The following is a 111,330-nucleotide window of genomic DNA, read 5'->3' as shown; positions in this document are numbered from 1 at the left end:
GCGCCCGGTGGACCTGGGGGAGCTGGGTGAGGAGGGAGAGGGTGACGGCGACGGAGCAGAAAGCAGCAGCAGGCAACAAGGGAGGGGACAGCACCAGGGGCAGGGCGCGACCGGTCGGCCGCGCGGGGCGGAGAGGAGAGCGGGGCACGTGCAGGGACGGCCTCGGCGTGCAGGAGGCCCGGGAGGGCGGGCTGCGGCAGACTCCACTCTCCTCCCGCAGGTACGCCGCGGCGAAGCCGGACCCGACGCGAGTCCCGTCACACCCCGCGTCGTCCGTTGGCTCAGTCGTCCTGCAGGGCCGCGTGCTGGTCGACGTTGCGCCCGGCGTGCGGGTCCGGCACCGGGTCGGCGTCGACGGAGCGGACGGTCTCCTCGAGCGTCACCTCGGGCGGCAGGGTCGTGTAGTCGGGCCGGTGGCCGTCGTGCCGCCGGTGGTTCGTGGGCGTCATCTGCCCAGTCTGGTCGGCGCGGGCGGGTAGCGGAAGGGTCGGTGGGTACTCCGCCCGACATGAGCTCCTCGACGTACGACGCAGCCCACCCGGCAGGCCGACCGCTCGCCCTGGTGACCGGCGCCTCGAGCGGCATCGGTCTGGAGATCGCGAAGCAGCTGGCCGGCCGGGGCCACGACCTCCTGGTCGTCGCGACCGGTCCGGGGCTCGACGACGCCGCGGCCGAGCTGCAGTCGCTCGGCGCCGCGGTCGAGCAGGTGCGGACCGACCTGGCCACCCGCGACGGCGTCGAGGATGTCCACCGCGCCATCGGGGACCGCGCCGTGGCGTTCGCGGCCCTCAACGCCGGCGTGGGGAGCGGAGGCCCGTTCCGCGACACGGACCTCGACGACGACCTGCGGCTGATCGACCTCGACGTGCGGTCGACGGTCCACCTCGCCAAGCACCTCGTCCGCGGCATGACGGCCCGGGGGAGCGGGCGGCTGCTGTTCACGTCGTCGATCTCGGCGACGCACCCCGACGCCTACGAGGCGGTCTACGGCGCCTCGAAGACCTTCGTGCAGTCCTTCGCCAAGGCGCTGCGCCGCGAGCTGGTCGGCACGGGCGTGAGCGTCACCGCGCTGATGCCCGGCCCGACGGCGACGAACTTCTTCCACCGAGCCGGGATGGACGACACGAGGATCGGCGCGAGCGACAGCAAGGACGACCCGGCCGAGGTCGCCCGGCTCGGGGTCGAGGCGGCGCTCGCGGGCCAGGAGCAGGTCGTCCCCGGCCTGCCGAACAAGCTCATCACCGCCGCCGCCCGGGTCCTGCCGGACCGGGTCAAGGCCGCCCTGCACGGCGCGCTCGCCGCGCCCGGCTCGGGCAGGTAGCGACGCCTCAGGAGGCGGTGAACCGCGGCGGCCGCTTCTCGGCGAAGGCGCGCGGGCCCTCCTTGGCGTCGTTGGAGGCGAAGACGGCGGCGCCGACGCGGGCGTCGTCCTTCCAGGCCTCGTCCTCGTGCTTGCCCTCGGACTCGCGCATGGTGCGGAGGATGGCCTGGACGGCGAGCGGGCCGTTGGCGGCGATCATGTCGGCGATCTCGTGGGCCTTGGCGAGCGCCTGGCCGTCGGGCACGACGTGCCCGATCAGGCCGATCTCCTTGGCCTCGGGCGCCTTGACGTGGCGGCCGGTCAGCAGCAGGTCGGCGGCGACGGTGTAGGGGATCTGCCGCACGAGCCGGACCGCCGAGCCGCCCATCGGGTAGAGGCTCCAGCGGGCCTCGGAGATCCCGAACTTCGCCGACTCGCCGGCGACGCGGATGTCGGTGCCCTGGAGGATCTCGGTGCCGCCGGCGATCGCCGGGCCCTCGACCGCGGCGATCAGCGGCTTGGTGAGGCGGAAGCCCTTGAGCAGGCCCTTGATCACCGTCGGGTCGTACTCACCGGACTCGAAGCTCTCCGACGGCGGCCGCTTCGACATCGACTTCAGGTCGGCGCCGGCGCAGAAGTAGCCGCCGGCCCCGGTGAGGATGCAGACCCGGATCTCCGGGTCGGAGTTCACCCGGTCCCAGGCCTGCTCCATGATCGCGAGCATCTCCCCGGAGAGCGCGTTGCGGGAGGCCGGGCGGTTCATCGTCACGACCAGCTTGTGGCCGTCCTGCTCGACGAGGCAGTGCGGCTCCTTCGGCGTCTCGGCGCCGCCGGGGGCGCTCGCGGGGGTGGTCTGGGAGGCGTCCGTGCTGGTCATGGCGGGATGCTAGCCAAGAACGAGAACGTGTTCTAGTCTCGCCGCCGTGGCTCACAACATCGCTGACCTGTTCGAGCACGCGGTCGACGCCGCACCCGACAACCCGGCCGTCAAGGTCGGGGACCGGGTCGCCACCTTCGCCGACCTCGAGGCCGAGTCCAACAAGCTCGCGCACTACCTCCAGTCACAGGGGGTGGGGCCCGGCGACCACGTGGCGATCTACGCCAAGAACAGCATCGAGCACGTCGTCGCGGTGCTGGCGGTGACGAAGATCCGAGCGGTCAACATCAACGTCAACTACCGGTACGTCGAGGGCGAGCTGAACTACCTCTTCGACAACGCCGACGTCGTGGCGCTCATCCACGAGCGGACGTACGCCGACCTGGTCGCGGCCTGCTTCCCCAAGCACGACAAGCTGCGGCTCGCGGTCGTCGTGCCCGACGTCCTGGAGCCGGACGACGCGAGCGACGTGTCGTCGTACGGCGGCGTCCTGTGGGAGGACGCCCTGGCCGGCCAGTCGACCGAGCGCGACTTCGGCGAGCGCAGCGGCGACGACCTGCACATCATCTACACCGGCGGCACGACCGGCTTCCCGAAGGGCGTCATGTGGCGCCACGAGGACTTCTGGCGGGTGCTCGGCGGCGGCATCGACTTCTACACCGGCACCCCGATGGACGAGTACGACCAGTCCAAGCAGGCGACCGACCCGCGGATGGTCACCTTCCCGCTCAGCCCGCTCATGCACGGGGGCGCCCAGGCCGGCCTGCTCATGCACCTGTTCGCCGGGCACCTCACGATCCTCGAGCCGAAGTTCGACCCCGTCCGCACCTGGGAGATCATCGACCGCGAGAAGGTCCAGCTGATCTTCATGACCGGCGACGCGATGGCCCGGCCGCTGATCGAGGCCTACGAGGCGGGCGGCTTCGACGGGTCCAGCCTGTTCGCGATCTCCAGCAGCGCGGCGATCTTCAGCCCACCGGTGAAGAAGCGGTGGATGGACGCGTTCCCCAACGCCGTCTTCACCGACTCCATCGGCGCCTCGGAGACCGGCTTCCAGGGCATGGGCATGCAGGAGAAGGGCAACATCAGCGCCGACGGCCCCGTCGTCGCGCTCGGCCCGGCCAGCGTCGTCATCGACGAGGACAACCGGGTCCTGGACGTCACGACGGACATCGGCAAGGTCGGCCGCCTCGGCCGCGGTGGCCACGTGCCCGTCGGCTACTACAAGGACGAGGTCAAGTCGGCCGCGACCTTCCTGACCATCGACGGCGAGCGCTACTCGGTCCCGGGCGACAACGCCCGCATCGAGGAGGGCGGCAAGGTCACGCTGCTCGGCCGCGGCTCCAACTGCGTCAACACCGGTGGGGAGAAGGTCTACCCCGAAGAGGTCGAGATGGCCGTCAAGGGCCACCCGGCGGTGTACGACGTGCTCGTGGTCGGCGTGCCCGACGAGCGCTACGGCCAGGCCGTGGCCGCCGTCGTCGAGCTGCGCGAGGGCCACACCCTCGAGCTCGAGGAGCTGCGCACCTACCTGCGCGCGCACCTGTCGGGCTACAAGCTGCCCCGGGCGCTCACGATCGTCGACCGGGTGCCGCGCAACGCCACCGGCAAGGCGCAGTACCCGCGGGCCAAGGAGCTGGCGCTGTCCGGCCCGGCCGCCCCGTCCAGCCAGTCCGTCACCGCCACCACGGGAGCCTGAGCACCAGATGCGTACCCCCCTCTGCGACGCCTTCGGCATCGAGTACCCGATCTTCGCCTTCACCCCCTCCGAGCACGTCGCGGCCGCCGTGTCGCGCGCCGGTGGGCTGGGCGTGCTCGGCTGCGTCCGCTTCAACGACACCGAGGAGCTCGAGCAGACCCTCAGCTGGCTCGACGACAACACCGACGGCAAGCCCTACGGCGTCGACATCGTCATGCCGATGAAGGTGCCCGAGGAGGTCAAGGGACTCGACGTCTCCTCGATGATCCCCGAGGAGCACAAGCAGTTCGTCGACCAGACGCTGCTCAAGCTCGGCATCCCGCCGCTGCCCGAGGGCGAGGGCCGCGACGGCGTGCTCGGCTGGCTGCACTCGGTGGCCCGCAGCCACCTCGACGTGGCGCTCCAGCACCGCCCGGTGCTCATCGCCAACGCGCTGGGCTCCCCGCCGAAGGACGTCATCGACAAGTGCCACGAGCACGGCGTCAAGGTCGCGGCGCTCGCCGGCGCCGCCAAGCACGCGCTCAGCCACGTCACCAACGGCGTCGACATCATCGTCGCCCAGGGCTACGAGGCCGGCGGGCACACGGGCGAGGTGGCCAGCATGGTGCTCACCCCCGACATCGTCGACGCGGTCGGCCCCGACGTGCCGGTGCTGGGCGCGGGCGGCATCGGCTCCGGCCGCCAGGTCGCGGCCTCGCTCGCGCTCGGCGCGCAGGGCGTGTGGACCGGCTCGATCTGGCTCGGCACCGAGGAGTACCGCAACCTCTCCGCCAACCACTCCGCCTGGGAGACCGCGTTCACCCGCGCCACCTCCTCCGACACCGTCCGCACCCGCGTCTACACCGGCAAGCCGGCGCGGCTGCTGAAGACGAGGTGGACCGAGGCCTGGGCCGAGGAGGGCGCCCCGCAGCCGCTCCCGATGCCGCTGCAGAACCTCCTGGTCGCCGAGGCGCACAACCGGATCGTCGCCTCCAACGACCCCGACGTGATCTCGATGCCGGTCGGCCAGATCGTCGGCCGGATGAACCAGGTGCGCCCGGTCGCCGACGTGATGGCCGACCTGGTCGCGGAGTTCACCGAGACCGTCCAGCGGCTCGACGGGTTCAGCGTCTAGCGGACCCGAGCGGACCCGAGCGGACCCGAGCGGGTTCAGCGGTACGGCGTGGTGCGGGTGATCGCGAGCGCCCGCTGGAGGTCGAACGGCTTGGCCTGGCGCCGCAGCCACGGGCGGCCCGCCCAGAGGTAGCCGTCGACGTGCGCGGCCGCCAGGCGGCGTACGTCGGCGGGCAGGCCCCAGCGCGGGTCGGCCACCCGCCAGGTCGGCGGGATGCCGAGGGTGACGCAGTGGGTCTGCTTCCGCGTCCGGCACGTGGGGGCGTGGTCGAAGCGGCCGCCGTGGTGCTTGCGGTTGTGCTCGAAGGTGAAGCCGCGGCCGTTCTGCGCGGTGTCGACGGTGAAGTGCTTGCCGGCGATCCCGCGGGCGGCCAGCGCCTCGACGACCCGGGCGCCGAAGCGCACCTGCCGTGCCGTCGACTCGTAGTGCGTGGTGTTGAGGTGGAAGCCACGGACCTTGCGGATCCCGGCCCGCACGAGCTGCGTGACGGCGAGCTCCGGGTCGAGGTGGTTCCACCCGGCGGACCCGACCTCGATGTAGACGGTGGTGCGGGGGAGCGCGGCGAGGGTGCGGGCGGCGTACCCCACCAGGCGGGACAGCTCGGTCGACCCACGCGGCGCGCAGAGGGCGAACGGGCCGTCGGGCTGGAGCACGACGGCGGCCCGGGTGTCGCCGAGGGCGTCGGCGAACCGGCGGACCCACCTCTTGTACGACGTCTTCTCGGCCTTCGACGGCAGCCGCGTGCACGCCTCGTGCTCCCACGGGACCATCCGGAACACCGTCAGCTGGACGAGCGCGTCGGGGTCGCCGGCCTGCGCGTTGGTGACGTACTCCCGGACCTTCGCGCCGATCGCCCCGTCGGGGATCCAGTCGCCGAACCACTTGGCCTTCGGCGCGTCCGCGATCTGCGCGAGCAGGTCGCGCTTGCGGCCGGTCGCCCGCTCGTACGGCGCCCACGCCATCTCCGCGCCGCCGCGGTAGACGCCCACGTGCCGCCGGCCAGCGGGTTGTCGCTCGCGGCAGCCGACGCCGGCGCCGGCGCGGTCCGGGTCGCGGGCGCGGTCGAGCCGGCCGGGGACCACGGCAGGAGGGCGAGCACGAGCGCCACCACGAGGGCAGGCAGCAGCGACAGCCGGGGGACCATGGGCTCGAGGCTAGGAGACGTCAAGCAGGCGCGCCGCCGATCGGCCCAGGTGTGACCGATCGGACGACGCGGGGGGGGTGCTACCGGGTCAGGCGGGCTCGGCGGCGAGCCGGCGACCGATGAGCAGGGCCTGCTCGGTGGCGCCGCCGTGGAGCATCTCGAAGCGCTTGGCGGTCGTGAAGTACCGGTGCGCCTCGCCGTCGAGGTCGATGCCGACACCGCCGTGCACGTGGATCGTCGTGTGCGCGAGGCGGTGGCCGGCGTCGGCCGCCCACAGCTTCGCGATCGCCACCTCGGTCTCGGCGGGCAGCCCCTCGGAGAGCCGCCACGCGGCCTGCCACAGGGTCAGCCGCTGGCCGAGCACGTCGATGTAGCCGTCCGCGAGCCGCTGCGAGACCGCCTGGAACGTCCCGATCGGCCGGCCGAACTGCTCGCGGGTCTTGGCGTACGCCGCCGTGAGGGCGAGCGCGCCCTGCGTGACCCCGAGCTGCTCAGCGGCCGCGGCGAGCACGAGCAGCTGCCGCAGCCTGCGGTCGACCGCGCCGTCGGCGGGGCCGAGGAGTCGGTCCGCCGGCAGGGCGGCGCCGTCGAGCTCGACCCGCGCGACCCGGTCGCCGTCGGTGAAGGCGAGCGGGGTCACGGTCACGCCGGGGTCGTCGGGCCGGACGAGGAGCACCGCGACCCCGTCGGCGGTCTCGGCCGGGACGAGCAGCAGGTCGGCGTACGCTCCGGCGGGCACCACGGCCTTGGCGCCGGTGACGGTCCACCCGTCGCCGTCGCCGTCGCCGTCGCGGGTGGCGGTCGTCGTGGGCCGCTCCGGGGCGAAGGCGAGGTCCTCGGCGACCGCGGCGGTCAGCACCGACGTGCCGGACGCGGCGCCGGGCAGCCAGGTGGCCTGCTGCTCGGGCGTGCCGTGCTCGGCGAGGACCCGGGCCGCGGGGCCGTGGAAGGCGAGCGGGACGGGGGCGACCGTGCGGCCGACCTCGACGAGCACGCGGCACAGCTCGACGATGCCGAGACCGGCGCCGCCGTGCTCCTCGGGCAGGGCCAGGCCGAGCAGGCCGGCCTCGCCGAGGTCGCGCCACAGGTCGCGGTCGAAGCGGTCGCCGGCCTGCTCGACCGCGCGCATCCGCTCGGGCGTGGCGCGGTCGGCGAGGATCCGGGCGGCCAGCTCGGCGGCCTCGTCCTGCTCGGGGGTGAAGGAGAAGTCCATGCCGGTGCCCTACCTCTTCGCCGCGGGCAGCCCGAGGCCCACGTAGCCGATGATGTCGCGCTGGATCTCGTTGGTGCCGCCGCCGAAGGTCATCACCAGCGACGAGCGGTACATCCGCTCGAGCCGGCCCGCGAGCACCGAGCCCTCCGTCGAGGCCGGCAGCGCGGCGTTCGGGCCGACGACCTCCATCAGCGAGCGGTAGACCTCGGTGGCCAGCTCGGAGCCGTAGATCTTGGTCGCCGACGCCTCGGCGGGAGACAGGTCCACGCCGTGGTCGGCGTCGGAGGCCAGCTTCCAGTTCAGCTGGGTCAGCATCTCCACGCGGGCGTGGGCCCGGCCGAGCGCGATCTGCACCCACTCGGTGTCGATCACCCGGCTGCCGGTGGCGGTCTTCGTCTCCTGCGCCCAGGCGCGCACCTGGCGCAGCGACTGGGTGAGCGGCGCGGAGGAGGTCAGCGCGACCCGCTCGTGGTTGAGCTGGTTGGTCATCAGGGACCAGCCGCCGTTGAGCTCGCCGACGAGGTTGGAGACCGGCACGCGGACGTCCTCGTAGTACGTCGCGCTCGTGCCGACGCCGGCGACCGTGTGCACCGGGGTGTAGGAGAAGCCCGGCGCGTCGGCCGGCACCAGGATCATCGACAGGCCCTTGTGCCGGGGCAGGTCGGGATCGGTGCGACAGGCCAGCCAGATCCAGTCGGCGTACTGGATCAGCGAGGTCCACATCTTCTGGCCGTTGATCACCCACTCGTCGCCCTCGCGGACCGCGCGGGTGCGCAGCGAGGCGAGGTCGGTGCCGGAGCCGGGCTCGGAGTAGCCGATGGAGAAGTGCAGGTCGCCGGCGAGGATCCGCGGCAGGAAGTGCTCCTTCTGCTCGTCGGTGCCGTAGCGCATGATCGTCGGCCCCACCGTGTTGAGCGTGAGGTAGGGGATCGGCACGCCGTGGTCGGCGGCGACGTCGGTGAAGATCAGCTGCTCGACCATCGAGCGGGCCTGGCCGCCGTACTCCTCCGGCCAGCCGATGCCGAGCCAGCCGTCGCTGCCGAGCTGCCGGATGACGTCCTTGTAGACGCCCGCCTCGCCGAACTCACCGGTGGAGGCGGCCAGCCCGGCGCGCACCTCCGGGGTGACCAGCTCGGAGAAGTAGTCGTGGAGCTCCCCGCGCAGCGCGAGCTCCGCGTCCGATAGGGCCAGGTGCATGGTGCGGACTCCTGCCGAGTGGTACCAGTGGTGGAAAGACCGGACAGAAAACTATAACCTGTTCTCGTTTTGGTCCACCGGCACGCGGTACGGCCATCGACGATCGGGAGGCACGCGATGAGCGACACCGGTTCCAGCACCCGCTACCTGGACCAGGGCAAGCCGCCGGAGCGCTTCGCGCGCGGCTGGCACTGCCTGGGCACCGAGGTCTCCTTCGCCGACGGCAAGCCGCACGGCATCGAGGCCTTCGGCACCAAGCTGGTCGTCTGGCAGGACAGCCAGGGCGGGATCAACGTCCTCGACGGCTACTGCCGGCACATGGGCGGCGACCTGACCCAGGGATCGGTCAAGGGCGACGAGATCGCCTGCCCGTTCCACGACTGGCGCTGGGGCGGCGACGGCAAGTGCAAGCAGATCCCCTACGCCCGCCGCGTGCCGCTGCGCGCCCGCACGCAGCGCTACCCCGTCGTCATCCGCAACGGCCAGGTGCTGATCTGGCACGACGTCGAGGGCTCCGCGCCGGACATGGACGTCCTCCCGCCCGAGCTGCCCGGCATCGGCACCGACGAGTGGACCGACTGGTTCTGGGAGGTCGTGCCGATCGAGGGCTCGAACTGCCGCGAGCTGATCGACAACGTCGTCGACATGGCGCACTTCTACTACGTGCACCTGTCGTTCCCCACCAGCTTCCGCAACGTCTTCGAGGGCACCCGCGCCACGCAGTACATGGCGTCCAAGGGCCGCCCCGACGTGAGCGGCGGGTACGGCGACGCGGAGATGTTCCTCAAATCCGAGGCCACCTACTACGGGCCGTCGTACATGATCAACTGGCTCGAGGTCGACTACAAGGGCTTCATCACCGAGGTCGTCCTCATCAACTGCCACCTGCCCACCGGGCCGGACTCGTTCACCCTGCAGTACGGCATCGCGGTCAAGAAGCCCGAGGGCCTCGACGAGAAGACCGCGCAGTACATCGCCAAGAAGTACGCCACGATGTTCGGCGAGGGCTTCCTGCAGGACGTGCACATCTGGAAGAACAAGGTGCCGGTGCAGAACCCGCTGCTCTGCGAGGAGGACGGGCCCGTCTACCAGCTGCGCCGCTGGTACGAGCAGTTCTACGTCGACGTCGCCGACGTCCAGCCCGAGATGGTCGACCGGTTCGAGTTCGAGGTCGACACGACCAAGGCCAACGAGTTCTGGCAGGCCGAGGTCGCCGAGAACCTCGCCCGCAAGGCCGCCGAGGACGACGCCGCAGCCCAGGGCGTGGCCAACCCCGGGGCCGAGGGCAAGCCCCAGGTCATGACGGGCACCTGAGATGGCGTCGTTCGTCCCGCTGAGCCCCGAGACGCTGGAGGACCAGCGGCTCTACACCTCCGCCCGGCTCACCGAGGTGGCCTGCCTGGACTGCCTGGCACAGGTCGGGGTGAAGAAGAACAGCGAGCACCACACCTCGATCCAGTGGAGCACCGAGGCGCGGGCGCACTGCCCGGAGCTGAACCGGCGCGCCGGCGGCCGCGAGAGCCACGTCGGCTGCCCGCGGATGCTGGCGAGCATCGAGACCGCTGTGCGGGAGGGTGCCGTCCCCGTCGGCGCCGAGGACGGATACTGAGCACCGCTCGCGCCACCCCCTGCACGCCCCTTGCGCTGGCCCTGCTCTGCGCCCCTGCACCGCTGCCCCGCACGACGGCCCCCGCCGGCCGCCCCCGACCAGGAAGACCCCGTGGACACCGACTCCTTCGAGCTGAAGATCCTCGACGTCGTCGAGGAGACGCCCGACGCCCGCTCCATCAGCTTCGAGGTGCCCGCGGGCGCCGAGGAGCACTTCGCCTACAAGCCGGGGCAGTTCCTGACCGTCGCGGTGCCCAGCGACCAGACCGGCGTGGCGGCGCGGTGCTACTCGCTGTGCAGCAGCCCGGTCGGCGGCGGCCCGCTCACCATCACCGTCAAGCGCACCGACGGCGGCTACGCGTCCAACTGGATCTGCGACCACCTCGCGCCCGGCGACTCGCTGCGCGTGCTGCCGCCGAGCGGCATCTTCACGCCGGCCTCGCTCAGCGCCGACCTCCTCCTCTTCGCCGGCGGCAGCGGCATCACGCCGGTCATGTCGATCACCCGCACCGCGCTGGAGCAGGGGACCGGCCGGATCGTGCTGTTCTACGCCAACCGCGACGAGCGGTCGGTCATCTTCGCCGGCGAGCTGGCCCGGCTGGCCGCCGCGCACCCCGACCGGCTCGTGGTCGTCCACTGGCTCGAGTCGGTCCAGGGCCTGCCCAGCCACGAGCAGGTCAAGGCGTTCGCCGCCGGCTACGCGACGTACGACGCGTTCGTGTGTGGTCCCGCACCCTTCATGAAGATGACGGTCGCGGCGCTCAAGGAGCTGGAGTTCCCGCGCGAGCGGCGCCACCAGGAGAAGTTCGTCTCGCTGGGCGGCAACCCGTTCGGCGACCTGCACGACGTCGAGGTCGCGGAGGCCGAGATCGACGCGGCCGAGCACGAGGACGCTCTGCTGGACGAGGGGGGCGCGCAGGAGCCGTCGAGCCTCGGCGGGGGACCGGCCGGCCCGGTGCGGCTCGAGGTCGAGCTCGACGGCCAGACGCACGCGTTCGAGGACTGGGCGCCGGGCACCACGATGCTCGAGCACCTCGAGGCGAAGGGCGTCAAGGCGCCGTACTCCTGCCGCGAGGGGGAGTGCTCGGCCTGCGCCGTGCGCCTGCTCGAGGGGGAGGTCGAGATGCGCCACAACGACGTGCTCGACGACGAGGACCTGGCCGACGGCATCCGGCTGGCCTGCCAGTCCGTCGCCACCACCGACACCGTGCGCGCGACCTACAGCTGACCCGACCGGCCGACCCGACCAGCTGACCCGACCGGCCGGGCCCTCGGCGCGGGCCGCCGAGGGGCCTGCGAGAATTACAGAACTGTAGTTGCCGCGGAAGCGTTGCGTGGGGCTGGTGTGACTGGTGTGATTCATCCGCGCCCGGTCTCCCGGTCGCCTCGTCCACCGGTCCGACGAGCCCTGTTCCACCATCTCGAGGAGTCTCGTGGGAGCCCCGTCCGCGGTCGTGCTGGTCGTGCGCCGTGCGTTGGCGACCGCGCTGGGCGCCACCCTCGTGGCGGGCCTCGCGCTCGTGCTGTCGCTCACCCTCCTCGCACCCCTGGCGCCGCCGGCCCCGCCCGCCGCTGACGCTGCTGGCACCGTCGAGACCGCCCTTGCGCCGGTCGCGGCCGCGGTCCCCAGCGCGACGTACCGCACCTTCACCCTCAACGTCTGCCACTGCCTCGGCCCGAAGAAGGCGATGGCCGACGTGCGCAAGGCGCTGACGCTCGGCGACGCCGGTGGCCTGCAGGAGTTCTCGCAGCTCGAGGACCGGCAGAACCTGATGAAGCTGCTGAACGAGAAGGACTGGGGCTGGTACATGCCGACCGGCCTCGGCGTCGCGATCCCGATCGTGTGGGACCGGAAGCGGTTCCGACTGATCGAGGGCCGCTCGGTGATGACCCACCCGGCGCAGAACGGCGTCACGCCGGCGCGCTTCATCAACACCGTGCGGCTGCGCGAGCTCGGCACCGGCAAGGTCTTCGGCTTCATCAACACCCACACGATCGCCCAGGCCTCCCGCGACGCCCAGCTCTCGAACATGAACCGCATCCCGCGGCTGCGCAAGCACCTGCGGATGCTGCGCCAGGAGATCAAGCGGCTGGCCACGACGACCGAGCACGTCTTCGCCGCGGGCGACCTGAACGTCAACTACCTCGCCGACCGCCGCCGGCGCCTGCCCGGCCTGCCTACCGACGCGCTCGGCGACCTGGTCAGCTTCGACATGGCCCTGACCGGCTCGCGCGGCCAGGGGTCGCTGCTCGACTACGCGATGACCCTGCGCAAGGGCAGCGGCTTCGCGCGCACCTCCGCGACCGTCGTCCGCGGGTTCAACTCCGACCACGACGCGGTCGTCATCACCTACCGCACCAACGACCTCTTCGCGACCGGTGCGCTGCACAACCGTCCCGTCGGCGGCAGCGGCGCCGACCGGAAGCGGATCGGCGACCGGCAGGCGCGCGCGGTGATGAACGCCGAGCCGGGCGACCTGGTCCGGCTCGCGACCGCCCGGCTCGACGAGCCCGCCGTCGGCGACGCGCTGGTCGCGGCCGCCGCGGAGGGCGTGCGGGTGCAGGTCGTGCTCGGCGCGGGTGCCGGCACCGACCTCGAGCGCCGCCTGGCCGCGGCCGTCGGCAGCGACCGCTCGGCACCCTCGTGGGTCGTGCGCTGCAGCGCCAGCTGCCTCGGTGGCGCCGGTCGCACCGACACCAGCGTGCTGCTCGTCAGTCGCGCGGGCGGCACGACCGAGCTGACCATGGTCGGCGCCGGCAAGGTGGCCAAGGCGGCCCGGAACCAGTGGTCGAGCAGCTACGTCTCCTCCGACCCGGAGCTGTACGCCGGCTACGGCCGGATCTTCGCCCGGCTCGCCGCTGACACCGCCGACACCACGCGCACGCGCGTCCTCACCTGGGGGCGCTACGTCGCGCAGCTCTACCCCGTGCCGGACGTCCCGCGGCGCGACCCCGTCCTCCGCGGCCTCGCCGCGGTCGGCTGCAAGAACGCCGACGGCCTGCGCACCTCCGACGGCCGCACCAACGTCCGCGTCCTCGTCCGCTCCTGGGCCGGTGCCCGCGGCAAGCGGATCGCCGAGCGGCTGGTCACGCTGCGGCGGCGCGGGTGCGACGTGGCCGCGGTCGTGGGGCCGCAGGTCCTCAGCGGCGTACGACGCACCCTGCAGCGCGGCGGCGTGGCCGTGCGTACGGCGAAGGTCGGCGGCAACCTGCTCGTCGTCGACGGCCGGTACGGGAAGCGCGCCGGCGTGCAGAAGGCCTGGGTCGGCGGCCCGGCCTGGTCCGACGGTGCGCTGGCCGGCGACGGCGTGAGCCTCGTGGTCAGCGAGCCGGACACCGTGCGCCAGTACCTCGACGGCTTCACCCGGGTCTGGTCCAACTCCTGACCGGTCCGGTCCAGACCTCGCCCGGGCGGCGCCCGGCGGCGTGACCCGTCGCGCCCGCGCGTCGTTGGGCGGGCATGGTCACCACCCTCCTCGTCCTCGCCGGTCTCGTGCTGGTGGCGTGGCCGGTCGCCACCGGCTCGCTGCCGACCTCCACCGGGAGCGGGCGCCGCGCCGACGCCCGACGGCTGCGCGCCCTCGACCTGCGACCGGGGGAGGCGACGAGCGCCGACGTGGCGCGGCTGCTGCGTGCGCACGAGCTGCCCGCCGAGGAGGTCCGCTTCGTGCTGGCCAAGGCCGACGAGCTGGGCGTGGCCCCCTTCACGCTGTGGATGTGGGTCAAGCGGTTCGACGTGCACGCGCTCGCGGTCGTCCTCGGCGCGGACCTCACCCACGACGCCCTGCTGCACCACCTCGCGGCGGGCTCGCTGCCCGACCTCGCCGAGCTCGAGGTCTTCGCGGCGCTCAACGGCCTGCCCCGGCGCGGCTCGGCCTCGGTCACCGTCGCGCCCGAGACCGTGCGCGCCGTCGACCCCGTCCGGCGCGTGCCCGGCACCGGCCTGCGGATCGTCGACCCCGGTACCTGGCCGCACGCCGCCTGAGGGTCGGGGCACCCCAGGGCCGGCATGGCCCGAAGTGACCAGCTGGAGCGAGCCGTTCCGCCGGGGTGCACCGCGTCGCCGCGGGGCAGCATTCCCGCAACCAGTGCTCCGTGGGCCGGACGACCTCCCCCCACTCGGTCGTTACCGTCGACCGAGGGTCGCCCGTCCGGGAAGGAGGGGCGTCATGGTCGTCATCCTCGTCTGCGCCGCCGGGCTCGTGCTCGCGTGGCCGCTCGCGACCGGGTCGCTGCCGACGTCCGCCGGCGGTGGCCGCCGTGCCGACGCCCAGCGGCTCCGGCACGTCGAGCGCCACCCGCGCGACGTCACCACCGCCGACGTGGCCCGGCTGCTGCGTGCGCACGAGCTGCCCCCCGAGGAGATCCGCTTCGTGCTCGGCAAGGCCGACCAGCTCGGGGTCGGCGCGTTCACGCTGTGGATGTGGATCAAGCGGTTCGACGTGCACGCGCTCGCGGTCGTCATCGGTGCCGACATCGGCCACGCCGAGCTGCTCCGCCACCTCGCGGACGGCTCGCTGCCCGACCTCGCCGAGCTGGAGGTCTTCGCCGTGCTCAACGGGCTGCCGCGCGGTCGCGCCGCGGTCACCACGCACGAGGAACGCGCCTCCGAGCCGACCGCGATGCGGGTCGTCCGCCGCGCACCCGGCAGCGGGCTGCGGATCGAGGACCCCGGCACCTGGCCGTACGCCGCCTGAGGCCCGCGGGCCCGGCGGCCGGTCGTCACCAGCCGCGCTCGCGCCACTCCGGGAGGTGCGGGCGCTCGGCGCCGAGGGTCGAGTCGTCCCCGTGGCCGGGGTAGAACCAGGTCTCGTCGGGGAGCCGGTCGAAGACCTTGGTGGACACCTCGTCGAGGAGCTGGCGGAAGGCGTCGGCGTCGCCGAAGGTGTTGCCGACGCCACCGGGGAAGAGGCTGTCGCCGGTCCACAGGTGCGGGTGGCCGGCCGGGTCGTCGTACAGCAGCGCGACCGAGCCGGGGGTGTGCCCGGCGAGGGCGATCACCTCGAGGGTGCAGCGGCCGACGGTGACGGTGTCGCCGTGGCGCAGCGGGCGGGTGACGTCGACGCCGGTCTGCTCGGTGATCGCGACCGCGTCCGGCTCGCCGGCCAGGACGCCGGCGCCCGTCGCGGACACGACGGCCGCGAGGGCGCGGTGGTGGTCCCAGTGCTGGTGCGTCGTCACGACGGAGGTCAGCCCGGCGTCGCCGACCAGGGGGAGCAGCGTCCCGGCGTCGTCGGCGGCGTCGACGAGCAGCTGCTCGCCCGAGGCGCGGCAGGTGAGCAGGTAGCAGTTGTTCGACATCGTCTCGTCGACGGCCACCTTCGCGATCCGCAGGTGCTCGAGCTCGCGGACGTCGGCGGGGCCGCCCGGCCGCACGGCTCCGGTGTAGTCGGTCCCAGCGTCGGTCACAGTCCCTCGATCCCCGGCAGGTCGCCGTCGTCGGTGGTCGGCCCGGCCGTCCCGGGCACGGCCGGTCGGCCGCTCAGCCACCATCCCAGGCCGGCGGTGGTGCCCCGCACGACCGTCGGCCGGCCCGCGCCCGCCGGGTCGTCCCCGCCGAGCTCCCAGGTGCCCCCCCGGTCGGTGGCCTCCAGGCGGAGCGGCGCGGCGGTCGGCCGGCGGCCGACCATCGCCTCGACGAGGTCGACCGTGAACGCCTCGGGCCAGGACGCCGGCGTCGCCCCCAGCCCGAGGTCGACGTGGTGCAGCTCGACCTCGCGCAGGCGCATGGTCGGGATGCCGACCATCGGGCGGGGGAGCAGCCCCGGGGTGCGGTCGAAGGTGCCGCGCCACCCGTCGTCGGGCAGCGACGCGACGGCGTCGGCGTACGTCGTGGTGGAGGCGAGGAAGCGCTCGCGCAGGTCGGTGACGGCCGCCCCCGCGAGCTCGTCGATGTCGGCGTCGCGCTGCTCGGGCGAGGCGTACATGGCGGCCGGCTCGTCGCGCGCCGCCAGCCCGACGACGTCGGCGAGCGCCTCGGCGTTGAGGGCCAGATGGGCGACGACGTGCGCCCGGCTCCAGCCGGGCAGCAGGCTGGGGGCGCGCCAGGCGTCGTCGTCCATCGCGTCGACGCTCCGGACCAGGCGAGCGGTCGCCTCCTCCAGGGGTGACGCGTCACTCGTCGGGTGGGGGAAGGCCTCGGGCTCCGGCATGGTTGTCATCCAAGCCGGTCACCGGCCCCGTCGCCACTGTCGGTGGCGTGTGGCAGCGTCGCGGTGGGTCGATCCCGCCGCCGCGCCGGGCGGCGCGTGACCGGCCGGTACGATCGACGAACGCGTGTTCGAACGCCTGCATCCGACCTTCGAGGGACAAACGTGGCTGACCAGCTGATCATCCGGGGCGCCCGGGAGCACAACCTGAAGGACGTCTCGCTGGACCTCCCGCGCGACTCCCTCATCGTGTTCACGGGCCTGTCCGGCTCCGGCAAGTCCTCGCTGGCGTTCGACACGATCTTCGCCGAGGGCCAGCGACGGTACGTCGAGTCGCTGTCGGCGTACGCCCGCCAGTTCCTCGGCCAGATGGACAAGCCCGACGTCGACTTCATCGAGGGGCTCTCCCCGGCGGTCTCGATCGACCAGAAGTCCACCTCGAAGAACCCGCGCTCGACGGTCGGGACGATCACCGAGGTCTACGACTACCTCCGCCTGCTCTACGCCCGGGCCGGCCGCCCGCACTGCCCCACCTGCGGTGCGCCGATCGAGCGGCAGACGCCGCAGCAGATCGTCGACCGCGTGCTCGCGCTCGAGGAGGGCCGCCGCTTCCAGGTGCTCGCACCGGTCGTGCGCGCCCGCAAGGGGGAGTACCTCGAGCTGTTCCGCCAGCTCCAGGCGCAGGGCTTCTCCCGCGCCCGGGTCGACGGCGAGACCCACGCGCTCGACGACGTGCCGAAGCTCGACAAGCAGAAGAAGCACACGATCGAGGTCGTCGTCGACCGGCTCGCGGTCAAGGAGTCCTCCAAGCGCCGGCTGACCGACTCGGTCGAGACCGCGCTGACGCTCTCCGGCGGCCTGGTGCTCCTGGACTTCGTCGACCTCGAGGCCGGCGACCCGGGGCGCGAGCTGCGGTTCAGCGAGAAGATGGCCTGCCCCAACGACCACCCGATCGACGTCGACGAGCTCGAGCCGCGGTCGTTCTCGTTCAACTCGCCCTTCGGTGCGTGCCCCAAGTGCCACGGCATCGGCACCCGGATGGAGGTCGACCCCGAGCTGGTCGTCCCCGACCCGACCGCCACCCTCGGCGAGGGCGCGATCCAGCCGTGGAGCCAGGCGCACGTCGCCGACTACTTCCTGCGGCTGATGGGCGCGCTGGGCAAGGAGCTCGGCTTCGACCTCAACACCCCCTGGCAGGACCTCGGCACCACGGCGCAGCGGTCGCTGCTCGACGGCCACTCGACCAAGGTCCACGTCGTCACCCGCAACCGCTACGGCCGCGAGCGTGCCTACTACGCCGAGTTCGAGGGCGTGCGCACCTACGTCGAGCGCCGCCACCGCGAGGCGGAGTCCGACACCAGCAGGGAGCGCTTCGAGGGCTTCATGCGCGAGGTGCCCTGCCCGGCCTGCCGCGGCAGCCGGCTCAAGCCGGTCTCGATGGCCGTCACCCTCGGCTCCAAGGAGGGCGGCGGGCTCAACATCGCCGAGGTCTGCGCCCTGCCGATCAACGAGACCGCCGAGTTCCTCCGCGGCCTGGAGCTCTCCACCCGCGAGCGGCAGATCGCCGAGCAGGTGCTCAAGGAGATCCAGGAGCGGCTGCGCTTCCTGCTCGACGTCGGCTTGGACTACCTCTCGCTCGACCGGCCCTCGGGCTCGCTCTCGGGCGGCGAGGCGCAGCGCATCCGGCTGGCCACCCAGATCGGCGCCGGCCTGGTCGGCGTCCTCTACGTCCTCGACGAGCCGTCCATCGGCCTGCACCAGCGCGACAACCAGCGGCTGATCGAGACCCTCGTCCGGCTCAAGGACCTCGGCAACACCCTCATCGTCGTGGAGCACGACGAGGACACCATCAAGGTCGCCGACTGGGTCGTCGACATCGGTCCGGGCGCCGGCGAGCACGGCGGCCAGGTCGTCCACACCGGCACCGTCGCCGACCTCTACGCCCACCCCGACTCGATGACCGGGCAGTACCTCTCCGGCCGGCGGGAGATCCCGGTCCCGGCCGTGCGCCGCCCGCGCACCGTCGGCCGCGAGCTCACGGTCGTCGGTGCCCGTGAGCACAACCTGCAGGACGTCGACGTGACGTTCCCGCTCGGGATGTTCGTCGCCGTGACCGGCGTGTCCGGCTCGGGCAAGTCCACGCTGGTCAACGACATCCTCTACACGTCGCTGGCCAAGCACCTCTACCGCGCCCGCACCGTCCCGGGGCGCCACCGCAAGATCACCGGCCTCGAGCACATCGACAAGGTCATCCACGTCGACCAGTCGCCGATCGGCCGCACGCCGCGGTCCAACCCGGCGACCTACACCGGCGTCTTCGACCACGTCCGCAAGCTGTTCGCCTCGACCCCCGAGGCCAAGATGCGCGGCTACCTGCAGGGTCGGTTCTCCTTCAACGTCAAGGGCGGGCGCTGCGAGGCGTGCGCCGGCGACGGCACGATCAAGATCGAGATGAACTTCCTGCCGGACGTCTACGTCCCGTGCGAGGTCTGCCACGGCGCCCGCTACAACCGCGAGACGCTCGAGGTCCACTACAAGGGCAAGACCATCGCCGAGGTCCTCGACATGCCGATCGAGGAGGCCGTCGACTTCTTCGCCGCGGTGCCCGCGATCAACCGGCACCTCAAGACGCTGGTCGAGGTCGGCCTCGGCTACGTCCGGCTGGGCCAGCCCGCGACGACGCTGTCCGGGGGCGAGGCGCAGCGCGTCAAGCTCGCCGCCGAGCTGCAGAAGCGGTCGGCCGGCCGCACGCTCTACGTGCTCGACGAGCCCACCACGGGCCTGCACTTCGAGGACATCCGCAAGCTGCTCCTCGTGCTCGGCCGGCTGGTCGACCAGGGCAACAGCGTGCTGGTGATCGAGCACAACCTCGACGTCATCAAGACCGCCGACTGGATCGTCGACATGGGCCCCGAGGGCGGCTCGCGCGGTGGCACGGTCGTGGCCGAGGGCACCCCCGAGCAGGTCGCGGCGGTCCCCGAGAGCCACACCGGTCGCTACCTCGCGCCGCTGCTGGAGGGCAAGGAGGCCGAGCAGCCGAAGGGCAAGGCCCCGGCCTCGTCCGCGCCGCTGAGCCGCGGTGAGGCGGCGGCCAAGGCGAAGGCCGACGCCGCGGCTGAGCGGACGGCCGCGAAGAAGGCCGCGACCGCCGCGAAGCGGGCCGCCGCCAAGAAGGCACCCGCGGCGAAGGCGAGCAAGGCGACCACCAAGCGGGCCTCGGCGTAGCCGGGGCGGTCCTGGGTAGTGTCGTCTTCAACCAGCTCCCGCTCGGAAGGACGCACGCCCGTGACCGAGAAGCAGCCGCTCGACTCCCTCACCCGTCGTCGCGCCCTCACCGGGGTGGCCGGGGTCGGGATCGCCCTGCCCGTCCTCGCCGCCTGCGCGGGTGACGACGGGCCGTCGACCGCCTCCGACCCCGCCGCGAGCGGCTCGGACAGCGGACAGGGCGGGCCGCTCGCCGCCACGGCCGACATCGAGGTCGGCGGGGGTGCGATCTACCCCAACGAGGAGGTCGTGGTCACGCAGCCGACCGAGGGCGAGTTCAAGGCGTTCTCGATCAGGTGCACCCACCAGGGCTGCGCGGTCGCGGAGGTCTCCGACGAGGGGATCGTCTGCCCGTGCCACAACAGCGTCTTCTCGATCTCCGACGGGTCCCCGCAGGGCGGGCCCGCGACCGCCCCGCTCGAGGAGCGGCCGATCACGGTGTCGGGTGACCAGCTGACGCTGGGCTGAGCCGCTCAGCGGCCGCCTCCGACGCCGCCCGCGCCGCTGCCCGCCAGTGGCGGTCCCGCTCGGCCGGGCGCCGGTCGAGCCGCCGGTCGAGGAGCACCCGCGCCTCGTCGTACCTCCCGGCGCGGAGGAGCGCGGCGATCCTGGTCTCCTCGACCACCTCGCGCTGGGCGTCCGAGCCACCGAGGCGCCACAGCGACGACTCGAGGGCGGCCAGGGCATCGGCCGCCGCCGAGCAGCGCCCGGCGTGCATCGCGCGGAGCGCCTCGGCCAGCGGCGCGACGACCTCGCGGTGGGTCGGGTGCTCGTGGTGCGCCGACCGGCTGGCCAGGCGGCGCAGGCCGTCCCCGTCGCCGGTCGCCAGCAGCACCACCGCGGCGTGCAGGGCGACGAACGGCGTCGCCGGCTGCTCCAGCGTGCGCCGGCCGACCACCGCGACGACGGCGTCGAGGCCGGGGACGTCGGTCGCGTCCGGGGTCAGCGCCCAGCGGTGGAGCAGGGAGCCGGTGTCGACGAGGGCGCGGCAGCCGAGCGCCGGTGCGGGCAGCAGCTGCGCCTCGTAGCGGGCGCGGACGGCGTCGAGGTCGCCCAGCGAGAGCTCGTGCAGCGCGGCGTGCCAGACGAAGTGGCTGCGCCCGTCGTTGCCGGCGCCGGGGCCCTCGAGCCAGGAGTCCATCCAGCCGAGCCCGCCGGCGTGGTCACCGGTCTCGTAGTGGGCGTGCGCGCGGGCGTGGGCGGCGTGGCCCGCCGACGGCTCGAGCGCGAGCGCCCGGCAGGAGAGGTCCATCGCCTCGTCGTAGCGGTGCTGCTCCTGGCGGACGAAGGCGAGGAGCCCGGTCGCCCACCAGTCGTCGCCGTACGCCGGCGCGGCCCGCTCGACGATCCGCCAGGCGTCCTCCGGGACCTCGCTGACGCCCGCGAAGGCGATCGTCGGCACGGCGGTGGCCAGCAGCAGCGCGTCGGTCGGGTGCTCCCCGAGGTGCCGGACCAGGGGAGCGCTGTCGCCGGCGACGTGGCTGGCGACCGCGCGGACGTGGCTGCGCTCCCGGTCGGTGCCCCGGGCGGCGTGCAGCCGTGCGTCGCGGAGCCGGGCGGCCACGTCGACCTCGGCGCACTGCTCGTGGCCGAGCAGGGCGAGGGCGGCGTGCGCCAGCGCGAAGGTCGGGTCGTGCGCGAGCGCCTCGGCGACCGGCACGGCCGCGTCCGGCTGCAGGCGCAGCAGCCGGCCCACGCCACGCACGTAGGCGTCCGCAGCGGTGGCGGAGGTGGTGAGCGGTGCACCGTAGGAGTCGCGGACGGCCATGTTTGCAGAGTAAGACAGTCGAGTAAGACTGCCTAGTCGGACGCGCCGACGGCCGCGGTGTCGGCGGCGGACCGTAGGGTTGTGGGGTGCCTGCAGCTCCATCCCGACGCTCCGCCCGCGGGCCGCTGTCCTACCGTCCCGAGCCCGGGTCGATCCCCACGCAGCCGGGCGTCTACCGGTTCCGGGACGCCCGGGGCCGGGTCATCTACGTCGGCAAGGCCAAGAACCTCCGCGCGCGGCTGTCGTCGTACTTCCAGGACATCGCGAACCTGCACCAGCGCACCGCCACGATGGTCACGACCGCGGCCAGCGTCGAGTGGACCGTGGTCAACACCGAGGTCGAGGCGCTGCAGCTGGAGTACTCCTGGATCAAGGAGTACGACCCGCGCTTCAACGTCAAGTACCGCGACGACAAGTCCTACCCGTGGCTGGCGGTGACGGTCGGCGACGAGTTCCCGCGCGTCATGGTGGGCCGCGGCGCCAAGCGCAAGGGCACCCGCTACTTCGGCCCCTACAGCCACGCCTGGGCGATCCGCGAGACCGTCGACGTGCTGCTGCGGGTCTTCCCGATGCGCTCCTGCAGCAACGGCGTCTTCAAGCGCTCGGCTCAGATCGGGCGGCCGTGCCTGCTCGGCTACATCGACAAGTGCGCGGCCCCGTGCGTGGGCAACGTCAGCCCCGAGGAGCACCGGGAGATCGTCGAGGACTTCTGCGACTTCATGGGCGGCCAGACCCGGCCGTTCATGCGCCGCATCGAGAAGGAGATGTACGCCGCCTCCGACGCGATGGACTTCGAGAAGGCCGCGCGCCTGCGCGACGACCTCGGCGCCATGCAGCGGGCGCTGGAGAAGCAGGCCGTGGTGCTCGGCGACGGCGCGGACGCCGACGTCATCGCGCTCGCCGAGGACCCGCTCGAGGTCGCGGTGCAGATCTTCTACGTCCGCGGCGGCCGGATCCGCGGCCAGCGCGGCTGGGTCGCCGACCGGGTCGACGAGGGGGACACCCCCGAGCTCGTCTCGGACTTCCTGCTCCAGCTCTACGCCGGCGACCCGGAGTCGGTGCCACGGGAGATCCTCGTGCCGGCGCTGCCGCCGGACGTGGTGACCTTCGAGGAGCTGCTCACCGAGCTGCGCGGCTCGAAGGTCGCGATCCGGGTGCCGCAGCGCGGCGACAAGAAGACGCTCCAGGAGACGGTCGCGCGCAACGCCTCGCAGGCGCTCGCGCTGCACAAGACCAAGCGCGCCAGCGACCTGACGACGCGCAACCGGGCGCTGGAGGAGATCCAGCAGGCGCTCGAGCTCGACGAGGTCCCGCTGCGGATCGAGTGCTACGACGTCTCCAACCTCCAGGGCACCGAGGTGGTCGCCTCGATGGTGGTCTTCGAGGACGGCCTGGCGCGCAAGGGGGAGTACCGCCGGTTCGTCATCCGCGGCGTCGACGGGCAGAACGACGTCGCGTCCATGCACGAGGTGATCACCCGGCGGTTCCGGCGGCTGCTGGACGAGCAGGCCCGCTCGGAGCTGAAGCCCGGCGACGAGACCAGCGGCCCGATGCTCGTCGACCCCGAGACCGGACGTCCCCGGAAGTTCGCCTACGCGCCCGGGCTCGTCGTCGTCGACGGCGGCCCGCCGCAGGTGGCAGCGGCCCAGCGGGCGCTCGACGAGCTCGGCATCGACGACGTACCGGTCTGCGGACTGGCCAAGCGGCTCGAGGAGGTCTGGCTGCCCGCCCAGGAGGACCCGGTCATCCTGGCGCGCTCCTCCGAGGGGCTCTACCTCCTCCAGCGCATCCGCGACGAGGCCCACCGGTTCGCGATCAACCACCACCGCTCGCGCCGGTCGAAGTCGATGGTCGAGAGCGTCCTCGACGACGTGCCCGGGCTGGGCGAGGTGCGCCGCAAGACGCTGATGAAGCACTTCGGCTCGCTCAAGAAGCTGCGCGAGGCCACCGTCGAGGAGATCGCGACCGTGCCGGGCATCGGGCAGCGGACCGCCACGTCGATCAAGGACGCCGTCGCCGCGTCCGCACCCGCGGGCCGCGGCAGTGGCGGCAGGATGAGCGTCAACACCGCGACCGGCGAGATCATCGAGGAGGACGGATGAGCGAGGAGACGCCCCCCGGCGAGCTGGTGGTGGTGACCGGCATGACCGGCGCCGGCCGCAGCACCGCGGCCAAGGAGCTCGAGGACCTCGGCTTCTACGTCGTCGACAACCTGCCCCCGAGCCTGCTGCGCGAGGTCGTCCGCCTGGTCGACGAGACCGCGGGGCCGGGCCAGCCGATCGCGGTGGTCGTCGACGTCCGCTCCGGGTCGTTCTTCCAGACCCTCACGGCCAACCTGGCCCGCGGGGCCACCGGCCGCAACGCGACCCTGCTCTTCCTCGACGCCACCGACGAGGTGCTCGTCCGCCGCCAGGAGGCGGTCCGCCGCCCGCACCCGCTGCAGGGTGCCGGCCGCCTGCTGGACGGGCTCCAGCGCGAGCGGAGGGTCCTGGCCGACCTGCGCAGCGGCGCCGACCTCGTCATCGACACCAGCGCGCTCAACGTGCACCAGCTCACCCGCGCGATCGCGGGCGCGTTCGGCAAGGCCGACCAGGTGCGGCTCAGCGTCAACGTCATCAGCTTCGGCTTCAAGTACGGCATCCCCATCGACGCCGACTTCGTCGCCGACATGCGCTTCCTGCCCAACCCGCACTGGATCCCCGAGCTGCGTCCCGGCACCGGTCGCGACACCGACGTGTCCGACTACGTGCTGAGCCGCCCGGGCGCCGCGGAGTTCCTCGACGGCTACGTCCCGGTCCTCGCCGGCGTGGCCGAGGGCTACCTGCGCGAGGGCAAGCGCTTCATGCGGGTCGCCATCGGCTGCACGGGCGGCAAGCACCGCAGCGTCGCGATGACCGAGGAGATCACCCGCCGCCTGCGCGACCAGGGGTACGACGCCCGGCCGGTCCACCGCGACCTGGGGCGCGAGTGAGCACCGGTGCGGACGTGCCGACCGACCGCTCCGCGACCGACCGCGCCCAGGCGGTGGTGGCACTCGGCGGCGGCCACGGCCTGCACGCCTCGCTCAGCGCGCTGCGCCGCCTCGTCGACGACCTGACCGTCGACGAGCTGACCGCGATCGTGACCGTCGCCGACAACGGCGGCTCGTCGGGCCGGCTGCGCGGCGAGTTCGGCGTGCTGCCGCCCGGCGACCTGCGGATGGCGCTCGCCGCGCTGTGCGGCGACGACCAGTGGGGTGGCACGTGGGCCAAGGTGCTCCAGCACCGGTTCGCCGGCAACGGCGAGATGCACGGCCATGCCGTCGGCAACCTGCTGATCGTGGGGCTGTGGGAGCTGCTCGGCGACCCCGTCGACGCCCTGGACTGGGTGGGCCGCCTGCTCGGCGCCAAGGGGCGGGTGCTGCCGATGGCGCTCAGCCCGATGGACATCACCGCCGAGGTCCGCGGCCTGGTCGCCGGCGACCCCGACGCGCTGAGCACCGTGCGCGGCCAGGTCGAGGTCGCCACCACCGAGGGCGTGATCCAGTCGATCAGCCTCGACCCCGCCGAGCCCGAGCCGTGCCCCGAGGCGGTCGCGGCGGTGGAGGCGGCCGACTGGGTGCTGCTCGGTCCCGGGTCGTGGTTCAGCTCGGTGATCCCGCACCTGATGGTCCCGGCGCTGCGCGACGCGCTGGTGCGCACGAGCGCCCGGGTGGTGGTCAACCTCAACCTCGCCGAGCAGGCGGGGGAGACCGGCGGCTTCGGCCCGGCCGACCACCTGGCGGTCCTGGCCGAGCACGCCCCCGAGCTGGTCGTGCACACCGTGCTGGCCGACCGCGAGAGCGTCGGCGACGCGCTCGACGAGCTCGAGCACGTCGTCGCGGCGTACGGCGCGAAGCTGGTCGTCGACGACGTCGCGGTCGGCGACGGGACGCCCCGGCACGACCCCGAGAAGCTCGCCGCGGCGTACGAACGGATCATCGCCGCGGGCTGACCGGTTGCTGCCGGACGTCGTTGACCCGCGTGCGAGGATGCGCCTCATGGCGATGACGGCACAGGTGAAGGCTGAGCTGGCCAGCACCCAGATCACGAAGACCTGCTGCCGCAAGGCGGAAGTGGCCACCATGCTGCGCTTCGCCGGTGGCCTGCACATCGTCAGCGGACGCATCGTCATCGAGGCCGAGCTGGACACGGGCGCTGCGGCGCGACGGCTGCGCAAGGACATCGCCGAGGTCTACGGCCACCAGTCCGACGTGGTGATGGTGCAGGGCAACGGCATCCGACGGGGCAGCCGCTACCTCGTCCGGATCGTCCGCGACGGCGAGGCGCTGGCCCGCCAGACGGGCCTGCTCGACCAGCGCGGCCGCCCGGTCCGCGGGCTGCCGCCGGCCGTCGTCTCCGGCGGCGGCTGCGACGCGGTGGCCGCGTGGCGCGGGGCGTTCCTGGCCCACGGCTCGCTGACCGAGCCCGGCCGGTCCTCCTCCCTCGAGGTCACCTGCCCCGGTCCCGAGGCCGCGCTGGCGCTCGTCGGCGTCGCCCGCCGGCTCGGCATCGCCGCGAAGGCCCGCGAGGTCCGCGGCGTCGACCGCGTGGTCATCCGCGACGGCGACGCCATCGGCCAGCTGCTGACCCGGCTCGGCGCCCACGAGTCGTTGATGGCCTGGGAGGAGCGCCGGATGCGGCGCGAGGTCCGCGCGACCGCCAACCGCCTGGCCAACTTCGACGACGCCAACCTCCGTCGCTCGGCCCGCGCCGCGGTCGCCGCCGGCGCCCGCGTCGAGCGGGCCATGGAGATCCTCGGCGACGAGGTCCCCGACCACCTCAAGATGGCCGGCGCGCTGCGCCTGGAGCACAAGCAGGCCTCCCTCGAGGAGCTCGGCCAGCTGCACGAGCCGGTGCTCACCAAGGACGCGATCGCCGGCCGCATCCGCCGCCTGCTGGCCATGGCCGACAAGCGCGCCGAGGAGCTCGGCATCCCCGACACCGAGTCGTCGCTGACCCCGGAGATGCTGGCCGAGGAGGCCTGAGGCCGTCCCGGGCCGCCCTGGGGCCGCCGGGGGCTGTCCGGCGGCCGCGCGCTGCGCCGTACGCCGGACGCGACCGTCCGGGTGCCGGCCTCCTTCGGTAGGGTCCGTCACACCGCACACCCGATGGAAGCAGGAGCAACCGCAGTGACTGTTCGCGTAGGCATCAACGGGTTCGGCCGGATCGGCCGCAACTTCTTCCGCGCCGTCCGGGCTTCCGGTCTCGACATCGAGATCGTGGCCGTCAACGACCTGACCGACAACACGTCGCTCGCGCCGCTGCTGAAGTTCGACTCGATCCTCGGCCGCCTCGACGCCGACGTGACGGCGACCGCGGACGAGATCCGCGTCGGCGACCAGGTCATCAAGACCTTCGCCGAGCGCGACCCCGCCAACCTCAGGTGGGGCGACCTGGGCGTCGACGTCGTCGTCGAGTCCACGGGCTTCTTCACCGACGCGACCAAGGCCCGCGCCCACGTCGACGCCGGTGGCGCCAAGAAGGTCATCATCTCCGCGCCGGCCTCCAACGAGGACGTCACCGTGGTCATGGGTGTCAACCACGAGACCTACGACCCGAGCGCGCACACGGTCATCTCGAACGCCTCGTGCACGACCAACTGCCTGGCGCCGATGGCCAAGGCGCTCAACGACGAGTTCGGCATCGTCAAGGGCCTGATGACCACGGTCCACGCCTACACGGCCGACCAGAACCTCCAGGACAACATCCACAAGGACCTGCGCCGCGCCCGCGCCGCCGCCATCAACGTGGTCCCCACCTCGACCGGCGCCGCGAAGGCGATCGGCCTGGTGCTGCCCGAGCTCAAGGGCAAGCTCGACGGGTACGCGTTGCGCGTCCCCGTCCCGACCGGCTCGGCGACCGACCTGACCTTCGAGGCGGGTCGCGAGACCACCGTCGAGGAGGTCAACGCCGCGGTCGAGAAGGCCGCCGACGGCCGCTTCCTGCGCTACTCCACCGACCCGCTGGTCTCCTCCGACATCGTCACCGACCCGGCGTCGTGCATCTTCGACGCCCCGCTGACCAAGGTCATCGGCAACCAGGTCAAGGTCGTCGGCTGGTACGACAACGAGTGGGGCTACTCCAACCGCCTCGCGGACCTGATCGACCACATCGGACAGACCCTCTGACCGTGGCGTCCTACAGCACCCTCGCCGACCTCGTCGAGCAGGGGGTCGCGGGCAAGCGCGTCCTCGTCCGCTCGGACCTCAACGTCCCGCTCGACGGCAGCACGATCACCGACGACGGCCGCATCCGCGCCAGCGTCCCGACCATCCGCACGCTGGCCGAGGCCGGCGCGCGGGTGGTCGTGACCGCCCACCTCGGACGGCCGAAGGGCGCGCCGGACCCGGCGTACTCCCTGCGCCCGGTGGCCGAGCGGCTCGGCGAGCTGCTCGGCCGCGAGGTCCGCTTCGCCCGCGACACCGTGGGGGAGTCGGCCCACGAGGTCGTGCACGGCCTCGAGGACGGCCAGGTCGCCGTGCTGGAGAACGTCCGCTTCGAGGCGGGCGAGACCAGCAAGGACGACGCCGAGCGCGGCGCGTTCGCCGACCGGCTCGCGTCGCTGGCCGAGGTCTTCGTCTCCGACGGGTTCGGCGTCGTCCACCGCAAGCAGGCCTCGGTGTACGACGTGGCGCAGCGGCTGCCGCACGCCGTCGGTGGGCTCGTCCAGGCCGAGATCGAGGTGCTGCGCCGGCTGACCGTGGAGCCCGAGCGGCCCTACGTCGTCGTGCTGGGCGGCTCGAAGGTCTCCGACAAGCTCGGCGTCATCGACAACCTGCTCGGCAAGGCCGACAAGCTCCTCGTCGGCGGCGGCATGGTCTTCACCTTCCTCAAGGCCCAGGGCCACGAGGTCGGCAAGAGCCTGCTGGAGAAGGACCAGGTCGAGGTCTGCCGGGAGTACCTCCAGCGCGCGGCCGAGAGCGGCGTCGAGCTGATCCTGCCGACCGACGTCGTGGTCGACACGACGTTCCCCTCGGGCGACACCACGCCGTCCCCGCAGGTGGTCGCGGCCTCCGAGATCCCGGCCGACAGCCTCGGCCTCGACATCGGTCCGGACTCCGCGCGGGCGTTCGCCGGCGCGCTGACCGGCGCCCGGACGGTCTTCTGGAACGGCCCCATGGGGGTCTTCGAGGTCGACGCGTTCGCCGAGGGCACCCGTGCCGTCGCCCAGGCGCTGACCGAGGTCACCGCCGACGGCGGGCTCTCGGTGGTCGGTGGCGGCGACTCCGCCGCCGCGGTGCGGACGCTCGGCTTCGCCGAGGACGCCTTCGGCCACATCTCCACGGGTGGCGGTGCCAGCCTCGAGTACCTCGAGGGCAAGGAGCTGCCCGGCGTTCGAGTCCTGGAGGACGACTGACATGGCAGTGACCCGGACCCCGCTGATGGCGGGCAACTGGAAGATGAACCTCAACCACCAGGAAGCGGTGGTGCTGGTCCAGAAGCTCGCCTGGACGCTGTCGGACAAGCGGCACGACCACGCCAAGGCGGAGGTCGTCGTGGTCCCGCCGTTCACCGACCTGCGGTCGGTCCAGACGCTGGTCGACGGCGACCGGCTCGCGGTGAAGTACGGCGCGCAGGACGTCTCGATGCACGAGTCCGGCGCCTACACCGGCGAGATCTCGGCGGGGATGCTGGCCAAGCTCGGCTGCTCCTACGTCGTGGTCGGCCACTCCGAGCGCCGTGAGCACCACGCCGAGACCGACGAGGTCGTCAACGCCAAGGCCGTCCGCGCCCTCGCGGCCGGCATGACCCCGATCGTGTGCGTCGGCGAGGGCCTCGAGGTGCGGCAGGCCGGCGGCCAGGTCGACCACTGCGTCAACCAGGTGACCGGCTCGCTCGCGGGCCTGAGCGCCGAGCAGGTGGCCGGGCTGGTCGTGGCCTACGAGCCGGTCTGGGCGATCGGCACCGGCGAGGTCGCCACCCCGGACGACGCGCAGGAGGTCTGCGCGGCCGTCCGTGAGTGCGTCCGTGCGTCGCACGGCGACGAGGCGGCCGACGCCGTGCGCGTGCTGTACGGCGGATCGGTCAAGGCCGCGAACGTCGCCGGCATCATGGCGCAGCCCGACGTCGACGGCTGCCTGGTCGGCGGCGCGAGCCTGCAGGCCGAGGAGTTCGCAGGGATCTGCCGCTACTACGACATGCCGGTCCTGTGACCGGCGACCGTTGACGTAGGATCCGAGCCGTGGAAACACTCTTCACCGTCATCCTCATGGCCACGAGCGCCTTCATGATCCTCCTCGTGCTCCTGCACAAGGGTCGTGGCGGCGGCCTCTCCGACATGTTCGGCGGTGGCGTCTCCAGCTCGCTGGGTGGCTCCTCGGTCGCCGAGCGGAACCTCGACCGGCTGACCGTCGGCATCGGTGTCATCTGGTTCGCGACCGTCATCGCCCTGGGCCTCCTGCTCGCCTACTAGGCAGCAGACGGCCCCCGACCCCCTGATACCCGAAAGCTCCGGAAAGGGAGTACGCACGTGGCTGGTGGAGGAAACGCGATTCGCGGTAGCCGGGTCGGTGCCGGCCCGATGGGCGAGGCGGAGCGCGGCGAGGCCGCGCCCCGCCAGGCGGTGACCTACTTCTGCTCCAACGACCACCGCTCGGTGGTCACCTTCTCGGTCGAGGCCACCGTGCCCGAGTCCTGGGACTGCCCCAAGTGCGGCCTGCCGGCCAGCATGGACTCCGAGAACCCCCCGCCGGCTCCAAAGATCGAGCCGTACAAGACCCACTTGGCCTACGTGAAGGAGCGGCGCTCCGACAAGGAGGCCGCCGACATCCTCGACGAGGCGCTCCAGCTGCTCCGCTCGCGCCGCAAGTCCGGCGACCTGATCTTCTGAGTGGCTCCGCAGCCGCCGGCTGATTGAGGAAGGCGCGCCAGCGCCTGTCTCGAGACCTGGGCGTCCGGCGGCGGGTCAGAGCTGCGAGGCGGAGGCGCGGTCGAGGAACCAGATGGTCTCCTCGCCGCCGGTGACGCCGACGGCCGGGACGTCGTGCACGTCGGCGACCTCGCCGCCGGCACCGGTGCGGCCGGCCAGGGCGCGGGCGACGGCCTCGGCCTTGCCCTCGCCGCTGACGAGGAACCAGAGCGCGCGGTTGGCGGCGAGCGCCTCGAAGGTCAGGCTCACCCGCTCCGGCGGGGGCTTGGGGGAGTCGCGCACTGCGACCGTCAGCGCGTCGATGGTGTCCAGGGCCGGGTGGCCCGGGAACAGCGAGGCGATGTGGGCGTCCGGGCCGAGCCCGAGCATGACCACCTCGAACCCGCCGCCGCCGTGCGCGCGCAACGCCTCGGCGTACGCCGTCGCGGCCTCCTCCACGGTGCCGCACTCGGCGGTCGTCGGGACCTCGTGGACGTGCTCGGCGGGGACGCCGACGACGTCGAGGAACGCTGCCCGCGCCTGACCGGCGTTGCGGTCGGGGGAGCCGGGCTCGACGAAGCGCTCGTCGCCCCACCAGAGCTCGACGCGGGTCCAGTCGACCTCCGAGGACGCCGCGAGGCGGGCGATCTCGCCGTGCACGACCTCGGCGATCGTGCCGCCCGTCAGCGCGACGTGGGGCACGCGGCCGGCGGCCTGGGCGTCGACGAGGCGGGTGAGCAGCTCGCCGGCGACCGCCGTCGCGAGCGCGCGGTCGTCGTCGTGGACCTCGATGCGGGGAGTGCTCATCGGCGGCGGTGCTCCTGGTAGTAGGCGATGAGGGCGCGGGTCGAGGCGTCCTGCTCGGCCAGCGTGTCGGCGTCGCCGGACAGCGCGGGCCCGACCTCCTGGGCGAGCTGCTTGCCGAGCTCGACGCCCCACTGGTCGAAGCTGTCGATGCCCCAGACGACGCCCTGGGTGAAGGTGATGTGCTCGTAGAGCGCGACCAGCTGTCCGAGCACCGACGGCGTGAGGTCGGGGGCGATGATCGACGTGGTCGGCCGGTTGCCGGAGAAGACCCGCGCCGGCACGACGGACTCGTCGGTGCCCTCCGCGCGGACCTCGTCGGCGGTCTTGCCGAACGCCAGCGCCCGGGTCTGGGCGAGGAAGTTGGCGAGGAACAGCTCGTGGACGTCCTCGTCGCCGTCGGCGAGCGGGTAGGCCGGGTTGGCGAAGGCGATGAAGTCCGCCGGCACGAGCCGGGTGCCCTGGTGAATGAGCTGGTAGAACGCGTGCTGGCCGTTGGTGCCGGGCTCGCCCCAGAAGACCTCGCCGGTCCCGGCCGTGACGGGGCTGCCGTCCCACCGGACGCCCTTGCCGTTGGACTCCATCGTCAGCTGCTGGAGGTACGCCGGGAAGCGGTGCAGCAGCTGGGAGTAGGGGAGGACCGCGTGCGTGCCGGCGCCGAGGAAGTCGGCGTACCAGACGTTGAGCAGGCCCATGAGCAGCGGCACGTTGTCGGCCGGCGCCGCGGTGCGGAAGTGCTCGTCCATCGCGTGGAAGCCGGCCAGCATCTCCGCGAACCGCTCGGGCCCGATCGCGATCGCCAGGGAGGTGCCGATGGCGGAGTCGAGCGAGTAGCGCCCGCCGACCCAGTCCCAGAACCCGAAGGCGTTGTCGGGGTCGATGCCGAAGTCCGCGACCTTGTCCAGCGCCGTGGAGACGGCCACGAAGTGCTGGGCGACGGCCGCACGCTCGTCGACCTCGGCGCCGGCGGACCTGAGCCCGTCGAGCAGCCACTGGCGGCACAGGCGTGCGTTGGTGAGGGTCTCCAGCGTGCCGAAGGTCTTGCTGGACACGACGAAGAGCGTCGACGCCGGGTCGAGCCCCGCCAGGGTCGTGGCGGCGTCGGTGGGGTCGATGTTGCTGATGAACCGGCACTCGAGGCCCTCCTGGCGGTACGCCGCCAGCGCCTCGTAGGCCATGACCGGTCCGAGGTCGGACCCGCCGATGCCGATGTTGACGACCGTGCGGACCCGCGCGCCGGTGGCACCGGTCCAGGCGCCGCTGCGGACCCGGTCGGCGAACGCGTAGACCCGGTCGAGCACCTCGTGCACGTCGGCCACGACGTCCTGCCCGTCGACCACCGGGCGGCGCTTGGCCGGGGTGTCGCGGGGGAGGCGCAGCGCGGTGTGCAGCACCGCACGGTCCTCGGTGACGTTGATCCGCTCACCGCGGAGCATGGCGTCCCGCCGCGCCGCCACCCCGACCTCCTCGGCCAGGTCCAGCAGCGCGGCGAGGACGTCGTCGTCGACCAGCGCCTTCGACAGGTCGACCCGCAGGTCGCCGGCGGTCCGCGTCAGCCGCTCGACCCGACCCGGGTCCTGGGCGAACCAGGACCGCAGGTCGGGGGAGAAGTCCGCCGCGAGCGACCGCAGCCGCGACCAGGCGGACGTCGAGGTCGGGTCCACCGGCGCAGCGGTCACGCGCCGGCCTTCTCCATCTGGCCCCGGACGGTCTCGACCAGCTCGGTCCAGGACTTCTTGAACTTCTCGACACCCTCCTGCTCGAGCACGAGGAGCACGTCGTCGAAGTCGACGCCGACCTCGGTGAGCCGCTCGAGGATCGCCCGGCCCTCGCCGCCCTTGCCGGTGACGACGTCGCCGAGCACCTCGCCGTGGTCGGCGAAGGCCTCGAGGGTCTTCTCCGGCATGGTGTTGACGGTGTCCGGGACGACGAGGCCGGTGACGTACATCGTGTCGTCGTAGTCCGGGTTCTTCACGCCGGTCGACGCCCACAGCGGGCGCTGCATCGTCGCGCCGGCGTCGGCGAGCGCACGCCAGCGATCGGACGCGACGACCTCGGCGAACGCGTCGTACGCCACGAGCGCGTTGGCGACCGCGGCCTTGCCGCGCAGCGCGAGCGCGATGTCGGTGCCGACCGCCTCGAGCCGCTTGTCGACCTCGGAGTCCACCCGGGAGACGAAGAACGACGCCACCGAGCGGATCGTCGAGAGGTCGTGGCCGGCCTCGCGGGCCTGCTCGAGGCCGGTGAGGTAGGCGTCCATGACGTCGCGGTAGCGCGCCTCGCTGAAGATCAGCGTCACGTTGACGCTGATGCCCTCTGCGATCGCGGTGGTGATCGCCGGCAGCCCCTCGAGGGTGGCCGGGATCTTGATCAGCGCGTTCGGCCGGTCGACGGCCTGCCACAGCAGACGGGCCGAGGCGATGGTGCCCTCGGTGTCGTTGGCGAGGTCGGGCTCGACCTCGATCGAGACCCGGCCGTCGTCGGCGGTGCGCTCGGCCACGGGGGCCAGCACGTCGCAGGCGTTGCGGACGTCCTCGGTGGTCAGCTCGAAGATGACCTCGTCGACCGGGCGGCCCTCGGCGACGAGCTTGCGCACCTGCTCGTCGTACCGCTCGCCGTCCGCGATGGCGGAGGCGAAGATGGTCGGGTTGGTGGTCACGCCCACGACGGAGCGCTGCTCGACGAGCTCGGCCAGGTTGCCGGTCTCGATGCGCTCGCGCGACAGGTCGTCGAGCCAGATCGACACCCCGGCGTCGGCCAGTGCCTTCAGACGATCACTCACTGCGTAGTCCCTCCTAGAAGTCTGTGCCCCGGGTACCCGGGGCGGCCCGGCGTCACTCCGTGGCGACGCGCAGGCTGTCCTTCGCGGCGTCGGCGACGGCGCGGGCGGTGATGCCGTACTCCTCGTAGATGCGGGCGTAGTCGGCCGAGGCGCCGTAGCGGTCGATGGAGACGATCTGGCCGTGGTCGCCGACGTACTCGCGCCAGCCCTGCTTGACGCCGGCCTCGACCGAGACCCGCGCCTTGACCGTCGGCGGCAGCACCGTCTCGCGGTACGCCGTCGACTGGGCCTCGAACCACTCCAGGCAGGGCATCGACACCACGCGGGCGGCGATGCCGTCGGCGGCGAGCAGCTCGCGCGCCTCGACGGCCAGCTGCACCTCCGAGCCGGTGCCCATGAGGATCACGTCGGGGTCGCCGCTCTCGGCGTCGACCAGGACGTAGGCGCCCTTGGCGACGTCGTCGGTGGTGGCCCAGTGCTCACCAGTCTCGGCGTCGGTGCCGCGCGGGAAGACCGGGACGTTCTGGCGGGTCAGCGCCAGCGCGGCCGGGCGGTCGACGTGGCCGAGGATCGCCAGCCACGCGGCGGCGGTCTCGTTGGCGTCGGCCGGGCGGACGACGTCGAGGCCCGGCATCGCGCGCAGCGCCGCCAGGTGCTCGATCGGCTGGTGCGTCGGCCCGTCCTCGCCGAGACCGATCGAGTCGTGGGTCCACACGTAGGTGACCGGCAGCTGGCTGAGCGCCGCCACCCGGACCGAGCCGCGCATGTAGTCGGAGAACGTCAGGAACGTGCCGCCGAAGACGCGGGTCAGCTTGTCGGCGGCGATGCCGTTCATGATCGCGCCCATGCCGTGCTCGCGGATGCCGAAGTGGAGCACGCGGCCCTGGAACGGGTCGCCCGTCCAGTCGCGGGTGCTGCGGCCCTCGGGGATGAACGACGGCGCCGACTCGATGGTGGTGTTGTTGGAGCCCGCGAGGTCGGCCGAGCCGCCCCACAGCTCCGGCAGCACCGGGGCGAGGGCGTTGATGACCTTGCCGGACGCCGACCGGGTGGCCACGCCCTTGGCGTCGGCCTCGAAGGTCGGCAGCACGTCGGCCAGGCCCTCGGGCAGCTCGCGCTGCTTCAGCCGGTGCAGCAGGGCCTCGCGCTCGGGGTTCGCGGCCGCCCACGCGGCGTACTGCTCGTCCCACTCCTTGCCCCAGCCCGACCCGCGGGTGCGGAGCTGGCGGGTGTGCTCGAGGACCTCCGGCGGCACCTGGAAGCGCTGCTCGGGGTCCCAGCCGAGGATCTCCTTGGTGGCCGCGACCTCGTCGTCGCCGAGCGCGCTGCCGTGCGCCTTCTCGGTGCCCTGGGCGTTGGGGGCGGGCCAGGCGATGATCGTGTCGAGGACGATCATCGAGGGCCGGTCGGTGACCTCGCGGGCCGCGGCGATCGCGGCGTGCAGCGCGGGGACGTCCTCGCGGTACTCCTTGCCGCCGTTGGTCCAGTCGACGGTCTGGACGTGCCAGCCGTAGGACTCGTAGCGCTGGGCCACGTCCTCGGTGAACGCGACGTCGGTGTCGCCCTCGATCGAGATCCGGTTGCGGTCGTAGACGACCGTCAGGTTGCCCAGCTGCTGGGTGCCGGCGATCGAGGACGCCTCGCCGCTCACGCCCTCCTGCAGGTCGCCGTCGGAGCACAGCGCGTAGACGTGGTGGTCGAAGAGGCTCTCGCCGTCGGCGGCGTCGGGGTCGAGCAGCCCGTGCGCGCGGCGGGCCGACATCGCCATGCCGACCGCGTTGGCGACGCCCTGGCCCAGCGGGCCGGTGGTCACCTCGACGCCGGCGGTGTGACCGAGCTCGGGGTGGCCGGGGGTCTTGGAGCCCCACGTGCGCAGCGCCTTGATGTCCTCCAGTTCCAGGCCGAAGCCACCGAGGAACAGCTGCGTGTAGAGGGTGATGCTGGAGTGGCCGCACGAGAGCACGAACCGGTCGCGCGAGATCCACGTCGGGTCGGCCGGGTCGTGGCGCATGACCTTCTGGAACAGCAGGTACGCCACGGGCGCGAGGCTCATCGCGGTGCCGGGGTGGCCGTTGCCCACCCGCTGGACCGCGTCCATCGCCAGCACCCGGGCCGTGTCCACCGCCTTGTCGTCGAGGTCGCTCCACTCGAGGTCGGGCACAGTCGTCACGAGGAACCTTTCGGGGTGGGGGTGATCCGGGTCCACGCCCGGCGAGAGACCGCTCACACCGGGCGGCGGTCGGGGCTCGGGCGTTTCCGAGCCTACTGACCCCGGGGGCTAGACTCACACCCGCTCCACGCTCCCGAACACACCCGAGGATCCCGTGACCCACGTCGGCCGGTCGGCCACCGCTCCCGAGCGGCACGAGCCCGGCGAGCCGACCCCCCGGGCGTCGGTGCGCGACGTCGTCGCGGCGTACGTCGGACTCACCAAGCCGCGCGTCATCGAGCTGCTCCTGCTCACCACCGTGCCGGTGATGTTCTTCGCCGACCGGGGCATCCCCGAGCTCGGCCTGGTGCTCGCGACCGTCGTCGGCGGGACGTTCTCGGCCGGCTCGGCCTCCGTGTTCAACTGCGTCTACGACCGCGACATCGACGAGCAGATGCGCCGCACCCGGCGCCGCGCGCTGCCCCGCCACATCGTCTCGCCGACCGCGGCGCTCGTCTTCGGCTTCGTGCTCGCGGCGCTCTCGACCGCGGTGCTGCTGCTGTGGGTGAACCCGCTCTCGGCCGGGCTGTCGCTCGGCGCCAACGCGTTCTACGTCTTCGTCTACACGATGCTGCTCAAGCGCCGCACGACCCAGAACATCGTCTGGGGCGGGCTGGCCGGCTGCTTCCCGGCCCTCATCGGCTGGACCGCGGTGACCGGCGAGCTGTCGTGGGTGCCGGTCGTGCTGTTCATGGTGGTCTTCTTCTGGACCCCGCCGCACACCTGGGCGCTCGCGCTGCGCTACCGCGAGGACTACGCGAACGTCGACGTCCCGATGCTGCCGGTGGTCAAGCCGGCCCGCGAGGTCGGCCGGCAGATCGTCATCTACAGCTGGGTCATGGTCGCGACCTCGCTGCTGCTGTGGCCCGTCGCCGGCACCGGCGCGGCCTACCCGGTCGCGGCCGCCGTCCTCGGCGCCGTCTTCCTGCTCGAGGCGCACCGCATGCACGCCCGGGCCCGCGACACCGAGGACCTCGCCACCATCCAGCCGATGCGGCTCTTCCACTCCTCGAACCTCTACCTCTCGCTCCTCTTCGTCGCGGTCGCCCTCGACCCGCTGCTCACCCGCTGACCTCGTTCCGCTGGTCGAGCAGGGGGGCGCGCCGGCGCCGACCGTCGTCGAGACCCGGTGACGGGCGCGGGGCGTCGGGCACGTCACCGGGTCTCGACGACGCTCGCCAGGGCTCGCTGCTCGACCAGCGGTGAGGGTCTCGGCGACGCTCACCAGGGCTCGCTGCTCGACCAGCGGGTGGGCGCGGTCAGCGGGGGAGCGTGGGCTCCGGGAGGCGCGGGTCGGTGTCCTCGAGGGCGTGGACGAGGCGCTGGCGGGCGGACTGCGGGTGGCGCACGGTCAGCAGGGCCCAGGTGAGGGCGGCGGAGGTGAGGGCGGCGCCGAGCAGGTGGAAGCCGACCAGCACGACGGGCAGGTCGGTGAAGTACTGCACGAAGCCGATCGTGCCCTGGCCCAGCTCGACCCCGAGCAGGACCAGCGCGGCGCGCTGGGCCTGGCGGGGGGCGCCGGTGGCCCGCAGCGCGATCAGGAGGCCGAGGGTCAGGCCGAGCAGCAGGAAGACCGCGTCGGCGTGCAGCTGGCTGACCTGGAGCGGGTCGAGCCCCGTGCGCACGGAGTCCTCGTCGCCCGCGTGCGGGCCGGAGCCGGTGACCACGGTGCCGATGTAGAGCACGGCCCAGCCGGCGGCGAACGTCGCCCACGCGAGCGGGACCAGCCCGCCGCGGGCGGCCGGGCCGACGGGCGCGCCGGCGACCTGCAGGAACCGCACCGAGAGCCCAATGATCGCCAGCGAGCAGAGCAGGTGGAACGAGACGACCCACGGGTTGAGGTCGGTGAGCACGGTGATGCCGCCGATGACGGCCTGCGCGGGGATGCCGAAGGCCAGCAGCGTCGAGAGCTTGAGCAGGTCGCTGCGGCGCGTGCGCCACGCGACGAGGAACGTCGCGACCGCGATCGCCACGAGCACGAAGGTCAGCATCCGGTTGCCGAACTCGATGGCCGCGTGCAGCGTCAGCTCGCCGTGCGGCGTGTAGGACTCCTCGGTGCAGCGCGGCCAGGTCGGGCAGCCGAGGCCCGAGCCGGTCAGGCGCACGGCACCGCCGGTGACGACCAGGACGCAGTTGGCGACGAGGGTCGCCCAGCCCATCGGCCGCACCCAACGGGTGGCGTCCTCCACGGTGAACCGGCCCACGGATCGCATCCTCACTCCCACTTGAACGTCCGAGCGGTCAGCACCGTGCCGACCACCGCCCACCCGAGCAGGGTGAGGAGCGCCACGGGCGCGACGACGCCGTCGACGAGCGCGTCGCGCATGGCGCCGCCGAGGGCGCCCGACGGCAGCCACCGCACGACCTCGCCGAACGAGCCGTACGCCGACGCCGGCAGCACGACGGCGCCGCCGGCCATGAGCAGCAGGTAGACCAGGTTGGCGGCGGCCAGGGTCGCCTCCGCGCGCAGCGACCCGGCGAGGAACAGGCCGAGCGCGGCGAACGCCGCGGTGCCCAGCACCACCGCGAGCAGCACGCCCGCGACGGCCCCAGGGCCACCGGCCGGCTCCCAGCCCATCGCCAGCGCGGCGACGGAGATGACCACGACCTGGAGCGCCTCGACGGCGACGAGCGCGCCGACCTTGCCGGCGAGCAGCCCGGACCGGGGCAGCGGGGAGCTGCCGAGCCGCTTGATGACGCCGTACCGCCGCTCGAAACCGGTGGCGATCGCCAGCGACGTGAACGCGGTCGACATGACCGCCAGGGCGAGGACGCCCGGGGTGAAGACGTCGATGGCGCGGCCGGTGAGGTCGAGGTCGACGCGGTCGGCGCCCTTGACCGCACCGACGAGCACGATGACGGGGATGACGACGGCCAGCAGCAGCTGCTCGCCATTGCGCAGCATCAGCCGCGCCTCCATCGACGCCTGCGCGCGGACCTGGCTCAGCCAGGGCGCGCCGCCGGGGCGCGGGGTCCAGTCGGTGGCGCTCACGGCTGCAGCTCCCGTCCGGTGAGCTCGAGGAAGACGTCCTCGAGCGTGCGCTGGCCGAGCGTCAGCGACTCGGGCAGCACGCCCTGCGCCTCGCACCAGCCGGAGACCTTCGCCAGCGTCGACGCGTCGGCGGGGCCGGTGACCAGCAGGCTGACCTCGTCGAGGAGCGTCACCTCGATGGCCTCGCCGAGCGCGGCGCGCAGCGAGTCGGGCGCGCCGGCCGGGAAGGGGCGGCTCACGACGAGGCGGATCGTCGCGACGGTCCCGCCGCGGGTCAGCTGCACCGGCGAGCCGGAGGCGATCAGGCGGCCGTGGTCGATGATGTGGATCCGATCCGCGAGCCGCTCGGCCTCGTCCATGTAGTGGGTGGTCAGCACCACGGTGACCCCGGCGTCGCGCAGCTCGCCGAGCAGCTCCCAGGTGGTGCGCCGCGACTGCGGGTCCATGCCGGCGGTCGGCTCGTCGACGAAGACGATCTCCGGCCGGCCGACCAGGGCCATCGCCAGGCCGAGCCGCTGCTGCTGGCCACCGGACAGGCGGCGGTAGGGCGTGCGCCCGCACTCGCCGAGCCCGAGGCGCTCGGCCAGCAGGTCGACATCCATCGGGTGCGCGTGGAGGCGGGCGACGTGGCGCAGCATCTCCATCGCGCGCACGCCGCTCCACGCGCCGCTGCCCTGGAGCATCACGCCGATCCGGGGGAGCAGGTCCGCGCGGTCGGCGACCGGGTCCAGCCCGAGGACGCGGACGGTGCCGCGCTGGGGGCGGCGGTAGCCCTCGCAGGTCTCCAGGGTCGTCGTCTTCCCGGCCCCGTTGGGGCCGAGGACGGCGGTGATGGTGCCGCGCTCGACGGTCAGGGAGAGCTCGTCCACGGCGACCTTCTCGCCGTACCGCATCACCAGGCCGTCGACGGCGACTGCTGGGGCGGCGTCGGACACCACCCCAGTCTAGGAAACGTCCGGCGACCGGGGCCGGGCGGGCAGGACCTAGGGTTCGGGTCGTGAACGCGGTGCTCCTCTGGCTCGTGCTGGCCACGTCGGTGGTCGCCATGGTGATGGTCGTCGTCCACCTGGTGCGCGACGAGACGGCCGGCGACCCGACGTTCGCCGCGCTCGCGGTGGCCGAGGTGCTGCTGCTGGTCCAGGCGGTCGTCGGGAGCGTGGCGCTGGCGGGCACCGACCGCGAGATCTCCGGGGTCACCTTCGCCAGCTACCTGTGGTCGATCGTGCTGGTGCTGCCGATCGGCGCGTTCTGGTCGCTGGCCGAGCGGACCCGCGCGGGCACGGCCGTCCTCCTGGTTGCGCTGCTGACCGTCGTCGCCCTCCAGGTGCGCCTGCAGACCCTGTGGACCGCCGGTGCGTGAGCTCTCCAGCGGCCCGGGCCGCGTGCTGGTGGCGGTGTACGCCGTCTTCGCGGTCGCCGCGACCGGTCGCTCGCTGGTGCAGCTGGGCACGCAGGCCGACCGTGCGCCGCTGGCGTACTCCCTCTCGCTCCTCGCGGCGCTGGTCTACCTCGCGGCGACCTCGTGCCTGCTGGTCGGTGGACGCCGGGGCTGGTGGGCGGCGCTCGTCGCGGTGCTGGTGGAGGCCGCCGGCGTGCTGGTCGTCGGCACGCTGTCCTACGTCGCGACCGACCTCTTCCCGGACCGGACGGTCTGGTCCCACTTCGGCCAGGGCTACGGCTTCCTGCCGCTGGTGCTGCCCGTGGCCGGCCTGGCCTGGCTGCGCCGCACCGCACCGGGACGTGCCTCCGCAGGTGCCGCGAGCAGGTAAGGCGAGCCTTCCTTGAAGGCGTCACCGCATTAACGTCACACTGGTGTAGTGGAATTCGAGGAAGCCCGTCCGGGCGGTGACCAGCCGACGCGCCAGCGCGTCGCCCGGTCGATCCTCGACAACGGTCCCTCGACCGCCGCGGCGCTCGCCGAGCGCCTCGCGCTGACGCCCGCCGCCGTTCGCCGGCACCTCGACCAGCTGGTCGAGGAGGGCGCCGTCGAGGCCCGCGAGCCGCGCAGCACCGCGGTGCGCGGGCGCGGTCGTCCGGCGAAGGTGTTCGCGCTGACCTCGGTCGGCCGCGACAGCTTCGACCAGCAGTACGACGACCTCGCCGTGCAGGCGCTGCGGTTCCTGCGCGAGACCGGCGGCGAGAAGGCCGTCCGGGAATTCGCGGGCCGCCGGGTGGCGTTCATCCAGGAGAGGTTCGGCGAGGTTGCCGAGCAGCACCCGGAGCTCAGCCCGGTGGAGGCACTGGCCCGCGTCCTGACCGACGAGGGCTACGCCGCCGCCGTGCGTGACCTGCCGGTGGGGGAGCAGTTGTGCCAGCAGCACTGCCCCGTCAGCCACGTCGCGCACGAGTTCCCCCAGCTGTGCGAGGCCGAGACCGAGGCGTTCGCGTCCGTGCTCGGCAGCCACGTGCAGCGGCTGGCGACCATCGCCCACGGCGACGGGGTGTGCACCACCTGCATCCCCACGGTCGCAGCACCCAGCACGGCGAGCAGCACAGCTGGCAGCACGGCAACCACGACGAGCACCACGACGAGCACGACCCCGAGCACGTCCGTCCAGGAAAGGGAGTAGGTCACCCATGACCTCCATCGAGGAGCTCAACCCCGAGCTCAAGGGCATCGGCCGCTACGAGTTCGGCTGGGCCGACCCGGACACCGCCGGCGCCACCGCCAAGCGCGGTCTGAACGAGGACGTCGTCCGCGACATCTCGTCGAAGAAGAGCGAGCCGCAGTGGATGCTCGACCTGCGCCTGAAGGGCCTGAAGCTCTTCGACCGCAAGCCGATGCCGACCTGGGGCTCCGACCTCGGCGCGATCGACTTCGACAACATCAAGTACTTCGTCCGGTCCAGCGAGAAGCAGGCCGCGACCTGGGACGACCTCCCCGAGGACATCAAGAACACCTACGACAAGCTCGGCATCCCCGAGGCGGAGAAGCAGCGCCTGGTCTCCGGTGTCGCCGCGCAGTACGAGTCCGAGGTCGTCTACCACTCGATCCGCGAGGACCTCGAGGCGCAGGGCGTGCTCTTCCTCGACACCGACACCGCGCTCAAGGAGCAGCCCGAGCTGTTCAAGGAGTACTTCGGCACCGTCATCCCCGTCGGTGACAACAAGTTCTCCGCCCTGAACACCGCGGTGTGGTCGGGCGGCTCGTTCATCTACGTGCCCAAGGGCGTCCACGTCGACATCCCGCTCCAGGCCTACTTCCGGATCAACACCGAGAACATGGGCCAGTTCGAGCGGACGCTGATCATCGCCGACGAGGACTCCTACGTGCACTACGTCGAGGGCTGCACGGCGCCGATCTACTCCTCGGACTCGCTGCACTCCGCGGTCGTCGAGATCATCGTGAAGAAGGGCGCCCGCGTCCGCTACACGACGATCCAGAACTGGTCGAACAACGTCTACAACCTCGTCACCAAGCGCGCGACCTGCGAGGCCGGCGCGACGATGGAGTGGGTCGACGGCAACATCGGCTCCAAGGTGACGATGAAGTACCCGGCCGTCTACCTCATGGGCGAGCACGCCAAGGGCGAGACGCTCTCGATCGCGTTCGCCGGCGAGGGCCAGCACCAGGACGCCGGCGCCAAGATGGTCCACGCCGCTCCGCACACCTCCAGCTCGATCCTGAGCAAGTCGGTGGCCCGCGGCGGTGGCCGGACGTCGTACCGCGGCCTGATCCAGGTCAACGAAGGTGCCTACGGTTCGAAGTCCAACGTGCTGTGCGACGCGCTGCTGGTCGACCAGATCAGCCGCAGCGACACCTACCCCTACGTCGACATCCGCGAGGACGACGTGTCCATGGGTCACGAGGCGAGCGTCTCGAAGGTCTCCGACGACCAGCTCTTCTACCTCATGTCGCGAGGCATGGAGGAGGACGAGGCGATGGCGATGATCGTCCGCGGCTTCGTCGAGCCGATCGCCAAGGAGCTCCCGATGGAGTACGCCCTCGAGCTCAACCGCCTCATCGAGCTGCAGATGGAGGGCGCGGTCGGCTGACCGCCGTCCCCGTCCCTCACCGCCGAACCAAGGAAGACTTTCGTAGTGACCGTGACTGACACCGATCCCGGCACCGGGCTCGACACCGCTCGCGACAGCGTCGCGAGCGCGCTCGAGCAGGGCCGGGTGGAGTCCCACCTCAACCCGCCGCCGTCGTACGACCTCGCCGACCACCCGGTCCCGACCGGGCGCGAGGAGGTCTGGCGCTTCACGCCGCTCAAGCGGCTGCGCGGGATCCTCGACGGCGAGGCGTCCGACAAGCAGCTGCGCCGCGAGGCGACGCTGCCCGAGGGCGTGACGCTGACCGAGATCACCGCCGAGCAGGCGCGCGAGATCGGCGAGCTCGCGCCGAACGACCGCCCGTCCGCGCTGGCCGTCGCCAACGCCGGCGGCGCGGTGCTGCTCGACGTGCCGGCCGACCTGGAGCTCGACAGCACCGAGCCGGTCGTCGTGACGCTGACCGGCGAGGACGCCGAGGACCTGGTCTGGGGCCACGTCGTGGTGCGCCTGGGCCGCTTCTCCAAGGCCACGATCGTGCTGCGACACACCGGCTCGGCCCGGTACGCCGCCACCACGACCGTCGTGGTCGGGGACGGCGCGGAGCTCAACATGGTCTCGCTGCAGGACTGGGCCGACGACGCCGTCCACCTGGGCCGCGACGCGATCCGCGTGGGCCGCGACGCCAGCGTCAAGCACACCTCGGTGAGCTTCGGCGGCGACGTGGTGCGGATGCACGCCAACGTCCAGTACGACGGCCCCGGCGGCGAGGCCGAGCTGCTCGGCCTGTACTTCGCCGACGCCGGCCAGCACCTCGAGCACCGGCTCTTCGCCGACCACAACCAGCCGCGGACGAAGTCCAACGTCGTCTACAAGGGCGCGCTGCAGGGCCAGGGCGCGCGCACGGTCTGGATCGGCAACGTGCTCATCCGCAAGGTCGCGGAGGGCATCGAGACCTACGAGGAGAACCGCAACCTCGTGCTCACCGACGGCTGCCAGGCCGACTCGGTGCCGAACCTGGAGATCGAGACCGGCGAGATCGAGGGCGCGGGCCACGCGTCGGCGACCGCCCGGTTCGACGACGAGCAGCTGTTCTACCTGCGCGCGCGCGGCATATCCGACGCCGAGGCGCGTCGCCTGGTGCTGCACGGGTTCTTCCAGGACCTCATCCGCAAGGTCGGCATCCCCTCGCTGGAGGAGCAGCTGACCGCGACGGTCGAGGCCGAGCTGGCCAAGAACGTGCTCGACGAGCTCGCCCCGGCGGGGGCCTCGTGACCTTCGAGCGGGCCTGCGCGCTGAGCGACGTCCCCACCGACGAGGCGCTGGCCGTCACCGTCGGGGCGTACGACGTCGCGGTCGCCCGCGACGGCGACGACGTCTTCGCGTTGCAGGACCTCTGCTCCCACGCGGCCGTCTCCCTCAGCGAGGGCGAGGTCGCGGACTGCACGGTCGAGTGCTGGCTGCACGGCTCGCGCTTCGACCTGCGCAGCGGCAAGCCCACCGGCCTCCCGGCCACCGAACCCGTCGCGACCTTCCCCGTGGAGGTCCGCGAGGGCCCCGACGGACCGAGCGTCTACGTCGACACCACCACCACCCTGAACGGAGTCACCCCCTCATGAGCGAGCTCGTCATCAAGGACCTGCAGGTGTCCGTGGACACCGAGGACGGTCCCAAGGAGATCCTCAAGGGCGTCACGCTGACCATCGCGTCGGGCGAGACCCACGCGATCATGGGCCCCAACGGGTCCGGCAAGTCGACCCTGGCCTACTCGATCGCGGGCCACCCGAAGTACACGATCACCGGCGGCAGCGTCACCCTCGACGGCGAGGACGTGCTGTCGATGTCGGTCGACGAGCGCGCCCGCGCCGGCCTGTTCCTCGCGATGCAGTACCCCGTCGAGGTCCCCGGCGTCTCGGTCGCGAACTTCCTGCGCACCGCCAAGACCGCCATCGACGGCGAGGCGCCCAAGCTGCGCACCTGGGTCAAGGACGTCAACGGCGCCCTGGACCGGCTCAACCTCGACTCGACCTTCTCCCAGCGCTCGGTCAACGAGGGCTTCTCCGGCGGCGAGAAGAAGCGCCACGAGATCGCCCAGCTCGAGCTGCTCGACCCCAAGGTCGCGATCCTCGACGAGACCGACTCCGGCCTCGACATCGACGCGCTCAAGGTCGTCTCCGAGGGCGTCAACCGCTTCCGCGGCCAGGAGGGCAAGGGCGTCCTGCTCATCACGCACTACACCCGCATCCTGCGCTACATCGAGCCCGACCGCGTCCACGTCTTCGTCGACGGCCGGGTCGCCGAGTCCGGCGGCCCCGAGCTGGCCGACGAGCTCGAGGCCAACGGCTACGACCGGTTCCTGAAGGCCCAGGTCTGATCGTGCTGCCCGGTCTCCTCCCCGAGCTGGAGGTCATCCGCAAGGACTTCCCGATCCTCGAGCGCACGCTCGCGGGCGGGTTGCCGCTGGTATACCTCGACAGCGCGAACACCTCGCAGAAGCCGCAGTGCGTGATCGACGCGATGGTCGACCACCTCGAGCGGCACAACGCGAACGTCGCACGCGCCATGCACCAGCTCGGGGCGGAGTCCTCCGAGGCGTTCGAGAACGCGCGCGACGTCGTCGCGCGGTTCATCGGCGCCCCGAGCCGCGACGAGGTGGTCTTCACCAAGAACGCCTCCGAGGCGCTCAACCTGGTCGCCAACACGCTCGCGTGGGCCACCGGTGACCTGGCGATCGGCGAGGGCGACGAGGTCGTCATCACCGAGATGGAGCACCACTCCAACATCGTGCCGTGGCAGCTGCTCACCGAGCGCAAGGGCGCCACCCTGCGGTGGTTCGGCCTGACCGACGACGGCGAGCTGGACCTCTCCGACATCGACTCCCTGATCACCGAGCGGACCAAGGTCGTCTCGCTGACCTGGGTCTCGAACATGCTCGGCACGATCAACCCGGTCACCGAGATCGCGCGGCGCGCCCACGAGGTCGGCGCGATCGTCGTGGTCGACGCCTCCCAGGCCGCGCCCCAGCTGCCGGTCGACGTCACCGAGGTCGACGCCGACGTGCTGGTCTTCACCGGCCACAAGGTCGTCGGCCCGACCGGCATCGGCGTGCTGTGGGGCAAGCGGTCGCTGCTGGAGCAGCTGCCGCCGTTCCTCGGGGGCGGGGAGATGATCGAGACCGTCCGCATGGAGCGGTCGACGTACGCCGGCATCCCGCACCGCTTCGAGGCCGGCACCCCGCCGATCGTCGAGGCCGTCGGGCTCGGCGCCGCGCTGGAGTACCTCGCGGCCGTCGGCATGGACAACATCCACCGCCACGAGCAGGCGATCACGGCGTACGCCCTGGAGGGGCTTGCCACGATCCCCGGCCTGCGCGTGATGGGCCCGCTCGACGCCACCCGGCGCGGGGGAGCGGTGGCGTTCGAGATGGACGGCGTGCACCCCCACGACATCGCCCAGGTGCTCGACTCCCGCGGCGTCGCCGTGCGCGCAGGCCACCACTGCGCGAAGCCGGCGCACGCGCGCTTCGGCGTGCAGAGCTCGACCCGGATGTCGTCGTACCTCTACACGACCCCCGCGGAGATCGACGCCCTGGTGGAGGGCCTCGAGCACACCCGCGCGTACTTCAAGGTGGGCTGAGGAATGAACGCCGAGCTGGACTCGCTGTACCAGGAGATCATCCTGGACCACTACAAGAACCCGCACCACGCGGGGCTGCGCGACCCCTACGAGGCCGAGGTCCACCACGTGAACCCGACCTGTGGGGACGAGGTCACGCTGCGCGTGCACCTCGACGGCGGCACCGTCGCCGACGTGTCGTACGACGCCGTGGGCTGCTCGATCTCGCAGGCCTCCGCGTCGGTGCTCACCGACCTCGTCATCGGCAAGCCGGTCGACGAGGCGATGTCGGTGCACCAGGAGTTCCTGGCCCTGATGCAGGGCAAGGGGACCGTGGAGCCCGACGAGGACGTGCTGGAGGACGGCATCGCCTTCGCCGGTGTCGCGAAGTTCCCGGCGCGCGTGAAGTGCGCCCTGCTGTCGTGGATGGCCTGGAAGGACGCCACGACCCGATCCCTGGAGGAGACCCGATGACCGAGCTCGACCACTCCGACCTGCCGGAGGTCCCCGAGGCCACCGGTGCCGCTCCTGCCGGCTCCTCGACCGTCTCGCCCGAGGAGGTCACCGAGGCGATGAAGGACGTCGTCGACCCCGAGCTGGGGATCAACGTCGTCGACCTGGGCCTCGTCTACGACGTGCACGTCGACGAGGGCTCGAACGTCGTCCTCGACATGACGCTCACCTCGGCGGCCTGCCCGCTGACCGACGTCATCCAGGACCAGACCAACGCCGCGCTCGAGGGCCTGGTCAACGACGTCGCGATCAACTGGGTCTGGATGCCGCCGTGGGGCCCGGACAAGATCACCCCCGACGGCCGCGAGCAGCTGCGCGCCCTCGGCTTCAACGTCTGAGCCGGAGATGACCGCGCCCGCGAGCGACCCCGAGGTCGAGACCTTCTGGGTGCTCGCGCGCCGGCAGGCCAAGCTCGAGCGGCTGCCGGCGTACTTCGGTCCCTCGGGCCTGGTCTCGCTGCCTCCGCCGGCCTGGTCCCTCGGGTCCACGCCGGAGCAGGCCGACGCGCTGGCCCGCCTGGTGCTGGACGGGGTCAAGACCGCGACCGCCAGCGCCGCCGAGGACTACCGGCTTGAGGGCGAGCCGCTGCCGGAGCCGGGCACGCTCGGCATCGTGCTCGACGGCGGCGGCCACCCGCGGGCCCTGGTCGCGACCACCGAGGTCGTGGTCGTGCCCTTCGACGAGGTCCCGGAGGAGCACGCGTCCGCCGAGGGCGAGGGCGACCGCACGCTGGCGACCTGGCGGGCCCGCCACGAGGCGTTCTTCCGCGACGTCGACCCGCACGGGCGCGGCTTCCGCCCCGACATGCCGGTGGTGCTCGAGCGGTTCCGCGTGCTGCACCCGAAGCCGCCGAAGCGGTGACCGCCGGCGCCCAGGTGGTCCCGGTGCCCGCGGAGCGCTGGCCGCGGTGGGTGCTGAACTTCCAGGGCCGGCACGGGTCGACCGCGCTGACGGTCTCCGCCGGCGCGCTCGCCGGCACCGCGGCGGACGGCTCCACCTTCGCGGCGTCGCTGCCGTTCGACGGGCAGTACGCCGACCTGCCGGACGTCGACGCGTTCGCCACCGCGGCCTCGGCCGCCGTCCCGGCCGACTGGGGCGTGCTGCTCGTGCGCAAGGGCGGCTTCGCCGTGGCCCGGCTGTCCGGCACCGCCGTCGTCGACTCCAAGGTCGGCCAGCGGCACGTCCAGGGCCGCACCAAGGCCGGTGGCCAGAGCCAGCAACGCTTCGCCCGGCGGCGGGACAACCAGGCCCGCTCGGCCTACGAGGCCGCGGCGGGCCACGCCGCCCGCGTGCTCGCCGGCCTGGCCGGCCCGCTGGTCACCGGCGGCGACCGGGCCGCGGTCGAGGAGGCGCTGGCCGACCCGGCGCTCGCCCGGCTCCGCGTGGTCGGCCCCTGGCTCGCCGTGCCCGACCCCCGCCGGGCCGTGCTCGACGGCGCCGTCCTCGACGCCTGCGCGATCCAGGTGCGGGTGCACAACGCGCCCTGACACCCTCCTCGTGCGCGCCTGCGTGACGTGGGCGGCCCCCGTGGCTAGCGTCCGAGCCATGTGGCAGCCCGAGCCGGGGTGGCTGGCGATGCCCGGCGGGAGCGGTACGTCGACCGTCGGGGTCTGGCGCACGGTCCTCGGCGACCAGCCGGTCGTGGTCAAGCGGCTCGCGCGCCCCGCCCCGGACGACCCGCACGAGCTCACCGACCCGCACCACCCGGCGTACTGGCGACGGCCGGCGGACGTCCTCACCAGCGGCCTGGTCGTCGGCACGCCCGGTCTGCGGGCCGACCCGCAGGCGGCGGCCGACGAGGACGCCGAGGGCATCACGCTGACCCAGGCGTGGGTCGAGGACGCCGCCAACAGCGGGCTGTTCGTCGCGCTGTGCCTCGGCAGGTTCGCCGGCGCGGCGCTGGAGGGACCGGCGCTCGCGCGGGACCAGCTGCGGCACCGGATGACCCGGGTCGAGCGCGGCGGCGGGTGGCGCACCCTGGCGCGCACGACCGTCGCCGACGTCGCCGACCACCTGTGGTCGCGGCGGCTCACGCTGCTGGGCGGGCTGGACGACCTGCCGCAGGTGCCGCAGCACGGCGACCCGACGCCGGCGAACCTGCCGGGCCGCGACGGCGACGACCTGCTCGCGCTCGACTGGGGAACCCTCGGGCACGGGCCGGTGGGCGCCGACCTCGGCTACTACGCCCTCCAGGCCCGCGAGGAGCTCGAGCCGCTGGTCGAGGCGTACCTCCTCGGCCTCCCCGACGGCCTGGCCACGCCCGAGCAGGTGCTGCACGGCGCTCGCGTGACCGCGGTGCTCACCGCGCTCAACCGGGCCGAGTGGGCGCTCGCGCGGGTGGCCGGGGGAGAGGGCGCGTTGGCCGGCAAGTATCGCCACCCCGCCGTCGCCCCGCACCTGCGCGCGCTCCAGCGGCAGGCCCCGCACCTCGAGGCGCTGCTGCGCGACTGAGCCCCGTCAGAGGCTGCGGGCCGTGAAGGTGTCGCAGTCGTCGAGCGAGCCCGTCTCGAAGCCGGTGCGGAACCACCGCACGCGCATCGCGGCCGAGCCGTGGGTCCAGGTCTCCTCGGTCACCTGCCCGCGGGTCTTCTGCTGGATCCGGTCGTCGCCGACGGCCTCGGCAGCCGCGACCGCCTCCTGCACGTCGCGCTCGGTCAGCTCGCTGATGAGCACCTGGCCGTCGGCGTCCTGGGTCGAGGTGGCCGCCCGCGCCCACATGCCGGCGTAGCAGTCGGCCTGCAGCTCCAGCCGCACCGCGTCGCTCTGCGGGCCCTGCTGGGTGCGGACCTTGCCCATGGCGCCGAGCAGGTTCTGGATGTGGTGGCCGTACTCGTGGGCCAGCACGTAGGGCTCGACGAAGCCACCGTCCGGGCCGCCGAGCTGCCGCTCGAGCACCGCGTCGAAGAAGGTGGTGTCGAGGTAGATCGAGGAGTCGCCCGGGCAGTAGAACGGCCCGACGTCGGACGTCGCGCCGCCGCAGCCGGTCTGGGTCGAGCCGGAGAACGTCGCGAGCTGGTCGACCGGCTGGAACCGGCCGCCGAGCTCGTCGGACCAGAAGTCGTGCAGGGAGTTCTCCACCGCGACGCGCGCGCAGTCGGGGTCGTTGTTGGCGTCCTCGCCGGTCTCGCAGCTCTCGTAGCGGTCGGTGTCGGCGAACCGGCTGGTGTCGTACGCCGCGCCGCCCAGGCCGGGCAGGCCACCCCCACCGCCGCCCCCGACGCACTGGGTCAGCACGAGGAACAGCACCACCACGAGCACGCCGCCGATGCCGCCGCCCGCGCGCAGGCCACCGGGGATCGCCATGCCGCCGCCCGACCGTCCGCCGAAGCCGCCGCCACCGCCGCCGCGCCCGCGGTCGCGGACCCGTCCGGTGTCCAGCCGCGCCTTGGGGTTGAACCGCATGGTGACTCCTCACACGTGCCTGGGGTTTCGTGCCTGGCCCTTACCCACAACTAGACTCGGAGGCCTCATGATCACCGCCACCCAGCTGGAAGTCCGAGCGGGCGCGCGACTGCTCATGGAGAACGTCAGCTTCCGGGTCGCACCCGGGGACAAGATCGGTCTGGTCGGGCGCAACGGCGCCGGCAAGACGACGCTGACCAAGATCCTCGCCGGCGAGGGTCAGCCCGCGAGCGGGACGGTGACCACCAGCAGCGAGGTCGGCTACCTGCCGCAGGACCCCCGCACGGGCGACCCCGAGGTGCTGGCGCGCGACCGCATCCTGTCCGCGCGCGGCCTCGACGACGTCGTACGCCGCCTGCGCGACGCCGAGACGGCGATGGGTAGCGACGACCCGGCCGTGCGCGACAAGGCGATGCGCCGCTACGAGCGCGCCGACGCCGAGCTGCACGCCGGTGGCGGGTACGCCGCCGAGTCCGAGGCCGCGGTCATCGCGCACAGCCTCGGCATCGAGGACCGGATCCTCACCCAGCCGCTGAAGACCCTCTCGGGTGGTCAGCGGCGCCGCGTCGAGCTGGCGCGCATCCTGTTCTCGGGCGCGGAGATCCTCATCCTCGACGAGCCCACCAACCACCTCGACGCCGACTCGATCGTGTGGCTGCGCGACTTCCTCAAGGCCCACCGTGGCGGGTTCATCGTGATCAGCCACGACAACGGGCTGCTGGAGGAGACCGTCAACAAGGTCCTCCACCTCGACGCCAACCGCGGCGTCATCGACGTCTACAACATGGGCTGGAAGGACTACCTGGTCCAGCGCGAGACCGACGAGCGGCGCCGCAAGCGCGAGCGGGCCAACGCCGAGACCAAGGCCAAGACGCTCACCGACCAGGCCAACCGGATGCGCGCCAAGGCCAGCAAGGCCTCGGCGGCGCAGTCGATGCTCAAGCGCGCCGAGAAGATGATGGCCGGGCTCGAGGGTGAGCGGCAGGCCGACAAGGTCGCGCGGATCGCCTTCCCCAAGCCGGCCGCCTGCGGCAAGACCCCCCTCACCGCCGAGGGGCTGTCGAAGTCCTACGGCTCGCTGGAGGTCTTCACCGACGTCGACCTCGCGATCGACAAGGGCTCCCGCGTGGTCATCCTCGGCCTCAACGGCGCGGGCAAGACCACGATGCTGCGGATCCTGGCCGGCGTCGACGCGGCCGACACCGGCGAGGTCGTGCCGGGCCACGGGCTGAAGGTCGGCTACTACGCCCAGGAGCACGAGACGCTCGACACCGAGCGGACGGTGCTGGAGAACATGCAGTCCGCCGCCCCGCAGCTCACCGACACCGAGGCGCGCTCGGTGCTCGGCTCGTTCCTCTTCTCCGGGGAGGACGCGCACAAGCCGGCCAAGGTGCTCTCCGGCGGCGAGAAGACCCGTCTCGCGCTGGCCTCGCTGGTGGTCTCCAGCGCCAACGTGCTGCTGCTCGACGAGCCGACCAACAACCTTGACCCCGCCTCCCGCGAGGAGGTGCTCGCTGCGATCCGCTCCTACGAGGGCGCGATCGTGCTGGTCACCCACGACGAGGGCGCCGTGCGCGCGCTCGAGCCCGACCGGGTGCTGCTGCTGCCCGACGGCGACGAGGACCTGTGGAACGAGGAGTACGCCGACCTGGTGTCCCTGGCCTGACGGCTGCTCGGCCGTTCGGCAGCGGTGCAGGCGTTGTCGGCGGCCGGACCTAGGCTCGCGCCCATGACGACACCCTCACCGGAGACGCTCGCCGCGGCGGGCCTGCAGCTGGACCTGACCGGTCCGGTCGCGACGATCACGCTGGACCGCCCGGACGTGCGCAACGCGCAGACGCCGACCATGTGGCGGGCGCTGGCCGACCTCGGGGCCGGGCTGCCCGGCGACGTACGCGTCGTGGTGGTGCGGGGCAACGGGCCGGCCTTCTCCGCCGGGCTCGACCGCAGGCTGCTGGACCCGTCCTCGATCGGTGGCGAGGAGGAGTCGGTGGCCGGGCTGGTCACGCTCTCCGACGCGGAGCTGTCGGCGACGATCGACGCCTACCAGCGCGGCTTCACCTTCCTGCGCGACCCGCGGTTCGTCTCGGTGGCCGCGGTGCACGGCTACGCGATCGGCGCGGGCTTCCAGCTCGCGCTCGCGTGCGACCTGCGCGTGCTCTCCTCCGACGCCCAGCTGTCGATGAAGGAAGCGGCGCTCGGCCTGGTGCCGGACCTCACGGGAACAAAGCCGCTGGTCGAGAGCGTTGGGTACGCCAGGGCACTCGAGATCTGCGCGACCGCGCGGATGGTCGGTGCCGACGAGGCCGTGCGGATCGGCCTGGCGCTGGCCGCCGTGCCGACCGAGCAGCTGGACTCGACGGTCGCCGACCTGGTGCAGGCCCTGGTCGCGCCCCTCCCGGGCGCGGTCACCGAGATCAAGACGCTCCTGCAGGGAGCGGACGAACGGGACCTCGAGACGCAGCGGCGTCTGGAGCGCGAGGCGCAGGTGCGCCGGTTCCGTGAGATGGCCGCCCTCGCGGGAGGCCGGTGAAGGAGCAGCCATGTCGGGCATGTACGGCGCGGGCGCGGCGTGGCGCCACCTGAGGTCCGACCGCAGCGTGGTCGACAACCGGATCAGCGGCGAGACGCTGCGCCGGGTGCTCGGCTTCGCGCGCCCGCACCGGCGCACCATCTCCGTCTTCCTCCTGCTGACGGTCGTCGACGCGGCGATGGTCGTCGTCACCCCGCTGCTGGTGCAGCGGGTCGTCGACGACGGCATCCTGGCGGGCGACGGCGGCCTGGTCACGATGATCGCGCTGGCGATGGCCGGCGTCGCGCTGGTCAACGCGGTGCTCGCGGTCATCGGTGGGTGGTTGTCCTCGCGGATCGGTGAGGGCCTGATCTACGACCTCCGCACGCAGGTCTTCGGGCACGTGCAGCGCCAGTCCCTGGCGTTCTTCACCCGCACCCAGACCGGCGCGCTGGTCTCCCGGCTCAACAACGACGTGATCGGCGCCCAGCGCGCGTTCACCTCGACCCTGTCCAGCACGGTGTCCAACACGATCGCGGTGCTCGTCGTCGGCATCGCGATGTTCGCGCTGAGCTGGCAGGTCACGCTGCTGTGCCTGGCGATGTTCCCGATCCTCTTCGGCGTCTCCCGCTTCGTCAGCGCCAAGCTGGCCGGCCTGACCCGCCGCCAGATGGACGGCAACGCCGACCTCGGCAACGTGATGACCGAGCGCTTCAACGTCGGCGGCGCGATGCTGCTCAAGCTCTTCGGCCGCCGCGGCGAGGAGGACGCGCTGTTCGCGTCCAAGGCCGCCAACGTGCGCGACCTCGGGGTGCGGATCTCGCTGATCACCCGCATCTTCGGTGCCGCGATGATGCTCGTCCCCGCGCTGGCGACCGCGCTGGTCTACGGCGTCGGCGGCCACCTGGCCATCGACGGCACCCTGACGGTCGGCACCCTGCTGGCCCTGGCCACCCTGCTGCTGCGGCTGCTCGGCCCGCTCCAGGGGCTGTCCAACGTGCGCATCGACGTGATGACGGCGCTGGTCAGCTTCGAGCGGGTCTTCGAGGTCCTCGACCTGCCCTCGCTCGTGCGGGAGAAGCCGGGTGCGGTCGCGCTGCCGCCGTCGGCCTCCCGCCTGGAGTTCGACCACGTCTCCTTCACCTACCCGCGCGCCGACGACGTCTCGCTCGCCTCGTTGGAGACCGTGGCCCGGCCCGAGGCCCGCGACACCGCCGAGGTGCTCCACGACATCACCTTCTCCGCCGACGCGGGGCAGATGATCGCGCTCGTCGGGCCGTCGGGCGCCGGCAAGACGACGGTGACGCACCTGGTCGCCCGGCTCTACGACGTCGAGCAGGGCGCGGTCCGCGTCGGGGGCCACGACGTGCGCGACGTGACCCTCCAGTCGCTGGAGGACGTCGTCGGGTACGTCACCCAGGACGCGCACATGTTCCACGACACCATCCGCGCGAACCTCGGCTACGCCCGTCCGGGCGCGACCGAGCAGCAGATGTGGGACGCGCTCGAGGCCGCCCAGGTGGCCGCCCTCGTCCGCGCGCTGCCCGACGGGCTGGACACGGTCGTGGGCGACCGCGGCTACCGCCTCTCCGGCGGCGAGCGCCAGCGGCTCGCGATCGCCCGGCTCCTGCTCAAGGCGCCCTCGATCGTCGTGCTCGACGAGGCCACCGCCCACCTCGACTCCGGCTCGGAGGCCGCGGTCCAGCGGGCGCTCGACGCGGCCCTGGCCGGGCGGACCTCGTTGGTGATCGCCCACCGGCTCTCCACCGTCCGCGACGCCGACCTCATCCTCGTGCTCGAGGACGGCCGCATCGTCCAGTCCGGGACGCACGCGCAGCTGCTCGCCCAGGGCGGGCTGTACGCCGAGCTGCACCGGACCCAGTTCTTCGAGGACGTGCCCGCCTGACGCGGGTCGCCGTGACGGTGCGGGGGAGACCGGTCCGGGGGAGACTGGTCGGGTGGACCTCTCCCTGACCGATCGCGTCTACCTCGTCACCGGCGGCGCCCGCGGGCTCGGCCGGGCCACCGTCGACGTGCTGGTGGCCGAGGGGGCGCGCGTCGTGCTCTCCGGCCGCTCCGCGGACGCGCTCGCCGACGCGCGGGCCGAGCTGGGACCGGACCGCGTGGCCACGGTCGTCGCGGACAACGCCGACCCCTCGACGCCCGCCCGGCTGCTCGAGGCCGCGGACGGAGCGTTCGGCCGGCTCGACGGCGCCCTGGTCAGCGTCGGCGGCCCGCCGAAGGGACCGGTGCTGGCGATGACCGACGAGCAGTGGACGAGCGCCTTCGAGACGGTCTTCCTCGGCGCCGTCCGCCTCTGCCGGGCGGTCGCCACCGCGCTGCCCGAGGGCGGGTCCGCTCGCCCTGGTGCTGTCCTCGAGCGTCCGGTCGCCCCTGGCCGACATGGCTCTCTCCAACGGGCTGCGACCCGGCCTGGCCATGGTCGCGAAGACGCTCGCCGACGAGGTCGGGCCACGCGGCGTACGCGTCAACGGGCTGCTGCCCGGGCGCGTGGCCACCGACCGGGTGGCCGAGCTCGACGCGCTGGCCGGGGACCCCACCGAGGTGCGGGCCGCGGCCGAGGCCACGATCCCGCTGCGCCGCTACGGGCGGCCGGAGGAGTTCGGTCGCGCGGCGGCGTTCCTGCTGTCGCCGGCGGCGTCGTTCGTCTCCGGCGTGATGCTGCCGGTCGACGGCGGCGCGTTGCGCGCGCTCTGAGCGCCGTCCCCGTCGGCGGGCTGCCGCGGGGGACGCGGCGGCCGCTTGCCGGTGCGCGGGTCGGCCTTGGGGCGCGGGGGCCGCTTGCCGGAGCGCTGGCCGTGCGGGCCGCGCTTGAGCTCGTCGTAGGCGAGGTAGAGGAAGCCGAAGATCGCCAGCGCCCCGAAGAACCACCACTGCAGCCCGTAGAAGAAGTGCGGGCCGTCGTTCTGCTCCGGCAGCTCGGGCGCGGCCAGGGACTCCGCCGGCTCGGGGTCCTCCGAGCGCAGGTCGACGAAGCCGCCGTAGGTCTCGCGGCCGATCGCCTCGCCGATGGCCTGGCTGTCGACCGCGCGGGTGCGGCCGTCGACGACCCGGGTGCTGTCGCCGGTGCCGTCCTCACGGACGTAGCCGGTGATCGTCACCTCGCCCGGCGGCGGGGCCGGCACGTCGGCGTCGTCGCCGCCGCGGTTGTCGGTGGCCATCCAGCCCCGGTCGACGACCAGCGTGGTGCCGTCGTCGGTGACCAGCGGGACCACGACGTCGATGCCCGACTGCCCGTCGCGGGTGCGGTAGCGGACGATGACCGTGTCCTCGACTGCGTACTCGCCCGTCGCCGTGACCACGCGCCACTCGTCCTCGTCGGCGACCTCGCCGCCGGGGGAGAGGATGTCCCCGACCGGCGCGGGCTCGAGGTTCTCGTTGCGCTCCACGACGCGGTTGCTGTCGCGACGCTCGTCGAGGCGGTCGAACTGCCAGTTGCCGAGCCACCAGGTCGCCCACGCCACCACGACGATGGCGACGGCGAAGAGGGCCCAGCGCCGACTCAGCAGGAACCGGAAGCGACGCACCTCTCGAGGTTATCCGGCCCGGTGGCGCGGTCCGCCCGCGGTGCGCGTGATCTGCGACTCCTGAGGGTGGGGCGCCTAGACTGCTGGAGTGGTGACGACGAGAGCTCTCGAGGACCGGTACGGCCGGGTGGCCACCGACCTGCGCGTCTCCCTGACCGACCGGTGCAACCTGCGGTGCAACTACTGCATGCCGGCCGAGGGCCTGGACTGGCTGCCCGACGACTCGGTGCTGACCGACGACGAGGTCGTGCGGCTCATCGGGATCGGCGTCGCGCACCTGGGGATCCAGGAGGTCCGGTTCACCGGCGGCGAGCCGCTCGTGCGGCGCGGCCTGCTCGGCATCGTCGAGCGCACCCGCGCCCTCGGGCCCGACCTCGAGCTCTCCATCACCACCAACGCGCTCGGGCTCGCCCGCACGGCCGACAAGCTGGCCACGGCCGGGCTCGACCGGGTCAACGTCAGCCTCGACACCGTGCGCGCGGAGACCTTCCACACGATCACCCGCCGCGACCGGCTCCACGACGTCGTCGCCGGGCTCGAGGCGGCCCGCGCCGCCGGGCTCGGCCCGGTCAAGGTCAACGCCGTGCTGCTGCGGGGCACCAACGACGACCAGGCCGGTGAGCTGCTCGCCTGGTGCATCGAGCGCGGCTACGAGCTCCGGTTCATCGAGCAGATGCCGCTGGACGCCCAGCACGGCTGGTCGCGGACCGGCATGGTCACCGCGGAGGAGATCTTCGAGCGGCTCGCGCGCGACTTCGTGCTCACCCCGGCCGTCGAGCCGCGGGGGAGCGCTCCGGCCGAGCTGTTCCTCGTCGACGGCGGCCCCGCCACGGTCGGCGTGATCGCCTCGGTGACGCGACCGTTCTGCGGCGACTGCGACCGGGTGCGGCTCACCGCCGACGGCCAGGTGCGCAACTGCCTGTTCGCCCGCGAGGAGTCCGACCTCCGCGCCGCCCTGCGGTCCGGTGCACCGGACTCCGAGATCGCCGACCGGTGGGTCGTCGCGATGCGCGGCAAGCGCGCCGGCCACGGCATCGACGACCCGGCGTTCCTGCAGCCCGACCGGCCGATGTCGGCCATCGGGGGCTAGTCCGCCGGAGGCTGGTCCGGGGGCTCCGGCTGGTCGGGCTGGTCGGGCTGGTCGGTGGTCCCGTGCGGGACCACGTCCTTGAGGAAGCTGCGCGCGCCGAGGAAGTCCGCCAGCGACTGCCGGTGGTCCTCGCACGCCAGCCACACCTTGCGGCGCTCGGGCGTGTGCAGCTTCGGGTTGTTCCACAGCAGCTGCCACGCGGCCGGCGCCTGGCAGCCCTTGGCCGAGCAGGTGTCGGGCTCCATCACTGGTCCATCAACCGGTCCGTCACGAGAGGATCATCGCCCGGCGCGGCCGACCTCCGGCTCGCGGGGGCCCTGGCCAAGCTCGGGGGCCCCGTACGCGCCGGTCTGCAGCGCGAAGCCCTCCTTGCGGGTGGCCTGCACGTTGGCCAGCACCACGGCGATGTAGGGGAGGATGATCGCGCCGGCGATGAGGAACGGCCAGACCCACTGCCACCCGGCGAGGGCGGTCACGACGGCGCCCACGAAGCAGATCGAGCGGATGCTCATCGACAGCAGGTACCGCTTCTGACGAGCGGCGATGTCGACGTTGCGGCTGGAGGCCGCCGTGGTGATGCGCACCGCGTCGTCGCGGTCCCTGCGCTGGTCGCGGGCCATGTCCTCCAGCGTACGTCGCTAGGCTGCGCTACCCACGCGTCGAACGGAAGGCTCCCTATGACGAACCGCACGTACCGCGTCACCGAGATCGTCGGCACCTCGCCGGACGGGATCGACGAGGCCATCCGCAACGGGGTGGAGCGCGCCGCGCGCACCCTGCGCCACCTCGACTGGTTCGAGGTGACCCAGGTCCGCGGCCAGGTCAAGGACGGGACCGTCGAGCACTTCCAGGTCGGCCTCAAGGTCGGCTTCCGCCTCGAGGACGACTGATCCCGGCCCGCTGGGGACGCACCCGCCGCCGCGCCATTCGGCGTACCTATCGGTAATCACTAGCGTCCTTGGACGTGAGTGACACAGACCCCGCGGCGACGTCCCCAGCAGGCAGGTCGGTGCTCGTCACCGGCGGCAACCGCGGCATCGGCCGGGCCATCGCCGAGGCGTTCCTGGCCCAGGGCGACCGCGTCGCGGTGACGACCCGCAGCGGCGGCGCGCCCGACGGCGCGCTCGACGTGCGCTGCGACGTGACCGACCCCGCCGCCGTCGACGCCGCCTTCGCCGAGGTCGAGGCCGCGCACGGCCCGGTCGAGGTGCTCGTCGCCAACGCCGGCATCACCCAGGACACGCTGCTGCTGCGGATGAGCGAGGACGACTGGTCCTCGGTCATCGACACCAACCTCACCGGCTCCTACCGCCTCGCCAAGCGCGCGTCGAAGGGGATGCTGCGGCTGCGCCGCGGCCGGATCATCCTGATCTCCTCGGTCGTCGGGCTGCTCGGTTCGGCCGGCCAGACCAACTACGCAGCCTCCAAGGCCGGCCTGGTCGGCCTGGCGCGCTCCCTGGCCCGCGAGCTCGGGTCGCGGTCGATCACCACCAACGTCGTCGCGCCCGGCTTCGTCGAGACCGACATGACCGGGGTGCTCACCGACGAGCAGCGCGACACGATCAAGGCGCAGGTGCCGCTCGGGCGCTACGCCGTGCCGGCCGAGGTCGCCTCCGCGGTGACCTGGCTGGCCTCCGACGACGCGGGGTACGTCACCGGGGCCGTGATCCCCGTCGACGGTGGCCTCGGGATGGGGCACTGACATGACCGACACGACCACCACCCCCGCAGCTCCTGCCGGGATCCTCGCGGGCAAGCGCATCCTCGTCGCCGGCGTCACGATGGACTCCTCCATCGGCTTCGCCACCGCGAAGGTCGCCCAGGAGCAGGGCGCGACCGTGCTCATCTCCAACTTCGGCCGCGCGCTGGGCATCACCCGGCGCATCGCCAAGCGGCTGCCCGTCGAGCCGCCGGTGCTCGAGCTCGACGTGACCGACCCCGAGCACCTCGAGCGGCTGCCCGACCTGGTCCGCGAGCACCTCGGCCCCGACGCCGGTCTCGACGGGGTCGTGCACTCCATCGCCTACGGCAACCCCGAGACGCTGCTGGGCGGCCGCTTCCTGGACGGCCCCTGGGAGGACGTCGCGCAGGCGGTCCAGGTGTCGGCGTACTCCCTGAAGTCACTGGCGCTGGCCTGCAAGCCGCTGATGGGTCGTGGCGGGTCGGTCGTCGGGCTGACCTTCGACGCGACGGTGGCGTGGCCGGCGTACGACTGGATGGGCGTGGCGAAGGCCGGGCTGGAGTCGACCTCCCGCTACCTCGCGCGCGACCTCGGGGCGGACGGCATCCGCTGCAACCTGGTCTCGGCCGGTCCGCTGCGGACGCTCGCCGCGAAGGCGATCCCCGGCTTCAGCGACCTCGAGGACCTGTGGGGGACCCGCGCGCCGCTCGGCTGGGACAACACCGACCAGGAGCCGACCGCGCGCGCGGTGTGCGCGCTGCTGTCGGACTTCTTCCCGGCCACGACCGGCGAGATCGTCCACGTCGACGGCGGCTTCCACGCGATGGGCGCCTGAGCGTCGCCGACCTGACACACTTCGGCACCGTGAGCGCAGACGAGGGCACCCGCACGCTGGTCGTCATCCGGCACGCCGCCGCCGAGGCCGACGGCCCGACCGACGCCGAGCGCCGCCTCTCCGAGCGCGGGCACGCCGACGCCGCCGCCGTCGGCGCCTGGCTGTCCTCGCTCGGTGTCGCGCCCGACCACGCCGTCGTCTCGGCCGCCGTCCGCACCGTCCAGACCTTCGACGACATCGCCGACGCCGCCGGCTGGGACCTCGAGCCCGACGTCGACGAGAGCCTGTACGCCGCCGGCCCCGAGACCGCCCTCGACCTGCTGCGCACCGTCCCCGACGACGTCCGCACGCTCGTCGTCGTCGGCCACAACCCGACCATGGCCTCCCTCGCCCAGCTGCTCGACGACGGCGAGGGCGACCTCGACGCCGGCAACCGCCTCGCCCTCGGCTACCCGCCCTCCGCCACCACCGTCCTCTCCTACGACGGCGACTGGGAGCACCTCTCCGACGCCTCTGCCTCCGTCGTCGCCTTCTTCGTCGGCGGCGGGCGCTAGGGAGGCAGGGAAGTGCCGGGCATCCCAAGTTCACTTGGGATGCTCACGCTTCGCGGCCGATGCATGGGCCGTGAAGCGTGCACAGAGGCCGCACAGTGACCGGCTCGTCCACAGGCTGAGGCCGACCGTGACAGGTGTGGTCGAGGCCGGGCAGGCCTCGATGCATGCAGAAGCCCATCGAGCTCCGTCCGCCGGAGGACCCGCGCAACGGCCCGGTCCTCCTCCGCCAGCAGCTGTTGGCCGCCGGCTACAACGACAACGCGATCGCCCGGATGAAGCGCGGCGGCGTGATCAGGCCGCTGCGCGGCGGGGCGTACGTCGCCGCCGAGGTCTGGGAACGGTTGGACGAGGTCGGTCGCTACGGCCTGCGCTGCCGGGCAGTCCTCGGACAGGCCAAGGCACCTGTGGTTCTCTCGCACGTCTCCGCCCTCCCGGAGTACGACGCGCCGACGTGGGGCTTCGACCTCGTTGACGTCCACGTGACCCGGACCGACGGCATCCGTGGCAGGCGGGCCCGTGGGGTGCAGCAGCACGTGGGGACGCTGCGGCCCGCCGACCTGGTGCGAGTCAACGGCGTACCCGCTGTCACCCCGGCGCGAGCCGCCCTCGACACGGTAATGCTCGGGTGTTCCGAGGCGAGCCTGGTGGTGATGAACGACCTGACCCACCGGGGCCTGGCGAGCGAGGCGGAGCTCAGGGAGCAGTACGTCGAGATGCAGACCTGGCCGGGCATGAGTGCCGCCGAGGTCCTCCTCCGCCTGGTGGACCCGCGCATCGAGTCGGTGGGGGAGAGCCGGACGTTCTGGGCGCTCTACCAGCAACGGCTGCCGCGGCCGGTGAGCCAGTACGAGGTCAAGGACTCCGCAGGCCGCGTCATCGCGCGGCTCGACTTCGCCTGGCCGGAGCTCGGGGTGTGGCTGGAGTTCGACGGGCGGGAGAAGTACGAGAAGCACCGCCGGCCGGGGGAGAGCGTCGCTGACGCCGTCGTACGCGAGAAGAACCGCGAGGACCTGGTGCGTCGGGTGACGGGCTGGCGCTGCATCCGCATCACTTGGGCGGACCTGGCTGATCCGCGCCGCCTTGCCGCGATCATCCACCGCGTGCTGTTCCCGGCGGCGTGATCGCCGAGTTGGCTGCAGGAGAAGGCTCACTTCGCGGTCATCTCTACCGCTCTGCGGCCAATGCGATGGCCGCGAAGCGTGAGCATCCCAAGTTAACTTGGGATGCGCGCACCCCCCGAACTCCCTAAATCGGAGGGGCAGGAGTGACGATGCCGGCGGCGGCGTCGGCGGCTTCGATCTCCTCGCGGGAGATGCCGAGCAGGTAGAGGATGGCGTCGAGGTAGGGGACGTTGACGGAGGTGTCGGCGGCGTCGCGGACGAGCGGCTTGGCGTTGTAGGCGATGCCGAGGCCGGCGGCGTTGAGCATGTCGAGGTCGTTGGCGCCGTCTCCGATGGCGATGACGGCGTCGATGGGGACGCCGATGTCGGCGGCGAACTCGCGCAGGGCGCGGGCCTTGCCGGCGCGGTCGACGACCTCGCCGACGACGCGGCCGGTGAGGTGGCCGTCGACGACCTCGAGCTCGTTGGCGCGGGCGTAGTGGATGCCGAGGTCGGCGGCGAGGCGGTCGGTGACCTGGGAGAACCCGCCGGACACGATCGCGAACCGGTAGCCGAGCCGCTTGAGGGTGCGGACCATCGTGCGGGCGCCGGGGGCGAGCTGGAGGTTCTCGTAGACCGAGTCGAGGGCGGTGGCCGGCACCCCCTCGAGCAGGGCGACTCGTGCGCGCAGCGACTCCTCGAAGTCGACCTCGCCGCGCATCGCCCGCTCGGTGACGGCGGCGACCTCGGCCTCGCAGCCGGCGTGGGCGGCCAGCATCTCGATGACCTCGCCCTGCACGAGGGTGGAGTCGACGTCCATGACGATCAGCCGCATGCCGCGGCGCAGCAGGCCGGCGGGCTGCACGGCGATGTCGATGCCGCGCTCGGCCGCCTCGGTGGCGAGCACGGTGCGCAGGGCGGCGGGGGAGGCGCCGGAGACGTGCAGCTCGATGGCGGTGACCGGGTAGCGCGCCATCCGCTCGATGCGGTCGATGTTCGCGCCGCACTCGGCGATCCGGCCGGCGACGACGGCCATGTCGGTGGCGCGCAGCGGCGAGCCGAGGACGGTGACGTGCGCCCGGCCGCCAGCGCGTGAGCGGTTGTCGCCGCTGCCGCGCTCGACCTCGACGCTCATGCCGAGGTCGGTGGCGGTGGTGGTCACGGCGTCGCGCAGCCGCTCCCAGTCCCGCGGGACGGTGACGAGCACGCCGAGGATGAGCCGGCGGCGGAGCACGATCTGCTCCACGTCGACGACCTCGACGCCGATCTCGGCGAGCGTCGAGAAGATCGCCGAGGTGACGCCCGGGCGGTCCTTGCCGGTGAGCGTGATGAGCAGGGTCTCCGGGGTCTCCATCGCGGCTGAGGCTATCGCCCGCCGGCCCCGGCTCAGGCGGGCGGCCAGACCTCGGGCGAGCAGGCCGCCACGAGCGCGCGCCGACCGGCGCGGGCGAGCGGCACCAGGGCGTCGCGCCGGGCGGACATCTCGTACGCCGTCACGGCGCCGCCGTCGTCGGCGAGCGCGAGGCCGGCGATCCCGAGGGCCTGGAACCCGCGGGCGGCGAGGTCGACGCAGCGGGCCGGCACGCCGGGCGGCGCCTCGAGCGCGGGGCGGTGGCGCAGGTTCAGCAGCCGGTCCGCGACCTCGGGGTTCCAGCGGGCGACGTCGAGCTCGGCGAGCAGGGTCGCGGACTCCAGCAGCGCGGCGCGCAGCCCGCGGTCGGCCTCGCCCACGTCGGGCAGCTGCCGGCGCGCGGCGGGGTGGAGCACCCACGCGACGGCGGCCCCGGTGCGCTCGGGCACCAGGCCGAGGTCGGCGCCGAGCACGACGACGGCCGAGCCGACCTCGAGGGCGGCGGCGTTGAAGGGGGCCGGCCCGCCGAGGCCGACGGGGTCGCCCTCGGCCGGGAACGCCGCTCCGAAACCGGTCGCCCCCTCGGCCCGCAGCCGGGCCAGGCCGCCGACGAGGGTGTCGGTGCCCTGGAACGGGTCGGCCACGGTGTGGGTGGCGTCGCCGCCGATGACGGCGTCGACGAGCAGGTCGGTGACGACCGCGCCGCGCAGCCAGGCGGTGCCCCACCAGGCGAGCCGGGCGGCGGCCGGGAGCGTGTCGGGGTGGTCGTCGGGCACGGCCCGAGACTGTACGACGGGGCCCCTCGCCGCCGTCGGCGCAGTCGCTAGGGTGACGCCATGGCCGCAGTCCTCGAGTTCGCCGACGTGACCGTCCGCCGGGGTCAGGCCACCCTGCTCGACCGGGTGTCGTGGACCGTCGAGGAGGACGAGCGCTGGGTGGTCCTCGGGCCCAACGGCGCCGGCAAGACCACGCTGCTCCAGGTCGCGGCGGCCCAGCTGCACCCGACCACGGGCGTGGCCGGGATCCTCGAGGAGGTCCTCGGGACGGTCGACGTCTTCGAGCTGCGCCCGCGCATCGGCCTGACCAGCGCGGCCCTCGCCGAGCGGGTGCCGCGGCACGAGAAGGTCCACGACGTCGTCGTCTCCGCGTCGTACGGCGTGGTCGGGCGCTGGCGCGAGGACTACGACGAGCTGGACCACGACCGGGCGCGCGACCTGCTCGCGGAGGTCCGGGCCGACCACCTGGTCGACCGCACCTTCGGGACGCTCAGCGAAGGCGAGCGCAAGCGCGTGCAGATCGCCCGCGCCCTGATGACCGACCCCGAGCTGCTGCTCCTCGACGAGCCGGCGGCCGGGCTCGACCTCGGGGGCCGCGAGGACCTCGTCTCGACGCTGAGCGTGCTCGCGATGGACCCCGACTCCCCGGCCACGGTGCTGGTCTCCCACCACGTGGAGGAGATCCCGCCGGGCTTCAGCCACGCGATGCTGCTGCGCGAGGGCGCCGTCGTGGCCGCGGGCCTGCTCGACCACGTGCTGACCGAGGAGAACCTCGCCGCCACCTTCGGCATGCCGCTGGTGCTCCGCCACGAGGACGGACGCTGGGCCGCCCGGCGGCGTACCCGGGCCCGCTAAGACCCCTACCGATAGGGTCGGTGACATGGACTGGCTCGGAGACAACGCCTGGGCGGTGTGGCTCGGGCTCGGGTTCACGCTGGGGGTCGCCGAGCTCTTCAGCCTCGACCTGATCCTGCTGATGCTGGCCGTCGGCGCGTTCGCGGGGATGGTCGCCGGCCTGCTCTCCGCCCCGCTGGTCGTGCAGATCCTCGTCGCGGCCGCCGCGTCGGTCGCGATGCTCGCGCTGGTGCGCCCCTCGGTGGTCAAGCGGCTGCACAGCGGCCCCGACCTCGAGATGAGCCACCACAAGCTCGTGGGTCAGCAGGGCGTCGTCCTGCACGAGGTCAGCGCGCTGGAGCCCGGCCGCATCCGGGTCTCGGGCGAGGACTGGACCGCCCGGCCGTACGACGACCTGGTCACCATCGCGCCCGGCGAGGCCGTCGAGATCCTCCAGATCCGCGGCGCGACCGCCTACGTCCACCCCGTCCCTCGCCTCGAGAGCTGAGGAGCTCCCCATGACCGTCGTCCTCGTCCTGCTGGCCGTGCTGCTGGTCTTCGTGATCACGCTGCTGGCCAAGACGGTGCGGATCGTGCCGCAGGCGCGCGCCGGCATCGTCGAGCGGTTCGGCAAGTACAAGCAGACGCTGCCCGCCGGCCTGAACATCGTCGTGCCGTTCATCGACAAGGTCCGCTACCTGATCGACCTGCGCGAGCAGGTCGTCAGCTTCCCGCCGTCCTCGGTCATCACCGAGGACAACCTGACCGTCGAGATCGACACCGTCATCTACTTCCAGGTCATCGACCCGGTCGCGGCGACCTACGAGATCGCCAACTACATCCAGGCCGTCGAGCAGATCACGATGACCACGCTGCGCAACATCGTCGGTGGCATGGACCTCGAGCAGACCCTGACCAGCCGCGAGACGATCAACTCCGGCCTGCGCGGCGTGCTCGACGAGGCCACCGGCAAGTGGGGCATCCGCGTCGGCCGGGTCGAGATCAAGAGCATCGACCCGCCGCCGTCCATCAAGGACACGATGGAGAAGCAGATGCGCGCCGACCGCGACAAGCGCGCCGCGATCCTCACCGCGGAGGGCCAGCGCCAGTCGGCCATCCTCACCGCCGAGGGCCAGAAGCAGTCCGCGATCCTCCAGGCCGAGGGCCAGCGCGAGTCGCAGATCCTGCGGGCGCAGGCCGACCGCGAGGCCGCGATCCTGCGGGCCCAGGGTGAGGGCCAGGCGATCCAGACGGTCTTCCAGGCCATCCACGACGGCCAGCCGGACCAGTCGCTGCTGGCCTACCAGTACCTCCAGATGATGCCGAAGATCGCCGAGGGCGACGCCAACAAGGTCTGGATCATCCCGAGCGAGTTCAACGAGGCGCTCAAGGGCCTCGGGTCGACGATGAGCCAGCTCCAGGGCATCCCGCAGGAGGTCGACGGCCCCCGCACCCGCGTCGACATGGGCCCGGCCGAGCCGCAGCTGCCGCGCGGGGCCAACCGCGACGACGGCGAGCTGAGCGAGGCCAACGAGGCCGTGCAGGCCGCGATCCGGGAGGCCGCGTCCGCCGCCGAGCCGCGGTCCAGCAGCAGCGCGAGCGCGAGCGCGAGCAACGCCGGCACGGGGCTCGAAGCCGGCACCGACCCGTCGATCGACCCCGTCGACGTACCCCCGGAGCCGCCGGCGGACCCCGCAGCACCTCCGGTCTCGTAGGTGCTGCTGGAGTCCGCGGCGATCCTCCTCGCGGGGGTCGCGGCCGGCACCATCAACACGGTCGTCGGGTCGGGCACGCTCATCACGTTCCCGACGTTGCTCGCCTTCGGCGTGCCGCCGGTGACAGCGAACGTCTCGAACAACATCGGCCTGGTGCCCGGGTCGGTCTCGGGCGCCATCGGCTACCGGCGCGAGCTGGCCGGGCAGCGGGCCCGGGTGCAGCGCCTGGTCACCGGCTCGCTGCTCGGCGGCCTGGTGGGCGCGGTGATGCTGCTCGTGCTGCCCGAGGGTGCCTTCGAGACGATCGTCCCGGTGCTCATCGGCCTCGGCATCGTCCTGGTGGTGGTGCAGCCGCGGGTCTCGCGCACCGTCGCCCGCCGGCGCGAGGAGCGCCCGGTCGAAGGCACGCGCCCCGACCCGTGGTGGATCTGGCCGGCGACCGCGTTGACCGGTGTGTACGGCGGCTACTTCGGCGCCGCCCAGGGCGTGCTGCTGATGGGCGTGCTCGGCATCGGCGTGGAGGAGTCGCTCCAGCGGCTGAACGCGGTCAAGAACATCCTCGCCGCGACCGTCAACGGCGTGGCCGGGCTGCTCTTCGTCGTCGTCGCCGACGTCGACTGGCGGATCGTCGCGCTCATCGGCGTCGGCGCCGTCATCGGGGGCCAGATCGGCGCGACCGTGGGTCGTCGCCTGCCCCCGACGGTGCTCCGCGCGGTGATCGTGGTGGTCGGCCTGGCCGCGCTGGTCTCGTTCGCGCTCTGAGCGCCCGCGAGGAGGGACCGCGCAGCCCGGCCGGGTGCGTCAGGCGGTCGCGGACTTCCCCTCGCGCAGGCCGAGGAGGCCGGCGACGACCGCGCCGGAGGCGACCGCGGTCATGGCCTGGCCGGCCTTGGCGGGCGCCGAGCCGTCCTTGGTGGCGAGGTAGCCGGTGGCCGCGTCGGCGACGTCGACGAGGATGCCGAGCAGCACGAGCGTGCGCCGTGCCTTGCCCGAGGCGAGCAGCGTGGCGGCGCCCAGGGCGATCTCGCGGGTGCCGAACAGGCGGGTCACGTAGGGCACCTGCGGGTTGGTCCGGGGGTCCAGCATCATCTGCTGCGCGGCCATGCTCGGGTTGGCGAGCGAGGTGACGCCGATGGCGATGCGGCCCAGGGAGAGTCCGGTCACGGGGTTCATGCCGCCGGACACTAGCGGGGCGCGGGGCCGACCCGGAGGGGAGTCCGGATCAGTCGACCCAGGCCCGGTGCCACCGCTCGATGGCGTCGTACGCCGCGGCGCGCGGCGCGGGCAGGGACAGCACGACGTCGTGCCGGGCGTCGGGCACCGCGACGTAGGTGACGTGCGGCCCGACCGCGGTGGCCCACCGGCGGATCTGCGGGACCTCGAGCACGATGTCGTGGCGGTGGACGTCGTCGTCCATGGCGCTCGGCCGCGTGCTGGCGCCGGAGGAGAGCACGAGCACCGGGCAGGGCACGGCGAGGCCGGCGTGCAGGCGGGCGTGGCCGCGGCGCACGGCGCGCAGCCAGCCGGCGTGCACCGCGAAGGACTCGATCGGCTTCCAGGCCAGGTCGAAGTCCCACTCGCCCTCGTGGTCGCGGTGCAGGCTGCGGGCGTAGAAGCCGCTGACCGACCGCGGCAGCGCGCGCATGGGGGCGCGGCGGCCGACCTGGTCGACGACGACGGTGCCGAGGGTGCGCAGCAGGACGCTGCCCTGCATGTCGAACCATGGTGAGTTGAGCACCATGCCGGCGAGCCCGGCCGGCCTGCGGGAGTCGGCCCACAACGCGATGGTCAGCCCGCCGGTGGAGTGGCCGGTCAGCACGACGTGGTCGTGGCCGTCGCGGCCGGTGACGAGCGCCCAGGCGGCGTCGAGCTCGGCGGCGTACTCCGCCAGGTCGGCGACGTAGTTGGGGGTCTGGTGGGGCCGCAGGGACCGGCCGTACTTGCGCAGGTCCAGGGCGTAGAAGTCGTAGCCGCGCTCGGTCCACCACTCGGCGTACCCGGTCTGGAAGAAGTAGTCGGCGAACCCGTGGACGTGGAGCACCGCCCGCCGCGTCGGGGCCGCGGCCCGCCGCTGCACGAGCGTCGCGACGACCGGGCCTTCCTCGTCGTCGGGGAGGACGATCTCCTCGGCCAGGTAGGGCTCGCCCAGGACGTCGGGGGTCGTGCTCATGCCCGGATTCTGCCCGTACGCCGTCCGCGGATCGCCAGGGCCTCCTGCGGGCGGTTGGTGGTCACCAGCCAGGCCCGGCCGGGCCGCAGCCAGTGGCGCAGCGAGCCGGGGGTGTCGATCGTCCACACGAGCAGCGGCATCCGGCGCCGCCGGGCGAAGCCGGCCAGCCCGGCGCGGGCCAGCCAGTGGTGGGCGACGACGAGGTTGGCGCGGGACTGGCGGTAGCGCAGGTGCGGCCACACCTCGGAGGCCCGCACGCGCAGCTGGCGCCAGACAGGGAAGCCGGTGACCTTGCGGCCCAGCGACAGGCCGACGAGCAGGTCGGGCAGCCCGTGCGCCTCGGCCCAGTCGCGGACCTCCCGCACCGAGGCGTCGTCGAGGGTGGTGACGATCAGGTTGTCGCCGCCGAGCCGCTCGACCGCCAGCGCGGTGGCCTCGGCGCAGGACCCGACGAACTTGAGGTCCAGGTGGGCCTTGCGGCGCCCGGCGAGCGCGTCGAGCACCTCGTCGTAGGTCATCAGGTCCGGCACCACCGCCCGCAGCTCCTCGACCGTCAGCGACGCGAGCGGCACGTCCTCGCCGGCGAGCTCGACGACCGAGTCGTGGAAGACCACCAGCGAGCCGTCGCCGCACCGCTCGACGTCGAACTCGACGAAGTCGACGTCCAGGGACAGCGCCCGGTCGACGGCGGCGCGGGTGAGGCAGCGGTGGGCGCTGAGCTGGACCGGGTCGTGGCGCACGGGCCCATCCTCGCGCGTGGCGTTTCGGACCGCGTGGCACGGTGACGCCATGGAGCTCTCCGAGGTGATGCGCACGACGGCCGCGGTGCGGGAGTTCACCGACGACCCGCTGCCCGACGAGGTGCTGCGGCGCATCCTCGACGACGCGCGCTTCGCCCCCAGCGGCGGCAACCGGCAGGGCACCCGGGTCGTCGTCGTCCGCGACCGCGCGACGCGCGAGCGGCTGGCCGCGCTCAACGAGCCGGCGGTGCGGCGCTACGTCGCGCAGTCCAAGGCCGGCGAGAGCCCGTGGAACCCGGTCTCGCCGCCGGGCCCGTCGCCCGAGGAGATCGCGGCCACGACGGTGCCGGCGTCGTTCACCGAGCCGGTGCTCCGGGCGCCGGTGGTGCTCGTCTTCGTCGTCGACCTCGCCGTGGTCGCCGCGATGGACCAGGACCTCGACCGGGTCGGCATCGTCGGCGGCGCCTCGGTCTACCCGCTGGTGTGGAACGTGCTGCTCGCCGCCCGCGCCGATGGGTACGGCGGCACGATCACCACCATGGCCACCGCGATGGAGCCGCAGGTCAAGGAGCTCCTCGGCGTGCCGGAGACGTACGCCGTCGCCGCGGTCGTCCCGCTCGGCCGACCCGTCAAGCAGCTGACCCGCCTGAAGCGGCTGCCCGTCGAGGAGCTCGCCGTGCGGGAGCGCTTCGACGGCGACCCGCTCTGAGCCGCCTTCCCCCCGACCCGCCCTCCTGCCGAGTTGCCACTTCTCGCCCGCCGAATCGCCACTTCCTGCCCGCCGAATCGCCACTTCGGCGTACCGAATGGTCAGTCGCGGCGTCGGAAGTGGCGACCCGGCCAGCCGGGAGTGGCGACTCGGCCAGCCGGGAGTGGCGACTCGGCCAGCCGGGAGTGGCGACTCGGCCAGCCAGAGGTGGCGATTCGGCAGGCCAGAGGTGGCGATTCGGCCAGTCAGAAGTGGCGACTCGGCGCGTAGGAGGCGGCGGCTCGGACCAGACCGGCCAGCAGACCGACGTCGGCGGCGGTCTCGGGGTGCCACTGCACCGCGACGCAGAACCGGTCGCCCGGGACCTCCATCGCCTCCAGCGTGCCGTCGTCGGCGCGGGCGGCCGCGACCCAGCCCGGGTGCGTGGCGACCGACTGGTGGTGATGGCAGCTGACCTCGAGCGTCTCGCCGACCAGCCCGGCCACCAGCGTGCCGGGCTCCGTGCGGACCGCCACCCGGCCGTACGCGTCGCCGCCGGGGGAGTGCTGCTCGTGGCCCACCACGTCCGGGGTGTGCTGGTCGAGCGCGCCGCCGGCGTGGACGGCCATCAGCTGCATGCCGCGGCACACGCCCAGCACGGGCAGCCCGGCCGCCGCGGCCGCGTCGAGCAGCGCGAGCTCCCACGCGTCACGGTCCGGGCGCCAACCGGCCGTGCGCGGGTGCGCCTCGGCGTCGTAGCGGCCCGGGTCGACGTCGGCCCCGCCGCTGACCACCAGCCCGTCGAGCCGGCGGACGACCGCGTCCGCGGCACCGACCTGCTCGACGGGCGGCAGCAGCACGGGCACCCCACCGGTCGCCTCGACGGCGGCGGCGTACTGCGTCGGCAGCACGTCGGCGCGCTGGTCCCACACGCCCCAGCGCGCCTGCTCGCGGTAGGTCGTCAGCCCGATCAGCGGAGCCGTCACCGGGGCACGCTCACAGCGGGGTGACGTAGGCGCCCGAGATGCCGCCGTCGACCAGGAAGGTGTTGGCGGTCATGAACGACGAGTCGTCCGAGGCCAGGAACAGCACCGCCGACGCCATCTCCTCGGGCTCGCCGAAGCGGCCCATCGGGACGTGCACGAGCCGCCGCGCGGCCCGCTCGGGGTCGCTGGCGAACAGCTCCTGCAGCAGCGGGGTGTTGACCGGCCCCGGGCACAGCGCGTTGACCCGCACCCCCTGCCGGGCGAACTGCACGCCGAGCTCGCGGGTCATCGACAGCACGCCGCCCTTGGAGGCGGAGTAGGAGATCTGCGAGGTCGCCGCACCCATCACCGCGACGAACGACGCGGTGTTGATGATCGACCCCTTACCCTGCTCGAGCATGTAGGGCAGCGCCGCCTTGCAGCACAGGTAGACGCTGGTCAGGTTGACCTCCTGCACCTTGCGCCAGGCGTCGAGGTCGGTGTCGAGGATCGAGTCGTCCTCCGGCGGGCTGATGCCGGCGTTGTTGAACGCGATGTCGACCGAGCCGTAGGTGTCCTTGGCGGTCTTGAACAGCGCGTCGACCTGCTCCTTGTCGGTGACGTCGACGTGGACGTACGTCGCCACGTCGGTGCCGCCGAGCTGGCCGACCAGCTGGTGGCCGCGCTCGTCGTCGATGTCACCGATGACGACCTTGGCGCCCTCCTCGGTGAAGCGCTGCACGGTCGCCAGGCCGATGCCCGAGCAACCGCCGGTGACGACCGCGACCCGGTCCTGGATGCGTCCTGCCATGGTGTGGTGCTGCCTCTCGTCGTGCGGGGGTCTCGAGACGGGCGCTGCGCGCCTTCCTCGACCGGCCGGTTGGGGGTCGAAGGGGCGGAGCCCCCTCCTAGTGGGCGATGAAGACGTTCTTCTCCTCGGTGAAAGCCTGCGGGGCGTCCGGGCCGAGCTCGCGGCCGAGGCCGGACTGCTTGTAGCCGCCGAACGGTGTCCAGTAGCGGACCGAGGCGTGCGAGTTGACCGACAGGTTGCCGGCGTCGACGGCCCGCGCGACGCGCAGCCCCCGCCCGAGGTCGCGGGTGTAGATCGAGCCGGACAGGCCGTAGTCGGTGTCGTTGGCGCGCGCGACCGCGTCGGCCTCGTCGTCGAACGGCATCACCGCGACGACCGGCCCGAAGACCTCCTCGCGCCAGATCCGCTGCGCCGGGTCGTCCACGGCCACGACGGACGGGGCCACCCAGAAGCCGTCGCCGCCGGGCGTCGAGCCGCTGATCGTCACGTCGACCTCGTCGAGGTAGCCGGTGACGGTGTCGCGCTGGCGCGCGGAGATCAGCGGCCCCATCTCGGAGGCCTCGTCGGACGGGTCGAGCACCCGCAGGCCGGTCACGGCCGGCTCGAGGAGGGAGAGGAACTCGTCGTACGCCGACCGCTCGACGAGGATCCGCGAGCGGGCGCAGCAGTCCTGGCCGGCGTTGTCGAAGACGGCGTACGGCGCCGCCGCGGCCGCCGCGGCCAGGTCGCCGTCGGCGAAGACGATGTTGCTGCTCTTGCCACCGAGCTCGAGGGTGACCCGCTTGACCTGCTCGGCGCAGCCGGCCATCACCCGCTTGCCGACCGCGGTGGAGCCGGTGAAGCAGACCTTCCGCACCAGCGGGTGGGTCACGAAGCGCTCGCCGACCACGTCGCCGCGGCCCGGCAGCACCGTGAGGACGCCCTCGGGGAGGCCGGCCTCGAGCGCGAGCTCGGCCAGCCGCAGCGCGGTCAGCGGCGTCAGCTCGGCCGGCTTGAGGACGACCGTGTTGCCTGCGGCCAGCGCGGGCGCCATGCCCCAGGCCGCGATCGGCATCGGAAAGTTCCAGGGGACGATGATTCCCACGACGCCGAGCGGCTCGTGGAAGGTCACGTCGGTGCCGCCGGCGACCGGGATCTGCCGGCCGAACATCCGCTCCGGCGCGCCGGCGTAGTAGTGGAGGCAGTCGCGGACGTTGCCGGCCTCCCAGCGGGCGTTGCCCCAGGTGTGGCCGGCGTTGCGGACCTCGATCTCGGCGAGCTCCTCGACGTGGGCGTCGACCACGGCGGCGTACCGCCGCAGCAGCGTCGCCCGCTCTCCGGGCGCGACGGCCCGCCAGGTCGCGAACGCCTCGTGGGCGCGCGCGATCGCGGCGTCCGCCTCCTCGACCGAGGCCAGCGGCACGTCGGCGATCGGGCGGGCGGTCGCCGGGTTCACCACGGTGAACAGGTCGGTCATGCAGCCTCCCTCGTCGGGCCGGGGCTCGTGCCGCACTGGTGCGTCACATGCGTTCGAAGCCCCGGCGCAGCTCCCAGTCGGTGACGGCGGCGTCGAACGCCTTCAGCTCGACGTCGGCCATGTTCGTGTAGTGGTCGACCACGGCGTCACCGAAGGCCGATCGTGCCACCTGGGAGGAGGCGAACGCGTCCCGGGCCTCGCGCAGCGTGCGGGGCACCAGCTCGAGCCCCTGGGTGTAGGCGTTGCCCTCGGTGGCCGGCACGGGGTCGAGCTCGTTCTCGATGCCGTGCAGGCCGCCGGCGATCATCGCGGCGATCGCGAGGTAGGGGTTGACGTCGCCGCCGGGCACCCGGTTCTCCAGGCGGGCCGAGGCACCCGAGCCGACGAGCCGGACCGCGCAGGTGCGGTTGTCCATGCCCCACGCGATCGCGGTCGGGGCGAAGGAGCCGTCGGCGAAGCGCTTGTAGGAGTTGATGTTGGGCGCGTAGAGCAGCGTGAAGTCGCGCATCGTCGCCAGCAGCCCGGCGATGAACTGGTCGTAGATCGGGGTGCGGCCGTCGCGCTCGGCGTCCCAGAAGACCAGCTCGCCGTCGGTGCCGCGCAGCGAGAGGTGGATGTGGCAGGAACTGCCCTCACGCTGGTCGTACTTGGCCATGAAGGTCAGCGACTTGCCGTGCAGGGCGGCGATCTCCTTGGCGGCGGTCTTGTAGACCACGTGGTGGTCGGCGGTCACCAGCGCCTCGTTGTAGAGGAAGCCGATCTCGTGCTGCCCGAGGTTGCACTCGCCCTTGGCGCCCTCGACGTCCATCCCCGCGGCGTACATCGTGTTGCGGATGTCGCGCAGCAGCGGCTCGACGCGGGTGGTGCCGAGGATCGAGTAGTCGACGTTGTACTGGTTGGCCGGCCGCAGCTGCTGGTAGTTGCGGGCGAACGCCTCCTCGTAGGTGTCCTCGAAGACGATGAACTCCAGCTCGGTGCCCGCCTGCGCGGTCCAGCCGCGCTCGGAGGCGCGGTCGAGCTGGGTCTTGAGGATCGTGCGGGGCGACTCGGCGACCGGGGCGTGGTCGGGCCAGACCAGGTCGCACTGGACCATCGCGGTCGCCGGGAGGTGGGGGAGCAGCCGCAGCGTGCGCCAGTCCGGCAGCCACTCCATGTCACCGTAGCCGCGCTCCCACGAGGAGATCGCGTAGCCGTCGACGGTGTCCATGTCGATGTCCACGGCGAGCAGGTAGTTGCAGCCCTCGGTGCCGGCCTCGAGGGCCACGTCGAGGAAGTACTGCGCGTGCAGCCGCTTGCCCTGGAGCCGACCCTGCATGTCGGTGAACGCCATCACGACCGTGTCGACCTCGCCGTCGGCGACGAGCCGGCGCAGCCGGTCGAGCGTGAGCATCCGGTCGTTGACCGGCTGCTCGGTCCCTGCGGTCAGGTCTGTCACGAGAGTCCCTTCTCGGCGTCCTCGATCGCGGCGAACTCCTCCTCGGGAGCTCCCGCGACGATGTGGTGTCGGCTGTAGAGAGCGAAGTAGGCAATGGCGACGGCGAAGACGCCCGCGGTGACGAGCACCGCCGTGGAGTCGACGAAGAAGCCGGCGACGACCGCCACGCAGGCCAGCACGAAGCCGATGCCCGTCGTGACGATGCCGCCCGGGGTGCGGTAGGGCCGCTCGAGCTCCGGCTCACGGATCCGCAGCACGATGTGGGAGAGGGTCATGAGCACGTAGGAGATCGTCGCGCCGAAGACCGCCACGAGGATGAGCAGGTCGCCCTCGTTGAGCATCGCCATGACGAAGCCGATGATGCCGGGCACGATGAGCGCGAGGTACGGCGTCTTCCGGCTGCCGGTGCGCGAGAGCACCTTGGGCAGGTAGCCGGCCCGCGAGAGCGCGAAGGTCTGGCGGGAGTAGGCGAAGATGATCGAGAAGAAGCTGGCGATGAGGCCGAGCAGCCCGACGACGTTGACGAACGTGCTGACCGCCGTGGAGCCGCCGTACGCCGTCTCGAGCGCGTCGACCAGCGGGTTGCCGGACTCGCGCAACGAGTCGGCGCCGGCCGCGCCCGGGGCGACGAGCAGGATCAGCGCCGCGAAGCACAGCAGCGTCACCATCGCGGCGATGATCCCGCGCGGCATAGACCGCGCCGGGTCCTTGGTCTCCTCGGCGGCGAGCGGCACCCCCTCGACGGCGAGGAAGAACCAGATCGCGTAGGGCAGGGCCGCCCAGATGCCGATCAGGCCGAACGGCAGGAAGTCGCTCGCGCCGGCGGCGTCGGTCGGGGCGATGTCGACGAGGTTGCCGGCGTCGAACTTGAGCGCCGCGGCCACGACGAACGCGAGCAGGGCGACCACGGCGATCGCGGTGATGGCGAACATCAGCTTGAGCGCCTCGCCGACGCCCCACAGGTGGAGGCCGATGAAGACGAGGTAGAAGACCGCGAAGACGAGCGGTCCGTCGATGCCGACGAGGGAGTCGACGTAGGCGCCGATGAAGTTCGCGATCGCGGCCGGGGCGATGGCGTACTCGATGAGGATCGCGGTGCCCGTGAGGAAGCCGCCCCACGGCCCGAGGGCGCGGCGCGCAAAGCCGTACCCGCCGCCGGCGGTCGAGATGGTGGAGGACATCTCCGCCAGCCCGAGCACCATGCACAGGTACATCACGCCCATGATGATCGTGGCGACCAGCAGGCCGCCCCAGCCACCCTCGGCGAGGCCGAAGTTCCAGCCGGCGAAGTCGCCGGAGATGACGTAGGCGACGCCGAGCCCGGCCAGGAGGACCCAGCCGGCCACGCCGCTGCGCAGCTGCCGCTCCTCGAAGTAGGCGGCGTCCTCGTGCTCCCGTGCGGTCATGTCGCGTCCTGTCTGCCGTCACAGATGGCGGGTGTCCGAGGGCCCACCGGGGTTGCCTGAACGTAGTGACCACTTCGGACGCGCGACAAGCACCTCACCGGCGCGGCGTCGGCGAGGTGCGTCCCCGGGCAGGACCCGGGAAGGGGGAGGACGGAGGAGGGAGGGCTCAGCGCAGGCCGAGGCAGCCGGAGACGTCCGGCTCCCAGGGCAGCTCGGCGTGCTCGGCGATCCGGCGGTCGAGCGCGGCGGCGACGTCCTCGGGCCAGGGGGCGGTACGCCGCGTGGTCATGTCGATGTGGAGGAAGACCTCCTCCATCACGTAGCTCAGCCGCTGGTGGGTGTCGTCGAGCAGGTGCACCAGCACGTGGGCGGCCCGCTCGGAGCGACCGAGCAGCCGCACGCGCGCCGACATCCGGTCGCCGGTGCGCAGCTCGGCGACGTAGCGCAGGTGGTGCTCGGCGGTGAAGCAGGCGTGGCCCTGGGCCGGCCAGCTCTGCGGGATGCCGAGGTCGACGAGCGACTCGTCGAGCCCCTCGCTGGCGATGCCGGTGTAGTGGCGCACGTTGAGGTGGCCGTTGGCGTCCTCGAAGGCCACGGGTACCGGCTGCTCGGCGAAGGCCGGGAGCGTGACGAGCTGGTCGTAGCTGGGGTGTGGGGTGCTCACGTCTCGCGACCCTAGCCGCACCCCTCGGCCGCGCCGGTGGAGAACTCCCTCCGCGGCGGTCGCGTCCCACTAGTCTTCCCGCCGTGGGCCGGTCCGGGACGTTCGTCAGCGAATGGCGCTCGGGCTCGTGGGACAGCCAGGTGCGGGTGCTCGCCGTGCTGGGCGCGGGCGTGCTGGTCAGCGGCGGGGTGTCCTGGGTCGACTACCAGACGCTCCCGGCGACGACGTACTTCCTGTGGCTGCTGCTCGGCATGCTGACGCTGCGGTTCCGGCCGCTGCTGGTGCTGGCCGCCTTGGTGCTGGTCGTCGCGCTGGCCGCGATGGTCCACTCCGGCCCGTTGACGGGTGCGCGCGTCTCGGTCGCCCTGACCCTCGTCGTGTCCGCCGGGCTGATCCTCTTCCAGTCGAGCCGGCAGCGCAGCGGCCTGCCGGGTCCGCTGAGCGAGGCGCTGCTGGTGGAGCTGAAGGGCCGGCTGCAGGCGCAGGGGCGGGTGCCGCCGCTGCCCGGCGGCTGGTCGGCGCAGAGCGCGATGATCGCCTCCCACGGGGCCGGCTACGCCGGGGACTTCCTGGTCGCGGACCTCACCGACGACGGTCGCCACCTCGAGATGGTCCTCGTCGACGTCTGCGGCAAGGGGCTCGCGGTCGGGCCGCAGGCCCTGCAGTTCGCCGGTGCCCTCGGCGGGTTGATCGGGGCGCTCCCGCCGACGGCGCTGCTCGGCGCCGCCAACGCCTTCCTGCTGCGACAGCGCTCCGACGAGTCCTTCGCGACCGCGGTGCACGTGCTCGTCGACCTCCACGACGGCCGGTGGACGGTCACCAGCGCCGGGCACCCGCCGGCGCTGCGGTACGACGCGGCCGGTCGGACGTGGTGCGTCGACGGCGCCCGCGGCACCGCGCTCGGGGTCGTGCCCCGGCCCGAGCTGGAGTCGTCCACCGGGGTGCTCGCCCCGGGCGAGGCGCTGATGTTCTACACCGACGGCGTGGTCGAGTCGCGCGACACCGACATCGACGTGGGCATCGCCTGGCTCCAGCGGACCGCGCGCGACGCGGTCGCGGACGGCTTCGACGGCGCCGCCCGCCGGATCATCGACCAGGTGCCCCGCGGCGACGACGACCGCGCCGTGCTGCTCCTGCACCGGACGGACGAAGGTCGGTGACCCGCACGCGCGGCCGGCGGCACCCGTTGTGGACGGCCGCGCCCGCGCGCCTGCTGCACTCGCCAGGCTGGCTGCTCCTGGTGCTGCTCGCGGCCTCGCTGCTCGTCGCCTCGGTCGTCGCCCCGGCGCTCTTCCGGACGAGCGCCCGGACCGCCGCGCTCGACACGCGGGTCGAGACCGCGGCGGCCCAGCCCGCCCCCGGTGCGTCCGCGGACCTGCGGGCCTCGTGGTCCGGCGGCGTCCTGCCGACCCCGGGGGAGGCGCTCGTGCTGGAGCGGCTCGACGCGCTACCGGGGTTCAGGCCGCCCGTGGTGGGTGCCGCCGGCACCGCGCAGGAGCGGCGGCTGCGCGCCGTCGTCCGGTCCGGCGCCACCTCGACGGGCGCGGCGCTCTTCACCCACGACGGCGTCGTCGAGGCGCTCGGCGGCGACCCGGACGACAGCGGCGTCTGGCTGCCGACCGAGGTCGCCGACCGGCTGGGCGTCGAGCCCGGCGACCGGGTCCGCGTCGGCTTCCAGAGTGTCTCGGCGGAGTCCGCGGCCACGCGGTACGTCGGCGCCCGGCTCAGCGGCACCTACGACGTCGCCCCGGGGTCGGTGCTGCCGGCCGCCGTCGCGGACCAGCCCGGCAGCGCGGACTGGGTGCTCCCGCTCGACCCGGCCCGGCCGGGCTCGGCCAGCCCGCTCGTGGTCACCGGGCGGGCCACCTTCGCCCGGCTCGCGCGCGCCATCGACGAGGAGCCGTTGTACGCCGTCGACCTCGCCGTCGACCCCGGTCTCGACCCCGACCTGGCGGAGCGGGCCGTCGCCGCGCTGCAGGCGCTCGCGGTCGAGGCGTTCGACGACACGACCGACCTGGCCCGGTTCACCCAGCGCGCGATGCCGGTGGCGACCCGCCTCGAGCTCGCCTCCGGGCTGCCCGACCTCGTCGTCGAGGCCCGCGACGCCGCGACGAGCGCCGAGCAGCAGGTCGGCCCCTACGCCACGGCCGGCCAGGTGCTGGCCGCCGCGCTGCTGGTCATCGCCTGGGTCCTGGTGGGACGCAGCCGCCGCCGCGAGGAGGCGCTGTCCGCGGGGCTGGGCGTCCACCCCGCGGCGACCGGCGCGCTCACGGTGCTCGAGCTGCTGCCCGTGGCGCTGCTGGCCCTGCCGCTCGGCACCGGTGCCGCGGTGGCGGCCATCGACCTCGCCGGTCCACCCGCCGACCTGGGGGTCCGCGACCTCACCACCGGCGACGGCGTGTTGGCCCTGCTCGGCGGCGCGCTCGTGCTCGCCCTGCCGGCTGCGGTCGCGGTGCTCGCCGCGCTCCGGGCCGAGCTGGGCGGGCGGGGCCGGCTCGGCGCCCGGGTCCGCTCCGTCCCGTGGGGCCTGCTCGTCCTCGTCATCACCGCTCTCGTGCTCGTCGGCGTGCTGTCGACCGAGCCTGCGCGCCGGGCCGACTCCCCGCTGACGACGCTGCTGCCGCTGCTGGTCGCGGCCTCGGCCGCCGCCGCGGTCGTCCGGCTCGCCCCATTGGTCCGGGTGCCGGGTGCGCGCCGCGGTGGCCCCCGCTGGCTCGCGGCCCGCAGGACTGCCGGCGGCGCGGGTGCCGCCGACCGCGGCCAGCAGGCGCTGACGGCGGTGCTCGCGGTCACCCTGGGGCTGTTCGCCTACACGCTCACCGTCCAACGAGGACTGGTCGAGGGCGCCGACGACAAGGTCGCCGCGCTCGTCGGCGCCCCGACGGTCACGTCGTTCGAGGAGGCCCTGCGCGGCACCGGCCGCCGGGCGATCCCGCCGCCGGTCGAGGGCTCCACGGTTGTCTGGCGCCAGCGGGTGACCCTCCCACCGGTCTTCGGCGCGCAGCAGCTCCTCACGATCGACCCCGCCACCTTCGGGGCGGTCGCCGACTGGGGCTCGAGCGGCACGCTGGAGCGGGCCCGCGGCCTGCTGGACCGGCTCGAGGACCCGGACTCCGTCGGTGTACCCGTCCTGCTCGCGGGCGACACCGACCTCGAGGTCGGCGCCCGCGGGACGCTGGAGGTCAACGAGGAGATGGACCTCCCCTACGTCGTCGTGGGCGTGCTGCCGGCGTTCCCGGGCTCCGAGGCCGGGACCGGTGACGCGGCGGTGGTGGCGAGCAGCCGCGAGGTCTTCCCGCTGCTGCCGGGCACCCTCGACCCGCGCGACCCGCTCTCGGTCGACGCGCCTGGTCCGTTCACCGCCGAGGTGTGGTCGCAGGCCCCGCCCGAGGAGCTCCGCGAGCAGCTGGGCGGCGTCGGCCTGGTGCCCGACGGGGTCGTCACGACCGCGGGCGCGTCGGTCGGCGAGGGGCTGCTGTCGTCGGCGTGGGCGGCGCAGTACGTCGTCGTGCTCGGCCTGGTCGTGCTGCTGCTCGCGCTGGCCACCGCACTGGCGCTCGGCCTGAGGCTGGCCGACCGCGACGCGGTCTCCGACGTGCTGCTGGCCCGGATGGGCTGGCATCCCCGGCAGCTCGCCGCCGCGCGGACCTGGGAGGTGGTGCGCGCCGTGGTGACCGCCTCGGTCGCGACGGCCGTGACGACGGCCGCGATGGTCCTGGGGCCCAGCCTGGTCGACCAGGTGACGCAGGTGCTGCCGGTGAGCCGGCCGCGGCTGGGCGTGACGGAGGTGCTCGCCGTCGTGGCGCTCGCCGTCGCGATGGTCGTCGCGTCCGCCGGCGTCGGCCTGGCCCGCGCGCGCGGCCGGTCGAGCGCGGAGGTGCTGCGTGGCAACGGCTGAGGTGCGTGCGGCGCAGGCGGTCGAGCCGGTCGTCGAGACCGCCGACCTGACCCGGGTCTACCGGTCGGCGACGGGGGAGACCTACGCCCTGCGCGGGGTCGACCTGGTCCTGCTGCCCGGGTCGCTGACCGTCGTCGCGGGCCCCTCGGGCAGCGGCAAGAGCAGCCTGCTGACCCTGCTGTCGGCCCGGGAGCGCCCGAGCGCCGGCGAGCTGCGGGTGCTCGGCAGCGACGTGGCGGGGGCGTCCGCCGGCCTGCTGCGCCGGCTGCGCCACCGGCGCATCGGCTACGTCCCGCAGCGGGCCTCGACCGGCCTCTTCCCGCACCTGACCGCCGGCGACCACGTCCGCCAGGTGGCCGCCTGGCGCGGGGACCGGCACGCCGACGTCCACGCCGTGCTCGACGCGGTCGGGCTCGCGCCCCGCGCCGGCCACCGCCCCGCCACGATGTCCGGCGGGGAGCAGCAGCGGCTCGCGGTCGCGATGGCCCTGGTCGCGCGCCCGGCGCTGGTCGTCGCCGACGAGCCCACCGCCGAGCTCGACCACGCCCACGCCGACCGCGTGCTCGACGCCCTCGCCGTCGCCGCCGAGGAGGGGAGCGCGGTCGTGCTGAGCAGCCACGACCCGCGGGTGACCGAGCGCGCCGGCCGCCTGCTGCGGCTGCGCGACGGCGTGCTGTCCAGCGAGACGGCGCAGTCCCAGGAGACCGTCGCCGTCATCGACTCCGCCGGTCGCCTGCAGCTGCCGCCGGCGCTGCTGGTCCGCTTCCCCTCGCGCCGCGTCGTCGTCGAGGCCGACGGCGACCACGTCCGCCTGCGCGCACCGGAGGAGTCGGGATGAGCGGACTGTCGCTGCGCGGGGTCAGCCACGGGTACGGCGCGGGGAGCCGGCGGGTGGCCGTCCTGCACGACATCAGCCTGTCGGTCGCGCCCGGCGAGCTGGTCGCCCTGCTCGGGCCCTCGGGCTCGGGCAAGACGACCGTGTGCCACCTGGCGGCCGGCTTCGAGGAGCCGGACGCCGGCACCGTCGACGTCGACGGCCGGGCCCCGGGAGCCTCCGCCGACTGGTCGCTCGTCGCGGTCGTGCCCCAGCAGCACGGCCTGGTCGAGGGGCTCGGCGTCGAGGACAACGTGCTGCTGCCGACGTACACCTCGTCGGCGCCGGCGGTGCCCTTCGACCGCCTGGCGGCCGAGCTCGACCTGGACGGCTTCGCCGACCGGCGGGTGGGGGAGACCTCGCTCGGCGAGCAGCAGCGGATCGCCGTCGCCCGCGGGCTCGTGCTGTCGCCGCGCGTGCTGGTGCTCGACGAGCCGACCGGCCACCAGGACGACGACCGCGCCGAGCTGGTCACCGCTGCCCTGGCCCGGGCCGCGCACGCGGGCAGCGCGGTGCTCGTCTCGAGCCACGACCCGCGCGTGCAGCGGATCGCCGACCGGGTGCTCAGGCTCGACGAGGGTCGGCTGCTCCCCGACTGACCACCCGGGCGACGAGGAAGCCGGCCACCAGCGCGCCGAGCGTGCCGAGGGCCTCGTCGCCGAGGGTGTCCTCGTAGGCCGTGTCGGCCTCGGTGCCGTGCCGGATGAACGTGAACCACTCGCCGAGCTCCCAGCCGATCGCCAGCACCGCGCCCAGGCCGGTGACGAGCGCGACGACCGCCCATCGCGGCTGCACCGAGCGGCACAGCAGGAGCCCGAGGCCCGCGCACAGCAGCAGCCAGTTGGCGAAGTGGTTGAGGTCGTCCCACCACACGACCGCGTCGTAGAGGTCGAGGCTGTTGCCGGACACGTCGACCAGGAACGGCAGCATCACGAGGGTGAACGCCGCGTGCGGGGCCGGCTCGGACCCGTGCCGGCCGCGAGCCACCCACCAGGTCGCAGGGGCGAGGAGCATCAGCAGCGGGTAGGCGACCAGACGCGCCCCGAACGCCTTGCCCTCGAAGCGCCCGATCCCGGGCACCCACTGCGCGACGGCGAGCTGCGCGACCGTCGCGAGGAGGACCAGGACAGGGACCCACCACGGCACGCGACGCATCGGGCCACCCTGGCGGAATACCGTGGCAGGATCCCTCGTTGACACGGATAGTTCGTCTTTCAACCAGGCGGGCACCTGTCAGACCAGCACGCGACCGCGGAGCGTCCGCGAGGAACGAGGACCGTCATGCAGATCGGGATCTTCAGCGTCGGTGACGTCACCACCGACCCCACGACGGGTCGGGCGCCCACCGAGCACGAGCGGATCAAGGCCACCGTCGCGATCGCCAAGAAGGCCGAGGAGGTCGGGCTCGACGTCTTCGCGACCGGCGAGCACCACAACCCGCCGTTCATCTCCTCCAACCCGACCGCGACGCTCGCCTACATCGGCGCGCAGACCGAGCGGATCGTGCTGTCGACCGCGACCACGCTGATCACCACCACCGACCCGGTGCTGATCGCCGAGGACTACGCCAAGATCCAGCACCTCACCGACGGCCGTGTCGACCTGATGATGGGCCGCGGCAACACCGGCCCGGTCTACCCCTGGTTCGGCAAGGACATCCGCCAGGGCATCAACCTCGCGATCGAGAACTACGCGCTGCTGCACCGCCTGTGGCGCGAGGACGTCGTCGACTGGTCCGGCCGCTTCCGCACCCCGCTGCAGGGCTACACGTCCACGCCGCGCCCGCTCGACGGGGTGCCCCCGTTCGTGTGGCACGGGTCGATCCGCAGCCCCGAGATCGCCGAGCAGGCGGCGTACTACGGCGACGGGTTCTTCCACAACCACATCTTCTGGCCGGCCTCGCACACCCAGCAGATGGTCGACCTCTACCGCCGTCGCTGGGAGCACTACGGCCACGGCCCGGCCGACACCGCGATCGTCGGGCTCGGCGGGCAGTTCTTCATGCGCCGCAACAGCCAGGACGCGTGGAACGAGTTCCGCCCCTACTTCGACAACGCCCCGGTCTACGGCCACGGCCCGTCGATGGAGGACTTCACCGAGGCCACGCCGCTGACCGTCGGCTCGCCCCAGCAGGTGCTGGAGCGCACGCTGTCCTTCCGCGACTACGTCGGTGACTACCAGCGCCAGCTGTTCCTCGTCGACCACGCCGGCCTGCCGCTCAAGACCGTCCTCGAGCAGCTCGACCTGCTCGGCGAGATCCTCCCCGAGATGCGCAAGGGCTTCGCCGAGGGCCGCCCCGCGCACGTCCCCGACGCGCCCACCCACGGCTCGCTGGTCGCCGCGGCCGGCGGCGCCCAGGACAGCACGGTGTACGCCGCCGCGGACTCCGCCACGGGCCACCGGGCCGAGGACGCGCTCGAGACCACGGGCGGCGGGGTGCGCGCATGACCTCCGTCGTCGTCGTCTCCGCGGGCCTGTCGAACCCCTCGACGACGCGCCTGCTGGCCGACCGGCTGGCCGCCGCGACGACGCAGGCGCTCGAGGAGGTCGACGTGACCGTCGTCGAGCTCCGCGACGTGGCGCACGAGCTCACCGACCACCTGCTGACCGGGTTCCCGGGCCCAGGGCTGGCCGACGCGATCGACACCGTCCGGTCCGCCGACGGGCTGGTCGTGGTGACGCCGGTGTTCTCCGCGTCGTACTCCGGGCTGTTCAAGACGTTCTTCGACGTCCTGGAGCCGGGCACCCTCGACGGGGTCCCGGTGCTCGTCGCGGCGACCGCCGGCACCGCCCGGCACTCGCTGGTGCTCGAGCACGCCCTGCGTCCGCTCTTCGCCTACCTGCGGGCCGTCGTCGTCCCGACCGGCGTCTTCGCCGCCACCGAGGACTTCGCGAGCCCCGACCTCGAGCAGCGCATCGGCCGTGCCGCCGGCGAGCTGGCCGCCCTGGTGGGCAAGGTCAGCACCGCCGACGTCGACCGCCCCGCCCGCCGCTCGGTCGACGACGAGCTCGCCGCCCCCACGCCCTTCGAGGAGCTGCTCCGCCGCGCCTCCGACGGCTGAGTTTCGTCCCCTCGGCTGTCGCGCCCCGGCTGGTTGAGGAGGTTCCGCTGGGAACCGTCTCGAAGCCCGCCGGGGCACGCGACCGGGCTGCCCGGCGGGTTTCGAGACAGGCGCTGCGCGCCTTCCTCAACCAGCCGGGCGGTCAGTGCTCGTAGGTCCCGTGCAGGATCGCGCGGCCGGCGGTCTTGAACGCCAGGTTGAACGACACCACGGCCGGCGAGGCGTCGGAGTCGACGCCGAGGGTCTCCTCGGTGACGGCGTGCACGACGAAGAAGTAGCGGTGGACCTGGTCGCCCTGCGGCGGGGCGGCACCGGTGAACGCCTTGGACCCGCCGTCGTTGCGGCACATGAACGCCCCGCCCGGCAGGTCGGAGCCCTCGGCCCCGATGCCGGCGGGCAGCTCGGTGACGTCGGCGGGCACGTCGACGAGCACCCAGTGCCAGAAGCCGCTGGGCGTGGGGGCGTCGGGGTCGAAGCAGGTGATCGTGAAGCTCTTCGTGCCCTCGGGCGCGCCCGACCACGACAGCTGCGGGGAGGTGTCGCCGCCGTCGGCGACCTGGTCGGCCTGGAGGGGCTGCCCGTCGGTGACGTCCGCGCTGGTGACGGTGAACGAGGGCACGGCCGGCAGCAGGTCGTAGGGGTTCGGGCCGACCGGGCGGTCGAGGGACGAGGACATCGGGCTCCTATCGCAGTGGCGGGTCGCGACCGAACGTAGTCCGGTCCCCGAACCCGTACCACCTACCGCCGGCCCGCACACGGGAGGATGGGCGGGTGGACGACTTCCCGACGTACCCCTCCGGCCTCCGCCTGGCGGGCCGTCGCGTCGTCGTGGTGGGCGGGGGCCACGTCGCGCAGCGGCGGGTGCCCCAGCTGATCGCGGCCGGCGCGGTCGTCCACGTCGTCGCGCCGCAGGCGACCCCGGCCATCGAGGGGCTCGTCGGCTCGGGCGAGGTGGTCTGGCACCAGCGCGGCTTCGAGGAGTCCGACCTCGACGACACCTGGTACTGCATCGCGGCCACCGACCTGCCCACCGTCAACGAGCGGGTGAGCCGGGCCGCGGAGGCGCGCCGCGTGTTCTGCGTGCGCGCCGACGACGCCACGCGCGCGACCGCCTGGACGCCGGCGACCGGCCGCCACGACGGGGTGACCGTCGCGGTGCTGAGCAACCGGGAGCCGCAGCGCTCGGCCCGCATCCGCGACGAGGTCGTCGAGCAGCTGCGGGAGGGCACGCTGTCCGCGCGCCGCGGCCGGGTCCGTACGCCGGGCGTCGTGCTGGTCGGCGGGGGGCCGGGGGAGCCGGAGCTGATCACGGTCGCCGGCCGCAAGGCGCTGATGGACGCCGACGTCGTGGTCGCCGACCGGCTGGCGCCGCGCGAGCTGCTGGGCGACCTGTCGGCCGACGTGGAGCTGGTCGACGTGGCCAAGCTGCCGCGGGGCCGCAGCGCTCAGCAGGAGGAGATCAACCGGGTCATCGTCGACCGGGCCCTCGCCGGCAAGCGGGTCGTGCGGTTCAAGGGGGGCGACAACTTCGTCTTCGGCCGCGGCTACGAGGAGGTCATCGCCTGCCGCGAGGCCGGCGTCCCGGTGACCGTGATCCCGGGGCTGACCAGCCCGGTCTCGGTGCCGGCGGTGGCGGGCATCCCGGTGACCCACCGCGGCGTCGCCCACGAGTTCACGGTCGTCTCCGGCCACCTGCCGCCCGGCCACCCCGAGTCGCTGACCGAGTGGGACGCGCTGGCCCGCCTGCGCGGCACGCTCGTGCTGATGATGGCGGTGCAGAACGCCCCGGCGATCGCCGCGTCGCTCGTCGCCGGCGGCCGCGACCCCGGCACGCCGGTGGGCGTCGTCTGCGACGGCACGATGCCGGGGGAGCGGACCGTCCTCTCCACGCTCGGCACGCTCGCCGCCGACCTCGAGGCCGAGCAGGTCAAGCCGCCGGCGATCATCGTCGTCGGCGACGTCGTGGCCGTGGCCCACCCCGAGCGGTTCGGCGACCTGCCGGGCACCTCGGCCGGGGACGAGACCTGATGGCGACGATCGTCGAGGTCGACGACCCGGCCGACCCACGGCTCGCGGACTACCGCGACCTGCGCGACGTCGAGCTGCGCAAGAACCTCGAGGCCGAGCACGGCCTCTTCCTCGCCGAGGGCGAGAAGGTCGTCCGCCGCGCCGTCGAGGGCGGCTGCACCCCGCGGTCGTTCCTCATGGCGCCGCGCTGGCTCGACGGGCTCGCCGACGTGCTCGACCGCTCCGACGCCCCATGCTTCGTGCTCTCCGAGGCGCTGGCCGAGCAGGTCACCGGCTTCCACGTCCACCGCGGGGCGCTGGCCTCGCTCGAGCGGCAGCCCCTGCCGGCGGTCGACGAGGTGCTCGAGGGCGCCCGCTCGGTGCTGGTGCTCGAGGACGTCGTCGACCACACCAACGTCGGAGCGATCTTCCGCTCCGGCGCCGCGCTCGGCTTCGACGCCGTCCTGCTCGCTCCCCGCTGCGCGGACCCGCTCTACCGTCGCTCGATCAAGGTCGCGATGGGCACCGTCTTCAGCGTCCCGTGGACCCGCCTGCCCGACTGGCACGACGCGCTCCCGTCGCTCTCGGCCCGGGGCTTCACCACCGTCGCGCTCACCCTCGCCGAGGACTCCAGCCCCATCGAGGACGCCGTCGCCGGGCTGGACAAGGTCGCGCTGGTCCTCGGCTCGGAGGGCCACGGGCTGTCCCCGCGGTGGGAGCAGTCCGCGGACCGCCGCGCGATCATCCCGATGGCTGAGGGCGTCGACTCCCTCAACGTCGCCGCCGCCACCGCCGTCGCCTGCTACGTCACCGCTCGCCGCTGACCCCCACGAGCGTGCGGGGTGGCACCTGGGCGGTGGTGATTGGGCGGTGATTGGGTGGAGCGCCGCGGGGCGCGTACCGTCGATGGCCGTTCCGCCGGGCGGCCTTGATGCCGTTCCGGGCGGGCTCCCGCGGCCGCACGCCGGCCGTGTCACGACCAGGAGACCCTCGCACCAGGGCGAGGGCGTCGACACCCCCGTTTGGACCTCCCCTTCTTCATGCACCTGCACCCTGCCCTGCCCTCCGTCCTGCCCACCTCGACCGTCGCGGCAGCGGTCGTCCTGGCGCTGCTGCCCGCCACGGCCACGGCCGCCGGGAGCGAGCCCGCGCCCGCCGGCACCGAGCCCGTGGCTGCTGCTGCCGCCCCGGTGGGCACCACGCCCGTCCGCCTCCGGGTCGGCCGCAACGACACGCGACCGGTGCACACCTCCGCCGCGTGGCCGGCCGGCGTCCTGCGCGAGCAGGGCGTCGAGGTCTCCCGGCGCGACCAGGTCCGCGTCCTGCGCGCCGACCGCCGGGTGAGCGGCGAGCAGCGCCGCCTGCGCCGCGGGGACACCGTCAAGGTCGTCCGCGTCGAGCGCACGGTCGACGCCCACCGCGTCAAGGTGCGCGCCGGCGTCGAGAAGCGGCGTACGACGTCGCTCCGGCCCGGCCAGCGCCGCGTCGTGCGTGACGGCCGCCCGGGGGTGCGCAAGGTGCGCGTCATCCGGGTGACCCACAACGCCCGCGTCGTCGACCGCGCCGTCCGCAAGCACATGGTCCGCGACCCGCGACCGCGCCGGGTGCTCGTCGGCGCCCCGCGCCGGTCCGTCCCGGCCGCCGACCACCTGAACTGGCGTGGCCTCGCCCGTTGCGAGTCCGGCGGCAACCCGCGCGCCGTGAACGCGGCCGGCTACTACGGCCTGTACCAGTTCGACACCGGCACGTGGCGCAGCGTCGGTGGCCGCGGCATGCCGCACCGGGCCCCGGCGGCGGAGCAGACCTACCGCGCGAAGCTGCTCTACCAGCAGCGCGGCCGGTCGCCGTGGCCGCACTGCGGTCGCTACCTGTGACCCGCGCCCCCGCCGGCTGAGCGCCAGGCGGGCGGTCGGTCGTGTGCCCCACGACGCGGCCGGGCGCGTCCGCAGGCACACGACCGCGTGGTGGAGCCGCCCGCACGCCGTGTGAGTCCCCCGCGGGAGGGGCACCGAGCGCGCATGCGCATCGCGATCACCGGAGCGTCCGGCAACATCGGCTCGGCCCTGGTGCGACGGCTGCGCGCCGACGGGTCCCACGAGCTCGTCGGCCTGGCCCGGCGACCCCCCACCGACCACGACGACGGGGTCACCTGGCACAGCACCGACCTCAGCACCGACGCCTGCCACGACACGCTCGTCGAGGCGTTCCGCGGGGCCGACGCGGTCGTGCACCTCGCCTGGGGCTTCCAGCCCTCCCACGACCTGACCTACCTCGCCGAGACCGGCATCGGCGGCACCCGCCGGGTGCTCCGCGCGGTCGCCGAGGTCGACGTGCCGCACGTCGTGCACATGTCGTCGGTCGGCGCCTACGCGCCCAAGCACGACGACCGCCCGGTCGACGAGTCCTGGCCCACCGAGGGCGTGCCGACCTCGCGCTACAGCCGGCACAAGTCGGCCGCCGAGCGGCTGCTCGACCAGCACGAGACCGCCCACCCCGACCGCGTCGTGACCCGCATCCGTCCGGGCATCGTCGGGCAGCGGGCCGCGGGGTCGGCGCTGCTGCGGTACGGCGTCCCGGCGTTCGTGCCGTCCAAGGCGCTCGGCCTGCTCCCGGTGCTCCCGATGGACCGCGGCCTGGTGGTCCCGATGGTGCACACCGACGACGTGGCCGAGGCGGTCGCGACGGTGCTCCGGCAGGGCGCGTCGGGTCCGTTCAACCTCGCCGCCGACCCGCCGGTCACCGCGCAGGTCATCGCCGACGCGTTCGGCGCCAAGCTCGTCCACGTCCCCTCGTCGGTCGTCCGCGCGGTCATGTCGGCCACCTGGCACGCCCGGCTCCAGCAGGTCGACACCGGGTGGCTCGACATGGGCTTCGCGCTGCCGACCATGGACACCACCCGCGCCCGCGTCGAGCTCGGCTGGGCGCCGACCAAGGACGGCCCGACCGTCTTCGCCGAGGTCGTCGCCGGCATGAAGGACGCCGCCTCCGGTCGCACCCCCGCCCTCCGCCCGCGCACGGTCATCGGGGCGGTGAGCGACGCGGTACGCCGCGGGCCGGTCGCCGTGCGGCGCCGGCCGTGACCACGAGCGCGGTCCCGGCCCGGCCGGACCCGCGCGCCCGGACCCGTCCGGGGCGCACCTCCGCGCTGCTGGCCGCCGCCCACGGCGGCCCCGCGGTCGCGGTCACGACAATCGCCGCGCTGCTCGCGATCCGCTCCGACCTCGGTGCGGCCGACACGGTGCTGGTCACCGCCGCGGTGCTCACCGGTCAGCTCACCATCGGCTGGGGCAACGACCTGCGCGACCTGCCGCGCGACCGGGCCGTCGGCCGCGCCGACAAGCCGCTGGTCACCGGCGCCCTGCCGGTGCGCTGGGTGGTCACCGCCCTCGTCGTCTCCGGCGCGGCCTGCCTGGTGCTCTCCGGCGCCGTCGGCTGGCGGAGCGCGCTGGTCAACGTCGTGCTCGGCGCCGGAGCCGGCCACGCCTACAACCTCGGTCTCAAGGCGACCTGGTGGTCCTGGCTGCCCTACGCCTGCGCGTTCGGCACCCTTCCGTCGGTGGTCACGCTCGCCTCGCCCGACCCGGCCTGGGCGCCGGCGTGGATGACGGCCGCCGGCGCGCTCCTGGGTGTCGGCGCCCACCTGCTCAACACGCTGCCCGACCTCGCCGACGACGAGCGCACCGGCGTGCGCGGCCTCCCGCACCGCATCGGTGCGACCCCCTCGCGGGTGCTGGCCGCCCTCCTGCTCGCCGGGGCCTCGGTCGCGGCCGTCCTCGGCCCGGACGGCACCCCTCGGGCCTGGGCGTGGGCCGCGCTCGCGCTGGCCGTCGTCCTCGCCGGCATCACGCTCGTGACCCGCGGCCGCACGCCCTTCCGGGCGGCCGTCGCGGTCGCCCTGCTCGACGTCGGGCTCCTGGTGGCCGCGGGATGAGCCCGCCGGGGGAGCAGTGGGACCTCGTCGTCGTCGGCGCCGGGCCGGCCGGTGCCGCCACGGCGATCGGCGCGCTGCGGGCCGACCCGCGGCTGCGGGTGCTGCTGCTCGACCGCGAGGACTTCCCGCGGGACAAGGCGTGCGGCGACGGCATCGCCCCGCACGTGCTCGACCTGCTGGCCGACGCCGGCGTCCACGGCCTGCTCGACGACCGCACGCCGGTCGAGCGCCTGCGCCTGGTCCGCGGCGGCGTCGAGGCGGAGCGCACGATGGAGCGGCCGGCGTACGTCGTCCCGCGGGCCGTCCTCGACGCGCGCCTGGTCGAGGCGGCCGTCGCCGCGGGCGCCGAGCTGCGCCGCCACCGCGTCCGCACGCTGCACGAGGAGCCCGGCGCGGTCGTGCTCGACGGCGACCTGCCCGCGGCCGTGGTCGTCGGCGCCGACGGCGCGCACTCGGTGGTCCGGCGGGCGCTCGAGCGATCCCGCGGACCCGTCGCGCTGGCCGTCCGCGGCTACGCGCCCGTCACTCCCGGGCGTGCCGGCCGCCAGGTCATCGAGCTCGGCACCGAGCACCAGCCGTCGTACGCCTGGTCCTTCGACTGCGGCGACGGCACCGCCAACGTCGGCTACGGCGAGGTGCTGCACGACGACCGGCCCGCGCCGACCCGCGCCCAGCTCTTCGAGCGCCTGGAGGGGCTGCTGCCCGGCGCGAGCGCCGGCGGGACGGCCTGGAAGGGCCACCACCTCCCGCTCTCCACGGCTCGCTGGCGCCCGCCGCGCGGCCGGGTGCTGCTCGTCGGCGACGCCGCCGGGCTGATCAACCCGCTGACCGGCGAGGGCATCTTCTACGCCGTGGCGACCGGGCTGGCGGCCGGCCGCGCCGCCGCCGAGGCGGTCCGGCGCGGGACGCCCGAGCGGGCCGGCGCGCTGCACCGCCGCTCGACCCGCGCGATCCTGCTGCCGCACCTGCGCCACACCGCGCTCGCCGCGACCCTGACCCGCAGCGCCCGCGTCCTGGAGGCCGGCATCACCGCCGCCGCGGCCGACCAGCGCGTCTTCGACGACCTCGTCGAGCTCGGGCTGGCCCGCGGCCGGCTCACGCCGTCCCTGGCGCTCGGGCTCGGCCGGGCACTCTGGAGACCACCCGCCACCCGCCTCGACCCACGACCACCCGCCCTTGAGGAGCCCGCATGACCACCACCAGCCCGAGCCGGCCGAGCCGGGTCGTCAGCGTCCGCGGTGCCCTGCCCGAGCACCGCTACAGCCAGGAGGAGATCACCGCCTCCTTCACCGACACGCTCGTCGAGGGGTCGGTCAACGCCGCCGTCGTCGAGCGCTTCCACCGCAACGCCTGCGTCGAGACGCGCCACACGGCGATGCCGCTGGCCGACTACGCCGACCTGGGCGACTTCGGGCAGTCCAACGACGTCTTCATCCGCGCGGGCGTCGAGCTCGGCTCGCGCGCGGTCGTCGACGCCCTCAAGGCCGTCGGCCTCACCCCGGCCGACGTCGACGTGATCGTCTCCTGCACCGTCACCGGTCTGGCGGTGCCCTCGCTGGAGGCGCGCGTCGCCCAGGAGATCGGCCTGCGCCCCGACGTGGTCCGGCTCCCGCTGGTCGGCCTCGGGTGCGTGGCCGGGGCGGCCGGGGTCGCCCGGCTCCACGACCTGCTGCGCGGACGCCCCGACGGTGTCGCGGTGCTGATGTCGGTCGAGCTGTGCTCGTTGACCCTGCAGCGCGACGACACCTCGGTGGCCAACCTCGTCGCGAGCGGGCTCTTCGGCGACGGCGCGGCCGCGGTGGTCGCGGTCGGCGCGGACCACCCGCTCGCCCAGGTCGCGGAGCCGACCCAGCCCGAGGTGCTCGCCTCGCGCAGCCGGATGTACCCCGACTCCGAGCGCACGATGGGCTGGGACGTCGGCGCCGGCGGCCTGAAGATCGTGCTCGACTCCTCCGTGCCCGACCTGGTGCGGCAGTACGTCGGCGACGACGTGCGCGGCTTCCTCGCCGACCACGGCCTGACCCACGACGACATCGAGTGGTACGTCGCGCACCCCGGCGGACCCAAGGTGCTCGAGGCGCTGCAGGACGCCCTCGAGGTCGACCGCGAGGCGCTCGCCATGACCTGGGACTCGCTGCGCCGCATCGGCAACCTGTCGTCGTCCTCGGTGCTGCACGTCATGGCCGACACGCTCGCCGACCGGCCGCCCCGCCCGGGCTCCTACGGCCTGATGCTCGCCATGGGCCCCGGCTTCTGCTCCGAGCTGGTGCTGCTGCGCGCGCCCGATGCCGCCGCGGCCGCTGCGGAGGCCGTGGCGTGAGCCTGGAGGTCGCCTTCACGCTGCTCGTCGTCGCGGTCGCGCTCGAGCGCGTGGCGGAGCTGGTCGTCTCCAACCGCAACGCGGCGTGGAGCCTGGCGCAGGGCGGGGTCGAGTCGGGCCGCGGCCACTACCCGTTCATGGTCGTGCTGCACACCGGCCTGCTCGTCGGCGCGCTCGTCGAGGTCTGGGTGCGCCGGCCCGAGCCGCCGGCCGCGCTGGCCTGGTCGATGCTCGCGCTCTGCGTGGGCTCCCAGGTGCTGCGCTGGTGGTGCATCCGCACGCTGGGCCGGCAGTGGAACACCCGCGTCATCGTCGTCCCAGGCGCGCCGCGGGTCACCGGTGGTCCCTACCGGTTCATCCCGCACCCCAACTACGTCGCCGTCGTCGTCGAGGGCTTCGCGCTGCCGCTGGTCGGCGGCGCCTGGATCACCGCAGTGGTCTTCACCGTCCTCAACGCCGGTCTGCTGGCCACGCGGATCCGCGCCGAGGACGCCGCGCTGGCCGACCTGACCGGGCGCGTCCCCGGCGGTGCGGCCGCGTGAAGGACCTGCTGGTCGTCGGCGGGGGGCCCGCGGGCCTGGCGACCGCGCTCCACGCCGCACGCGCGGGGCTCGACGTCACGGTCCTGGAGCAGCGCGCCGGCACGGTCGACAAGGCCTGCGGCGAGGGACTGATGCCCGGCGCCGTCGCGGCACTGGCCGACCTCGGCGTCGACCCGGCCGGGCACGACCTGCTCGGGATCCGGTACGTCGCCGGCGCCCGCCGGGTCGCGGCCGACTTCCGGTCCGGCCCCGGCCGCGGCGTACGACGGACGACGCTGCACGCCGCGCTGCGCGACGCGGTCGAGGCCGCCGGGGTGCCGGTCGAGCAGGTCGGCGTCCACGGCCTGGAGCAGGACGACGACGGCGTCACCGTCGAGGGGCGTCGCGCGCGGTACGTCGTCGCCGCCGACGGCCTGCACTCCCCGCTGCGCCGCTCGCTCGGCCTGGACCGGCCGGCCCGCCGGCGGCTGCGGCGCGGGCTGCGGCGCCACTACGCCGTCCGGCCCTGGACCGACCACGTCGAGGTGCACTGGGCGCGCGAGGCCGAGGCCTACGTGACGCCGGTGGCCGACGACCTCGTCGGCGTCGCGGTGCTGACCACCCGCACGGGGACCTACGACGACCACCTCGCGGCGTTCCCCGAGCTGCTGGAGCGCCTGGCCGGCGCCGCTCGCGTGGGCACTGACCGGGGCGCGGGTCCGCTGCGGCAGGACGCCAGCGCGCGCACCGCGGGGCGGGTGCTGCTGGTCGGCGACGCCGGGGGGTACGTCGACGCGCTGACCGGCGAGGGCGTGGCGCTGGCCGTCGCGCAGGCCGGCGCCGCGGCGCGGGCCGTCGCGGCCGGCGACCCGGCGGCGTACGAGCGAGACTGGCGGCGCCTCACGCGCCGCTACCGGTGGATGACCCACGCGCTGCTCGGCGCGACCAGCCTGCGCCCGACGCGGTCGGCGCTGGTGCCGACCGCCGAGCGGGTGCCGTGGCTCTTCGGGGCGACCGTCGACGCGCTCGCCCGCCCGGCTCACTCCTCGCCGACGGGCCAGTCCGCGGGGTAGTCGCCGGCGAGCTTGTCGTGCTGCTTCTGCAGCTTCTTGCGCAGCTTGGTCGGCAGTCGGTCGCCGAAGACCGTGCCGCGGGTGTGGTCGGTCTCGTGCTGGAGGCAGCGGGCGAGCAGCCCGTCACCAGAGAACGTGACCGGCTCGCCGTCCAGCCCCGTGCCGGTCACGGTCGCGAAATCGGGCCGGGCGCACTCGACGAACGCACCCGGGAAGGACAGGCAGCCCTCCTCGGCCTCGTCGAGCTGGCGGTCGCGACCCTCGGGCAGCGTCAGCTCGGGGTTGCACACCACGCCGACCGTGCGCTCGTTGGACTCGTCGGGGCAGTCGAAGACGAAGACCGCGAGGTCGACCCCGATCTGGCACGCGGCCAGGCCGACGCCGTCGGCGGCGTACATCGTCGCCACCATGTCGGCCACCAGCGACCGCAGCTCGGCGTCGTAGGCCGTCACGGCCTGCTGCGGACGGTGCATCACCGGGGTGCCCCAGCGGGTCATCGGGCGGACGGCGCCACCGGTCGGCAGCGGGCCGTGGGGGGCGTGGTGCGGGGGCTCGGCGGGCGCGGGCATGGCCGCGATCCTAGACGGCGGCGCCGACACCTCCGGGCCCCGGCCACCGGCCCGGGCGGGACGTCTCAGCGACGTCGCGGGGGTGTGACCCGGGCCACGGCGTGTGGTGTAGCCCGTTGTGTAACTCGCAGTTACATTGACGCCATGTCCTTGATCCAGAAGCTGGCGCCCGGCGGCAGGCACGGGCTGGCCGCCCAGGAGTCGCGCGACCCGATCGGGTACGCCGTCGCCGCGCTCAACCGCGTGGCCCAGAGCGACCTCATCGACCGCCTCGGCCTGCGCCGCACCGCGGAGCAGACCGTCTTCACCGTGACCCGCACGGGGTTCCGGACCGCCACCGCGGCCGGCCGCCAGTTCCAGCGGGCCGGCAAGCGCGGCGAGCCCGGGGTGCGCGTGCCGTCGGCGCCGCGCACCGGCGTCTTCGACCTCACCCCGACCGAGGACGAGCAGATGCTCGTCGACGTCGTGACCGAGCTGGCCACCGAGGTCGTCCGGCCCGCCGCGGCCGAGGCCGACGAGTCCTGCACCGTGCCGGACGCCGTCCGCTCCGCGGCCCAGGAGGTCGGCCTGCCGCTGCTCGGCGTGCCCGAGGCGCTCGGCGGCATCTCGGAGGAGCGCTCGGCGATGGCCGGCACGCTCGTGGCCGAAGCGCTGGCCCGCGGCGACATGGGCCTGGCCGTCGCCACCCTCGCGCCCGGGTCGGTCGCCACCGCGATCGGCCTGTGGGGCACCGACGAGCAGCAGCGGACCTACCTGCCCGCGTTCGCCGGCGACGACGTCCCGGCCGCGGCGCTGGCGCTCAACGAGCCGACCGTGCTCTTCGACGTGCTCACCCCGTCGACCACCGCCGTCCGGCGCGGCGACTCCTACGTGCTCAACGGGACCAAGTCGCTCGTGCCGCTCGGCTCGGAGGCCGAGCTCTTCGTCGTCGGCGCCTTCCTCGACGGCGCCCCGGTGCTGTTCCTCGTCGAGTCGTCGGCCGCCGGCCTCGCGGTCGAGGGCGACCCCGGCATGGGCGTGCGGGCCGCCGGCCTGACCCGGCTGGAGCTCACCGACGTCACCGTGCCGGCCGAGGCGGTCCTCGGCGCGACCGACGGGTCGACGTACACCGAGTGCGTGCGGCTCTCCCGCCTCGCCTGGTGCGCGCTGGCCGTCGGCACCGGCCAGGCCGTGCTCGACTACGTGACGCCGTACGTCAAGGAGCGCGAGGCGTTCGGCGAACCGGTGGCCCACCGCCAGTCGGTGGCGTTCATGGTCGCCAACATCGCGATCGAGCTGCAGGCGATGCGGCTGCTGACCTACAAGGCGGCCTCGCGCGCCGCGGCGGGCAAGGACGTCGGCCGCGAGGTCGGCCTGGCCCGCAACCTGTGCGCCGCCAAGGGCATGCAGATCGGCCTCGACGGCGTCCAGCTGCTCGGTGGCCACGGCTTCGTCAAGGAGCACCCGGTGGAGCGGTGGTACCGCGACCTGCGGGCCGTCGGCGTGATGGAAGGGAGCGTGCTGGTCTGATGGCCATCAATCTGGAGGACCCGAAGAAGTTCCGGCCGCTGGTCTCGCAGGCCCACCAGGTCGCGATGAACATGCTGCGCCCGATCTCGCGCAAGTACGACAAGGCCGAGCACGAGTACCCCAAGGAGCTCGACATGCTCGCCGCGATGATCGACGGGCTCTCGGAGTCCGGCGCGAGCGAGGGCGCGGGTGCCGCCGGCGTCCGCCGCGGCGAGGACGCATCCGCCGGGAACGGTGCGGCGAAGGACGACGGCGGCGTCAAGAACGGCGCCAACCTCGCCTCGGTCATGTCGATCACCGAGATGTGCTGGGGCGACGTCGGCCTGCTGCTCTCCATGCCGCGCCAGGGCCTCGGCAACTCCGCGATCGCGTCGGTGGCCGACGACGAGCAGGCCGAGCGGTTCGCCGGCGTGTGGGCCGGGATGGCGATCACCGAGCCCGGCACCGGGTCGGACTCGGCCAACATCAAGACCACCGCGGTGCTGGACGGTGACGAGTACGTCCTCAACGGCGAGAAGATCTACGTCACCTCCGGCGACCGCGCCGACCACATCGTCGTCTGGGCGACCCTGGACCGGTCGCTGGGCCGGGCCGCGATCAAGTCCTTCGTCGTGCCGAAGGGCACGCCCGGGATGCGGGTCGACCGGCTCGAGCACAAGCTCGGCATCAAGGCCTCCGACACCGCGACGATCATCTTCGAGGACTGCCGGGTGCCGAAGGAGAACCTGCTCGGCTCTCCGGAGATCGACCCCAAGCAGGGCTTCGCCGGCGCGATGGCGACCTTCGACAACACCCGCCCGCTGGTCGCGGCGATGGCCGTCGGCTGCGCCCGCGCCGCCCTCGACCTGACCCGGTCGCTGTTGGCCGACGCCGGCGTCACCGTCGACCACGACCGACCGGCCCACCTCCAGCACGCGGCCGCGGCCAAGCTGCTGCAGATGGAGGCCGACTGGGAGGCGGCGTACCTGCTCATGCTCCAGGCCGCCTGGATGGCCGACAACCGCCGGCCGAACTCGCTCGAGGCCTCGATGGCCAAGGCGAAGGCCGGTCGCGTCGGCTCCGACATCACGCTCTCGTGCGTCGAGCTGTGCGGCTCGGTCGGCTACAGCGAGGCCGAGCTGCTCGAGAAGTGGGCGCGCGACTCCAAGATCCTCGACATCTTCGAGGGCACCCAGCAGATCCAGCAGCTCATCGTCGCCCGGCGCGTGCTGGGCCTCTCGAGCGCCGAGCTGAAGTAGCAGCCCGTCGGACGGTCGGGGGCCCGCCCGGACCTGACCGAAGAAACTCACGCTGGACCGATGAACCTTCATCGGTCCAGCGTGAGTTCTCTCGGTCAAGTCGACTGATTCACCGGTTGACCGGTGGATCAGTCTCCGCCCGAGAACGCCGAACGGCCCCCGCGGATCGCTCCGCGGGGGCCGTTCGACGTGTCTGTGGCGGCGTACGCCGGGGCGTCAGCCCTTGTCGGTGTCGCTGGCGCGACCGAGGGTCTCGGCCTCGCTGGCGACCGCGCTCGCCTGGCCCGGGTCGATCAGCGGGGCGTCGCCGGCCGACGAGGTGCCGAAGCCGGTCTCGGTGGTGTCCGGGTTGCTGGGGACACCGGCGCCGCGGGTGCCGGCCGAGGTGATCGCCTCGGTGCCGGCCCCGCCGGCGAGCTCGGCCGCCGAGAGCGGGACGTCGCCGGAGGAGGTGCGCTTGGCGGCGGGGGTCTTCTTCGCGGCCGGGGCCTTCTTGGCGGCGGGAGCCTTCTTCGCAGCCGGGGCCTTCTTCGCCGCGGGCGACTTCTTGGCGGCGGGTGCCTTCTTCGCGACGGTGGCGGCAATGTCGGCCGGGGTGACGTCGACGTCGTCCACGTCGGCGGCGGCGTCGATCGCGTTATCCGGCTCGGGCGTCCTGGCCGCCTTCTTCGCGGTCTTGGCGGTGCCCTTGCGGGTGGTCGCCTCGCTCAGCGAGCCCTTGCCGGGCGTCGCCTGGGTCGCGGCCTCCTTGACGGCGGCGGTGGCGACGTCCTCGACGGGCGCCTTGACCGGCTCGCTCGCGGCCTTCGCGACGGGCGCCTTCTTGGCCGGGGCCTTCTTGGTCGCAGCCTTGGTGGTCGCAGCCTCGGTGGCCGGGGTCTTCTTCGCGGCGGGCGCCTTCGTGGCGGTCGGCGCGACCGGGTCACCCTGCGGGCGGCTCGGCTCGGGGGCCTTCCGCGCGGTCGTCGCGGCCTTGGCGGCCGGGTCCGGCGTCGAGGTGCCGGCGGGCGGCTCGGCGGTCTTGCGGGCGATCGGGTCGGTGCTGGGAGCGGCGGGCGCGTGCTTCTTCAGGCCCGGCACCAGCGAGGTCACGGCGCCGACGGTGCCGGTGGCACGGGAGATCGCCTGGCCGGTCACCTGGCCGGCGACCGCCCTGCCGAGCTCGACGGTGCCCTTGGCCTGGCCGACGGCCTGACCGACGGCCTTGGAACCCGAGCCGATCGGGTCCTTGATGGTGTCGAGGGCGGCGTCCTTGATCTTGCCGAGGGGGCTCTTGCGGGCCACGGTGTCGGTCCTTCCGGTGGGTCGAGGTGTCCGAGTGAGTGAAGCAGCCGCCTGACGTGCGCGGTTCTCGGTCCCGTACCCCGGACGCCATCACGCAGAACACCGTGTCGCGGTGACCTTCGCCATGGCCGGCGCCCCCGGCCGGGGTCGGCCGGGGGCGCTCGAGCTTGCTCAGAGATTCGCTCAGGAGACGGCGCGGAAGGGGTCGTGCTCGGCGAGGATCTTGTCGACCCGGGCCTGGTCGAGGCGGGCGGAGACGGCCTGGGTCTCCTGGGCGTCGCGGATGACCTTGGCGAGGGTGAACGCCGAGGTCGTGAGGTAGAGCGTGGTCACCGCGAAGAAGGCGCGGACCCACGGGTCGACGGGGACGTAGAGGACGGCGAAGAGCATCGCGCAGAGAGCGACGGCGAACGAGATGCCGGCCTGGGCGTAGAAGGCGGTCGTGTTGCGGACGGAGGTCGGAGTGCTCATGGCTCGAGCCTGGTCGCCGCACGCGCGGGGCGGACCCGTCGGAGCACCTGACCTCGGCTGAGTACGCGTGCTCGGCCGCGGTCACCGAGCACCCATGAAGCTCTACGCCGACACCACGCCCCGCTTCGCCACGCAGCTGGCGCTCGACGCGCTGCTCGTCGGCTGGGTCGTGGCGTGGATCTGGGTCGGCAACACCGTCCACGACGGCACGATGGAGCTGGCCGGCCCGGGGGAGCGGACCGCGGCGTCCGCGACGAGCCTCTCGGAGTCGATGGGCGATGCGGGGCGCTACCTCGAGGGCGTCCCCCTGGTCGGCGGAGGGATCTCCGCCCCGTTCGAGCAGGCCTCGAGCGCGTCGCAGGCGCTCGCCGACGCGGGGGAGTCCACGGCGCGGGCCGTCGAGCGCTTGGCCTTCTGGCTGGGACTGTCGATCGCGGTCATCCCGATCCTGGTGGTGGCCACCCGCTACCTCCCCGGCCGCGTGCGGTTCGTCCGCGAGGCCACGGCCGCCCAGCGGTACGTCGACGGGCCGGGCGACCTCGAGCTGTTCGCGCTGCGGGCGATGGCGCACCAGCCGCTCCACGTGCTGGCCCGGGTCAGCGACGACCCGGTCGGTGCCTGGCGCCGGGGCGAGACCGCCGTGGTCGACCGGCTGGCCCGCCTCGAGCTGGCCGAGCACGGGCTCCGGGCGCCGGCCCGGGGCCGCCCCGCGGCCGGGCAGATCCCGCCGCCCCCGCCGCACCCCCCGCACCCCCCGCACCCGCCGACGGGAGCGGCCTCGTGAGCGCCGCGGAGCTCGGCCGGGGCATGGACGACGACGAGCGCACCGAGCTGATCATCAGCACCTTCGCCGATGCGTTCGCCCCGCTGATGGAGGCCGACCCGGTGGCCTTCCGCGGGAAGTACCGCACGATGGCCCGCGACCCCCACGCGTTCTACCGCGGCAGCGCAAGCCTGTTCTACGCGGACGTGACGGCCGGCGGCGACGGCGGCGCTGTCGACGACGAGTGGGTTGACGAGCGCTCGGGCCGGATCTGGGTCCACGGCGACCTGCACGTCGAGAACTTCGGCACCTACCTCAGCGACGTCGGCCGGCTCGTCTTCGACGTCAACGACTTCGACGAGGCCTACCTGGGGCGCTGGACGTGGGACCTGCTGCGGTTCTCCGCCTCGCTCGCGCTCGTGGGCTGGCAGAAGGCGCTGCCCGAGGCGGACGTGCGCGACCTGGTCGGTACCTACGTCGACGGCTACCTGAGCCAGGTCGACGACTACCGGGACGCCCGGGACGACGCCGCCGAGTTCGCGCTCCACCTCGACAACACCGAGGGGCCGATCCACCTGGCCCTGGTCCGGGCCCGCCAGCGCAGCCGCGCCGACCTGCTGGACCGCAGCACGGTCCGTGCCGACGGCGTGCGGGTCTTCCGCGACGACACCTCGGTGCGACGGCTGCCCGACGAGGAGCGCGAGCGGGTCGAGGCGGCGTACGAGCGCTACCTGCGGACCATCCCCGAGGACAAGCGCTCGGACCGGGCGCTCTTCTACGACCTGCGCGACGTGGTCGGCAAGTCCGGCTTCGGCATCGGCTCGGCCGGGCTGCCGGCGTACAACGTGCTCATCGAGGGCCACAGCGAGGCGCTCGACAACGACGTCGTGCTGTCGGTCAAGCAGGCCAACGTCCCCGCGATCAGCCGGTTCGTCGACACCGGGACGGTCGAGGGCTACTTCGAGCACGAGGGCCACCGGACGGTGGTCAGCCAGCGGGCACTCCAGGTGCACACCGACCCGCTGCTCGGCTGGACCGACCTCGACGGGGTCGGGTACGTCGTCTCCGAGGTCTCGCCCTACGAGGTCGACCTCGACTGGACCGGGCTGACCGAGCCCGAGCAGGTGGCCGACGTGGTCGGGCTGCTCGGGCGGGCGACGGCGAAGATCCACTGCGCCTCCGACAAGGACAGCGAGCAGGACCTCGTCGACTTCCAGGTCGAGGAAGCGGTCGCCGCCTCCGTCGAGGGTCGGCGTGAGGAGCTGCGCACCTGGGTCACCGACGTCGGGCTGCGGTACGCCGACCGGGTGCGCGCCGACCACGCGCTCTTCGTGACCGCCTTCCGTGAGGGGCGGATCGGCGTCTCGTCGACCTGAGCCCGCCGCCGGGGGTGACCCTCAGACGAGTCCGGCGCCCGCCGAGGGCTCCGCCACCAGGTGGGCGGGGGCGGCGAAGCCGCGCAGCGCGAACTCGGTGTCGATCGCGCGCCGCACCGCCTCCACGCGCTCGTCGGGCACGAGCGCGACCGAGGACCCGCCGAAGCCGCCGCCGGTCATCCGGGCCGCGACCGCACCGGCCTCCACGGCGACCGCCACCGCTGCGTCCAGCTCGTCGCAGGAGATCTCGAAGTCGTCGCGCATCGAGGCGTGGGACAGCGCGAAGAGCCGCTCGACGGTGTCGCGGTCGCCGGTGGCCAGCGCCTCGGCGACCGGGAGCACCCGGTCGGTCTCGGTGACGATGTGCCGGGCCCGGGCGCGCACCCGCTCGTCGGAGATGCCGTCGACGGCCGCCAGGTCGGCCTGGCGCAGCGACGGGACGCCGAGCTCGGCCGCAGCGGCCTCGCAGTCGGCCCGCCGGGCGGCGTACCCGCCGTCGTTGAGCTCGTGGGAGACCCGGGTGTCGGTGACCAGCAGCGTCAGACCGGCCAGGTCGAGCGCGACCGGCCGCGTCTCGTCGGTGTCGAAGTCGACCAGCAGCGCGCTGCCCTCCTCGGCGAGCACGGAGACGGTCTGGTCCATGCCGCCGGTGGGCGCACCGGCGACCTCGGTCTCGGCGCGCATGCAGGCGTCGATGACCAGCCGGCGCGTCGCGTCGTCGAGCTCGCGGCCGGCCACGGCCAGGACCGCGACGGCGACCGAGCACTCCAGCGCCGCGGAGCTGGACAGCCCGGCGCCGAGCGGCACGCGGCCGTCGACGAGCAGGTCGACCCCGGGCACGTCGACGCCGGCCTCCGCGAGCGCCCACAGCACCCCGGCGGCGTACGCCGTCCAGCCCTGCGGGCCGCCCGGCCCCGCCTCGGCGACGGTGCCCTCCCAGGTCGCGTCGTCCTGGAGGCTCGCGACGCGGATCCGCCCGTCGGAGCGCGGCGCCGCGGCGGCGTACGTCGCGTGCGGCAGCGCCAGCGGGAGCACGAGCCCGCGGTTGTAGTCGGTGTGCTCGCCGATGAGGTTGACGCGGCCCGGCGCGCGGCCGACGGCGACGGCGGGCGTGCCGTGGCGCTCCTCGAAGGCGGCGCGGAGGTCGGCGGCGATCTGCTCGGGACGGCCCGGGTCGAGAGAAGTCACGGACCACACCCTAGGCACGCCCGTAGAGTCGCCCGACGTGCGATTCCTCCACGACGCGCGACCCGCGCACGACCTGACCTACGACGACGTGTTCATGGTCCCGCGGCACTCCGCGGTCGCCAGCCGGTACGACGTCGACCTGGCCACCGGCGACGGGACCGGCGCGACCCTCCCGCTGGTCGTCGCCAACATGACCGCGATCGCCGGCAAGCGGATGGCGGAGACCGTCGCGCGGCGCGGCGGCCTCGTCGTCGTGCCGCAGGACATCCCGGTGCCGGTCGTCGCCGACGTCGTCGCGTGGGTGAAGTCGCGCCACCTGGTCTTCGACACCCCGATCGAGCTGACCCGGCACCAGACGGTCGCCGAGGCGCTCTCGCTCATCCCGAAGCGGGCGCACCGCGCGGCTGTGGTCGTCGAGGACGGCCGACCCGTCGGGGTGGTCACCGAGGACGACTGCGCCGACGTGGACCGGTTCGCGCAGGTGCAGCAGGTGATGCGGCGCGACGTGGTCACCATCGGCGCGGGCACCGACCCGCGGACCGCCTTCGACGCGCTGGACAAGGCCCGCGAGCCGCTCGCGGTGGCGGTGGACGACGACGGGGCGCTCGTCGGCGTGCTGACCCGCACCGGTGCGCTGCGCGCCACCCTCTACACCCCGGCCGTCGACGAGCGCGGCGGCCTGCGGGTCGCCGCGGCCGTGGGCGTCAACGGCGACGTGGCCGACAAGGCCCGCCGGCTGCTCGAGGCCGGGGTCGACTGCCTGGTCGTCGACACCGCGCACGGCCACCAGGACCGGATGCTCGACGCGCTCCGCGCGGTCCGGGCGCTCGACCCTGCTGTGCCGGTGGTCGCCGGCAACGTCGTCGACGCCGACGGCACCCGCGCGCTGCTCCAGGCCGGGGCCGACGTCGTCAAGGTCGGCGTCGGCCCCGGCGCGATGTGCACGACGCGGATGATGACCGGTGTCGGCCGGCCGCAGTTCTCCGCCGTGCTCGAGTGCGCCGCCGCTGCCCGCGACCTCGGCGGCCACGTGTGGGCCGACGGGGGAGTGCGCCACCCCCGCGACGTCGCGCTGGCGCTGGCGGCGGGAGCGGCGAGCGTGATGATCGGGTCCTGGTTCGCCGGGACGCACGAGTCGCCCGGCGACCTGATCGAGGACCCGAGCGGCCGCGCCTACAAGGTCTCCTTCGGGATGGCGTCCGCCCGCGCCGTCGCCAACCGGACGTCCACGGAGTCGGCGTACGACCGCGCCCGCAAGGGCCTCTACGAGGAGGGCATCTCGTCCTCCCGGATGTACCTCGACCCGGTCCGTCCGGGGGTCGAGGACCTCATCGACCAGATCTGCTCCGGCGTGCGGTCGGCGTGCACGTACGCCGGCGCGCGGAGCCTCGCCGAGCTGCACGAGCGTGCCGTCGTCGGCGTGCAGTCGGCCGCGGGCTACCAGGAGGGGCGACCGCTCGCCACCTCCTGGTAGGCCCGGCTCAGCGCTCGGTGCGCTCGGCGTCCGTCGGTCCGGCGTCCTCCGCCTGCTCGGCCGGCGGGCCCGGCTCGACGGAGAGGGCGAAGTCGTCACCGTGCTCGGTCACCCCGGCGACGACGGCCTGCTCGACCGCCTCCACGGCGTACTGACGGCGCACGACGAGCGGGTCCTGCCGCAGGTCCTTCACCAGCGACACGGCCAGGCCGATCATCACGACGACGAACGGCAGGGCCGCGACGATCGTGATCGTCTGGAGGCCGGTCAGCGCGTCCGAGCCGCCGACCAGCAGCATCACCGCCGCCACGGCACCGGTCGCGACACCCCAGAAGATGACCGTCGGGCGGCGCGGCTCGGTGGTGCCGCGCTCGGAGAGCGTGCCCATGACGATCGAGGCGGCGTCGGCGCCGGAGACGAAGAAGATGCCGACCAGGACCATGACCAGGATGCCGGTCGCGGTCGCCCACGGGAACGCCTCCAGCGTCGTGAACAGCTGGGACTCGATGCCGCCGGCACCGGCGATGTCGACCCCGTCGGACTGCAGGTCGATCGCGGCGCCGCCGAAGATGGCGAACCAGACCAGGCTGATCAGGCTGGGCACGAGCAGCACGCCGGTGACGAACTGGCGGATCGTGCGGCCGCGGGAGATGCGGGCGATGAACATGCCGACGAACGGCGTCCAGGAGAGCCACCAGGCCCAGTAGAAGATCGTCCAGCTGGCCAGCCACTCGGCCGTCTCCGGGCCCTCGGCGCCGGTGCGGGCGGCCATGCCGGGCAGGTCGTTGAGGTAGGTGCCGATCGAGCTCGGCAGCAGGTTGAGGATGAAGACGGTCGGGCCGACGACGAAGACGAAGAGCGCGAGCGCGACGGCGAGCACCATGTTGATGTTCGAGAGGTACTGGATGCCGCGCGCGACGCCGGAGACGGCGGAGAGGACGAACGCCGCGGTCAGCACCGCGATGATCGCCACGAGCACGCCGTTGCCGACCTCGCCGATGCCGCCGACGATCTGCAGGCCGCTGCGGATCTGCAGTGCGCCGAGGCCGAGCGACGCGGCCGAGCCGAAGAGCGTCGCGAAGATCGCGAGCATGTCGATGACCTTGCCGCCGAGCCCGTGCACGTGCCGGCCCAGCAGCGGCTCGAACGCCACGGAGATGAGCTGCGCGCGGCCCTTGCGGTAGACGCCGTAGGCGATCGTCAGGCCGACGACCGCGTAGATCGCCCAGGGGTGCAGCGTCCAGTGGAAGAGCGTGGTCGCCATGGCCGTCTCGGCGGCCCGCGGGGTGCCGGCCTCGCCGGTGCCCGGCGGCGGCTCGGTGAAGAAGGTCACCGGCTCGCTGACGCCGTAGAACATCAGCCCGATGCCCATGCCGGCGCTGAACATCATCGCCACCCAGGAGACCGTGCTGAACTCCGGTTCCTCACCGTCACGGCCGAGCGGGATGCGGCCGAACTTGCCGAGGGCGAGCCACAGCACGAAGACGACGAAGCCGCTCGCGGTCAGCACGAACAGCCACCCGGTCGACTCCATCACCCAGTCCAGGGCGCTGCCGGAGGCGGTGGCGAGCGAGTCGGTGCTGACGAAGCCCCAGACCAGGAACGCCACCGCGATGACGGCCGTGACACCGAAGACCAGGCGGTCCAGCCCGCGCTCGACCCGCTGCTCCTCGGGCACCGCGTCGAGGGCCGGGTGGACGACGTCCACCCCCGGCTGCAGGACGGCGTCGACCACCTTGCGAGCGGTCCGTCGGTCGTCGGGTGGACGGGGCTGCTGCTGCTGTGTCGTCACGATCAGTCCACGTACCCGGCACGCGGCGTCGGCACACTTTCGGGCGAGGTGGTCCGGCCCACTCCGGGAGGGGTGTCAGGCGCGGCTGCTGCGGGCCGACCGGCCCCGCGTGATGGCGACGAACGCCTGGCACTGCTCGTCGTCGCGCTCGACCAGCCAGGCCAGCCCGACGGTGGTCGGCTCCAGGTCGGTGACGACCCGGTGCTCGACGTCCTTGCGGTTGTGCAGCCGGGCCACCGACATCGGCAGGACCACCACGCCCGTCCCGCTCGCAACCACCTCCACCGCGTCCTTGACGATCATCGGCGGCCAGTCGAGCTGAGGTACGTCGGGGCGCCAGCCGGACCGGTGGGGGAGCACCAGCTGCTCCTCGGCCAGGTCGGCGGTCGTGACCTCCTCGGCCAGGGTCAGCAGGTGCTCGTCGCCGACGACGGCGACCGGCAGCTCGTCGTACAACGTCACCAGGTGGAGGCCGTCGCGGTCCACCGGCAGCCGGACCAGGCACATGTCGACCTCGCCGTCGCGGAGCACCCGCTCCTGGTCCTCCTCGGTCACCGGGACCAGCTCGAGCGGCTCGCGGCTGCGGCGCTGGCGCCAGTTGCGGGCCCACTTGTCGGGGGTCGCCCCGGTCACGAAGCCGACGCGGAACGGCGGGGTGCTCACGGGCTCGACCCTAGGGGTCGACCCCCGCTGCTCGTGCGGCGCGGCACCCCGCCGTCGGGCGGTCACGCCGCGCCGGCCACCAGGGCGAGGAACTCGCGGTTGAACGCCGGGATGTCGTCGGGCTGGCGGCTGGTCACCAGGTTGCCGTCGACGACGACCTCCTGGTCGACCCACTCGCCGCCGGCGTTGCGGAGGTCGGTCTGCAGGCTCGGCCACGACGTGACCTGCTTGCCGCGGACGACGTCGGCCTCGACCAGCACCCACGGGGCGTGGCAGATGACCGCGGTCGGCTTGCCGGCCTCGACGAACTGCTTCACGAACGACACCGCGCCCTCGAAGGTGCGCAGCAGGTCGCCGTTGGGCGCACCGCCCGGCAGCACCAGGCCGTCGAAGTCGTCCACGCTGACGTCGTCGACGACCCTGTCCACCGGGAAGGTGTCGGCCTTGTCGAGGTGGTTGAACGCCTGCACCTCGCCCGACTCGGTGCTGAGGAGCACCGGCGTGCCGCCCGCCTCCTTCACCGCCTCCCACGGGCCGGTCAGCTCCGCCTGCTCGATGCCCTCGGTCGACACGAGGAACGCGATGGTCTTGCCGGACACGGACTGCTCTGCCACGGGGATCTCCCTCTCCAGGTACGTCGGTTCGTTGCCCCGCTCCGGTGACCACGGGCCGGAACGGTCAACCACCCTGGTCCCGGCTCGCGCGGAACGTCATACGACCGGAGCAAGCGGCTGCTCGCTCCGTATGACGTCAGGGGAGCGCTGAGGCAGGAACGGCGAAACCCCTGCCCCGCGCCCGAGCGCGGTGACAGGGGGTCCTGGAGGGGTGCCGCTCAGGGAGCCAAGAAGGTGATGTCCTGGGTCGCCTTCTTGGAGCCAGCGACGGCCTCGACCGTGCCGGCAGAGTTCTTGAGGACCCAGTCCTTCCAGAAGGCCGACTTCGGCTTGAGGGTGACGAACTTGGTGCCACCGGCCCCGACGGTGGCCTTGCCGACCGCGATCACCTGGGAGCCGGCCCACCGGCCGTAGAGCTTCACGGTCACCGCGCACTTGAAGACGCAGGACACCTCGACCTTGACGGTGCTGTTGCCCGAGTTCTTGGTCGCCTTGGGGTTGATGGTGATCTTCTGCACCGGGTCGGCCGCCGCCGGTGCCGCGCCGATGCAGGTCACGCCGATGGTGGTGTCGGTGGCCTCGTCGAACGGGTTCGCGAAGCGGAACATCCGCTGCGTGCCGCGCGGGTCGCTACCGAGGAAGGCCAGGCCCAGGTCGGCCTCGAACGAGAACGACGGTGTGAGCGAGACGGTGTTGCTGGGGCACGCGATGTTGCCCTCGGTGATGCCCTCACCTGCGGCGAAGGATTCGGCCACGTCGGTCGCCACGACAGCCGGGGCGTCCTTCGCGCGCGGGCTGGTCATTGCGGCGTCGAGGCAGCGTGCGCTGTAGGTCACCGTGGCCTTGTCGTCGATGAACTCGACCGCGAGGTCGGCGGTTCCTGCCTTGGCGTCGACCCACGCTCGCCTGAGGTTCACCGGGACGCTGGTCTCGTAGCCGACGGCATAGGGGATCTGCCCCGTCCCACATTCGAGCGAGGCTCCGGTCTTGCTGAACGGGCCATGCTTGACGGCGTCGGTCGCCGTGAAGCCGTGTGAGTGCTTGTCCTGCACCGCCGCGGTGGTGAGAGCGACGCAGGAGACCTTGAGCTTGCCCTGCGCCCGCACGTCGTTGTCGTTGCGGATGACGACGGTCCAGGACGCCAGTCCGGACAGCTTGCTCGTGGTGACGAAGACCGAAGAGACGTCGCCGTCATCGACGGCGTCGGCCAGGAAGCCCCCGCTGGTGGCGAAGTACCCGTCGGCACAGGAGATCGTCTCGGTGACGGTCATGCCTCCGTCGATGCTCAGGTGCTTCTCGGCGTCGGCGGTCTGGATGGAGTGGCCGGCCGACTGGATGGAGCCGGCGGTGGCGGCGGTGGTCATGAGGGGGGAGGCCAGTGCTGCCGCTGCGGCCAGGACGGCCGCTCCCCCCAGTGCTGTGCTTCGCAGGCCTCGCATGAGGCAGTCCCCTCTCGTCTGGACGGCGCCCGGGCACCGATGTCATCAGGTCGAAGGGTGACCCCTGGCAACTTTTTCCACCACGGAACGCAAAGGGACGGCAACACCGCGTCCACACCGCGGGGCTGGGCTGCCAGGCAGGACGCGGGATCCGGGGGAGCACCGCGGTCCAGACGTCCGGACGGGGTGTCCGGCCCAGGTGTCCGTACGAGCGGCGTAGACCGGATGGCGCACAGGCACACGGACGCGGTCTGCTGGGAGGTTCGACGCGACCCGGAACCGAGGCGCCGGACCGCCGCTCTGCCGCGTCCCGAGCGGGAAACCGCCCCCGCGTCGGTTATGCGCGCGACCTTCGAGGTGTGCGGGTGATCAACGACCGGACCACAGATCGGTAACGGCGCGCATAGACCCGGCCCGATCGGTGAGACCCCGTTTCGGACCCCGGTCGGAGGGCTACGGGACCGGTGGACACCGACAGCAGCGCGAGGAGCGACGCATGGGGCCCCAGCACGACGACGAGACCTGCGTGACCGTCCACCTCCCCTACGAGCCGGCCAGCGTGCGGCGGGCGCGGCACCTGCTGGCCGAGGACCTGCGTCGCTCCGGCATCCGGGAGACGGTGGTGGACGACGCCGGTCTCGTCGTGAGCGAGCTGCTCACCAACGGCCTCGTGCACGGCCGCCCCAACGCCGACCGGACGATCGCCGTCTCGTGGTGCGTGCGTCCGGACCTGCTGTGGCTCAGCGTGGTCGACGGCGGTGACGTCGACGAGCTCGAGGCGGTCCAGCTCAACGACCACGCGCTCAGCGGGCGCGGGCTCGCGATCGTCGACCACGTCTGCGAGAGCTGGCACTTCGAGCGGGCAGCCGGCACCCGGGTGACCGCCGAGCTCGCCTACGCCTGACGCGCCCGGAGCCGGGGAGCAGGACGGGCCGCGACCCGGAGGTCGCGGCCCGCGGACGTCCTGAGCACTGGGGGGAGGCCCGGGCCGTCACCGACGTTGGTACCCGATGTGACGCCGCTCATGCGTCGCGGACCGCCCGGACGTCCCGCAATGACCGCCGTGCCGGCCCCAGTACGAGCCGACGGGGTGTCCCCCCAGTACGAGCCGACGGGGTGTCCGGCGGGTGCCGCGGAGCGGGACGGACCCGCCCGCAGGGACGGACGGTCCGGCCACCGGGGTGCGGGACGGTCTACGGTGCAGGCACCCCGGACCGGGGCGACCGAGGACCGGTCGACACCGACGAGGGCGGACGAAGGCGGGAGATGAACGCGAGCAGCGAGCAGGGCGTCGTACCCGTCTTCTTCCTGTCCGACTCCACCGGCATCAGCGCCGAGACGATGGGCAACGCGCTGCTGCTGCAGTTCCCGGAGCTGCAGTTCGAGCGGACGCTCATCCCGTTCATCCACACCGTCGAGGACGCGCGCCGGGTGGTCGCGCTGCTCGACGAGGCGGCGGAGGGCCCCGTGGCGCCGCTGGTCTTCACGACCGCCGCGAGCGACGAGGTTCGTGCGGAGCTGGCGCGCACCACGGCGCCGATCATCGACTTCTTCGACATGCACATGCAGCGGGTGGAGTCGATCCTCGGCCGCCGCGGACAGCGCGCCGCGGCCCGGTTGCACGGCGTCGGCGACATCAAGCGCTACAACGCGCGGATGGCAGCGGTGGAGTTCACCATCGAGCACGACGACGGGCAGAGCCTGCGGGCGCTGGAGAAGGCCGACGTGATCCTGCTGGCGCCCTCGCGCTGCGGGAAGACCCCGACGAGCATGTACCTCGCGCTCCAGCACGGTCTCTTCGTCGCCAACTACCCCCTCGTCGACGAGGACCTCGACCGCTCGGAGCTGCCGGAGGTCGTGCAGCCCTACCTCGAGCGCTGCTTCGGCCTCACGACGACGGCCGACCGGCTCAGCCGGGTCCGCAACGAGCGCCGGCCGGGGTCGCGCTACGCCTCGCCCGAGCAGTGCCGCTGGGAGCTGCGCCGCGCCGACGCGCTGCTCGCGGCCCGCCGGATCCCCGTCATCGACTCCTCGGCCAAGTCCGTCGAGGAGATCTCCGCGCTCATCCTCCAGACCCTCAAGGCGGGCGCCCGCAAGCGCGCCCGCCGCCAGCAGGACACCAGCAGCACGAAAGGGACCCAGTCATGAGCAGCCAGCCCGCCTCGAACGTCCGGTGGTTCTCCGACATCGGCCTGTCCGACCTCGAGGAGGTCGGCGGCAAGAACGCCTCGCTCGGAGAGATGGTCTCCCAGCTCTCCGACCTCGGGGTGCGGGTGCCGGACGGGTTCGCGACCACGGCGGAGGCGTTCCACCGGTTCATCGGTGAGACGGGGCTCGCCGAGCGGATCGCCGGGCTGCTCGACGGCCTCGACACCGACGACGTACGCCGCCTGGCCGAGGTCGGGCGCGAGATCCGCGAGGC

General features: G+C 73.4%; 113 protein-coding genes and 1 pseudogene (2 of these 114 running past the window's edge). 73 read left to right on the top strand and 41 right to left on the bottom strand.

What is annotated here, in order from left to right:
• Positions 1-76, bottom strand: partial view of a PQ-loop domain-containing transporter gene (locus QWY29_RS12510; protein WP_300961331.1) — the 5' end (the start) only. The gene continues 602 nt to the left of window position 1, outside the view; the window shows 76 of its 678 coding nt (coding positions 1-76); it begins with the start codon at positions 74-76; its stop codon lies off the left edge, out of view.
• Between the two features lie 205 nt (positions 77-281).
• Positions 282-449 (bottom strand): hypothetical protein, encoded by a 168-nt coding sequence (locus tag QWY29_RS12505; RefSeq protein ID WP_300961330.1) that lies wholly within the window; start codon positions 447-449, stop codon positions 282-284.
• 59 nt (positions 450-508) lie between these two features.
• Between QWY29_RS12505 and QWY29_RS12500 the strand changes: the two genes are divergently transcribed.
• Positions 509-1,321 (top strand): SDR family NAD(P)-dependent oxidoreductase, encoded by an 813-nt coding sequence (locus QWY29_RS12500; RefSeq protein WP_300961329.1) that lies wholly within the window; start codon positions 509-511, stop codon positions 1,319-1,321.
• 7 nt (positions 1,322-1,328) lie between these two features.
• Here the strand turns inward: QWY29_RS12500 and QWY29_RS12495 are convergent, their stop codons facing one another.
• Positions 1,329-2,177, bottom strand: a complete 849-nt coding sequence (locus QWY29_RS12495; RefSeq protein ID WP_300961327.1) for a crotonase/enoyl-CoA hydratase family protein — start codon at positions 2,175-2,177, stop codon at positions 1,329-1,331.
• A 46-nt stretch (positions 2,178-2,223) separates the two neighbouring features.
• Here QWY29_RS12495 and QWY29_RS12490 point away from each other — a divergent pair, with 46 nt between their 5' ends.
• Together QWY29_RS12490 and QWY29_RS12485 are read left to right on the top strand one after the other, a co-directional pair.
• A complete protein-coding gene (locus QWY29_RS12490; RefSeq protein ID WP_300961326.1) occupies positions 2,224-3,876 on the top strand; it encodes an acyl-CoA synthetase in 1,653 nt (550 codons plus the stop codon).
• Between the two features lie 7 nt (positions 3,877-3,883).
• Entirely contained in the window at positions 3,884-4,990 is a 1,107-nt protein-coding gene (locus QWY29_RS12485; RefSeq protein WP_300961324.1) for an NAD(P)H-dependent flavin oxidoreductase, read from the top strand.
• 35 nt (positions 4,991-5,025) lie between these two features.
• On the opposite strand, the gene QWY29_RS12480 is transcribed toward QWY29_RS12485, so the two are convergent.
• The 3 genes from QWY29_RS12480 to QWY29_RS12470 all read right to left on the bottom strand — a co-directional run bounded on the left by QWY29_RS12480 (position 5,026) and on the right by QWY29_RS12470 (position 8,544).
• Positions 5,026-6,072, bottom strand: a complete 1,047-nt coding sequence (locus tag QWY29_RS12480; protein WP_300961322.1) for a glycoside hydrolase family 6 protein — start codon at positions 6,070-6,072, stop codon at positions 5,026-5,028.
• Positions 6,073-6,222: 150 nt separating this feature from the next.
• A complete protein-coding gene (locus tag QWY29_RS12475) occupies positions 6,223-7,347 on the bottom strand; it encodes an acyl-CoA dehydrogenase family protein (RefSeq protein WP_300961321.1) in 1,125 nt (374 codons plus the stop codon).
• A gap of 9 nt (positions 7,348-7,356) precedes the next feature.
• Positions 7,357-8,544, bottom strand: coding sequence for an acyl-CoA dehydrogenase family protein (locus QWY29_RS12470; RefSeq protein ID WP_300961320.1), 1,188 nt, complete (start codon positions 8,542-8,544; stop codon positions 7,357-7,359).
• Positions 8,545-8,661: 117 nt separating this feature from the next.
• Between QWY29_RS12470 and QWY29_RS12465 the strand changes: the two genes are divergently transcribed.
• From QWY29_RS12465 to QWY29_RS12440, 6 genes are all read left to right on the top strand, one after another.
• Positions 8,662-9,858 (top strand): 3-ketosteroid-9-alpha-monooxygenase, oxygenase component, encoded by a 1,197-nt coding sequence (locus tag QWY29_RS12465; RefSeq protein ID WP_300961319.1) that lies wholly within the window; start codon positions 8,662-8,664, stop codon positions 9,856-9,858.
• A gap of 1 nt (position 9,859) precedes the next feature.
• Entirely contained in the window at positions 9,860-10,153 is a 294-nt protein-coding gene (locus QWY29_RS12460; protein ID WP_300961317.1) for a hypothetical protein, read from the top strand.
• A gap of 111 nt (positions 10,154-10,264) precedes the next feature.
• On the top strand, positions 10,265-11,380 hold the full coding sequence (locus QWY29_RS12455; RefSeq protein WP_300961315.1) for a ferredoxin--NADP reductase: 1,116 nt from the start codon (positions 10,265-10,267) through the stop codon (positions 11,378-11,380).
• 205 nt (positions 11,381-11,585) lie between these two features.
• Positions 11,586-13,538 (top strand): endonuclease/exonuclease/phosphatase family protein, encoded by a 1,953-nt coding sequence (locus QWY29_RS12450; protein WP_300961313.1) that lies wholly within the window; start codon positions 11,586-11,588, stop codon positions 13,536-13,538.
• Positions 13,539-13,612: 74 nt separating this feature from the next.
• Complete coding sequence (locus QWY29_RS12445; protein ID WP_300961312.1) at positions 13,613-14,137, top strand: hypothetical protein; 525 nt, start codon at positions 13,613-13,615, stop codon at positions 14,135-14,137.
• A gap of 184 nt (positions 14,138-14,321) precedes the next feature.
• Entirely contained in the window at positions 14,322-14,849 is a 528-nt protein-coding gene (locus QWY29_RS12440; protein ID WP_300961311.1) for a hypothetical protein, read from the top strand.
• A gap of 25 nt (positions 14,850-14,874) precedes the next feature.
• Here QWY29_RS12440 and QWY29_RS12435 read toward each other — a convergent pair whose 3' ends face one another.
• Together QWY29_RS12435 and QWY29_RS12430 are read right to left on the bottom strand one after the other, a co-directional pair.
• On the bottom strand, positions 14,875-15,561 hold the full coding sequence (locus QWY29_RS12435; protein ID WP_300961310.1) for an MBL fold metallo-hydrolase: 687 nt from the start codon (positions 15,559-15,561) through the stop codon (positions 14,875-14,877).
• Positions 15,558-16,304, bottom strand: a complete 747-nt coding sequence (locus QWY29_RS12430) for a maleylpyruvate isomerase family mycothiol-dependent enzyme (protein WP_300961309.1) — start codon at positions 16,302-16,304, stop codon at positions 15,558-15,560. The genes QWY29_RS12435 and QWY29_RS12430 overlap by 4 nt, the downstream gene beginning before the upstream one ends.
• 162 nt (positions 16,305-16,466) lie before the next feature.
• Here QWY29_RS12430 and uvrA point away from each other — a divergent pair, with 162 nt between their 5' ends.
• Both uvrA and QWY29_RS12420 read left to right on the top strand, forming a co-directional pair.
• Positions 16,467-19,526, top strand: a complete 3,060-nt coding sequence (gene uvrA, locus QWY29_RS12425) for an excinuclease ABC subunit UvrA (RefSeq protein ID WP_300961308.1) — start codon at positions 16,467-16,469, stop codon at positions 19,524-19,526.
• 60 nt (positions 19,527-19,586) lie between these two features.
• Positions 19,587-20,033, top strand: a complete 447-nt coding sequence (locus tag QWY29_RS12420; protein WP_300961306.1) for a Rieske (2Fe-2S) protein — start codon at positions 19,587-19,589, stop codon at positions 20,031-20,033.
• Here QWY29_RS12420 and QWY29_RS12415 read toward each other — a convergent pair.
• Entirely contained in the window at positions 19,999-21,333 is a 1,335-nt protein-coding gene (locus QWY29_RS12415; RefSeq protein ID WP_300961304.1) for a tetratricopeptide repeat protein, read from the bottom strand. The two genes, QWY29_RS12420 and QWY29_RS12415, sit on opposite strands and share 35 nt — an antisense overlap.
• An 86-nt stretch (positions 21,334-21,419) precedes the next feature.
• On the opposite strand from QWY29_RS12415, the gene uvrC reads away from it, so the two are divergent.
• From uvrC to QWY29_RS12370, 9 genes are all read left to right on the top strand, one after another.
• Positions 21,420-23,435 carry an excinuclease ABC subunit UvrC gene (uvrC, locus tag QWY29_RS12410; RefSeq protein WP_300961302.1) on the top strand — a complete coding sequence of 672 codons (2,016 nt, stop codon included), beginning with the start codon at positions 21,420-21,422 and terminating at the stop codon, positions 23,433-23,435.
• Positions 23,432-24,304 (top strand): RNase adapter RapZ, encoded by an 873-nt coding sequence (gene rapZ / locus QWY29_RS12405; protein ID WP_300961300.1) that lies wholly within the window; start codon positions 23,432-23,434, stop codon positions 24,302-24,304. Before uvrC ends, rapZ begins: the two co-directional genes overlap by 4 nt.
• Entirely contained in the window at positions 24,301-25,305 is a 1,005-nt protein-coding gene (locus tag QWY29_RS12400; protein WP_300961297.1) for a gluconeogenesis factor YvcK family protein, read from the top strand. Before rapZ ends, QWY29_RS12400 begins: the two co-directional genes overlap by 4 nt.
• A gap of 46 nt (positions 25,306-25,351) precedes the next feature.
• Positions 25,352-26,338 carry a DNA-binding protein WhiA gene (whiA, locus tag QWY29_RS12395; RefSeq protein ID WP_300961295.1) on the top strand — a complete coding sequence of 329 codons (987 nt, stop codon included), beginning with the start codon at positions 25,352-25,354 and terminating at the stop codon, positions 26,336-26,338.
• A 144-nt stretch (positions 26,339-26,482) separates the two neighbouring features.
• Positions 26,483-27,481, top strand: coding sequence for a type I glyceraldehyde-3-phosphate dehydrogenase (gap, locus tag QWY29_RS12390; RefSeq protein WP_300961293.1), 999 nt, complete (start codon positions 26,483-26,485; stop codon positions 27,479-27,481).
• A gap of 2 nt (positions 27,482-27,483) precedes the next feature.
• Positions 27,484-28,710, top strand: coding sequence for a phosphoglycerate kinase (locus QWY29_RS12385; protein ID WP_300961291.1), 1,227 nt, complete (start codon positions 27,484-27,486; stop codon positions 28,708-28,710).
• A 1-nt stretch (position 28,711) separates the two neighbouring features.
• Positions 28,712-29,506: a triose-phosphate isomerase gene (gene tpiA, locus QWY29_RS12380; RefSeq protein ID WP_300961289.1), complete on the top strand. Its 795-nt coding sequence runs from the start codon at positions 28,712-28,714 to the stop codon at positions 29,504-29,506.
• A 29-nt stretch (positions 29,507-29,535) separates the two neighbouring features.
• Positions 29,536-29,766 (top strand): preprotein translocase subunit SecG, encoded by a 231-nt coding sequence (secG, locus tag QWY29_RS12375; RefSeq protein WP_300961287.1) that lies wholly within the window; start codon positions 29,536-29,538, stop codon positions 29,764-29,766.
• Between the two features lie 57 nt (positions 29,767-29,823).
• On the top strand, positions 29,824-30,183 hold the full coding sequence (locus tag QWY29_RS12370; protein ID WP_300961285.1) for an RNA polymerase-binding protein RbpA: 360 nt from the start codon (positions 29,824-29,826) through the stop codon (positions 30,181-30,183).
• Between the two features lie 75 nt (positions 30,184-30,258).
• Here QWY29_RS12370 and pgl read toward each other — a convergent pair whose 3' ends face one another.
• Genes pgl through tkt form a run of 4 tightly spaced genes read right to left on the bottom strand, consistent with a single transcriptional unit; the run spans position 30,259 to position 35,948 of the window.
• On the bottom strand, positions 30,259-31,008 hold the full coding sequence (gene pgl, locus QWY29_RS12365; protein ID WP_300961282.1) for a 6-phosphogluconolactonase: 750 nt from the start codon (positions 31,006-31,008) through the stop codon (positions 30,259-30,261).
• Positions 31,005-32,684: a glucose-6-phosphate isomerase gene (pgi, locus tag QWY29_RS12360; RefSeq protein ID WP_300961279.1), complete on the bottom strand. Its 1,680-nt coding sequence runs from the start codon at positions 32,682-32,684 to the stop codon at positions 31,005-31,007. Before pgi ends, pgl begins: the two co-directional genes overlap by 4 nt.
• Positions 32,681-33,787, bottom strand: a complete 1,107-nt coding sequence (gene tal, locus QWY29_RS12355; protein ID WP_300961277.1) for a transaldolase — start codon at positions 33,785-33,787, stop codon at positions 32,681-32,683. The genes pgi and tal overlap by 4 nt, the downstream gene beginning before the upstream one ends.
• A gap of 52 nt (positions 33,788-33,839) precedes the next feature.
• Positions 33,840-35,948, bottom strand: a complete 2,109-nt coding sequence (gene tkt, locus QWY29_RS12350) for a transketolase (RefSeq protein WP_439117425.1) — start codon at positions 35,946-35,948, stop codon at positions 33,840-33,842.
• A 163-nt stretch (positions 35,949-36,111) separates the two neighbouring features.
• Between tkt and QWY29_RS12345 the strand changes: the two genes are divergently transcribed.
• A complete protein-coding gene (locus QWY29_RS12345; RefSeq protein ID WP_300961273.1) occupies positions 36,112-37,068 on the top strand; it encodes a heme o synthase in 957 nt (318 codons plus the stop codon).
• 187 nt (positions 37,069-37,255) lie between these two features.
• Here the strand turns inward: QWY29_RS12345 and QWY29_RS12340 are convergent, their stop codons facing one another.
• Genes QWY29_RS12340 through QWY29_RS12330 form a run of 3 tightly spaced genes read right to left on the bottom strand, consistent with a single transcriptional unit; the run spans position 37,256 to position 39,923 of the window.
• Positions 37,256-38,200, bottom strand: a complete 945-nt coding sequence (locus QWY29_RS12340) for a COX15/CtaA family protein (protein ID WP_300961271.1) — start codon at positions 38,198-38,200, stop codon at positions 37,256-37,258.
• 11 nt (positions 38,201-38,211) lie between these two features.
• On the bottom strand, positions 38,212-38,988 hold the full coding sequence (locus tag QWY29_RS12335; RefSeq protein ID WP_300961269.1) for an ABC transporter permease: 777 nt from the start codon (positions 38,986-38,988) through the stop codon (positions 38,212-38,214).
• Entirely contained in the window at positions 38,985-39,923 is a 939-nt protein-coding gene (locus tag QWY29_RS12330; protein WP_336621845.1) for an ABC transporter ATP-binding protein, read from the bottom strand. The genes QWY29_RS12335 and QWY29_RS12330 overlap by 4 nt, the downstream gene beginning before the upstream one ends.
• Positions 39,924-39,985: 62 nt before the next feature.
• Here QWY29_RS12330 and QWY29_RS12325 point away from each other — a divergent pair, with 62 nt between their 5' ends.
• From QWY29_RS12325 to QWY29_RS12265, 13 genes are read left to right on the top strand one after another with little or no spacing between them, the layout of a single operon-like run.
• Positions 39,986-40,348, top strand: a complete 363-nt coding sequence (locus QWY29_RS12325) for a hypothetical protein (protein WP_300961267.1) — start codon at positions 39,986-39,988, stop codon at positions 40,346-40,348.
• Positions 40,341-40,757, top strand: a complete 417-nt coding sequence (locus QWY29_RS12320) for a hypothetical protein (RefSeq protein ID WP_300961265.1) — start codon at positions 40,341-40,343, stop codon at positions 40,755-40,757. The genes QWY29_RS12325 and QWY29_RS12320 overlap by 8 nt, the downstream gene beginning before the upstream one ends.
• 48 nt (positions 40,758-40,805) lie before the next feature.
• On the top strand, positions 40,806-41,558 hold the full coding sequence (locus QWY29_RS12315) for a helix-turn-helix transcriptional regulator (protein WP_300961263.1): 753 nt from the start codon (positions 40,806-40,808) through the stop codon (positions 41,556-41,558).
• Positions 41,559-41,565: 7 nt separating this feature from the next.
• Positions 41,566-42,984, top strand: a complete 1,419-nt coding sequence (gene sufB / locus QWY29_RS12310) for a Fe-S cluster assembly protein SufB (protein ID WP_300961260.1) — start codon at positions 41,566-41,568, stop codon at positions 42,982-42,984.
• Between the two features lie 51 nt (positions 42,985-43,035).
• Positions 43,036-44,256 carry a Fe-S cluster assembly protein SufD gene (gene sufD, locus QWY29_RS12305; RefSeq protein ID WP_300961258.1) on the top strand — a complete coding sequence of 407 codons (1,221 nt, stop codon included), beginning with the start codon at positions 43,036-43,038 and terminating at the stop codon, positions 44,254-44,256.
• Positions 44,253-44,600, top strand: a complete 348-nt coding sequence (locus QWY29_RS12300) for a non-heme iron oxygenase ferredoxin subunit (protein WP_300961256.1) — start codon at positions 44,253-44,255, stop codon at positions 44,598-44,600. The genes sufD and QWY29_RS12300 overlap by 4 nt, the downstream gene beginning before the upstream one ends.
• Positions 44,597-45,355 carry a Fe-S cluster assembly ATPase SufC gene (gene sufC / locus QWY29_RS12295; protein ID WP_300961254.1) on the top strand — a complete coding sequence of 253 codons (759 nt, stop codon included), beginning with the start codon at positions 44,597-44,599 and terminating at the stop codon, positions 45,353-45,355. Before QWY29_RS12300 ends, sufC begins: the two co-directional genes overlap by 4 nt.
• Entirely contained in the window at positions 45,352-46,617 is a 1,266-nt protein-coding gene (locus QWY29_RS12290; protein WP_300961369.1) for a cysteine desulfurase, read from the top strand. Before sufC ends, QWY29_RS12290 begins: the two co-directional genes overlap by 4 nt.
• A 3-nt stretch (positions 46,618-46,620) precedes the next feature.
• Positions 46,621-47,070, top strand: coding sequence for a Fe-S cluster assembly sulfur transfer protein SufU (gene sufU, locus QWY29_RS12285; protein ID WP_300961251.1), 450 nt, complete (start codon positions 46,621-46,623; stop codon positions 47,068-47,070).
• Entirely contained in the window at positions 47,067-47,447 is a 381-nt protein-coding gene (locus QWY29_RS12280; RefSeq protein WP_166188327.1) for a metal-sulfur cluster assembly factor, read from the top strand. Before sufU ends, QWY29_RS12280 begins: the two co-directional genes overlap by 4 nt.
• A gap of 7 nt (positions 47,448-47,454) precedes the next feature.
• Positions 47,455-47,970, top strand: a complete 516-nt coding sequence (locus QWY29_RS12275; RefSeq protein WP_300961243.1) for an ASCH domain-containing protein — start codon at positions 47,455-47,457, stop codon at positions 47,968-47,970.
• Positions 47,971-47,993: 23 nt separating this feature from the next.
• Complete coding sequence (locus tag QWY29_RS12270; protein WP_300961240.1) at positions 47,994-48,596, top strand: acVLRF1 family peptidyl-tRNA hydrolase; 603 nt, start codon at positions 47,994-47,996, stop codon at positions 48,594-48,596.
• A 58-nt stretch (positions 48,597-48,654) separates the two neighbouring features.
• Complete coding sequence (locus QWY29_RS12265) at positions 48,655-49,560, top strand: phosphotransferase (RefSeq protein WP_300961237.1); 906 nt, start codon at positions 48,655-48,657, stop codon at positions 49,558-49,560.
• Positions 49,561-49,566: 6 nt separating this feature from the next.
• On the opposite strand, the gene ypfJ is transcribed toward QWY29_RS12265, so the two are convergent.
• Positions 49,567-50,511, bottom strand: a complete 945-nt coding sequence (gene ypfJ / locus QWY29_RS12260; protein ID WP_300961235.1) for a KPN_02809 family neutral zinc metallopeptidase — start codon at positions 50,509-50,511, stop codon at positions 49,567-49,569.
• A gap of 67 nt (positions 50,512-50,578) precedes the next feature.
• On the opposite strand from ypfJ, the gene abc-f reads away from it, so the two are divergent.
• From abc-f to QWY29_RS12235, 5 genes and pseudogenes are all read left to right on the top strand, one after another.
• A complete protein-coding gene (gene abc-f / locus QWY29_RS12255; RefSeq protein WP_300961231.1) occupies positions 50,579-52,177 on the top strand; it encodes a ribosomal protection-like ABC-F family protein in 1,599 nt (532 codons plus the stop codon).
• Positions 52,178-52,240: 63 nt separating this feature from the next.
• The gene (locus tag QWY29_RS12250; protein ID WP_300961229.1) at positions 52,241-53,044 is read left to right on the top strand and encodes an enoyl-CoA hydratase/isomerase family protein; all 804 of its coding nucleotides are present in this window, start codon (positions 52,241-52,243) and stop codon (positions 53,042-53,044) included.
• Between the two features lie 10 nt (positions 53,045-53,054).
• Complete coding sequence (locus QWY29_RS12245) at positions 53,055-54,929, top strand: ABC transporter ATP-binding protein (protein WP_300961227.1); 1,875 nt, start codon at positions 53,055-53,057, stop codon at positions 54,927-54,929.
• Between the two features lie 52 nt (positions 54,930-54,981).
• Positions 54,982-55,320: pseudogene (locus QWY29_RS12240) on the top strand (SDR family NAD(P)-dependent oxidoreductase); the annotation flags it as partial.
• A 70-nt stretch (positions 55,321-55,390) separates the two neighbouring features.
• Positions 55,391-55,741 carry an SDR family oxidoreductase gene (locus QWY29_RS12235; protein ID WP_300961225.1) on the top strand — a complete coding sequence of 117 codons (351 nt, stop codon included), beginning with the start codon at positions 55,391-55,393 and terminating at the stop codon, positions 55,739-55,741.
• Here QWY29_RS12235 and QWY29_RS12230 read toward each other — a convergent pair.
• A complete protein-coding gene (locus QWY29_RS12230; RefSeq protein ID WP_300961223.1) occupies positions 55,627-56,571 on the bottom strand; it encodes an SURF1 family cytochrome oxidase biogenesis protein in 945 nt (314 codons plus the stop codon). The genes QWY29_RS12235 and QWY29_RS12230 overlap by 115 nt on opposite strands.
• 88 nt (positions 56,572-56,659) lie before the next feature.
• On the opposite strand from QWY29_RS12230, the gene moaA reads away from it, so the two are divergent.
• The gene (gene moaA, locus QWY29_RS12225; RefSeq protein ID WP_300961222.1) at positions 56,660-57,661 is read left to right on the top strand and encodes a GTP 3',8-cyclase MoaA; all 1,002 of its coding nucleotides are present in this window, start codon (positions 56,660-56,662) and stop codon (positions 57,659-57,661) included.
• On the opposite strand, the gene QWY29_RS12220 is transcribed toward moaA, so the two are convergent.
• Both QWY29_RS12220 and QWY29_RS12215 read right to left on the bottom strand, forming a co-directional pair.
• Positions 57,658-57,906: an acetone carboxylase gene (locus QWY29_RS12220; RefSeq protein ID WP_300961219.1), complete on the bottom strand. Its 249-nt coding sequence runs from the start codon at positions 57,904-57,906 to the stop codon at positions 57,658-57,660. The genes moaA and QWY29_RS12220 overlap by 4 nt on opposite strands.
• Positions 57,907-57,939: 33 nt before the next feature.
• Positions 57,940-58,281 carry a DUF3099 domain-containing protein gene (locus QWY29_RS12215; RefSeq protein ID WP_300961218.1) on the bottom strand — a complete coding sequence of 114 codons (342 nt, stop codon included), beginning with the start codon at positions 58,279-58,281 and terminating at the stop codon, positions 57,940-57,942.
• 57 nt (positions 58,282-58,338) lie between these two features.
• Here QWY29_RS12215 and QWY29_RS12210 point away from each other — a divergent pair, with 57 nt between their 5' ends.
• From QWY29_RS12210 to QWY29_RS12190, 5 genes are all read left to right on the top strand, one after another.
• On the top strand, positions 58,339-58,551 hold the full coding sequence (locus QWY29_RS12210; protein ID WP_300961216.1) for a dodecin: 213 nt from the start codon (positions 58,339-58,341) through the stop codon (positions 58,549-58,551).
• 74 nt (positions 58,552-58,625) lie between these two features.
• The gene (locus QWY29_RS12205) at positions 58,626-59,363 is read left to right on the top strand and encodes a beta-ketoacyl-ACP reductase (protein WP_300961214.1); all 738 of its coding nucleotides are present in this window, start codon (positions 58,626-58,628) and stop codon (positions 59,361-59,363) included.
• Between the two features lies 1 nt (position 59,364).
• The gene (fabI, locus tag QWY29_RS12200) at positions 59,365-60,177 is read left to right on the top strand and encodes an enoyl-ACP reductase FabI (protein WP_300961212.1); all 813 of its coding nucleotides are present in this window, start codon (positions 59,365-59,367) and stop codon (positions 60,175-60,177) included.
• Between the two features lie 29 nt (positions 60,178-60,206).
• Positions 60,207-60,731, top strand: coding sequence for a SixA phosphatase family protein (locus tag QWY29_RS12195; RefSeq protein WP_300961210.1), 525 nt, complete (start codon positions 60,207-60,209; stop codon positions 60,729-60,731).
• Between the two features lie 164 nt (positions 60,732-60,895).
• A complete protein-coding gene (locus tag QWY29_RS12190; RefSeq protein ID WP_300961208.1) occupies positions 60,896-61,852 on the top strand; it encodes a hypothetical protein in 957 nt (318 codons plus the stop codon).
• A 124-nt stretch (positions 61,853-61,976) separates the two neighbouring features.
• Here the strand turns inward: QWY29_RS12190 and serB are convergent, their stop codons facing one another.
• Entirely contained in the window at positions 61,977-63,185 is a 1,209-nt protein-coding gene (gene serB, locus QWY29_RS12185) for a phosphoserine phosphatase SerB (protein WP_300961206.1), read from the bottom strand.
• 32 nt (positions 63,186-63,217) lie between these two features.
• Positions 63,218-63,958 (bottom strand): Rv1486c family protein, encoded by a 741-nt coding sequence (locus tag QWY29_RS12180; RefSeq protein WP_300961204.1) that lies wholly within the window; start codon positions 63,956-63,958, stop codon positions 63,218-63,220.
• A 60-nt stretch (positions 63,959-64,018) separates the two neighbouring features.
• Between QWY29_RS12180 and QWY29_RS12175 the strand changes: the two genes are divergently transcribed.
• From QWY29_RS12175 to QWY29_RS12160, 4 genes are read left to right on the top strand one after another with little or no spacing between them, the layout of a single operon-like run.
• Positions 64,019-64,813, top strand: coding sequence for an ABC transporter ATP-binding protein (locus tag QWY29_RS12175; protein WP_300961202.1), 795 nt, complete (start codon positions 64,019-64,021; stop codon positions 64,811-64,813).
• A 25-nt stretch (positions 64,814-64,838) separates the two neighbouring features.
• Positions 64,839-65,300, top strand: coding sequence for an NfeD family protein (locus QWY29_RS12170; RefSeq protein WP_300961200.1), 462 nt, complete (start codon positions 64,839-64,841; stop codon positions 65,298-65,300).
• A gap of 10 nt (positions 65,301-65,310) precedes the next feature.
• Complete coding sequence (locus tag QWY29_RS12165; RefSeq protein WP_300961198.1) at positions 65,311-66,507, top strand: SPFH domain-containing protein; 1,197 nt, start codon at positions 65,311-65,313, stop codon at positions 66,505-66,507.
• A complete protein-coding gene (locus QWY29_RS12160; protein WP_300961196.1) occupies positions 66,508-67,269 on the top strand; it encodes a sulfite exporter TauE/SafE family protein in 762 nt (253 codons plus the stop codon).
• A gap of 39 nt (positions 67,270-67,308) precedes the next feature.
• Here QWY29_RS12160 and QWY29_RS12155 read toward each other — a convergent pair whose 3' ends face one another.
• From QWY29_RS12155 to QWY29_RS12145, 3 genes are read right to left on the bottom strand one after another with little or no spacing between them, the layout of a single operon-like run.
• Positions 67,309-67,680: a DUF4267 domain-containing protein gene (locus QWY29_RS12155; RefSeq protein WP_300961194.1), complete on the bottom strand. Its 372-nt coding sequence runs from the start codon at positions 67,678-67,680 to the stop codon at positions 67,309-67,311.
• A 49-nt stretch (positions 67,681-67,729) separates the two neighbouring features.
• Positions 67,730-68,677, bottom strand: coding sequence for an alpha/beta hydrolase (locus tag QWY29_RS12150; RefSeq protein ID WP_300961192.1), 948 nt, complete (start codon positions 68,675-68,677; stop codon positions 67,730-67,732).
• A complete protein-coding gene (locus QWY29_RS12145; protein ID WP_300961190.1) occupies positions 68,674-69,417 on the bottom strand; it encodes a glycerophosphodiester phosphodiesterase in 744 nt (247 codons plus the stop codon). The genes QWY29_RS12150 and QWY29_RS12145 overlap by 4 nt, the downstream gene beginning before the upstream one ends.
• A gap of 49 nt (positions 69,418-69,466) precedes the next feature.
• On the opposite strand from QWY29_RS12145, the gene QWY29_RS12140 reads away from it, so the two are divergent.
• The gene (locus QWY29_RS12140) at positions 69,467-70,126 is read left to right on the top strand and encodes a nitroreductase family protein (protein ID WP_300961189.1); all 660 of its coding nucleotides are present in this window, start codon (positions 69,467-69,469) and stop codon (positions 70,124-70,126) included.
• A 245-nt stretch (positions 70,127-70,371) separates the two neighbouring features.
• On the opposite strand, the gene QWY29_RS12135 is transcribed toward QWY29_RS12140, so the two are convergent.
• The 6 genes from QWY29_RS12135 to QWY29_RS12110 all read right to left on the bottom strand — a co-directional run bounded on the left by QWY29_RS12135 (position 70,372) and on the right by QWY29_RS12110 (position 76,842).
• Positions 70,372-71,091 (bottom strand): gamma-glutamyl-gamma-aminobutyrate hydrolase family protein, encoded by a 720-nt coding sequence (locus QWY29_RS12135; RefSeq protein ID WP_300961186.1) that lies wholly within the window; start codon positions 71,089-71,091, stop codon positions 70,372-70,374.
• Positions 71,092-71,101: 10 nt separating this feature from the next.
• Entirely contained in the window at positions 71,102-71,881 is a 780-nt protein-coding gene (locus QWY29_RS12130) for a 3-oxoacyl-ACP reductase (protein WP_300961184.1), read from the bottom strand.
• 97 nt (positions 71,882-71,978) lie between these two features.
• Entirely contained in the window at positions 71,979-73,337 is a 1,359-nt protein-coding gene (locus QWY29_RS12125; RefSeq protein ID WP_300961182.1) for an aldehyde dehydrogenase family protein, read from the bottom strand.
• A gap of 43 nt (positions 73,338-73,380) precedes the next feature.
• Positions 73,381-74,772 carry a glutamine synthetase family protein gene (locus tag QWY29_RS12120; RefSeq protein ID WP_300961180.1) on the bottom strand — a complete coding sequence of 464 codons (1,392 nt, stop codon included), beginning with the start codon at positions 74,770-74,772 and terminating at the stop codon, positions 73,381-73,383.
• Positions 74,769-76,178, bottom strand: coding sequence for an ethanolamine permease (gene eat, locus QWY29_RS12115; RefSeq protein WP_300961178.1), 1,410 nt, complete (start codon positions 76,176-76,178; stop codon positions 74,769-74,771). The genes QWY29_RS12120 and eat overlap by 4 nt, the downstream gene beginning before the upstream one ends.
• A 166-nt stretch (positions 76,179-76,344) precedes the next feature.
• Complete coding sequence (locus QWY29_RS12110; RefSeq protein WP_300961176.1) at positions 76,345-76,842, bottom strand: thioesterase family protein; 498 nt, start codon at positions 76,840-76,842, stop codon at positions 76,345-76,347.
• Between the two features lie 83 nt (positions 76,843-76,925).
• Here QWY29_RS12110 and QWY29_RS12105 point away from each other — a divergent pair, with 83 nt between their 5' ends.
• The 4 genes from QWY29_RS12105 to QWY29_RS12090 are packed head-to-tail and all read left to right on the top strand — an operon-like array spanning position 76,926 to position 82,213.
• Positions 76,926-78,002 (top strand): PP2C family protein-serine/threonine phosphatase, encoded by a 1,077-nt coding sequence (locus tag QWY29_RS12105; protein WP_300961174.1) that lies wholly within the window; start codon positions 76,926-76,928, stop codon positions 78,000-78,002.
• On the top strand, positions 77,999-80,740 hold the full coding sequence (locus tag QWY29_RS12100) for a hypothetical protein (protein ID WP_300961172.1): 2,742 nt from the start codon (positions 77,999-78,001) through the stop codon (positions 80,738-80,740). The genes QWY29_RS12105 and QWY29_RS12100 overlap by 4 nt, the downstream gene beginning before the upstream one ends.
• Complete coding sequence (locus QWY29_RS12095) at positions 80,727-81,578, top strand: ABC transporter ATP-binding protein (protein WP_300961169.1); 852 nt, start codon at positions 80,727-80,729, stop codon at positions 81,576-81,578. The genes QWY29_RS12100 and QWY29_RS12095 overlap by 14 nt, the downstream gene beginning before the upstream one ends.
• The gene (locus QWY29_RS12090) at positions 81,575-82,213 is read left to right on the top strand and encodes an ABC transporter ATP-binding protein (RefSeq protein ID WP_300961167.1); all 639 of its coding nucleotides are present in this window, start codon (positions 81,575-81,577) and stop codon (positions 82,211-82,213) included. Before QWY29_RS12095 ends, QWY29_RS12090 begins: the two co-directional genes overlap by 4 nt.
• Here QWY29_RS12090 and QWY29_RS12085 read toward each other — a convergent pair.
• Positions 82,179-82,769, bottom strand: coding sequence for a DUF2238 domain-containing protein (locus QWY29_RS12085; RefSeq protein ID WP_300961165.1), 591 nt, complete (start codon positions 82,767-82,769; stop codon positions 82,179-82,181). The genes QWY29_RS12090 and QWY29_RS12085 overlap by 35 nt on opposite strands.
• 126 nt (positions 82,770-82,895) lie before the next feature.
• Here QWY29_RS12085 and QWY29_RS12080 point away from each other — a divergent pair, with 126 nt between their 5' ends.
• Both QWY29_RS12080 and QWY29_RS12075 read left to right on the top strand, forming a co-directional pair.
• The gene (locus tag QWY29_RS12080) at positions 82,896-84,062 is read left to right on the top strand and encodes an LLM class flavin-dependent oxidoreductase (RefSeq protein ID WP_300961163.1); all 1,167 of its coding nucleotides are present in this window, start codon (positions 82,896-82,898) and stop codon (positions 84,060-84,062) included.
• Positions 84,059-84,676 (top strand): FMN reductase, encoded by a 618-nt coding sequence (locus QWY29_RS12075; RefSeq protein WP_300961161.1) that lies wholly within the window; start codon positions 84,059-84,061, stop codon positions 84,674-84,676. The genes QWY29_RS12080 and QWY29_RS12075 overlap by 4 nt, the downstream gene beginning before the upstream one ends.
• A 142-nt stretch (positions 84,677-84,818) precedes the next feature.
• Here the strand turns inward: QWY29_RS12075 and QWY29_RS12070 are convergent, their stop codons facing one another.
• On the bottom strand, positions 84,819-85,352 hold the full coding sequence (locus tag QWY29_RS12070; protein ID WP_300961159.1) for a YbhB/YbcL family Raf kinase inhibitor-like protein: 534 nt from the start codon (positions 85,350-85,352) through the stop codon (positions 84,819-84,821).
• A gap of 95 nt (positions 85,353-85,447) precedes the next feature.
• On the opposite strand from QWY29_RS12070, the gene cobA reads away from it, so the two are divergent.
• The 9 genes from cobA (at position 85,448) to QWY29_RS12025 (ending at position 94,528) form a co-directional block, all read left to right on the top strand.
• Positions 85,448-86,704 carry a uroporphyrinogen-III C-methyltransferase gene (gene cobA, locus QWY29_RS12065; RefSeq protein WP_300961157.1) on the top strand — a complete coding sequence of 419 codons (1,257 nt, stop codon included), beginning with the start codon at positions 85,448-85,450 and terminating at the stop codon, positions 86,702-86,704.
• A complete protein-coding gene (locus QWY29_RS12060; protein ID WP_300961155.1) occupies positions 86,704-87,507 on the top strand; it encodes a TrmH family RNA methyltransferase in 804 nt (267 codons plus the stop codon). The genes cobA and QWY29_RS12060 overlap by 1 nt, the downstream gene beginning before the upstream one ends.
• 216 nt (positions 87,508-87,723) lie before the next feature.
• The gene (locus tag QWY29_RS12055) at positions 87,724-88,557 is read left to right on the top strand and encodes a resuscitation-promoting factor (RefSeq protein WP_300961153.1); all 834 of its coding nucleotides are present in this window, start codon (positions 87,724-87,726) and stop codon (positions 88,555-88,557) included.
• Positions 88,558-88,701: 144 nt separating this feature from the next.
• On the top strand, positions 88,702-89,763 hold the full coding sequence (locus QWY29_RS12050) for an NAD-dependent epimerase/dehydratase family protein (RefSeq protein ID WP_300961151.1): 1,062 nt from the start codon (positions 88,702-88,704) through the stop codon (positions 89,761-89,763).
• Positions 89,760-90,614 carry a UbiA family prenyltransferase gene (locus QWY29_RS12045; RefSeq protein WP_300961149.1) on the top strand — a complete coding sequence of 285 codons (855 nt, stop codon included), beginning with the start codon at positions 89,760-89,762 and terminating at the stop codon, positions 90,612-90,614. The genes QWY29_RS12050 and QWY29_RS12045 overlap by 4 nt, the downstream gene beginning before the upstream one ends.
• Positions 90,611-91,807 carry an NAD(P)/FAD-dependent oxidoreductase gene (locus tag QWY29_RS12040; protein WP_300961147.1) on the top strand — a complete coding sequence of 399 codons (1,197 nt, stop codon included), beginning with the start codon at positions 90,611-90,613 and terminating at the stop codon, positions 91,805-91,807. Before QWY29_RS12045 ends, QWY29_RS12040 begins: the two co-directional genes overlap by 4 nt.
• Positions 91,804-92,934: a type III polyketide synthase gene (locus QWY29_RS12035; RefSeq protein ID WP_300961145.1), complete on the top strand. Its 1,131-nt coding sequence runs from the start codon at positions 91,804-91,806 to the stop codon at positions 92,932-92,934. Before QWY29_RS12040 ends, QWY29_RS12035 begins: the two co-directional genes overlap by 4 nt.
• A complete protein-coding gene (locus QWY29_RS12030; RefSeq protein WP_300961143.1) occupies positions 92,931-93,476 on the top strand; it encodes an isoprenylcysteine carboxyl methyltransferase family protein in 546 nt (181 codons plus the stop codon). The genes QWY29_RS12035 and QWY29_RS12030 overlap by 4 nt, the downstream gene beginning before the upstream one ends.
• On the top strand, positions 93,473-94,528 hold the full coding sequence (locus tag QWY29_RS12025; protein ID WP_300961141.1) for an NAD(P)/FAD-dependent oxidoreductase: 1,056 nt from the start codon (positions 93,473-93,475) through the stop codon (positions 94,526-94,528). Before QWY29_RS12030 ends, QWY29_RS12025 begins: the two co-directional genes overlap by 4 nt.
• On the opposite strand, the gene def is transcribed toward QWY29_RS12025, so the two are convergent.
• Positions 94,495-95,097 (bottom strand): peptide deformylase, encoded by a 603-nt coding sequence (gene def / locus QWY29_RS12020; RefSeq protein WP_300961139.1) that lies wholly within the window; start codon positions 95,095-95,097, stop codon positions 94,495-94,497. The genes QWY29_RS12025 and def overlap by 34 nt on opposite strands.
• Positions 95,098-95,241: 144 nt before the next feature.
• Here def and QWY29_RS12015 point away from each other — a divergent pair, with 144 nt between their 5' ends.
• Together QWY29_RS12015 and QWY29_RS12010 are read left to right on the top strand one after the other, a co-directional pair.
• Complete coding sequence (locus QWY29_RS12015; RefSeq protein WP_300961137.1) at positions 95,242-96,606, top strand: acyl-CoA dehydrogenase family protein; 1,365 nt, start codon at positions 95,242-95,244, stop codon at positions 96,604-96,606.
• On the top strand, positions 96,606-97,844 hold the full coding sequence (locus QWY29_RS12010; protein WP_300961135.1) for an acyl-CoA dehydrogenase family protein: 1,239 nt from the start codon (positions 96,606-96,608) through the stop codon (positions 97,842-97,844). The genes QWY29_RS12015 and QWY29_RS12010 overlap by 1 nt, the downstream gene beginning before the upstream one ends.
• Positions 97,845-98,060: 216 nt before the next feature.
• Here QWY29_RS12010 and QWY29_RS12005 read toward each other — a convergent pair whose 3' ends face one another.
• Positions 98,061-99,128 carry a hypothetical protein gene (locus QWY29_RS12005; protein WP_300961133.1) on the bottom strand — a complete coding sequence of 356 codons (1,068 nt, stop codon included), beginning with the start codon at positions 99,126-99,128 and terminating at the stop codon, positions 98,061-98,063.
• Between the two features lie 183 nt (positions 99,129-99,311).
• Positions 99,312-99,599 (bottom strand): YiaA/YiaB family inner membrane protein, encoded by a 288-nt coding sequence (locus QWY29_RS12000; RefSeq protein ID WP_300961132.1) that lies wholly within the window; start codon positions 99,597-99,599, stop codon positions 99,312-99,314.
• A 94-nt stretch (positions 99,600-99,693) separates the two neighbouring features.
• Here QWY29_RS12000 and QWY29_RS11995 point away from each other — a divergent pair, with 94 nt between their 5' ends.
• Together QWY29_RS11995 and QWY29_RS11990 are read left to right on the top strand one after the other, a co-directional pair.
• Positions 99,694-100,383, top strand: a complete 690-nt coding sequence (locus QWY29_RS11995) for a hypothetical protein (RefSeq protein WP_300961130.1) — start codon at positions 99,694-99,696, stop codon at positions 100,381-100,383.
• Positions 100,380-101,738 (top strand): DUF2252 domain-containing protein, encoded by a 1,359-nt coding sequence (locus QWY29_RS11990; protein WP_300961128.1) that lies wholly within the window; start codon positions 100,380-100,382, stop codon positions 101,736-101,738. The genes QWY29_RS11995 and QWY29_RS11990 overlap by 4 nt, the downstream gene beginning before the upstream one ends.
• A 21-nt stretch (positions 101,739-101,759) precedes the next feature.
• On the opposite strand, the gene galK is transcribed toward QWY29_RS11990, so the two are convergent.
• On the bottom strand, positions 101,760-102,926 hold the full coding sequence (galK, locus tag QWY29_RS11985; RefSeq protein WP_300961126.1) for a galactokinase: 1,167 nt from the start codon (positions 102,924-102,926) through the stop codon (positions 101,760-101,762).
• Positions 102,927-102,963: 37 nt separating this feature from the next.
• On the opposite strand from galK, the gene QWY29_RS11980 reads away from it, so the two are divergent.
• Positions 102,964-104,400, top strand: a complete 1,437-nt coding sequence (locus QWY29_RS11980; protein ID WP_300961124.1) for a GuaB1 family IMP dehydrogenase-related protein — start codon at positions 102,964-102,966, stop codon at positions 104,398-104,400.
• A 7-nt stretch (positions 104,401-104,407) separates the two neighbouring features.
• Here QWY29_RS11980 and QWY29_RS11975 read toward each other — a convergent pair whose 3' ends face one another.
• The 4 genes from QWY29_RS11975 to QWY29_RS11960 all read right to left on the bottom strand — a co-directional run bounded on the left by QWY29_RS11975 (position 104,408) and on the right by QWY29_RS11960 (position 108,833).
• Positions 104,408-106,192 (bottom strand): BCCT family transporter, encoded by a 1,785-nt coding sequence (locus tag QWY29_RS11975; RefSeq protein WP_336621844.1) that lies wholly within the window; start codon positions 106,190-106,192, stop codon positions 104,408-104,410.
• 75 nt (positions 106,193-106,267) lie between these two features.
• Positions 106,268-106,855, bottom strand: a complete 588-nt coding sequence (locus QWY29_RS11970) for a LysR substrate-binding domain-containing protein (protein ID WP_300961122.1) — start codon at positions 106,853-106,855, stop codon at positions 106,268-106,270.
• 62 nt (positions 106,856-106,917) lie between these two features.
• On the bottom strand, positions 106,918-107,469 hold the full coding sequence (locus QWY29_RS11965) for a type 1 glutamine amidotransferase domain-containing protein (RefSeq protein ID WP_300961120.1): 552 nt from the start codon (positions 107,467-107,469) through the stop codon (positions 106,918-106,920).
• Positions 107,470-107,687: 218 nt separating this feature from the next.
• Positions 107,688-108,833, bottom strand: coding sequence for a hypothetical protein (locus QWY29_RS11960; RefSeq protein WP_300961118.1), 1,146 nt, complete (start codon positions 108,831-108,833; stop codon positions 107,688-107,690).
• Positions 108,834-109,404: 571 nt separating this feature from the next.
• Here QWY29_RS11960 and QWY29_RS11955 point away from each other — a divergent pair.
• From QWY29_RS11955 to ppsA, 3 genes are all read left to right on the top strand, one after another.
• Positions 109,405-109,812: an ATP-binding protein gene (locus QWY29_RS11955; RefSeq protein WP_300961116.1), complete on the top strand. Its 408-nt coding sequence runs from the start codon at positions 109,405-109,407 to the stop codon at positions 109,810-109,812.
• Between the two features lie 362 nt (positions 109,813-110,174).
• Entirely contained in the window at positions 110,175-111,056 is an 882-nt protein-coding gene (locus QWY29_RS11950; RefSeq protein ID WP_300961114.1) for a pyruvate, water dikinase regulatory protein, read from the top strand.
• Positions 111,053-111,330, top strand: partial view of a phosphoenolpyruvate synthase gene (ppsA, locus tag QWY29_RS11945; protein WP_300961111.1) — the 5' portion only. The gene runs 2,140 nt beyond the window's last position; the window shows 278 of its 2,418 coding nt (coding positions 1-278); the start codon lies at positions 111,053-111,055; the stop codon falls past the right edge of the window. Before QWY29_RS11950 ends, ppsA begins: the two co-directional genes overlap by 4 nt.

Source organism: Nocardioides abyssi, from assembly GCF_030412915.1.
GTDB classification, from domain to species: Bacteria; Actinomycetota; Actinomycetes; order Propionibacteriales; family Nocardioidaceae; genus Nocardioides; species Nocardioides abyssi.
Note: the sequence above shows the minus strand (reverse complement) of the source record. Positions and strands in the feature narration are given on the sequence as shown.

What these genes read in the sequence shown, in the direction of transcription:
- QWY29_RS12505 (WP_300961330.1), bottom strand. Translation starts at nt 449, where the DNA reads ATGACGCCCACGAACCACCGGCGGCACGACGGCCACCGGCCCGACTAC.
- QWY29_RS12500 (WP_300961329.1), top strand. Translation starts at nt 509, where the DNA reads ATGAGCTCCTCGACGTACGACGCAGCCCACCCGGCAGGCCGACCGCTC.
- QWY29_RS12495 (WP_300961327.1), bottom strand. Translation starts at nt 2,177, where the DNA reads ATGACCAGCACGGACGCCTCCCAGACCACCCCCGCGAGCGCCCCCGGC.
- QWY29_RS12485 (WP_300961324.1), top strand. Translation starts at nt 3,884, where the DNA reads ATGCGTACCCCCCTCTGCGACGCCTTCGGCATCGAGTACCCGATCTTC.
- QWY29_RS12475 (WP_300961321.1), bottom strand. Translation starts at nt 7,347, where the DNA reads ATGGACTTCTCCTTCACCCCCGAGCAGGACGAGGCCGCCGAGCTGGCC.
- QWY29_RS12470 (WP_300961320.1), bottom strand. Translation starts at nt 8,544, where the DNA reads ATGCACCTGGCCCTATCGGACGCGGAGCTCGCGCTGCGCGGGGAGCTC.
- QWY29_RS12465 (WP_300961319.1), top strand. Translation starts at nt 8,662, where the DNA reads ATGAGCGACACCGGTTCCAGCACCCGCTACCTGGACCAGGGCAAGCCG.
- QWY29_RS12460 (WP_300961317.1), top strand. Translation starts at nt 9,860, where the DNA reads ATGGCGTCGTTCGTCCCGCTGAGCCCCGAGACGCTGGAGGACCAGCGG.
- QWY29_RS12445 (WP_300961312.1), top strand. Translation starts at nt 13,613, where the DNA reads ATGGTCACCACCCTCCTCGTCCTCGCCGGTCTCGTGCTGGTGGCGTGG.
- QWY29_RS12440 (WP_300961311.1), top strand. Translation starts at nt 14,322, where the DNA reads ATGGTCGTCATCCTCGTCTGCGCCGCCGGGCTCGTGCTCGCGTGGCCG.
- QWY29_RS12430 (WP_300961309.1), bottom strand. Translation starts at nt 16,304, where the DNA reads ATGCCGGAGCCCGAGGCCTTCCCCCACCCGACGAGTGACGCGTCACCC.
- QWY29_RS12415 (WP_300961304.1), bottom strand. Translation starts at nt 21,333, where the DNA reads ATGGCCGTCCGCGACTCCTACGGTGCACCGCTCACCACCTCCGCCACC.
- rapZ (WP_300961300.1), top strand. Translation starts at nt 23,432, where the DNA reads ATGAGCGAGGAGACGCCCCCCGGCGAGCTGGTGGTGGTGACCGGCATG.
- whiA (WP_300961295.1), top strand. Translation starts at nt 25,352, where the DNA reads ATGGCGATGACGGCACAGGTGAAGGCTGAGCTGGCCAGCACCCAGATC.
- tpiA (WP_300961289.1), top strand. Translation starts at nt 28,712, where the DNA reads ATGGCAGTGACCCGGACCCCGCTGATGGCGGGCAACTGGAAGATGAAC.
- pgl (WP_300961282.1), bottom strand. Translation starts at nt 31,008, where the DNA reads ATGAGCACTCCCCGCATCGAGGTCCACGACGACGACCGCGCGCTCGCG.
- sufB (WP_300961260.1), top strand. Translation starts at nt 41,566, where the DNA reads ATGACCTCCATCGAGGAGCTCAACCCCGAGCTCAAGGGCATCGGCCGC.
- sufC (WP_300961254.1), top strand. Translation starts at nt 44,597, where the DNA reads ATGAGCGAGCTCGTCATCAAGGACCTGCAGGTGTCCGTGGACACCGAG.
- sufU (WP_300961251.1), top strand. Translation starts at nt 46,621, where the DNA reads ATGAACGCCGAGCTGGACTCGCTGTACCAGGAGATCATCCTGGACCAC.
- QWY29_RS12280 (WP_166188327.1), top strand. Translation starts at nt 47,067, where the DNA reads ATGACCGAGCTCGACCACTCCGACCTGCCGGAGGTCCCCGAGGCCACC.
- QWY29_RS12275 (WP_300961243.1), top strand. Translation starts at nt 47,455, where the DNA reads ATGACCGCGCCCGCGAGCGACCCCGAGGTCGAGACCTTCTGGGTGCTC.
- QWY29_RS12265 (WP_300961237.1), top strand. Translation starts at nt 48,655, where the DNA reads ATGTGGCAGCCCGAGCCGGGGTGGCTGGCGATGCCCGGCGGGAGCGGT.
- ypfJ (WP_300961235.1), bottom strand. Translation starts at nt 50,511, where the DNA reads ATGCGGTTCAACCCCAAGGCGCGGCTGGACACCGGACGGGTCCGCGAC.
- abc-f (WP_300961231.1), top strand. Translation starts at nt 50,579, where the DNA reads ATGATCACCGCCACCCAGCTGGAAGTCCGAGCGGGCGCGCGACTGCTC.
- QWY29_RS12250 (WP_300961229.1), top strand. Translation starts at nt 52,241, where the DNA reads ATGACGACACCCTCACCGGAGACGCTCGCCGCGGCGGGCCTGCAGCTG.
- QWY29_RS12245 (WP_300961227.1), top strand. Translation starts at nt 53,055, where the DNA reads ATGTCGGGCATGTACGGCGCGGGCGCGGCGTGGCGCCACCTGAGGTCC.
- QWY29_RS12220 (WP_300961219.1), bottom strand. Translation starts at nt 57,906, where the DNA reads ATGGAGCCCGACACCTGCTCGGCCAAGGGCTGCCAGGCGCCGGCCGCG.
- QWY29_RS12215 (WP_300961218.1), bottom strand. Translation starts at nt 58,281, where the DNA reads ATGGCCCGCGACCAGCGCAGGGACCGCGACGACGCGGTGCGCATCACC.
- QWY29_RS12210 (WP_300961216.1), top strand. Translation starts at nt 58,339, where the DNA reads ATGACGAACCGCACGTACCGCGTCACCGAGATCGTCGGCACCTCGCCG.
- fabI (WP_300961212.1), top strand. Translation starts at nt 59,365, where the DNA reads ATGACCGACACGACCACCACCCCCGCAGCTCCTGCCGGGATCCTCGCG.
- QWY29_RS12190 (WP_300961208.1), top strand. Translation starts at nt 60,896, where the DNA reads ATGCAGAAGCCCATCGAGCTCCGTCCGCCGGAGGACCCGCGCAACGGC.
- serB (WP_300961206.1), bottom strand. Translation starts at nt 63,185, where the DNA reads ATGGAGACCCCGGAGACCCTGCTCATCACGCTCACCGGCAAGGACCGC.
- QWY29_RS12175 (WP_300961202.1), top strand. Translation starts at nt 64,019, where the DNA reads ATGGCCGCAGTCCTCGAGTTCGCCGACGTGACCGTCCGCCGGGGTCAG.
- QWY29_RS12170 (WP_300961200.1), top strand. Translation starts at nt 64,839, where the DNA reads ATGGACTGGCTCGGAGACAACGCCTGGGCGGTGTGGCTCGGGCTCGGG.
- QWY29_RS12165 (WP_300961198.1), top strand. Translation starts at nt 65,311, where the DNA reads ATGACCGTCGTCCTCGTCCTGCTGGCCGTGCTGCTGGTCTTCGTGATC.
- QWY29_RS12155 (WP_300961194.1), bottom strand. Translation starts at nt 67,680, where the DNA reads ATGAACCCCGTGACCGGACTCTCCCTGGGCCGCATCGCCATCGGCGTC.
- QWY29_RS12150 (WP_300961192.1), bottom strand. Translation starts at nt 68,677, where the DNA reads ATGAGCACGACCCCCGACGTCCTGGGCGAGCCCTACCTGGCCGAGGAG.
- QWY29_RS12140 (WP_300961189.1), top strand. Translation starts at nt 69,467, where the DNA reads ATGGAGCTCTCCGAGGTGATGCGCACGACGGCCGCGGTGCGGGAGTTC.
- QWY29_RS12130 (WP_300961184.1), bottom strand. Translation starts at nt 71,881, where the DNA reads ATGGCAGGACGCATCCAGGACCGGGTCGCGGTCGTCACCGGCGGTTGC.
- QWY29_RS12125 (WP_300961182.1), bottom strand. Translation starts at nt 73,337, where the DNA reads ATGACCGACCTGTTCACCGTGGTGAACCCGGCGACCGCCCGCCCGATC.
- eat (WP_300961178.1), bottom strand. Translation starts at nt 76,178, where the DNA reads ATGACCGCACGGGAGCACGAGGACGCCGCCTACTTCGAGGAGCGGCAG.
- QWY29_RS12090 (WP_300961167.1), top strand. Translation starts at nt 81,575, where the DNA reads ATGAGCGGACTGTCGCTGCGCGGGGTCAGCCACGGGTACGGCGCGGGG.
- QWY29_RS12085 (WP_300961165.1), bottom strand. Translation starts at nt 82,769, where the DNA reads ATGCGTCGCGTGCCGTGGTGGGTCCCTGTCCTGGTCCTCCTCGCGACG.
- QWY29_RS12080 (WP_300961163.1), top strand. Translation starts at nt 82,896, where the DNA reads ATGCAGATCGGGATCTTCAGCGTCGGTGACGTCACCACCGACCCCACG.
- QWY29_RS12075 (WP_300961161.1), top strand. Translation starts at nt 84,059, where the DNA reads ATGACCTCCGTCGTCGTCGTCTCCGCGGGCCTGTCGAACCCCTCGACG.
- QWY29_RS12070 (WP_300961159.1), bottom strand. Translation starts at nt 85,352, where the DNA reads ATGTCCTCGTCCCTCGACCGCCCGGTCGGCCCGAACCCCTACGACCTG.
- QWY29_RS12060 (WP_300961155.1), top strand. Translation starts at nt 86,704, where the DNA reads ATGGCGACGATCGTCGAGGTCGACGACCCGGCCGACCCACGGCTCGCG.
- QWY29_RS12055 (WP_300961153.1), top strand. Translation starts at nt 87,724, where the DNA reads ATGCACCTGCACCCTGCCCTGCCCTCCGTCCTGCCCACCTCGACCGTC.
- QWY29_RS12050 (WP_300961151.1), top strand. Translation starts at nt 88,702, where the DNA reads ATGCGCATCGCGATCACCGGAGCGTCCGGCAACATCGGCTCGGCCCTG.
- QWY29_RS12040 (WP_300961147.1), top strand. Translation starts at nt 90,611, where the DNA reads ATGAGCCCGCCGGGGGAGCAGTGGGACCTCGTCGTCGTCGGCGCCGGG.
- QWY29_RS12035 (WP_300961145.1), top strand. Translation starts at nt 91,804, where the DNA reads ATGACCACCACCAGCCCGAGCCGGCCGAGCCGGGTCGTCAGCGTCCGC.
- def (WP_300961139.1), bottom strand. Translation starts at nt 95,097, where the DNA reads ATGCCCGCGCCCGCCGAGCCCCCGCACCACGCCCCCCACGGCCCGCTG.
- QWY29_RS12015 (WP_300961137.1), top strand. Translation starts at nt 95,242, where the DNA reads ATGTCCTTGATCCAGAAGCTGGCGCCCGGCGGCAGGCACGGGCTGGCC.
- QWY29_RS12010 (WP_300961135.1), top strand. Translation starts at nt 96,606, where the DNA reads ATGGCCATCAATCTGGAGGACCCGAAGAAGTTCCGGCCGCTGGTCTCG.
- QWY29_RS12000 (WP_300961132.1), bottom strand. Translation starts at nt 99,599, where the DNA reads ATGAGCACTCCGACCTCCGTCCGCAACACGACCGCCTTCTACGCCCAG.
- QWY29_RS11995 (WP_300961130.1), top strand. Translation starts at nt 99,694, where the DNA reads ATGAAGCTCTACGCCGACACCACGCCCCGCTTCGCCACGCAGCTGGCG.
- QWY29_RS11960 (WP_300961118.1), bottom strand. Translation starts at nt 108,833, where the DNA reads ATGACCACCGCCGCCACCGCCGGCTCCATCCAGTCGGCCGGCCACTCC.
- QWY29_RS11955 (WP_300961116.1), top strand. Translation starts at nt 109,405, where the DNA reads ATGGGGCCCCAGCACGACGACGAGACCTGCGTGACCGTCCACCTCCCC.
- QWY29_RS11950 (WP_300961114.1), top strand. Translation starts at nt 110,175, where the DNA reads ATGAACGCGAGCAGCGAGCAGGGCGTCGTACCCGTCTTCTTCCTGTCC.